The following is a 114,797-nucleotide window of genomic DNA, read 5'->3' as shown; positions in this document are numbered from 1 at the left end:
AGAACAGCGCGGTGTCGGCATTGAGCACGCCGACCAGCGACACGCGCTGAAAGTCGTGCCCCTTCGCGATCATCTGCGTGCCGACGAGGATGTCGACCTCGCCCGCGTGCACGTCGGAAAAGAGCGCCTGCGCGCTGCCCTTGCGGCGCGTGCTGTCCGCGTCGATCCGCAGCACGCGCGCGCCCGGCACGGCCTCGGAGAGCGCCTCCTCGATCCGCTGCGTGCCGCGCCCAAGCGGCGCGATGTCGACGTTGCCGCACTCGGGGCACGAGCGCGGAATGCGCGCCTCCCAACCGCAGTGGTGGCAGCGCAGCGCATGCTCGGGCTTGTGCAGCACGACGTACGCGCTGCAGCGCGGGCAGCCCGCGACCCAGCCGCAGGCGTCGCACGCGAGTTGCGGCGCGTAGCCGCGCCGGTTCAGGAACACGAGGCTCTGTTCGCCGCGTTCGAGCCGCGCCTTCAGCGCCGCGACGAGCGGCCCCGACAGCCCGCCCATCGACGCGCGCCCGCGCCGCCGCTCCTCTTCGAGATCGATCAGCCGCACGGACGGCAGCGTCGCGTCGGCCACCGCGCGGCGCGACAGCGTGAGCCGCGTGTAGCGGCCCTGCTCGGCCTGCCACCAGGTTTCGAGCGACGGCGTTGCCGAGCCCAGCACGACCGTGATGCCGAGCTGCTTCGCGCGCCACACGGCGAGATCGCGCGCCGAGTAGCGCAGCCCTTCCTGCTGCTTGTACGCGGGCTCGTGCTCCTCGTCGACGACGATCAGCGCGAGCGTCGGCATCGATGCGAGCACCGCGAGGCGCGTGCCGAGCACGATCCGCGCGCGGCCCGTGTGCGCGGCGAGCCAGTTGCGCGCGCGCTCGCCCTCGGCGAGCCCGCTGTGCAGCGTGACGATCGCGTCGTCTGCGAGCGCACCCGCGAAGCGCGCGCGAAACGCGGCCTCGAACTGCGGCGTCAGGTTGATTTCGGGGACGAGCACGAGCGCCTGCGCGTCCGGCCGCGCGTCGAGCAGCGATGCGAGCGCATGCAGATAGACCTCGGTCTTGCCGCTGCCTGTCACGCCATGCAGCAGGAACGGCGCGAAACCCTGCGCGGCGCGGATCGCGTCGAGCGCCTCGGCCTGCTGGTCGGTAAGCGCCGGCGGCACAGCTCGTCCACCGGTTGTCGACAGGTTATCCACAGCTTTGGGCACAGGCGCGTCGTTCCAGCCGATCTCCTCGACGTCGACCCAACCGCGCGCCGCCCAGTCATCGAGCGTCGCGGCCGCCTTCGGATGCAGCGCGCGCGCGTCGGGCAGTCCCAGCGAGCCGGTGTCGACGAGCGCCTGCGCGAGTCGCCGCAGCGCGGCCCCGCGCGCGGGCAACGCATCGGGCAGCGCCGCGCGGCCGGCTTCCGTCGGCAGGTAGCGCACCTCGGGCGCCAGCAGCCGCCCCCAGCGTCCGGCGTCGCGCAGCGCCTGCGGCAGCGCCGGCAACGCGACCTCGCCGCGCCCGCGCTGATAGTAGTCGGCGGCGAACGACACGAGCGCGAGCCAGTCCGCCGACAGCGGCGGCAAGTCGGTGCAGATCGCGTCGATCGCGCGCAGCCGGGACGGCGGCACGTCGGTGTGAGTCGTCACTTCGCAGACGAGCCCGACGGCCTGCCGCTTGCCGAACGGCACCTGCACGAGCGTGCCGGGCACGGGTGCCGGTTGCGCATCGCAGCGGTAGTCGAACAGGGTCGCGAGCGGATGGTCGAGCGCGACGCGCAGGTAGGTGCCGTTCATCACGGCGCCCCGGCGGCGGTACGTGCCGCATGGGCGGCTTGCACCCGCGCCCGCATCGCGGCAGCGAACTTAAAGTAAAACTTCAGATTCGGCGCTAAGTTTTGGATTCGCATTAGGAATCGCCGTATACCCTGCCCAGCCTGTGGATAACTTTGTTGAGAACTCGCCGCTCAATGGCCGCAACGCGCGCCGGGCCGTGTTTTCCACGGTTTTCCGCCGTTTGCGGCGGTGCCCCGCGGAGCCTTATTCCATAAGGCTGCTATTCAAATTACCAAACCATAGCGAGACAATTTGACCGACGCGGGGCTCTACCGCGCTGCAACGTGGAAAATGTGCATAAGTCAAGTCTTGACAAGCAACGAATCGGCAACCGGTACGGGGTTGCGCCCTGTTTAGCGCCGGCAGCGAAACGCTGTCACCCCGCAGTGCAGCATGACAGCGCTTGCGTTCAGCCGGCGGCTCCGCTACGGATCGCGCGGCTGTGGTTATGTACCTCGTCGACGAGTTCGGCGACGTGATCGGGCGACGTGAATTGCGAGATGCCGTGCCCGAGGTTGAATACGTGGCCCGGGTGGTTGCCGTAGCTGTCGAGCACGGCGCGCGCCTGTTCGCGCACTGCGGCCGGCGGCGCAAACAGGATCGTCGGGTCGAGGTTGCCCTGCAGCGCGACGCGCCCCGCGACGCGCTCGCGCGCGGCGCCGAGGTTGACCGTCCAGTCGAGCCCGACCGCGTCGACACCGGTCGCCGCGATCTCCTCGAGCCACAGCCCGCCGCCCTTCGTGAACGTGATCACCGGCACGCGCTCGCCGTCGTGCTCGCGCTTGAGCTGCGCGACCACGCGACGGATGTAGTCCAGCGAAAAGCGCTGGTAAGCGCCGTCCGCCAGCGCGCCGCCCCACGTGTCGAAAATCATCACGGCCTGCGCGCCCGCTTCGATCTGCGCGTTCAGGTACGCGGCCACCGCCTGCGCGTTCACGTCGAGGATCCGGTGCATCAGGTCGGGGCGCGAATACGCCATCGATTTCACCGTGCGGAAATCGTCCGACCCGCCGCCTTCGACCATGTAGCACGCGAGCGTCCACGGGCTGCCCGAGAAGCCGATCAGCGGCACGCGCTGGCGGCCCTGGCCGTCGGTCAGCGCGCGGCGGATCTCGCGCACGGCGCCGGTCACGTAGCCGAGCGTGGCTTCGATGTCCGGCACCGCGAGCTTCGCGACGTCGGCCTCGGTACGCACCGGATGCGCGAACTTCGGCCCTTCGCCGACCTGGAAGTCGAGGCCGAGCCCCATCGCGTCCGGAATCGTCAGGATGTCCGAGAACAGGATCGCGGCGTCGAGCGGGAAACGCTCGAGCGGCTGCAGCGTCACCTCGGTCGCGTAGTCGGGATTCTTCGCGAGGCCGAGGAAGCTGCCGGCGCGCGCGCGCGTCGCGTTGTATTCGGGCAGGTAGCGGCCGGCCTGGCGCATCAGCCAGATCGGCGTGTAGTCGGTCGGCTCGCGCAGAAGCGCACGCAGGAAGGTGTCGTTGAGCAGGTTATGGGCCACGGTAGGAGCGACGATGCGAAGGCAAAGCGGCATTTTACCGGACAGCCGGCGTCAGGCTGCGCATGCCGATGCGATGGCGGCCATATGACGCGCGCGATGGCTCCGTTATGATCGGACGCTCATATCGAACCGAACGAAGGAGGAGACCGATGAAGACATTCGCCACGCTCGCCGCGGCCGCATTGCTCTGCTGCGCCGCCGCGCACGCGCAGACCGGCGCGGGCAGCGCCCCCGCCGCCCCGGGCGCCGGCTCGCGGCTCGACGACGTACTCGCGCGCGGCACGCTGCGCGTCTGCACGACAGGCGACTACAAGCCGTATTCGTACTACCGCGCGGACGGCCGCTTCGAGGGCATCGATATCGACATGGCCGAATCGCTCGCGAAGTCGCTCGGCGTGAAGACCGACTACGTGAAGACGAGCTGGTCGAACCTGACCGGCGATTTCGTCGCGAAATGCGACGTCGCGGTGGGCGGCGTATCGACGACGCTCGAGCGCCAGAAGCGCGTGTTCTTCACGCAGCCGTACGTCGTCGACGGCAAGACGCCGATCGTGCGCTGCGCGGACGCCGACAAATACCAGACCGTCGCGCAGATCGACCGGCCCGAAACACGCGTGATCGTGAACCCGGGCGGCACCAACGAACGTTTCGCGAAGCAGTACTTCACGCATGCGAACCTGACCGTCTATCCGGACAACGTGACGATCTTCAAGCAGATCCTCGCGGGCAAGGCGGACGTGATGGTGACGGATGCGTCCGAGACGCAGCTGCAGCAAAAACTGAATCCGGGGCTGTGCTCGGTCCATCCGGACAAACCGTTCCAGTTCGGCGAGAAGGCATACATGGTGCCGCGCGGCGATGTCGCGTTCCAGCAGTACGTCGACCAGTGGCTGCATCTCGCTCTGTCGACCGGCGAATACCAGGCGATTTCGGACAAGTGGCTGAAGTAAGCGCGCATGTTTGCGGCGGCCGATGACGGGCACCGACCCCGTGGCCGCTGCCCGCTGAAATCGCTGCGCGGCGGCGGCCGGCCTGCCGCAGTTACACATCGCCACCTTGCCCTGGCGAACCGCTGCCGCGCGAAATCACCCGAATCGGCCAAACGGCCGACTTCCACACATCCCGATCACGTTTCAAAATCTTTCTGACGAATGAATCGTCATCCGCGGTATCTGCCGCGCGGTGCGTTTTCTCACGTGTAAATCGGCAATTCATCGCGCCCGATACGCGTGAAAAACGCGCCGTATGCATATGATGAAAACGGCGCGGAAAATATGGGTAAAAATGACCTTTTTCAGGACCCCGAAAACAGCAAAAAATCCCGGAAAGCCTTATCTGGCGGGCGTTACAACCTGAAACACTTTGTTACCGCGATGGGTCGGTAATTCGCCCACAATGGCCTCAACGGTTTCAACACGGATGCGGTCTCGTGTGCCAAGTGTGAGCGGACGCGAAGCGCTGCGAGCCAGTCGGTCACGTACCGAAGCCCTTCCCAGGGGCATCCCTGTTGGAGTCGTTTCCGGCCCCCGCCGGACTCGGTTTCATCTTTGGTCTCCTCGCGCTAACCCCGTAGCGTGTGGTTTTTAGCGGGCTAATAAGCCCGCTTTTTTTCGTCCATCGAAAACGCAACGGCCCGCTGGCCGCGCGTTTTTCCCGCCGCCGGGCCGCCGGGCCAACTTACGCGGTCTTCTGCACGTCGAGCTTCAGTTCCTCGATCATCCGGTCGCGCATCACGAATTTCTGCACCTTGCCCGTCACCGTCATCGGCAGCTCGTCGACGAAGCGGATATAGCGCGGAATCTTGTAGTGCGCGATCTGCCCGTTGCAGAACGCACGCACGTCGTCCTCGGTCATCTGCTCGTCCGCGCGCAGCACGATCCACGCGCACAGCTCCTCGCCGTATTTCGCATCGGGCACGCCGAACACCTGCGCGCTCTGGATCTTCGGATGCCGAAACAGGAATTCCTCGATCTCGCGCGGATAGACGTTCTCGCCGCCGCGAATCACCATGTCCTTCAGCCGGCCGACGATGTTGCAGTAGCCGTCCGCGTCGAGCGTCGCGAGGTCGCCCGTATGCATCCAGCCGTCGACCAGCACCTCGCGCGTCTTCGCGTCGTCGTCCCAGTAGCCGAGCATCACCGAATAGCCCTTCGTGCACAGCTCGCCCGTCACGCCGACCGGCACGATGTCGCCGCTCGGATCGACGATCTTCACTTCGAGATGCGGCTGGATGCGCCCGACCGTCGTCGTGCGCTTCTCGAGCGGATCGTCGGTCGAGCTCTGGAACGACACCGGGCTCGTCTCCGTCATCCCGTATGCGATCGTGATCTCCGCCAGGTGCATCTGCGACACGACGCGCTTCATCGTCTCGATCGGGCACGGCGAGCCGGCCATGATCCCCGTGCGCAGCGTCGACAGGTCGAATGTCGGGAAATCCGGATGATCGAGTTCCGCGATGAACATCGTCGGCACGCCATGCAGCGCGGTGCAGCGTTCGTCGGCCACGGCCGCGAGCGTCGCGACCGGGTCGAATGCCTCACCCGGGAACACCATCGCCGCGCCCTTCGATACGCACGCGAGTACCGCGAGCACCATCCCGAAGCAGTGGTACAGCGGCACCGGAATGCAAAGCGAATCCTGCTCGGTGAAGCGCATCGCCATCGCAATCGAGCGCGCGTTGTTGACGACGTTGCGATGCGTGAGCGTCGCGCCCTTCGGGCTGCCCGTCGTGCCGCTCGTGAACTGGATGTTGATCGCGTCGGTGGACTCGAGCGTCGCGCCGATCGCATCGAGCAGCGCGGGGTCGACGGCCTGGCGGCCGCGCGTCATCACGTCGGCGAAACGGAACATGCCGGCCGGCGCGACGTCGCCCATCGACACGACCGTACGCAGGCTCGGCACGCGCGCCGCATGCAGGTCGCCCGGCGTCGCGGTCGCGAGCTCCGGCGCGATGGTCTGCAGCATCTCGACATACGCCGACGACTTGAAGCGCTCGGCCGCGATCACGGCCTTGCAGCCGACCTTGTTCAGCGCGTATTCGAGTTCCGACAGCCGGTAGGCCGGATTGATGTTGACGAGCACCGCGCCGATACGCGCGGTCGCGAACTGCGTGAGCAGCCATTCGCTGCGGTTCGGCGACCAGATGCCGACGCGGTCGCCCTTCACGATCCCGAGCGCGGCGAGGCCGGCCGCGAGCACGTCGACCTCGTCCGCGAATTCGCGCCAGGTCCAGCGCACCTGCTGCTCGCGGAACACGACCGCCGGGCGTTCGGGAAAGCGGCCGGCGGTATCGCGCAGGAACCGGCCGATCGTCGCTTCGGATAGCGGCACGTCGGTCGCGCCGCGCACGTACGACAGTCCGTTTTCGGGCGCGATCAGCGCCCCCACGCCAAGGTCTGCTGCCATGAATGTCTCCGTCTTTTTTGTCCGATCGGCCCGCGTGCGCTTGCTGCGCCCGCCTCCGTCGCCACACTCGCGGCGGGCGGCCTGACTGCGGATGATGACGCGCTCCGCTGACGACACTCTGACATCAATTCGCGGCGGACGGATGAAATAGCACGACCGGACGAAACACCGCGGCACGCAAAGGACAGGCGAAAAAAAAGCAGCCCGAAGGCTGCTTTCTTTCGCGGGATACGCGGCGCGGCTCAGTGCCGGCTGCGGATCTTCGCCAGACGCTGGATCGCCTCGAGCTGCGCCATCGCGGTCGCGAGCTCGGATTGCGCCTTCGCGAGGTCGAGGTCCGACTTCGCGTTCTGCAGCGTTTCCTCGGCACGCTTGCGCGCTTCCTCGGCTTTCGCCGCGTCGAGGTCCTTGCCGCGGATCGCGGTATCGGCGAGCACCGTCACGGCGCCCGGCTGCACTTCGAGAATGCCGCCCGCGACGAACACGAATTCGTCGTTGCCGCCCTCGACTTCGATGCGCACCGCACCCGGACGAATCCGCGTGATCAGCGGCGTGTGGCCCGGCAGAATACCCAGCTCACCCGTTTCGCCCGGCAGCGCGACGAATTTCGCCTCGCCCGAGAAGATCTGCTCTTCCGCGCTGACGACGTCTACTTTGATGGTTGCCATATCGACTCCTGTCGGCGGGAGTCGGCGCTTCTGCGCTGACTCCCGTCCCATGCACGGCTAGGGTTGAGCGTATTACGTGGGCGCCTGTCCGCGAAAAGCTGCCGGAACGGCAGTCGTCGCGAACGCTCGGCGCCCGCTGCGTTACACCCGACCCTTACTGGATCTTCTTGGCCTTTTCGAAGGCTTCGTCGATCGTGCCGACCATGTAGAACGCCTGTTCCGGCAGGTGGTCGCACTCGCCGTCGACGATCATCTTGAAGCCGCGGATCGTTTCCTTCAGCGGCACGTACTTGCCCGGCGAGCCCGTGAACACTTCAGCGACGTGGAACGGCTGCGACAGGAAACGCTGGATCTTACGTGCGCGCGCGACCGACAGCTTGTCTTCCGGCGACAGTTCGTCCATGCCCAGAATCGCGATGATGTCGCGCAGTTCCTTGTAGCGCTGCAGCGTCTGCTGAACGCGACGGGTGATCGAGTAGTGCTCTTCACCGATCACGTTCGGGTCGATCTGACGCGACGTCGAGTCGAGCGGGTCGACCGCCGGGTAGATACCCAGCGAAGCGATGTCACGCGACAGAACGACGGTTGCGTCAAGGTGGCCGAAGGTCGTAGCCGGCGACGGGTCGGTCAAGTCGTCCGCAGGGACGTACACGGCCTGGACCGACGTAATCGAGCCCTTCTTGGTCGACGTGATGCGCTCTTGCAGCTTGCCCATTTCTTCAGCCAGCGTCGGCTGATAGCCCACTGCCGACGGCATACGGCCGAGCAGTGCCGACACTTCGGTACCGGCCAGCGTGAAACGGTAGATGTTGTCGACGAAGAACAGCACGTCGAGGCCTTCGTCACGGAAGTGCTCGGCCATCGTCAGGCCGGTCAGCGCGACGCGCAGACGGTTGCCCGGCGGCTCGTTCATCTGGCCGTACACCAGCGCGACCTTGTCGAGAACGTTCGAGTCCTTCATTTCGTGGTAGAAGTCGTTCCCTTCACGGGTACGCTCGCCCACGCCCGCGAACACGGAGTAACCGCCGTGTTCCTTCGCGATGTTGTTGATGAGCTCCATCATGTTGACGGTCTTGCCCACGCCGGCACCGCCGAACAGGCCAACCTTGCCGCCCTTTGCGAACGGGCAGATCAGGTCGATGACCTTGATACCCGTTTCGAGCAGTTCGGTCGACGGCGACAGTTCGTCGAACGCCGGAGCCTTCTGGTGGATCGAGCGCGTGTGTTCGCTCACGATCGGGCCGGCTTCGTCGATCGGACGGCCGAGCACGTCCATGATCCGGCCGAGGGTCGGCTTGCCGACCGGCACCGAGATCGGATTTGCCGTGTTCTTCACGGTCAGACCGCGGCGCAGGCCGTCGGATGCACCCAGACAAATGGTGCGGACCACGCCGTCGCCCAGCTGCTGCTGGACTTCGAGCGTCAGTTCCGAGCCATCGAGAATAAGCGCGTCGTAGATCTTCGGCATGCTGTCGCGCGGGAATTCCACGTCGATAACGGCGCCGATGCACTGTACGATCTTGCCTTCTACCAAAGCAGCAGTACTCATCGCTTTTCCTTTAAATACCTGATTCTTTACTCGCGCAAAGGCGCAGTTGTCGTCCGGGCGCGCGCTTAAACAGCGGCTGCGCCGCCGACGATCTCCGACAGTTCTTTCGTAATCGCGGCCTGACGGCTCTTGTTGTACACGAGCTGCAATTCGCTGATCACCGTCTTCGCGTTGTCGGACGCGGCCTTCATCGCGACCATCCGCGCCGATTGCTCGGACGCCATGTTCTCCGCGACGGCCTGGTACACCAGCGCCTCGACGTAACGCACGAGCAGTTCGTCGACGACTGCCTGCGCGTCCGGCTCGTAGATGTAGTCCCACGACGTGGCCGGCGTACCGTCATCGGCCTCGAAGTGCTCCGACGACAGCGGCAGCAGCTGCTCGATCACGGCTTCCTGCTTCATCGTGTTGACGAAGCGCGTGTAAGCAATATAAACCGCCGACAGCTTGCCTTCCGAGTACAGGTCGAGCTGCGTCTTCACCGCGCCGATCAGCTTGTCCAGATGCGGGGTGTCGCCGAGGTGCACGACCTGCGACATCACCTTCGCGCCGAAGCGGTTCAGGAACCCGAGGCCCTTGCTACCGATCGCGGTGGCTTCGACCTTCTGGCCCTTCTCTTCCAGCTCCTTGAACTTCTGCACCGTCGCACGCAGCACGTTGGTGTTCAGACCACCGCACAGACCCTTGTCCGTCGTGACGAGGATGATGCCGGCCGTGTTCGTGCCGTCGTTCGCCACCATGAACGGGTGGCGGTACTCCGGGTTCGCACGGCTCATGTGCGCGGCGATGGCACGGACCTTGTCCGCGTACGGACGAGCAGCGCGCATGCGTTCCTGCGCGCGGCGCATCTTCGATGCGGCCACCATCTCCATCGCCTTCGTGATCTTGCGCGTGTTCTGCACGCTCTTGATCTTGCCGCGAATTTCCTTCATTCCAGCCATAGCTTGCTCCTTGACCGAAGCGGCGCGGGCGCATCAGCACCCGCGCGGCCTCAGTGTGTCACTCGCGGATCAATAGGCACCGGACTTCTTGAAGGATTCGATCGCCGAGCGCAGTGCGCCTTCGTCGTCCTTCGAGAGATCCTTGGTGTCTTCGATGCGCTTGATGAGGTCAGCGTTGCTGGTCTTCAGGCTTTCGCGCAGGCCCTTCTCGAACGGCAGCACTTGCTTCACGTCGAGGTCGTCGAGGTAGCCGTTGTTCGCGGCGTACAGCGACACGGCCAGTTCCCACACCTGCAGCGGCTGGTACTGCGGCTGCTTCAGCAGTTCCGTCACGCGGCGGCCGCGCTCGAGCTGCTTGCGGGTCGCTTCGTCGAGGTCGGATGCGAACTGCGCGAATGCGGCCAGCTCACGGTACTGCGCGAGGTCAGTACGGATACCGCCCGACAGCTTCTTCACGACCTTCGTCTGAGCGGCGCCACCGACTCGCGACACCGACACGCCGGCGTTGATTGCCGGGCGGATGCCTGCGTTGAACAGGTCGGTTTCCAGGAAGATCTGGCCGTCGGTAATCGAGATCACGTTCGTCGGAACGAACGCGGTCACGTCGCCTGCCTGCGTTTCGATGACCGGCAGTGCCGTCAGCGAACCGCTCTTGCCCTTCACTTCGCCGTTCGTGAACTTCTCGACGTACTCTTCCGACACGCGAGCCGCACGCTCCAGCAGACGCGAGTGCAGATAGAACACGTCGCCCGGGTACGCTTCACGGCCCGGCGGGCGGCGCAGCAGCAGCGAGATCTGACGGTATGCCCAAGCCTGCTTGGTCAAGTCGTCATAAATGATCAGCGCGTCCTGGCCGCGGTCGCGGAAGTATTCGCCCATCGTGCAGCCGGCGTACGGTGCCAGATACTGCATTGCTGCCGAATCCGATGCCGTGGCGGCGACGACGATCGTGTATTCCATCGCGCCCGTTTCTTCGAGCTTGCGAACCACGTTCATGATCGACGAAGCCTTCTGGCCGATCGCGACGTAGATACAGATCAGGTCCTTGCCCTTCTGGTTGATGATCGCGTCGAGCGCCACCGCGGTCTTGCCGCACTGACGGTCGCCGATGATCAGCTCACGCTGGCCACGGCCGATCGGCACCATCGCGTCGATCGACTTGATGCCCGTCTGCACCGGCTGCGACACCGACTTGCGCCAGATCACGCCCGGGGCGATCTTTTCGATCGCGTCGGTCAGCTTCGCGTTGACCGGGCCCTTGCCGTCGATCGGGTTGCCGAGCGCATCGACCACGCGGCCGACGAGTTCCGGGCCGACCGGGACTTCCAGAATGCGACCCGTCGTCTTGACGACGTCGCCTTCCGAGATGTGTTCGTATTCGCCGAGAATCACCGCGCCGACCGAGTCGCGCTCGAGGTTCAGCGCGAGGCCGAACGTGTTGCCCGGAAACTCGAGCATTTCGCCCTGCATCACGTCCGACAGGCCGTGGATACGCACGATACCGTCGGTCACGGAGATCACGGTGCCCTGGTTGCGAACGTCTGCGCTCGCTTCAAGGCCCTGGATCCGGCTCTTGATCAGCTCGCTGATCTCAGAGGGATTGAGTTGCATTATTCGCTCCTGATAGTCAATTCTGTTGCGTGCCGGCGTGGCGCTCAGGCGGTCAAGGCAGCCTGCATCGATGCGAGGCGCGCGCGAACCGAGGTGTCGAGCACTTCGTCGCCGACCGTCACGCGCACGCCGCCGATCAGCGACGAATCGACTTCGACCGTCGGTTTCAGCTTGCGCTTGAACTTGCGTTCGAGGCCCGAGACGAGACTTTCGAGATCCGCGCCGTTCAGCGGGAACGCGCTCACGATCTCGGCGTCGGCAGCACCTTCACGTTCGTTCTTGAGCGCCTCGAACTGCTCGGCAATTTCCGGCAGCAGCGCGATGCGATGATTGTCGACCAGCATCTGCACGAGGTTCTTCGCTTCGGCGCCGGCCGCGAGCGGCGACTTCACCGCAGCAAGCAGCAGCTCGGCTACTTGCGTGCGCGTCACCTTCGGGCTCGACGCGACCGACAGTACTTCCGGCAGATGCGCAACCTGGGCCAGCTCTTGCACGAGCGTGGACCAGGCGGCGATGTCACCGCCCTCGGCCACGCGGAACAGCGCTTCTGCGTAAGGGCGGGCGATGGTTGCAAGTTCGGCCATGATCAGAGCTCGGCTTTCAGTTGATTCAGCAGTTGGGCGTGGGCCGTTTGATCGACTTCGCGCTTCAGGATCTGCTCGGCGCCCTTCACGGCCAGCGTAGCGACTTCGCCACGCAGCGCTTCGCGCGCCTTCACGATTTGCTGTTCTGCTTCCGCCTTCGCCTGGGCGACGATGCGGGCGGCTTCAGCCTGGGCGTTGGCCTTGATTTCCTCGGCGACCGCCTGTGCACGCTTTTCAGCGTCGGCGATGCGCTGCTGGCCGTCGTTGCGGGCCTGCGCGAGTTCCTGGTCCACGCGCTTGTGCGCTGCGTCGAGTTCCGCCTTGCCCTTCTCCGCGGCGGCGAGGCCGTCGGCGATCTTCTTCGAACGTTCGTCGAGGGCGTTGATCAACGGCGGCCACACGAACTTCATCGTGAACCACGCGAGGACCAGGAACACGACCATTTGCGCAAACAGAGTTGCGTTGAGATTCACGGTGTTTCCTTATCTGCTATTCCGGAAAAATGAAACGGTAAGGCGCTCATCGAGTTGCATTCGATCAGCGCCCCAAGTCTCCGTTCCGCCCTGCGCCGGCTCACGCCGGACGCAAATTTCCGAGGAACCTTAGCCTGCGAGCTTCGACAGGAGCGGGTTCGCGAACGCGAACAGCATTGCGACACCAACGCCGATCAGGAATGCAGCGTCGATCAGACCAGCCAGCAGGAACATCTTCGTTTGCAGCGGGTTGATGAGTTCCGGCTGACGTGCGCAGGCTTCGATGTACTTGCCACCCATCAGCGCGATACCGATACAGGCGCCGATTGCACCCAGGCCGATGATGATGCCGATACCGATGGCGGTCAGACCCTGGATGTTGGCGATGTAAGCTTGCATGATCACTCCTTTGTGAAAAGACTTGGAACTGAGATTTAAAAAACTAAAACGAAGACTCTTTCTTGCACGCCGCGCTTAGTGCGTGTCGTGCGCCTGGCCGAGATACACCAGCGTCAGCATCATGAAAATGAATGCCTGCAACAGAACAATCAGGATGTGGAAGATTGCCCAGACGCTACCCGCGATCACGTGACCAACGAAGCCGAGGAACGTTGCGTCGCCACCGAAGCTCCACATGCTGCCGAGCAGGGCGATCAACAGGAACAACAGCTCACCCGCGTACATGTTGCCGAACAACCGCATACCGAGAGAGACGGTCTTCGCGAGATATTCGACGATGTTGAGCGCGAGGTTCGGGATCCACAGCAGCGGGTGGGCACCGAACGGGGCCGACAGCAGCTCATGCACGAAGCCGCCCGCGCCCTTGATCTTGATGCTGTAGTAGATCATCAGGACGAACACGCCGAGCGCGATGCCGAGCGTGCCGTTCAGGTCGGCCGTCGGGACGATGCGATGGTGGGAAATCACGTCCGACAGACCGAGCAGGCCGATGACGCGGCCCGGCAGGTCGACCGGGAGGAAGTCGAGCGAGTTCATCAGCGCGACCCACACGAACACCGTGAGGGCGAGCGGAGCGATGAAGGTGCGATTGCCGTGGACGATGGCCTTCGACTGGTCTTCGACCATTTCGACGAGCATCTCGATCGCGCACTGGAAACGGCCCGGCACGCCCGACGTCGCCTTGCGGGCGGCCAGACGCAGCAGGAGGATCGTCACGATGCCGCATACGATCGACCAGAACAGCGTGTCGAGATTCCAGACGTGGATGTCGAAAATCGACGTCTGATGCGAGGTGGAGAAATTCTGCAAGTGGTGCGCAATGTACTCGGACGGATCCGGACCGCGCGTGCCTTCGCTAGCTGCCATATCGTTAATGCCACCCAAATTGTCGAAAATCGTTTTGCCCGTTCCGCAACACGCTATTGCGGGAACGGGCCGGTGCGGTTCGTTGTCGAAACCGCACGCTGCTTGTTGCTTACCGCCAGGCCAGCGCGATCCAGTACGTCTTCAGCACGACGAGGTACGTGACGAGGAACGGCACCCAGTGCACGCCGGCCCAGCCGAACGCCACTGCTGCGAACATCCCGATCGTCAGGCCGAGCTTCAGGGCTTCGCCCATCACCCAGCTCATCACGGTGGCCGAACCACCTGCCTTCAGTCGTGCCACGAACAGCGCACTTGGTACCCAGCCGATCGCTCCACCCAGAAACGCGGATTGCGCAGCGGCGCCCGGCGACTTCGAAAACAGCCACCACGCCAGCGTTGCAACCAGGGACAAGACCACTTGCGCGAACACCACCTTGTAGGGGGTCACGCGCGAGGGCTTGCTCACGTCCGGGCCGAACAGCCTCTCGGCTTCTGCCCGCGTGAGCGGAACGATATTGTTATCTTGCTGCTCGGCATCCCAGTCATCGTCGGATTCGCGCCGCTCGCCGGCCGCCGAAGCGGTGCGTTGCGTACGCTGATCATCGTGCCTGTCGTCCGGCGCCTGACCCGCCATCGCAATCTTCCGCAAAATCCTTGAATCCGGCCCCAAGCTTTCCGAAAGCTTTCAGGGGTGCCTAGCTAACAAATCCGGGCGATTGTAAGCGATAGTTGCAAGTGATTCAAGGCTTTAGACGCGACAAAAACCTGCATAAAACGACGCCTCATCATGTGAAAAACACGCGATTCGACGACGTACGATGACAGTTGTAAGGTCAAATTTTTGCCCCGGCATTTCTTGCTTGAAAAATGTCCGGTGATGGTGGATGGCGTGGAAGCGATGCCCGACGCGGGATCGAACGAAACGGCACGATCGCCGCCGAAAATCCGCTGTGATGCAACTGCCCGGAACGACTCGGCGCGACATCCCGGGACAAGCAAAACACTGTGGCCAGTCAGCCGCACCCGATTCACGCAATTCGACCGGATGCCGGCGCATCGAACCATCCAGCCAGTTGTCGCGCCACCACAGACGATCGACTGTGAATCGCCGCACTTATCAACAGCCTCGCAACTATCGCGAACGCTGTGCACCCTCCCCGCCTCTCGAACCGCACACCTGTGCCGCAACACTCAACCGTGCACGAGCAGCCACGCGCCGAGTGCCGCGCTCACGAGCGCGAACGGAATCGAGACCAGGTGGAACGGCAGCCACATGCGCGGCTCCTTCGCGAGACGCACCGCGATCAGGTTCGCGAGCGAACCGATCGCGAAACCGAAGCCGCCGACCGATACGCCGAACGCGAGCGCGCGCCAGTCGTGCGTGAATTCCGATAGCAGGATAGCGGCCGGCACGTTGCTGATCCCCTGCGACAGGACGGCGCCGGCAGCAAATACGCGCAGCGGCGAATCGAGGCGCGCATGCGCAATCGCGTCGTGCACGACGGGCAGCGCAGCCGCGCTGCGCAGCACCACGAACATCAGGACGAAGATCAGCAGCAGCAGCCAGTCGATCTTCAGGACTGCGTCACGTTTTACGGCGAACAGCATGATCGCGACCGCAACCAGACCCGGCAGCGGATGGTGCGCATCGGCGAGCAGCACGAATGCCGCGAACAGCACCGCAGCGATCAGCGCGTGCATGCGCTGCACGGGCAATGCGACGACGTCGCCGGACAGGTCGAGCGGTTTCGCGCGAAACGCGCACGCGGTCAGCGCGAGCAGCAGCGCCATCAGCGCGATCGCGAGCGGCCCGAGCGTGACCACGAAACGGCCGAACGACATGCCGCTCAATTGCCACAGAAAAAGATTCTGGGGATTGCCGAGCGGCGTCGCGACGGACCCCGCATTGACGGCCAGCGCGACGACGATCACGAGCCGCCGGAACGGCAGCGGCGTCAGCGCACGCAGCGACACCATCAACGGCACGACGACGAACAGCGCGACGTCGTTGGTCAGCCACATCGACAGCGCTGCCGCGAACACGACGAGCAACATCGCGAGCCCACGCTCGGAATGCACGTGATGCACGATGCGGTGCGCGAGCCACATCAGGCAGCCGGACAACTCGAGCGCCTTGGTCAGCATCAGCAGGCCCGCGAGCGTCGCGACCGTCTGCCAGTCGACTCGACCGGCGAGTACGGAAAATGGTTGCGGACGCACCCATTGCTGCACAAGCAGGCCAAGCACGAGCACCGATAGCACGGGCTCCTGCGCAAGCCATCCGAGCCACCGGCGCGGCGCCGGTGCGCCCGTCTCCTTCATCGTCAATTCGTTACTCTTCGGTCGCTACGTTGCCGCGCAGCCGCGCGAGAATGCCCTCGAGCGCGTCGAGGTTGCCGAAGTCGATCATCACCTGCCCTCGCCCGCGGCGGCCGAGCTTGATCTTCACCGTCGACGCGAGCAGGTCAGACAACTCCTCCTCGAGACGGCGCGTGTCGCGGCCGCCGTCGTCCTTCGCGCGCGCCTTCACGGCCGGCGCTTCCTTCGTCGTATGTGCGACGAGCTTCTCGGTTTCGCGCACCGACATGCGCTTGTTGACGACCTGATGGGCGAGCGTGATCTGCGTTGCCGCATCGACGGCGAGCAGCGCGCGCGCGTGCCCCATGTCGAGATCGCCGGCCAACAGCATCGTCTGCACCGGCGAAGCGAGGTTCAGCAGGCGCAGCAGGTTCGACACCGCGCTGCGCGAACGGCCGACCGATTCGGCCGCCTGTTCGTGCGTGAAACCGAACTCGTCGAGCAGGCGCTGGATGCCGTGCGCCTCTTCGAGCGGGTTCAGATCCTCGCGCTGGATGTTCTCGATCAGCGCCATCGCCGCGGCGGCCTGATCGGACACATCCTTCACGAGCACCGGCACTTCGTCGAGGCCTGCCAGGCGCGCCGCGCGGAAACGCCGCTCGCCCGCGATGATCTCGTATTTGTCTGATGAAATAGGCCGTACCAGGATCGGCTGCATCACGCCCTGCGCGCGAATGCTTGCCGCGAGCTCCTGCAGGCTGCCTTCGTCCATCCGCGTCCGCGGCTGGTACTTGCCGGCCTGCAGCTTGCCGAGCGCGAGCGTGTTCGGCGCCCCTTCGATCTTCACCGCTTCGGTGATATCGGCGCTGCCGCCGAGCAGCGCTTCGAGGCCACGTCCCAAGCCCTTCTTCTTTGGTACCGCGTTCATGTCTTTCTTCCTCGCTTCGCTCATGTCCGGATCACGACACCTCGAACGCGCGAACGCGTTCGATCATCTCGGCACCGAACTGGATATACGCCTGCGCACCACGCGAGTTGCGGTCGAACACGACGCCCGGCAGCCCGTAACTCGGCGCTTCCGCCAGGCGCACGTTGCGCGGAATTACCGCGTCGAACACCTTGTCGCCGAAGTGCGCTTTCAGTTGATCGGAGACTTGCTGCTGCAGCGTGATGCGCGGATCGAACATCACGCGCAGCAAGCCGATGATCTTCAGGTCGCGGTTCATGTTCGCGTGAACCTGCTTGATCGTATTGACGAGGTCCGACAACCCTTCCAGCGCGAAGTATTCGCACTGCATCGGGATCACGACGCCATGCGCCGCGCACAGCCCGTTCAGCGTCAGCAGCGACAGCGTCGGCGGGCAATCGATCAACACGAAGTCGTAGTCGTCGGCCACGTGCTCGAGCGCGGCCTTCAGCCGGCGCTCGCGGTTGTCGATGCTGATCAGTTCGATCTCGGCACCGGACAGCTCGCGGTTCGCGGGCAGCACGTCGTAGGTGACGCCTTCCGGACGCACGCGCGCATCGGTCACCGACACGCCGTCGACCAGCACCTCGTACACGGTCGATTCGCACGCGGCCTTGTCGATCCCGCTGCCCATCGTCGCGTTGCCCTGCGGGTCGAGATCGATCAGCAGGACTCGTTGCTCCTGCGCTGCAAGGCTTGCGGCGAGATTGACCGATGTCGTCGTCTTGCCGACGCCCCCCTTCTGGTTCGCAACGCAGAAGATCTTTGCCATCGTTGGTGTGTTCCCTTTACCTTCAAACAAACGGCGCGTACCGCGCGCCTTCATTTCGCTTCGTCGACGGCCACTTCGATCAGATGCCGCTCGGCATCGAGCATCGGCACCGCCAGCCGCATCGTCTGCTTCACACGGCTGCCTTCCGGCAACCGTGCAATCTCGTCGTCCGGGCGTACGCCCTTCATTGCCCAGATCGATCCGCCCGGCGCAACCAGATGTCGAGCAAGTTTAACGAAGTCGGACAGATCAGCGAAGGCGCGGGATACGATCATGTCGAATTTTTCCGGCACTTCGACGCCCGGCTGCAGCGATTCGACTCGCCCGGTGACCACCGACAGGTTCGCGAGCTTCAGCTCCGCGCGCATCTGCGTCTGGAATGCCGACTTCTTCTGCACGATATCGTTCAGTGTGACCTGCCAGTCCGGCTCGATGATCGCCAGCACGATCCCGGGCAACCCGCCGCCAGAGCCGACGTCGAGCACGCGAGCCGACGCACGGCCACGCAGATGCGGGACGATCGAAAGCGAATCGAGGATGTGCTGAATCAGCATCTGCTTCGGGTCGCGAATCGCGGTCAGGTTGTAGACCGCGTTCCACTTGCCGAGCAGCGCGACATAGTCGAGCAACTGGTTGCGTTGTGCATCCGTCAGTGCAAGGTCGAGCGCCGTCGTGCCGTCGACGAGCATCCCTTCCAGTACGTCCCGATTAACCGCCGGCGCGCGACGCGCCGTCATTGTTGCGTCGGGACGGCGCCGTCCCCCTGCTCCGTTGCCTCTGCGGCAGTGCCATTACGGCGGCCCAGGCCGCGGCGCTTCAGGTGCACCATCAGCAGCGAGATCGCCGCCGGCGTGACGCCCGAAATGCGCGACGCCTGCCCGATCGTTTCCGGCCGGAACTCGTTGAGCTTCTGGCTCACCTCGAACGACAAGCCACGAACTTCGCGGTAATCGATACCGTCCGGCAGACGCGTGTTCTCGTTCGCGTCGTTACGTTCGATCTCGGATGCCTGGCGCTCGATATAACCCTGATACTTGATGCCGATCTCGACCTGCTCCTTGATCTGTTCGAGCAGCACCGAATCGTCGGTCAACGGCTCGGCCGGGCCGCATTCGCCGCCTTTCAGGCCGCACACGCCGTCGTAGCTGACGCCCGGACGGCGCAGCAACTCGGCGAGGCTGTATTCGTGATCGATCGCCTTGCCGAGCAGCGCGGTCGCCTCTTCCGGCGGCAGCGTCTTCGGCGTGACCCACGTCGACTTCAGGCGTTCGGTTTCACGTGAAACAGCGTCGCGTTTCCGGCTGAATGCGTCCCAACGCACGTCGTCGACGAGGCCCAGTTCGCGGCCGATCTCGGTCAAGCGCATGTCGGCGTTGTCTTCACGCAAGCTCAAGCGATATTCGGCGCGGCTCGTGAACATCCGGTACGGCTCGGCCACACCGCGCGTCACGAGATCATCGACCAGCACGCCAAGGTATGCCTGGTCGCGGCGCGGGCACCATGCGTCCTTCTCCTGCACGTAGCGGCCCGCATTGAGGCCGGCCAGCAGGCCTTGCGCGGCCGCTTCTTCATAGCCGGTCGTGCCGTTGATCTGGCCCGCAAAGAACAGCCCGTTGATCGCCTTCGTCTCGAGCGATGCCTTCAGCGCGCGCGGGTCGAAGTAGTCGTACTCGATCGCGTAGCCGGGGCGCAGGATATGCGCGTTCTCGAGGCCGCGCATCGAGTGCACGAGCTCGAGCTGGACGTCGAACGGAAGGCTCGTCGAGATCCCGTTCGGGTAGAACTCGTTGGTCGTCAGCCCTTCCGGCTCGAGGAAGATCTGGTGAGATTCCTTCGATGCGAACCGATGGATCTTGTCCTCGATCGACGGACAATAACGCGGCCCTACGCCTTCGATCACGCCTGTATACATAGGCGAACGGTCGAGGCCGCCGCGAATGATGTCGTGCGTGCGCTCGTTCGTATGCGTGACCCAGCACGGCAACTGCTGCGGATGCTGCTCTGCACGGCCCAGGAACGAGAATACGGGGATCGGATCGAGGTCGCCCGGCTGCTCGTCCAGCTTCGAGAAGTCGATCGTTCGGCCGTCGATACGCGGCGGCGTACCGGTCTTCAGGCGGCCCTGCGGCAGCTTCAGCTCCTTCAGGCGCGACGACAGCGACACGGCCGCCGGATCGCCCGCGCGACCGCCCGTGTAGTTGTTCAGGCCGACGTGGATCTTGCCGTCGAGGAACGTACCGGCCGTCAGCACGACTGCGCGAGCACGGAAGCGGATGCCGATTTGCGTGACGGCGCCCACCACGCGGTCGCCTTCGACCATCAGGTCGTCGACGGCCTGCTGGAACAGCCACAGGTTCGGCTGATTCTCGAGCCGGTGGCGGATCGCGGCCTTGTACAGGATGCGGTCGGCCTGCGCACGCGTCGCACGCACGGCCGGGCCCTTCGACGAATTGAGGATCCGGAACTGAATACCGCTCTCGTCCGTCGCGGCGGCCATCGCGCCGCCCAGCGCGTCGACTTCCTTGACCAGATGGCCCTTGCCAATGCCGCCGATCGACGGATTGCAGCTCATCTGCCCGAGCGTTTCGATGTTGTGGGTCAGCAGCAGCGTCTTCGCGCCCATCCGGGCGGACGCCAGCGCTGCTTCCGTGCCGGCGTGACCGCCACCGACGACGATGACGTCAAATTCTGTGGGAAAAAGCATGGTGGATTCCGTACGCAGGGCTGCGCACGAACCTATCAGAGAAATGTATGGGCCGAATTATAGCGGGTTCGCTTTTCACTCGAAGGCCGTCCGAATGGTAGGGTCTGTTCATTTCGTCGTTTTTTCGGCTGCGGCTGGGTGAATTCGTGGGGTCGTGCCTTCTCTAGCAAGGCTCCCGGCCGGGATGGCGCACATCGTCGTGGCTGTGCAAAAAATAGATCAGTGGGGAAATGGCCCGTAGAGGACAGACCGACATCGACTCCTGTGGCCGACATGACAGCCTTGGCACCAGATCCTGTGGCACCGCCTCATCACAGACTTCCCCGTTGTTGGTCCGGCACTTATCCCCGAGATTCGGCACATCGTCAGCCCGTGCAGAGATCCATGCACCAGGAATCCAGCCTGTGGAACATGCGGCCACCCACTCCCGAACGAGACGCAGGATCGTCACCCGCTCTGTGGACACGTTACCCACCGCCGCCACACAGAACTTCCGACTATTCCCCAGATACTTATCCCCTGGCCGCGAACCACCGGCCATCGAGACATTGCTCCAACCCCACAAACAAAAACGGCGTGTTTCACGTGAAACACGCCGCCCGTTTCCCGCCAACCGCCGCGACTATCAAGCCGTCTTCTTCGCCAACCCGAGGTACGTTTCGATCACGCGCGGATTCTGCGCAAGTTCGGCCGCCGCCCCTTCCAGCGCAAACTCGCCCGTCTCCAGCACATAACCATAGTCGGAGATCTGCAACGCGGCCCGTGCGTTCTGCTCGATCAGCAGCGTTGCAACGCCCGTACCACGCAACGCGCTGATGATATGAAAGATCTCCTTCACGATCAGCGGCGCGAGCCCAAGGCTCGGCTCGTCGAGCATCAGCAGGTCGGGCTTGCCCATCAGTGCGCGGCCGACCGCGAGCATCTGCCGCTCGCCGCCTGACAGCGTGCCGGCCGCCTGTTTGCGCCGCTCCCTCAGCCGCGGAAACAGCGCGAACACGTGATCGAGCTGGTCGAGGAAGTTCGACTCACCTGCCTGCTTGCGCCGATACGCGCCCAGCACGAGGTTGTCCTCGACCGTCATCGTGCTGAACAGCTCGCGCTTTTCCGGTACAAGGCACATCCCGCGCGCGACACGCTGCTCGACCGGCAACGCGCCGACGTCGTTGCCGCGATACACGACCGCGCCCGACGCATGCCCGGTCACCGGCAGCGCGCCCATGATCGCGTTCAGCAGCGTCGATTTGCCTGCGCCGTTCGGGCCGATCACGCTGACGATCTGCCCGGCACCGACCTTGATCGCCGCGCCGTGCAGCGCCTCCACTTTCCCGTACCGGACTGCCAGCCCGCGCACGTCGAGAATCGGCATCGTCGTGTCCGTCATCACTCCACCCCGCCCAGATACGCTTCGAGCACCGCCGGATCCTGCTGCACGTCCTGCGGCAGCCCTTCCGCGATCCGCGTGCCGAATTCCATCACCACCAGCCGGTCGGTGAGGTTCATCACGAAATCCATGTCATGTTCCACGAGCAACACGCTCATGCCTTCCGCCTTCAACCGCCGCAACAGGTCGGCGAGCTGCTGCTTCTCCTGGTAACGCAGCCCGGCGGCCGGCTCGTCGAGCAGCAGCAGCGTCGGGTCGCAGCACAGTGCACGCGCGATTTCGAGAATCCGCTGCTGGCCGAGCGCAAGGCTGCCTGCTTCGTCGTACATGTGCTTTTCAAGCCCGACGCGGCGGATCTGGCGTGCGGCTTCGGCCAGCAACTGCGCTTCCTCGTGTGCATTGAGCCGCGCCACGCTGCGCCAGACACCGGTATGTCCGCGCAGATGCGCGCCGATCGCGACGTTCTCGAGCACCGTCATCGCCGGCAGCAGCTTCACGTGCTGGAACGTGCGGCCGATGCCGCGCCGGACGATCTGGCGCGACGTGAGCCCGTCGATGCGCTCGCCGCGGAACGTGATCGCACCGCCTGTCGGCTTCAGCACGCCCGTCACGAGGTTGAACGTGGTCGACTTGCCGGCGCCGTTCGGGCCGATCAACCCGATGATCTGCCCTGCTTTCACGTCGAAGCTGACGTCGTTGACGGCCACGAGCCCGCCGAACTGCTTGCGTGCGTTGTCGACGACGAGCAGCGGCTCGCCGGCCGCTGGCTTCGCGCGCTGCGGCAACGGATCGGCATGCTCGGGCACATGCGCGCGCGGCCCGCGCGGGAACAGCCTCGCGACGAATGGCCACACGCCCTGGCGCGCGTACTGCAGCAGCAGCACCATCAGCACGCCGAACACGATGATCTCGAAGTTGCCTTCGGAGCCGAGCAGCTTCGGCAGCAGCGTCTGCAGGTAGTCCTGCAGCACGGTGAGGATTGCCGCGCCGAGCACCGCGCCCCAGACATGCGACACGCCGCCCACCACGGCCATGAACAGGAATTCGATCCCGTGGTTCAGGCCGAACGGGGTCGGGTTCACTGCGCGCTGCAGGTGCGCGTACAGAAAGCCCGACACGGCTGCCAGCACGGCCGCATAGACAAAGATCACGACGCGCATCCACGCGGTGTTCACGCCCATCGCCTCGGCCATCACGCCGCCACCGCGCAGCGCGCGGATCGCGCGACCCGGCCGACTGTTCAGCAGGTTCTGTACCGACACGATCGCGGCCAGCACGACGGCCCAGATCAGGAAATACAGGCTGCGGCCGCTGTCGAGGGCGATGCCGAACAGGTTCAGCGCCGGAATCCCGTTGATCCCGTCGTACTTGCCGAGCAGTTCGAGGTTGCCGAACAGGTAGAACAGCGCGAGGCCCCACGCGATCGTGCCGAGCGGCAGGAAGTGCCCGGACAGCCGCATCGTGACCGCGCCGAGCACCAGCGCGACGAGCGCCGTCAGCACGACGCCGACGATCAGCGCGAGCCACGGCGACACGCCGTACCGCGTCGTCAGAAACGCGGTCGCATATGCGCCAATGCCGACGAACGCGGCCTGCCCGAAGCTCGTCATCCCGCCGACGCCCGTCAGCAGCACGAGTCCGATCGCGACGATCGCATAGAGGCCGATGTAGTTGAGCAGCGTGATCCAGTACTCGGGCACCTGCAGCGCGCCGGGCAGCACCGGCAGCGCGAACAGCACCACGAGAAACACCCAGAAGGTCTTGTTGCGTACCATCGTCTTCATCGCGTCACTCCTCTTCCTCTTCCGCGTGCGGCGTCACGAAGCTGCGCCACAGCAGCACCGGAATGATCAGCGTGAACACGATCACCTCCTTGTATGCGCTCGCCCAGAACGACGAATACGATTCGAGCACGCCGACGAGCAGCGAGCCGGCGGCCGCGAGCGGATAGCTGACGAGCCCGCCGATGATCGCGCCGACGAAGCCCTTCAAGCCGATCAGGAAGCCCGAGTCGTAGTAGATCGTCGTCAGCGGGCCGACGAGGATCCCGGACAGCACGCCGAGCCCCGCCGCGAACGTGAACGCGAGTCGCCCGGCTTCGGTCGTGCCGATGCCGACGAGCCGCGCGCCGAGCCGGTTCACCGACGTCGCGCGCAGCGCCTTGCCTGCGATCGTGCGGCCGAAGTACACGTAGAGCGCACCGATCAGCACGAGTGCCGTGACGACGACGAGGATGCTCTGCACCGACACCGTCATGCTGCCGATCGACAGCGACGCGTCCGAGAATCCATTGGTGCGCGAGCCTTCCGCGCCGAACATCACCAGCCCGAGGCCCACCATCGCGAAATGGACGGCGACCGATACGATCAGCAGCAGCAGCGTCGTGCCCTCGGCAATCGGCTGGTACACGAGCCGGTAGACGAACGGCCCCATCGGCACGACGATCGCGAGTGTCAGCGCAATCTGCGCGAGCATCGGCATCGGCTGCACGGCAAAACTGCGCGTGATCGCGAACACCGCGAGCGGCAGCAGGATGTAGCGGCTGCCGAGCGTCGCGAGCGTGCGGCCGAGCTGATGGCGGCGTTCGCGATGCCGGATCAGGCCGCCGACTTCGAGCAGGAAGCACGCGATGCCCATCACGAACAGCAGCCAGCAGGTGGCGGGGAATTTCTGCGCCTGCAACGCCGCAAGCGTCAGCGCACCGTAGGCAACGAATTCGCCCTGGGGAATGAAGATCACCCGCGTAACGGAAAACACCAGCACGAGCGCCAGCGACAGCAATGCATAAATGGCGCCGGTCGTGATGCCGTCTTGCGCGAGGATCGCCGCAATCGAGAGATCCATACGTGTCTTGTATCGAGAATGCTGCGGAGAAACGGCGACGGGAACGGCCGGGGCGCACGGACGGCAAGATCGAAGCGTCAGGCGCCACGCGGCGGGCCCCGGTGGTTCCATGCGGCACGGGCGCGGCCCGTCAGGCCCGGCGCCCTGCCGACGGCGGGCACGGCGCCGTTCGCGCCACGCACGCCGGTTTCACGTGATGCTTACTCGGCCTGCAGCTTCCACTTGCCGTCGACGATCTGCACCATCACGCGCGCACGCGTGTCGAAGCCGTTGTGATCGGTCGACGTCATGTTGATCACGCCGTGCGACACCGGCAGATCCTTGACGCTTTCGAGCGACGCGCGCAGCGCCTCGCGGAATGCCTCGCTGCCCGGCTGGCCCTTCTTCAGCGCCTCCGGAATCGCGCGCTGCAGCAGCAGCCCCGCATCCCACGCATGGCCGCCGAACGTCGCCAGCGAGCCCGCGCCGTAGGCCTTCTCGTACGCGGCCTTGTAGCCGAGCGCCGCCTTCTTCACCGGGTTCGAATCCGGGAGCTGGTCGGTCACGAGCACCGGGCCGGCCGGCAGGATCTCGCCTTCGCAATCCTTGCCGCACACGCGCAGGAAGTCGTTGTTCGCGACGCCGTGCGTCTGGTACACCTTGCCCTTGTAGCCGCGCTCCTTCAGCGTCTTGGCCGGCAGCGCCGCCGGCGTGCCGGAGCCGGCGATCAGCATCGCATCCGGATTCGAGCCCATCAGCTTCAGCACCTGCCCCATCACCGATGCATCGGTGCGGTTGAAGCGCTCGTTCGACACGATCTTGAGGCCGTTCTTCTCGGCCGCCGCGCTGAACGTCTTGTACCAGCTGTCGCCGTACGCATCGGCGAAGCCGATGAAGCCGACCGTCTTCACGCCGTGCTTCGCCATGTAGCCGGCGATCGCGTCGGCCATCAGCTGGTCGTTCTGCGGCACCTTGAACATCCACGCGCGCTTCGCGTCCATCGGCGCGATGATCTGCGCGCTCGCCGCGAGCGAGATCGTCGGCGTCTTGCCCTGCGACACCGGGTCGAGCATCGCGAGCGAATTCGGCGTGACGGACGAACCGATGATCGCGTCGACGTGGTCTTCGTCGATCAGCTTGCGCACGTTCTGCACCGCGCGGCTCGTGTCGGACGCATCGTCGAGCACGATGTACTGCACGCTCTTGCCCGCGATTTCCTTCGGCAGCAGCGCGATCGTGTTCTTTTCCGGAATCCCGAGCGAAGCGGCCGGCCCGGTGGCCGACAGCGTCACGCCGATCTTCACCTGTGCCGACGCCGTGGCCGCCGCGCACACGAGGCCCACGGCAAGCACGGCCTCCATCCATCGATTCATCTTCATTTATGTTGTCTCCAAACGCTGCTCGAAAAATCCGCGGGTCGCTCGGGCGGCTCCCGTTTCCCAAACAAGTTAATAATTTAACTATCTCGTCTTGCCGCGCCTACGCTCGTTTTCCCGTGAAACGCCGCCACCCTGGCAGGATCCCGACGGCGCGGCGCATGCGCGTGCGCGTACATCGCGGCCGACACGTTCGTTCGACCGCCACGATGCGCAGCAGCAGTGTCGTCAGGATGAAGAAGGCGAAGAAATGCGGGAGCGAGCGCGCGATCGATGCGCGCGCAACGATTGCCGGAAGGTCCGCCGGCCGGGCTCGGCCCGGCCACGCGCGGCGGCGGCGAAAGATCGGAAAAGCGGCGGTTCATGCCGAAACGGGTGCGAGCGCAACGACCGGCGAAGGCACCATGCCGGCGAATCGCGCAGGAGCGCGCGTACCGGCCGCAGGACGGCTCGGAAAGGCCGGGAAGTACCGATGCGCACTCAATGACGAACGAGCGGCGCCAGCCGCCCTTTCTGCCCCGATCCATCGTCCTGCGCTGCTCATCCAACCGTACTCCCTCTTCTGCATTGTGCTTGTAGGAGAACTGCCGACCGATTTTCCCGACCGCGCGGTCGGCGAAAGCCAAGTGTAACGGACGCGTTTCGCGCACGCCAACCGGGTAAGCCCGGACGGCCTGCGCATCGCAACGTGCCATCTGCGACCGGATTGCGAGAAAGGAAAAAAACGGTGGACGCGGCGAAGCGCGGAAAAGGCGCGGTGCGAATGCAAGCGCGGAATACGGCAATTGCGCAGGCCGATGCACCATCGGTGGAAATCCGTGCACGCAAATGAAAAAGCGCTGTTGGATTCCGTCCAACAGCGCTTTGGGGTCCGGGCACTTTGTGCCTCGATTGTCTCCTCGTTCTCCACCTGCAAATTCGTTTCGCGGTGCATCAGAACTGAAATGAATCTTAAAGAGGCTTAAGCACCACGGCAACTTAGCATTTACCCCTATGGTGCATCGCCGCACGAAAATGGGGCACCAGCCTGCCGCGCGGCACCGTCTCGAGCCCGCTGCGACGCCGTTCCGGAGCGCGCCGGATGGTGCTTCGCATCAACGTGGCGCGACGCGCGCGACATGCGCTCAGGACGCCCTGAGCGGCTTGATCCGCGCGACCATCTCGCCGACGATGCCGCGGCGGAACGCGAGCACGCACGCGATGAAGATCAGCCCGGTGACGATCGTCGTCGATTCGCCGAGCGAATGGAACCACGCGACGCCCGTCGTCGACGCGAGCCATTCGCCGATGTCGCCCAGCCGGTCTTCCAAAGCGACGATCAGGGCCGCGCCCAGCAACGGCCCGAACAGCGTGCCCATCCCGCCGACGAGCGTCATCAGCACGACGAGGCCCGACATCGTCCAGTGCGCATCGGAGAGCGTCTCGAAGCCGAGCACGAGCACCTTCAGCGAGCCGGCCAGCCCCGCGAGCCCGGCCGACAGGATGAACGCGAGCAGCTTGAAGCGGTCGGTGTCGTAGCCGAGCGAGATCGCGCGCGCCTCGTTCTCCTTGATCGCGACCAGCACCTGCCCGAACGGCGAATGGACGACCCGCACGATGAACGCGCACGCGACGACGACCACCGCCAGCACGACGTAGTACAGCGCGACGTCGTTCGACAGGTCGAGCAGCCCGAACAGGTGGCCGCGCGGCACGCCCTGCAGGCCGTCCTCGCCGTGCGTGAACGGCGCCTGCAGGTAGATGAAGTAGACCATCTGCGCGAACGCGAGCGTGATCATCGCGAAGTAGATGCCCTGCCGGCGGATCGCGAACAACCCGACGACGAGCCCGAGCAGCGTCGCGGCGACGGTGCCGACGAGCACGCCGAGCTCCGGCGTGAAACCGAGCGTCTGCATCGAATAGCCGGTCGCGTAGCCAGCGGTCGCGAGGAACATCGCATGGCCGAACGACAGCAGCCCCGTATAGCCGATCAGCAGGTTGAACGCGGCCGCGAACAGCGCGAACGTGAGCACCTTCATCACGAAGACCGGATACGCGCCGATGAACGGCGCGACGAGCAGTGCGGCGAGCAGCACGCCGTAGAGCACTTTTCTCTGCATCATTTTTCCTTGCCGAAGAGGCCCGCCGGGCGGAACAGCAGCACGATCGCCATGATCACGAACACGACGGTGGCCGACGCTTCGGGATAGAACACGCGCGTGAAACCCTCGATCACGCCGAGCATCAGGCCCGTGACGATCGAGCCGAGGATCGAGCCCATCCCGCCGATCACGACCACCGCGAACACGGTGATGATCATCGGCTGGCCCATCAGCGGCGACACCTGGATCACCGGCGCGGCCAGCACGCCCGCGAACGCGGCGAGCGCGACGCCGAAGCCGTAGGTGAGCGTGATCATCATCGGCACGTTCACGCCGAACGCCTCGACGAGCTTCGGGTTCTCGGTGCCCGCGCGCAGGTACGCGCCCAGGCGCGTCTTCTCGATCACGAACCACGTCGCAAGGCACACCGCGAGCGACGCGACGACGACCCACGCGCGATAGTTCGGCAGGAACATGAAGCCGAGATTGGTCGCGCCGGAAAGCTGCGACGGCACGTCGTACGGCTGGCCGGACGATCCGTAGATCGAGCGGAACACGCCCTCGACGACGAGCGTCAGGCCGAACGTCAGCAGCAGCCCGTACAGGTGATCGAGCTTGTACAGCCAGCGCAGCATCGAGCGCTCGATCGCGATCCCGAACGCGCCGACGACCAGCGGCGCCAGCAAGAGCATCGCCCAGTACGGCAGCCCGAGGTACGTCAGCCCCATCCACGCGAGCATCGCGCCCAGCATGAACAGCGCGCCGTGCGCGAAGTTGATCACGTTGAGCAGCCCGAAGATCACCGCGAGCCCGAGGCTCAGGATCGCGTAGAACGAGCCGTTGACGAGCCCGAGCAGCAACTGGCTCAGCATCGCCGGCAACGGAATGCCAAAGATTTCCATCGAATCTGCCGCCTGTCAGAATGAGGTTCGTTGCGCGCGCAACCGTCAGGCGCAGCGCGCGCATGCGGCGCACGGCAGGTGCGTGCCCGGCGCACCGCCCGGCCCGCCGCCGTGGCACGCATCAGGCCGCGCGCCACGGCGCGGCGCTTACTTCCACATCGCGCAGCGCGTTTCCTGCTTGGTCGTGAACGCCTGTTCGCCCGGAATCGTCGCGAGCACCTTGTAGTAGTCCCACGGCTCCTTCGATTCGGACGGCTTCTTCACCTCCATCAGGTACATGTCGTGGATCATGCTGCCGTCCGCACGGATGTAGCCCTTCGCGTAGAAGTCGTTGACCTTCGCCTTCTTCAGCTCGGCCATCACCTTGTCGGAGTCGGTCGTGCCGGCAGCCTGCACGGCCTTCAGGTAGGTCGTCACCGACGAATAGTCGGCCGCCTGCAAGCTCGACGGCATCTTCTTCATCTTGCCGAAGTAGCGCTGCGCCCACTGGCGCGATGCCGCATCGCGGTTCCAGTACCAGCTGTCGGTCAGCACGAGGCCCTGCGTCGTCTCGAGGCCGAGGCTGTGCACGTCGTTGATGAACATCAGCAGCGCGGCGAGCTTCATCGTCTTCGTGATGCCGAATTCCTTCGCGGCCTTGATCGCGTTGATCGTGTCGCCGCCCGCGTTCGCGAGGCCGAGGATCTGCGCCTTCGACGACTGCGCCTGCAGCAGGAACGACGAGAAGTCCGACGCCGACAGCGGGTGCCGCACGTAGCCGAGCACCTGGCCGCCGTTCGCCTTCACGACATCCGACGTGTTCTTCTCGAGCGCCTTGCCGAACGCGTAGTCGGCGGTCAGGAAGAACCACGACTTGCCGCCCTGCTTCACCACCGCCGAACCGGTGCCCTTCGCGAGCGCCATCGTGTCGTACGCGTAGTGGACCGTGTACGGCGTGCACTGCTCGTTGGTCAGCGTGTCGGCGCCCGCGCCGATGTTGATGTAGACCTTCTTCTTCTCGGCCGCGACCTGGTTCATCGACAGCGCGGTGGCCGAGTTCGTGCCGCCGACCAGCAGGTCGAGCCCGCCGCGGTCCATCCATTCACGCGCCTTCGATGCGGCGATGTCGGCCTTGTTCTGGTGATCGGCATAGACGACCTCGATCGGCTTGCCGAGCACCTTGCCGCCGAAGTCGGCGACCGCCATGCGGATTGCCTCGAGGCCGCCCTGCCCGTCGATGTCCGCGTAAAGCCCCGACATGTCGGTGATGAAGCCGATCTTCACGGTATCCGCGGCATGCGCGGCGCCGGCGGTGAGTGCGGCGGTCGCGAGCGCGAGACAGGCGTGTGCGAGGGTCTTCATTTTCATTGACGTCTCCTGTTGTTCTGATGCGTTGTGGTTATTCGAGGGCCGCCACGGCTAGCGGCAAGGGAAACGGGGCGGCGTCACACCCCGAGCAGGTCGTGCAGCGTCGGCATCTTGCTTTCCAGTTCGGCCGCACGGAAATGCTCGACGATGCGGCCGTGCTCCATCACGTAGAAGCGGTCGGCAAGCGGCGCGGCGAAACGGAAATTCTGTTCGACCATCACGATCGTGTAGCCGCGCGCCTTCAACGCGACGATCATCCGCGCAAGCGCCTGCACGATCACCGGCGCGAGGCCTTCGGAAATCTCGTCGAGCAGCAGCAGGTTCGCGCCGGTGCGCAGGATCCGCGCGACCGCGAGCATCTGCTGCTCGCCGCCGGACAGCCGCGTGCCCTGGCTCTGCCGGCGCGACGCGAGGTTCGGGAACATCGCGTAGATCTCGTCGAGCGACATCGCATGCTCGCGCGACCCGATCGGCGGCGGCAGCATCAGGTTCTCCTCGCACGACAGGCTCGAGAAGATTCCACGCTCCTCCGGGCAGTAGCCGATGCCGAAATGCGCGATGCGGTGCGTCGCGAGACCGATCGTCTCGCTGCCCGCGACCTTGATCGACCCGCTGCGGCGCCCCGTGAGGCCCATGATCGCGCGCAGCGTCGTCGTGCGGCCCGCGCCGTTGCGGCCGAGCAGCGTGACGACCTCGCCGCGATGCACCGTCAGGTCGACACCGTGCAATATGTGGGATTCCCCGTACCAGGCCTCCAGGCCCGTGATCTCCAGCGCGGGCGTACCGCTCTCGACGCCGCTCAATTCGCGTTCCTCCCGTTCGCTGTGCTTCATGCGTGCGCCCCCGCGAGCGCCGCATCGGCGCTGCCCATGTAGGCCTCGATGACGAGCGGATTCTTCGACACTTCCGCATACGAGCCTTCGGCCAGCACCTCGCCGCGTTGCAGGACGGTGATCGTGTCGGAGATGCCCGCGATCACGTTCATGTTGTGCTCGACCATCAGGATCGTGCGGCCGCTCGCGACCTTCTTGATCAGCGCGGTCACCCGGTCGACGTCCTCGTGGCCCATCCCCTGCGTGGGCTCGTCGAGCAGCATCAGTTCGGGTTCCATCGCGAGCGTCGTCGCGATCTCGAGCGCACGCTTGCGGCCGTACGCGAGTTCGACGGTCGGCACGTGCGCGAAATCGGTGAGGCCGACCTGCGTGAGGAGATCCATCGCGCGATCGTCGAGCCGCTTCAGCGTGCGTTCGCTGCGCCAGAAGTGGAATTCGGTGCCGAGCGCGCGCTGCAGGCCGATGCGCACGTTCTGCAGCGCGGTCAGGTGCGGGAACACGGCCGAGATCTGGAACGAGCGGATGATGCCGCGCCGTGCCACCTGCGCAGGCCGCTCGTCGGTGATGTCGATCCCGTTGAAGACGATCTGGCCGGCCGTCGGTGTCAGGAACTTGGTGAGGAGGTTGAAGCAGGTCGTCTTGCCCGCGCCGTTCGGCCCGATCAGCGCATGAATCGCGCCGCGCCGCACACGCAGGTTGACGCCGTTCACGGCGGTGAAACCCCTGAATTCCTTCGTCAGTCCGCGTGTTTCCAGAATCGTGTCGCCGAGAATCATGTTCCCTTCCGTACGAAGTCAGGCGAAGCACCGGGAAGCGTGGCGCAAGCGGCCGCGAACAGGTCAGCGGATCAGCCGGCTGCCCCCGGGCGCCGTGGTACGCCTCGAGGGTGGTCTCCCGCGCCGACGCGTATGCACATTGCGCAACATTGTCGCGCCGTTGGTGCAGTGCAATCATCGGGATTTGCACTTATAGGGCTGGCCGCGATGCGCGCATGCGGCCATGCACGGTTTTTCGCCACGCTTTTTTGACACGTGCATCATCGGCAGTTGACCGCCCGCACGGCGCGGCACGCGTGCAATCAAACAAGCAGCGCGGCTCGCATGGATCTTGCCGTTCGAACCGCCGCAACCGGCATGGCCGCTGCAACGGCACGGCAGCTTGTTTCGCATATCGAATCAGCAGGCGCCCGCATGACGGCCCGCTGTCGCGCGTGTCAGCGTTCCGTCACGCGGCCGTCACGGTGGCCTCCGTTCGCACCGGCGTCGCGTCGCGCGCCGCGCGGCGATCGGCACGAATCATGTCGCTCGCACGCTCGGCGATCATCAGCGTCGGCGAATTGGTGTTGCCCGACGTAATGAACGGCATCACCGATGCATCGACGATCCGCAGCCCCGCGATGCCGCGCACGCGCAGCCGGCTGTCGACCACCGCGCGCTCATCGTCGGCACGCCCCATCCGGCAGGTGCCCACCGGATGGAAGATCGTCGTGCCGACGGCGCCGGCCGCTTCGATCAGTTCTGCCTCGGTCCGATACCGTGTGCCCGGCAGGATTTCCTCGGGACGATAGCGCGCAAGCGCCGGCGCAGACGCGATCCGGCGCGTGAGGCGCAGCGCGTTGGCGGCGACATGGCGATCGTGGTCGGTCGACAGATAGTTCGGCGCGATCGCGGGCGCGATGCCCGGATCGGCGCTCGTGACATGCACGCTACCGCGCGACGTCGGCCGCAGATGGCAGACGGACGCCGTGAACGCGTTGAAGCTGTGCAGCGGCTCGCCGAAGCGCTCGAGCGACAGCGGCTGCACGTGGTATTCGAGATCGGGGCGCGTGAGCGCGGGATCTTCGGGATCGGATTTCGCGAACGCGCCGAGCTGCGACGGCGCCATCGACATCGGCCCGCGCTGCAGCAACGCGTATTCCGCGCCGATCATCAGCTTGCCCCACCAGTGCGCGGACAGCGTGTTGAGCGTGCGCACGCCTTCGACGCGAAACGCCATCCGCAATTGCAGGTGATCCTGCAGGTTTTCGCCGACGCCCGGCAGATCCTGCACGACGTCGATGCCGAGCGCCTGCAGCCGCCGGCCGCAGCCGATACCCGACAGTTCGAGCAGTTGCGGCGAATTCACGGCGCCGGACGTCAGCAGCACTTCCGCACGCGCCCGCGCGACATAATCGGTGCCGCCGCCGTGATACTCGACGCCGACCGCGCGCCGCCCTTCGAAGATCACGCGCTGCGCCTGCGCGCCGGTGATCACGGTCAGGTTCGGGCGCGCCATCGCAGGCCGCAGGAACGCCTTCGACGTATTCCAGCGCACGCCGCGCTTCTGGTTCACCTCGAAATAGCCGACCCCGGAATTGTCGCCGCGGTTGAAATCGTCGGTCGCAGGGATGCCCGTCTGCTGCGCTGCCTGCGCGAACGATTCGAGGATCTCCCAGCGCAGCCGCTGCTTCTCGACGCGCCAGTAGCCGCCCGCGCCGTGCGCGTCGCTCGCGCCCGCATGGTGATCCTCGCTGCGCTTGAAGATCGGCAGCACGCTGTCCCACGACCAGCCCGCATCGCCGGTTTCCTGCGCCCAGCTGTCGTAATCCTCGCGCTGGCCGCGCATGTAGATCATCCCGTTGATCGACGAGCAGCCGCCGAGCACGCGGCCGCGCGGATACGACAGCGCGCGGCCGTTGAGCGCCGCTTCGGGCTGCGTCTTGTACAGCCAGTCGGTGCGCGGGTTGCCGATGCAATACAGATATCCGACCGGGATATGGATCCAGTGATAGTCGTCCTTGCCACCCGCTTCGAGCAGCAGCACGTGGATGTCGGGATCCTCGGTCAGGCGGTTCGCGAGCACGCAACCCGCGGTGCCCGCGCCGACGATCACGTAGTCGAATTCGCCTTCGAGCGTGCGTTGAGTAGTCACTGCTTGTCTCCTGTCGATCAGAGTAAGCGCTTTAGCGCTTACTCTGATCCCATGGCGTGGCTGGATGGAGTTGGCGCTTCAGCGCTTACTCCATCCCCACGGCGGTCGACCAGCGTTAGTGCTTTAGCACTTACGCTGCTCCCACGCAAAGTTCGTTGTTGTGCGCCGCGCGAGTGCTTTAGCGCTTACTCGGGTCCCATGGTGTGACTGGGTGGAGTCAGTGCTTCAGCGCTTACGCTGGTCCCATGCAATCTCGTTGTTTTATCCCGCGCGCTGCGATGCCGCGCATCATTTCCAGCATAGTGCGTCACGGCGGGTGTCTGCAGCAGCGCCCGCCTGCCCGGCCATACTCCACGCCAGGTGCCGCCGGAACGCGCCGGGCGACGCGACCGATGAAGCGTACTCCGGCTGCCGGCCGCCGATCCAATGAGTTATGCTGAACTGCGTTATAAGCAGCGCTCATATCACGACGATGGATCTCACCCTGCTCCGCGCGTTTGCGACGGTCGCGCGCGAAGGCAATCTGACGCGCGCCGCCGCGCAACTGCACCTGACGCAGCCGGCCGTCAGCCTGCAGATCAAGCATCTGCAGGAAACGCTCGGCGTCACGCTGTTCACGCGCACGTCGCGCGGGCTCGCGCTCACGCGCGACGGCCAGACGCTGCTGCCGCACGCGGAACGCGCGCTCGCCGCGGCCGCCGACGTGCAGCGCGCCGCTGCTGCGCTGCGGCACGAGGTGCGCGGCCGGCTGCGGATCGGCACGATCCTCGATCCGGGCTTCCTGCGGCTCGGCGGTTTCCTGCGCGCGCTGGTCGAGACCCATCCGCAGATCGAAACCGCGCTGCGGCACGGGATGTCGGGCTGGGTGATCGAACAGGTGCGCGCACAGGCGCTCGACGTCGGCTACTACATCGGCCGGCCGGGCGAGGACGATCAGCTCGACGGTGCCCTGTTCCACACCGTCACGCTCACGCATTTCCAGTACCGCGTGCTCGCGCCGGCCGGCTGGAAGGAGCGCGTGCAGCGCGCGCACGACTGGCGCGCGCTCGCCGCGCTACCGTGGATCTGGACGCCGCCGGCGTCCGCGCATCACCGGCTGCTGTCGCGGCGCTTTGCGGAAGCCGGCGCGCAGCCCGTGAAGGTCGCCGAGGTCGACCAGGAGCAGTCGATGCTCGACCTCGTCAAATCGGGCATCGGGTTGACGCTCGCGCGCGACTCGACCGCGCTGGCCGAAGCGCACGCGCACGCGCTGACGATCGTCGAACGCGTGACGGTGCCGACCGAACTGACGTTCGTGACGCTCGCCGAGCGGCGCGACGAGCCGGCGATCGCGGCCGCGCTGCGGCTGATCGAAGCCCAGTGGGCGATATGAGCGATGCTGATGAAGGCGCGGCCGCCACACGCCGGGTGCCGGCGTCGCGCGCAACACGCGTCATCTCGCCGCCCCCTGCCCGTCGTCACGCCGCCGTCCCCGCCTTTTTGCTAGATTGTGCGTTCGCACACCGCGAGACCCCGATTGAAGGAGACCCGCATGGCCCGCAACATCGAGATCAAAGCCCGCGCCCGCGAATTCGACCAGCTACGCGAACGCGCGGCGACGCTCGCGGCCGAAGCGCCGCTGTTCTACCGCCAGCAGGATTTCTTCTATGACGTGCCGCGCGGCCGGCTGAAGCTGCGCCGCTTCGAGGACGGCACGCCGGCCGAACTGATCTTCTACCAGCGCGACGACCGCGACGGCCCGAAGGCGTCGTACTACACGCGCAGCCCCGTGACGAATCCCGACGCGATGCACGCGCTGCTCGCGACCGCGCTGACCACGCGCGGGATCGTGACGAAGGAACGGCACGTGTACCTCGCGGGTCGCACGCGCATCCACCTCGACCGCGTCGACGGCCTCGGCGACTTCATCGAACTGGAAGTCGTGCTCGGCCCCGACGACGACGAAGCCGGCGGCGAAGCCGAAGCGCACGACGTGTTCACGAAGCTCGGCGTGTCGCAGGACGATCTCGTCGCGGTCGCGTACGTCGACCTGCTGAACGCCGACACGCCGCACGAAGCGGCCTGATCCGGCCCCGCCGGCGACGGTGCGGCACGCGCCGCCTGGGGCCGGTTCCCGCTAAGCAGGCTTGCTCTGGCCGCCGCGTCACGCGGCGCCGGGCGCCAGGTGCGCGAGCGGCAGCGCACCGTTGCGCTTGAAGGTCGTCAGCACGATGTTCGAGCGCACGCTGTCGACGCCCGGCACACGCATCAGCTTCTTCATCACGAACTGCGACAGCGCGTTCAGGTCGGGCGCGACGATGCGTAGCAGGTAGTCGGCATCGCCCACCACCGCATGGCATTCGAGCACTTCCGGCAGCACGTCGATCTGCTGCTGGAACTGCTCGATGATCGAATCGCCGTGGTGCTTGAGCTTCAGGCTCGTGAACGCGGTGACGCCGAGCCCGAGCTTTTCGGGCCGCAGCATCACGCGGTAGCCTTCGATCACGCCGGCCGCCTCGAGCCGCTGCAGCCGCCTGCCGATCTGCGATGGCGACAGCGGCACCTCCTCGCCGAGCTGCTGATGCGTCGCGCGACCGAAGCGCTGCAGCACGTCCAGCAGCGCGAGATCGAAGTGATCGAGTTCCAGCATGAGCATTCTCCGCATTGATTCGCAATTTGATGCGAGATTATCGCATCATCAGGCAAATCAACGCCAACTTTGCGCCCATTCCGCGCGCAGGCCGCTCTACACTTGCATGGTTCCCAACCACAGCGTGCAGAGCCTGATCATGTCCACCGTCGTCACCGCGAAACTGCAGGAGCAGTTCGACGCGGGCCTCGAAACCCGCGCAGATTTCACCATCGACCAGTCGCTCGAACGTTACGGCCAGGTCGACCATGCGGTGTGGAAGCAGCTCTATGCACGCCAGTCGGCGCTGCTGCGCGGGCGCGCCTGCGACGCGTTCGTCGCGGGGCTCGGCAAGATCGACCTGCCGGCCGATCGCGTACCGTCGTTCGCGGACGTGAACCGCCAGTTGAAGCCCGCGACGGGCTGGGAAATCGTCGCCGTGCCGGGCCTCGTGCCGGACCGCGTATTCTTCGGGCATCTCGCGAACCGGCGTTTTCCGGTCACCTGGTGGATGCGCCGTCCCGACCAGCTCGACTACCTGCAGGAACCCGACTGCTTCCACGACCTCTTCGGCCATGTGCCGCTGCTGATCGACCCGGTGTTCGCCGACTACATGCAGGCGTACGGCCGCACCGCGCTCGCGGTCGCCGACGACGAAGCGGCGCTTGCGCGGCTCGCTCGCCTCTACTGGTATACAGTTGAATTCGGGCTGATCCGCGACCCGCGCGGCACGAACGGGCTGTCGATCTACGGCGCCGGGATCGTGTCGAGCAAGGGCGAGAGCCTGTACAGCCTCGAAAGCGCGGCGCCGAACCGGCTCGGCTTCGACCTCGAACGCGTGATGCGCACGAAATACCGGATCGACACGTTCCAGAAGACCTACTTCGTGATCGACGATTTCGCGCAGCTGTTCGCGCTCGCCGACGTCGACGGCCGCGCGCTGGCCGACCGGCTCGCGGCGCTGCCCGAATTCGCGGCTGGCGCGGTGCTCGATACCGACCGCGTGTTGCATCGCGGCACGGGCGAAGGCTGGCCTGACGACGCCGACGCGTAACGCGCCAGCGTGCGCCGGATGCCGGCCAACCCGTCGCCGGATGGCCGTCCCACAACTATGAAACAATGACCGGTGCCGGCTGCGCCGCGCGGCGCAGCCGCGCACGAGCGCCGTTACCGAACGAGAGGTGCAAGATGATCCACAAGCTCACATCAGAAGAACGCAAGACCCGGCTCGAAGGCCTGCCGCTCTGGACGGCCGTGCCGGGCCGCGACGCGATCCAGCGCAGCCTGCGCTTCGCCGATTTCAACGAAGCGTTCGGCTTCATGACGCGCGTCGCGATCAAGGCGCAGGAAATGAACCACCATCCTGAATGGTTCAACGTGTACAACCGCGTCGACGTCACGCTGTCGACCCACGACGCCGACGGCCTGACCGAACGCGACATCGAACTCGCGCTGTTCGTCGACCGCGCCGGCGCGCACGCGCAACCGGCCGCCTGAGCCCTTCTTCTGCCGCCGCGCGTCTTTCGGCGCGCGGGCGTCAACTTTTCATTTCGCTGAACGTTTTCTAGGATGTAGTCAGCGAAAGCCTTCAGCTTTCCAAGCCATCCTTAAGCCGCACGTAAGTCTCGTATGCTTTCCGCGCCTTGGGGTCCAAACCTTCCAGTTGCAGCGCGCTTTCGCGCTGTACAATCAGCAGCGCATACGGCTTGGAGAGCGCGCTGGCCTCTTCGCAGAGTTTGAGTTCGTCGCCGCTCGACGGCGAGCGGGCGCGCCAGAAATTGATCGCGGCTTCAAGGTCGTTGATCGAAATATCGGACATGATTGGATTTAATCGTTCGCTGGCCGCCATGCTTGATGTCACGCGATGCGGCGCCCCTGTGGAAACGGCTTCGTGCTGTCCGCGTGCCTGAACCGCCAACCCATTGTACTTGAGCGAACTTCATGCGACTCCTTCTGATCGAAGACGACCGCCCCATCGCACGCGGTATCCAGAGCAGCCTCGAGCAGGCTGGCTTCACCGTCGACATGGTGCATGACGGCATTTTTGCCGAACAGGCGCTGGCACAAAACCGCCACGAACTCGTGATCCTCGACCTCGGCCTGCCGGGCATCGACGGAATGACGCTGCTCACGCGCTTCCGCCAGACCAACCGCCATACGCCCGTGATCGTGCTGACCGCACGCGACGAGCTGAACGACCGGATCCAGGGCCTGAACTCGGGCGCCGACGACTACATGCTCAAGCCGTTCGAACCGGCCGAGCTCGAAGCGCGCATCCGCGCGGTGATGCGCCGCAGCGGCCCGCACAGCGACATGCCGCGTCCGGAAGTGTCGCTCGGCGGCGTCCGCCTGTCGGGCGTCGACCGCCGCATCTTCAACGACGACAAACCGCTCGAACTGTCGCCGCGCGAGTTCGCGGTGCTCGAGATGCTGCTGCTGCGTCACGGCCGCGTCGTCAGCAAGGCCCAGTTGCAGGATCACCTCACGCACTTCGGCGGCGATCTCGGCGACACCGCGATCGAAGTCTATGTGCACCGCGTGCGCAAGAAACTCGAGCAGTGCCGCGTCGAAATCGTCACGGTGCGCGGTTTCGGCTACCTGCTGCAGGAAATCCGCCAGACAGCGAGCGTCTGAGCGGCCAAGCGCCGGCCGGCCGCGTGCCGCCGGCGTGTGCGCCCTGCTCCGCGTCGCCGCCCGGCGCACGACCGCGCCGCTCCCCGTGAGCGGCGCTTATCCATTTGCCCGTCGAAATGTCTCCTGATCCGGCTGTGACCACCAGCCTGCGCCGCTCGCTGCTCCGGCGCCTCGCCGCACCGCTGTCGATGCTCGCGCTGATGAGCGGCCTGATTGCCTACTGGCTCGCGTGGCAATACACGCAGCACGTGATCGACCGCTCGCTCGCCGATCTCGCGACCGCCATCTCGAAACAGATCCAGATCGCCGGCCCTGACGCGCCGTTCACGGTGCCGCCGCTCGCGCAGGCGATGTTTTCCGATCCCGCCGAAGCGCTGATCTACCGGATCAGCGACGGCGAACAGGAACTCGCCGGCGATCCGAAGCTGCCGCTGCGGGGCATCAACGTGCGCCGCATGCATCACGCGTACGTGTTCGAGGCCGAGTACGACAACCGCGCGGTGCGCGTCGCGCAGGTGCGCGTCGACAATGTCGAAGGCGGCAAGCCGATGGTCGTCGAAGTCGCGCAGCCGGTGCGGCATCGCTACCGGATCGCGGCCGAATTCCTCGTCGCGATCATGATGCCGCTGCTGCTGCTGCTGCTCGCGGGCTGGGGCATCGTGTGGCGTGTCGTGAACCAGCAGCTCGGCCCGCTCACGCATCTCGCCGATTCGCTGAACCGGCAGACCCACACGTCGCTGGAACCGGTCGACGAAACCGAGGTACCGCTGGAGATCCGGCCGCTGACGAGCGCGATGAACGCGCTGCTCGGCCGCCTGAAGACCGCGCTCGACGCGCAGCGCAAGTTCATCGCCGATGCCGCGCACCAGTTGCGCACGCCGCTCACGGCCGTGAAGCTGCATGCGGAGCAGGCAGCCGTCGCGCGCGACCCGCACCAGACCTTCGCCGCGGTGCGCGAGCTGCGTGCGGCCGCCGACCGCGCGGTGCGGCTGTCGAACCAGTTGCTGTCGCTCGCGCGCGCGGAGCCGGGCGAACAAGCCGCGCGGTTCGTCGACGTCGACCTCGCGGCGATGGCGTTCGAAACGGGTGCCGAGTGGGTGCCGCGTGCGCTCGCGTCGCATGTCGACCTCGGCTTCCAGCGCAGCGACGACCCCGGCGACGACGAGAAGCTGATTGTGCGCGGCAACCCCGTGCTGCTGCGCGAGGTGATCGCGAACCTGCTCGACAATGCGCTGAAATACGTGCCGCTCGCGCGGCCGGACGGTGCGCGGATCACGGTGAACGTCGCGCGCAGTGCGCTCGAAGACGGCCAGCCGGCCGCCGAGATCGTCGTCGAGGACAACGGCCCGGGCGTGCCCGCTAACCAGCAGGCCGACCTGTTCAAGCGCTTCTTCCGCGGCGACGCACAAAGCGGCAACGGCGTCGAGACGGGGGCCGGGCTCGGCCTCGCGATCGTGCACGACATCATCGCGATGCATGGCGGCACCGTGTCGTACGAGGATGCATCGGAAGGCGGTTCGCGCTTCGTGGTGCGGGTGCCGCTCGCCCAGCGCACGGAGAAACCGGCCAGCGAAACGCCGGCCGCCGCGTCGGCGCATTGAGCGACCATCGGGCGATTCGCGTCGGGCGAGCGTTGACCGGACCGCCCGACGGATAAGGAAACGGGAAGGACTGCTGAAGCGGCAGCGCACGATGCGCGGCCGCCTGCGTCACTTCCTGTTTTTCTTGTCCTTCGCGCTGGACTCGGACTTGCCGTCCTTCTTGTCCTTCTTCTTTTTCTTCTTCTCGCCGTCGTCCGACGTCGCGAGCAGCGTGCCGCGGCACGAAGCCGCGCCGCAATGGCATGCGTATTCGCGCTTGAGCTTCTTCGTCAGCTTCGCGTCGATCACGAGGCCGTAGTCGTAGAACAGCTCCTCTTCCGGCCCGATGTCGCGCAGCGCGTGGATATACACGCGGCCCTTGACCTCCTCCGCTTCGCAGTTCGGCGCGCACGAATGGTTGATCCAGCGCGCGCTGTTGCCGTCGACCTTGCCGTCGATCACGCCGCCTTCGTCCAGTGCGAAGTAGAACGTATGGTTCGGCTCGCTCGGATCGTGCGGATGGCGACGCAGCGCTTCCTTCCACGAAATTCGCTCGCCCTTGTATTCCACTACGCGTTCGCCGGCCCTGATCGGCGCCACCGCGAACACGCCCTTGCCGTGTACTCCCGAGCGGCGCACCGCGATCCTGCGTGAACTCATCGAACGAATCCTTGTGAAGACGAATGAATGGAAGACGGCCGCGATCGCGGCCCGGCGCGCGCCAAACGAAAACGCGGCACCGGTCGGTGCCGCGTCGGGGCATGCGGCGAATCACCCGCATCCTACACGTTCGATATTGCTTCGTTCAACATCGCGCGCAATATTGCGCGCTTGACGCTTCAACGCTGGCCGAACGCGATGTCGCCGAACAACGCCTTGTGCTCGCGCGGCTGCGAGCGCCAGTACTGCGGCGGCGCCGTCACCTGCGCGCCGAGCTCGGCCGCCGCATGCCACGGCCAGCGCGGGTCGTACAGCATCGCGCGCGCCATCGCGACGAAATCGGCATCGCCGGCCTCGATGAGCCGGTTCGCATGCGCGGGCTCGTTGATCAGGCCGACCGCCATCGTCGGCATCCCGACCGCGCGCTTCACGGCCTGCGCGAACGGCACCTGGTAGCCGGGCGCCAGCGGAATCTTCTGCAGCGGCGACACGCCGCCGGACGACACGTCGATCCAGTCGCAGCCGCGGCGCTTCAGTTCGTGCGCGAACGCGATCGTGTCGTCGAGCTCCCAGCCGCCTTCGACCCAGTCGGTCGCGGACACGCGCACGCCGACCGGCCGATCCTCCGGAAACGCCGCGCGCACGATCTCGAAGATCTCGAGCGGAAAACGCATCCGGTTTTCGCGCGAGCCGCCGTATTCGTCGGTGCGCCGGTTCGCGAGCGGCGACAGGAACTGGTGCAGCAGGTAGCCGTGCGCGGCATGCACTTCGATCGCGTCGATGCCGAGCCGCGCGGCGCGCTTCGCGGCCGCCGCGAACGCATCGCGGATCCGGTTCAGGCCTGCGGCATCGAGCGCGAGCGGCGGCGTCTCGCCTTCCTTGTGCGGTACGGCCGACGGCCCATGCGGCAGCCAGCCGCCGTCGGCGACGGACACGAGCTGACCGCCCTGCCAGGGCACGTCGCTCGACGCCTTGCGCCCCGCATGCGACAACTGCATCGCGATGCGGACCGGCGAATGCTTGCGGATCGCGGCCAGCACGGGCTTCAGCGCGGCTTCGGTCACATCGTCCCAAAGGCCGAGGTCGCCGTGCGTGATGCGCCCGTCGGGCTCCACCGCAGTCGCCTCGATGCAGAGCAGGCCCGCGCCCGACAGCGCGAGATGGCCGAGGTGAATCATGTGCCAGTCGGTCGCTTCGCCGCGTTCGGCCGAATACTGGCACATCGGGGAGATCACGATCCGGTTAGGAAGGGTCACGCCGCGCAGCGTGAACGGGGAAAACAGCGCAGTCATGGAGGCCGCTCGCCTGGAAAGGGAAAGAGCGGACGAGCGTAGCACGCGGGCTTGAAGCGTGCAGATGGCGCGGTCGGCAGTAAGCGGATGGTCAGGTACGGCCGGCAGCAGGTTGCCGGCGCGGCGGGAAACGCGTTGCATGCAGCGATGCGCCGGCCTGCAACGGATGCGGGCCGGGCCAGGGATTCGCGGCGAACGGCGCCGCCCGTGGCGTCAGAGCCCGATGCTGTCGAGCCACTCCGCGAACATGCGCCGCGCGGCCGTCTCGAGCGCGGGGCCGTGCTGCGCGGTATCGGCGCGCAACTGACGGGCGTCGATACCCGGCGTCGCCGCGATTTCGCCGGCGTTCCCGATCAGCCACGGTTCGAAGCGGTCGGTGCGGATTTCCGGATGGCACTGCAGCGCCAGCACGTGCTGCCCCCATGCGAATGCCTGGTGGCGGCAGGCCGGTGTCGATGCGAGATGGATCGCGCCGCCCGGCAGGTCGAACGTATCGCCGTGCCAGTGCAGCATCGATGTCGCCGCGCCATCGAGATGGCGCAGCGGCGACGCGCGACCGGCATCGGTGAGCGTCAGCGGCGCCCAGCCGAGTTCGTGCTGTGCAGCCGGATAAACGCGCGCGCCGAGCGCACGGGCGATGAACTGCGCGCCGAGGCAGATACCGAGGATCGGCAGCCCCGCGTCGATGCGCTGGCGCACGAGCGCCGCGAGCGGCGCGATCGTCGGATACTGCGCATCGTCGTACACGCTGAGCGGCCCGCCGAGCACGACGAACAGCGACGGCTGGAGCACGTCGAGCACCTCGAACCGCGACGACCCGACGTCTACATAGCGCACCCGCCGGCCCCGTTCGCCGAGCACCTGCTCGAAGCTCCCGAGATCCTCGAAATGCACATGGCGGATCGCCACGACTTCAGCGTTCATCATCGGCCTCCCGGTCGATCGACGGACGTCAGCCTGCGAAAATCTTCCAGGTCTTCTTCTGCGTCGCCGCGTCGGCTTCTTCCTGCACCGAGCAGTCGAGACGCAGGTCGCTGTCGGACATCGAGATGTCGAGCGCCGCGCAGTAATGCACGGTCTTCTTCGACAGCTTGCCCGGCTGGAAGTGGGCGCACGTCACGCACATGCGCTGCGGCGGCGTCGCGCCGGCCACCTGCAGCTCGCGCAGCGTCTTCAGCAGCGCGCGATACAGTGCGCCCTGCTCGTCCGCGCCGAGCTTGCCGACCGCTTTCGTCAGGAATTCAGGCCATTGCAGCGCCTTCTTCGCGGCCGTACGGCCACGGGCCGACAGGCGCACGGCCAGTGCGCGGCCGTCGTCCAGCGCACGGCGCTTCTCGACGAGCCCCTTCGTCTCGAGCGTGCTGACCGCATCGCTCGTGGTCGCCGCGGTGAGCTGCGTCTCGCGCGCGATCTCGCCGAGCCGCATCGGACCCTTGCGCTGCAGCAGCAGCACGAGAATTTCGCCCTGCGTCGGCGTCAGGCCCGCGCCTTCCGCCCAATCCCATGCCTGGCTTCGCATGGCCGTACTCAACCGCAGCAGGCTGTGGGTGACACGTCCCGAAGCCTGGTTCCCGTAAACGCCTTCGCTCATAGTCTTTTCGCTTTGCCGCCGCCCGGAATGCCGAGCGGCCGTAGTGTGGAGATCGAATGTCCATCTCAAAACAGACGCGCTCTTGCGAGTGCGTCAGCACGGCCGTCGCGAGGCACACGCGGCGGTCGCATTCGCGGCGACCGGTGAGACACGCGTCGTTCCGGTGTCCGCAAAGCCGACATTCTAAGCGAGAGCGGAAAATCGCACAGCTAAGTTATCCCCTGCATTCTGTGGAAAATCACTGGATAACTGAATTTTTTCGTTGTGCCTGCAATGCCGCGCACCGCGAAACGGGCTGCGCCGGCATTTTCCTGTTCGGATCGGCCATCGGGCGAATGGCATTGATCCACCGGGTTATCCCGCCCGCAGATCGTTGACTTTGCAGAGGAATGTCGGGTTATCCACAGATTTTCAGGGCGACTCGCAACGATTTCGGCCTGAAACCGGCCCGGCCGTCGTTCAGCGAATCGCAACGCGGTCGAGCCCGCAATCTGCAAAACATTTTTTCATTCACGCCAGCGTAAGCACTGCTGCCGGACCGTTTCGTTCAGCGATTTTTCCTGTTTGAAAACGGTTCTCAACCACGATGCATCGTTCACGCGCGCCTTCGCCAGCGCACCGATCTCGTCGAGCGCCGCGCGCGAACCGAGCGCGGCCGCATGCGGCGCGATCCGGTCGAGCGTGTCGAGGATGTCTTCCGCGATCGTGCGGCGTTCACCCGTCTGAGGATTCACGCAGGTGCCCTCGAGCCCGAAGCGGCACGCTTCGAAACGATTGAACGTATAGACGAGGTAGTCGTCCTCCAACAGCTTCAACGGCCGGTCGGTCAGCAGGTAACGCGCGAGCGTCTGGATGTAGCAGGCGATCGCCGCCGCCCGATCGACCGACAGCGGCGTATCCATCACCCGCACCTCGATCGTCCCGTAGCCGGGCTTCGGGCGGATGTCCCAGTAGAAGTCCTTCATCGAGTTGACGACGCCCGTGTTCACCATCTTCATGAAGTACTCCTCGAAGCTGTCCCAGGTCAGCACGAACGGCGCGCGGCCCGACAGCGGGAACGCGAACACCGAATTCAGGCGTGCCGAATGGAAGCCCGTGTCGACGTTCTGCACGAACGGCGACGACGCGGACAGCGCGATGAAGTGAGGAATGAAGCGCGACATCGAGTGCAGCAGGAACAGCGCGCTGTCGGGATCGGGACAGCCGATGTGCACGTGCTGGCCGAACACGGTGAACTGTTTGGCCAGATAGCCGTACAGCTCGGAGATGTACTGGAAGCGCGGCGCATCGTAGATCTGCCGGTCGCTCCATTGCTGAAACGCGTGCGTGCCGCCGCCGGCGAGCCCGACGTTGAGCTGGTCGGCCGCCTTCACGAGCACGTCGCGGATCGCATGCAGCTCGCTGACCGCCTGCTCGTGCGAATGGCAGATGCCGGTCGACAGCTCGATCATGCTCTCGGTGATTTCCGGCGTGATGTTGCCCGGAAAGGTCTCGCCCTGGATCAGGCGCATCAGGTCGGATGCAGCCTTGGTCAGGTCGTAGTTGTGCGTGTTGACGACCTGGATCTCCAGTTCGACGCCGAACGTGAACGGTTCGGAATTGACGAAGGTTTCGAGTGCCATGGCAGGTTCCGGAATCAGTTGCTGTCGCTGCGTTCGCCGACCGCCGACAGGCAGCGGTAGACCACGAACGGGCTGACGAGCTGCAGGATCACGATCGTGCACATCACGATCGCGCGCAGGTGCGGGTCGAAATTCGGATAGAGCTGGTAGGTATCGTCGACGAGCAGGTACGACAGTGCGGACATCGGCGTCAGCGCGATGCCGAGCGCGACGCCCTGCTTCATCCCGATGCCGCTCGGCTTCGCGAACGCGACGACGCCGGCCAGCTTCGCGACAAGCCGCGTGACGATCAGCACGATCGAGAGCAGCCCGCCGAGTGCGATGTCGCCCCACGTGAACGACGTGAGCGTCAGCACGAACAGGACCACCGTCAGCAGCCAGCCGGCCGTGCCGAAATGCTCGGGCCACAGCTGCGGACGCGCTTCGAGGTTCTTCACGATGATGCCCGCGAGCAGCAGCGTGAGCAGCGTCGACAGCTTCAGCGCCTGTGCCACCGCGATCGCCAGCATCACGAGCCCGAACAGCGCGACGAACGAATGCTCGTCGCGCATCGTCGACGTCATGTGGCGGAACAGGAAATTGCACGAACGCGCGACGAGATACGCGACGATGAACGAACCGGCGATCAGGTAGAGCGGCTGCAGGATCGTCGCGAACACGTTGCCGTACGCTTCCTGGTGCAGCCAGCTCGTGACGAGCTTGGTCAGCACGATCGCGTACACGCTGTTGAGCGCCGTGAGCGTGATGAGGCGCTGCGACACCTGCCCTTCCGCGCGCAGTTCGGTCTTGAGCTGGATCACCATCGACGGCGACGTCGCGATCGCGATCGCCGACAGCACGAGCGCGACCATTCCCGACACGCCGAGCGCAAGCATCACGAACAGCACGAGCACGAACGTCAGCGTGGCTTCCGCGAGACTCGACGCGACGAGCCACGGATTGCGCCGGATCCAGCGCAGGTCGAGGCGGCTGCCGAGCTCGAACAGCAGCAGGCCGAGCGCGACGTCGATCAGCAGCCGCGACGTTTCGTCGGTGCTTGCGTCGATCACGCCGAATCCGAACGAACCGGCGACGAGGCCGATTACCGCATAACCGGTGATGCGCGGCAGGCGCCATGCGCGATAGCACAGTTCGCCACACAGGCCGGCCGCGAACAGCGCGAGCCCGGCCCAGAACACGGCATCCGGCGCGAGCGGCCAGTTGGGCAGAAATGAGAACGCCGACTTCATCGTGGTGACTTCTCCTTTGGAAGCAACCGCCAGCGACGCGGGGTCGAGCGTCAGAAATGGATGCGCGCCGGCTGGGTATCGCCCCGAATGTGATTGTTGTGGTCGACGACGGCGGGACATGGGGTCCGCCTGTTCCGCCATCCGGCGGAAAGTCGCACAGGTTGCCGATCTGGATTGTCGGCCTGGTGTGTGAACGGACTGCGCAGTCTCGAAGATTCAGATTCGAAATCGTGCCGACCGTTCCATTGAAGCTTGTCCGGCGCCTGGCCGGACGAACGCGAAGGAAACCGATTGTGCCACAGCTTTTTCGGTCTGGAACCCATTGAATACGACTCGCGGCGCTGTGCGGCACCACAGGTCTTTGGTTTCAAAGGTTTACTTGTATATATACGTAGTAGAAGTTAACAAAGGACGCACAGTTCTGTGGATAACTTCGGTTTACGCTGATGGATCAACGTGTTGGCGAAACCATAACCCGTTGCACAGGCTGTTCGTGCACAGAAGTTTGAGATGAGCAACTTTGGGGCCGCCTCACAGCTGTGCCGAGTTGCCCAGTTTACGTCCACTGTGATTACACACGAAGTGCGTGTGGATTTCGCAAGGTTATCCACAGCACCGGGTGGATAACCTTGCGCGGGGAAATCAGGAAACTGTGAGCGATTCGCGCGGCCGGTCAGCCGGCCGAACCGATGCGGCGTGCGCGCAGTGCGCGGATCAGGAAGCGTGCGGGATCGACGGCTTCGGCGAGTTCGCGCTCGAGCGGCCATGGCTCGCCTTCGAGTTGCGATGCGATCAGTTCGGCGCCAAGCGCGGCCCACACGAGGCCGCGCGAGCCAAAGCCGAATGCGCCGTAGAGGCCGGGCGTGCGCGGCAGGTCGCGCGCCTTTGCGCCGCTCAGCGCGCGTGCGTTCGCGACGGCCTGCGCTTCGTCCGCGAGCGGGCCGATCAGCGGCAGACGATCGGCGACGACCCAGCGGAATGCAACGCGGCCGCGCAGCGTGCCGAGATCCGGAACGTCGCCGATCAGGCCCGGCAGCAGGTGCCGCACGCGGTCGAGGTTTTCGACGTGGCCGGCCGCGCGCATCGCCGGATCGACGTCGTCGGGTTCGAATGTCGCGCCGATCAGCAGCGTGCCGTCGTCGAGCGGCACTGCGTAACCGTCGCCGATCGCCGGGCACGGCAGCGACGATGCACTGCCGGCAGGCAGCAGCGTGAGCTGGCCGCGCACCGGTTGCAGCACGACATGCTGCAGCCCCGCGAGACGCACGGCGTCGCCCGCGTTCGCAAGCACGACGACGGGCGCTTCGGCCAGCGTGCCGCCCGTCGAATCAAGCGCATGCCATGTGTCGCCCCGCCGCTCGAGCCGCGCGACGCCGGTAGACGCGAGCAAGCGCACGCGTTCGCCGGCCGCCGTGCATTGCGCCGCGCACAGCCCGGCCGGCCAGACGGCGCCGCCGTGCGGAAACAGCAGGCCGCCATGCGCGACCGGCAGGTTCAGATGTGCGCGCGCGGCATCGGTATCGAGCAGCGATGCATAGTCGGACGGTGCGCCGAACGCATCGAATGCGTCGCGCATCCGCGCGAAGTCGCCGGCCGATTCGGCGAGATGGATCATCCCGTGCGTGCTGCGCGCGAACGCATGGCCCGAGCGTTCGAGTGCGCGCCAGCGTGCGATCGCGTGCAGGAAGCCGCTGCGCGTGAGCCGGCTTGCGACGTTGTCGTCGCGCGTCATCAGCGGATGGAATACGCCGGCCGGATTGCCCGACGCTTCGCTCGCGATCCGTTCGTGCCGCTCGATCAGCGTGACGTCCCAGCCGCGCGCGGCCAGGCGTTCGACGACCGCGCAGCCGGCCAGGCCCGCGCCGATCACGATCGCGCGGCGCGCCGCAACGGGCAGTGCGCGCGGCGGCTCGTGCCGGCGCGCACGCCAGCGCGGCGCATATTCGCCGACGAGCGAATCGTCGACTTCACGATACGTGAAACCCGATTCGCCGAGTGCGTGTTTCACGGCGCCGGAATTCGCATGCGTTGCAAACGTCGCGCCTTCGCCGGCGATTTTCGCGAGCGCACGAACCACGTCGGTCGCGCGGAGATCCGCGTCGTTCGACGACGTGAAGCCGTCAAGATGGAACGCATCGGCGCGCGCGACGAGCTTGGTCAGCATGTCGACGGCATCGCCGAACGCGAGCGTGAGCACCACGCGCCCTGCGTCGAATTCCAGCCGGTGCAGGCCCGGCACGAGCATCGGCCAGGCGTCGACCAGTGCGTCGACGTCGGCCGATATGGTTGTGTTCGCAACGATGTGCGAAACCGCGCGGCGCAGGTCGTCGCGCGAGAACGGATGCGGCTCGACTGCGACGAAATGCAGCCGCTCGCAGCGCGCCGGATCGTCGCGCCACGCGCCCCATGTCGCGAGGAAGTGGCTGCCCGCGCCGAATCCCGTCGCGACGATCGTGAATGTGCGGCGGCCTTGCCAGCGCGCCGGCAGCCCGTTGCCGGAGACGCACAGGTGATGCGCAAGCGCACCTGATGCGCCGCGATGGAGGTCGCCGTACTCGGGCGAAGCGAGCGTGCCGTCGTCGCGAAGCGCGAGCGTGGCGGGAACAAGTCGGTCGGGCATGCGAAACAAAAAACGTGGCAGCCAAGCCTGGCAAGGGATTGCGCGAGGTCGTCCGAGCGGCCGTTGGAAAAAGCCAACGGGGCCGCGCACGGGCGGACCGCGCTGCGTATCCTGTCCGGTTGGCGCAGGTCAAAAAACTGGCAATCGACGATTCATTCGGCGAAATACTGATGAAAATCTTTGAAACCCTTGTCGTTATTGGGTTTGCGCTGCGCTATCATAGCAACGCCGTACCGCGGGGTGGCCGCCGGCAAGCCGGAGGGCGCGTCGCGCGGGCCAGGATTCGGCGCTGTGTCGTCGGAGTCTGACTCTCGACGGCACGGTTCGCGCACGTATAATCGGCGCGTTCGCGCTGTTCGTGTCAACCTAACCTGATAAAGGAACCTTAATGAACAAACAGGAACTGATCGACGCCGTCGCCGCCCAAACGGGCGCCAGCAAGGCTCAAACCGGCGAAACGCTGGACACGCTGCTCGAAGTCATCAAGAAGGCCGTGTCGAAGGGTGATGCGGTTCAGCTGATCGGCTTCGGCAGCTTCGGTTCGGGCAAGCGCGCAGCACGTACGGGCCGCAACCCGAAGACCGGCGAAACCATCAAGATCCCGGCAGCCAAGACGGTCAAGTTCACGGCTGGCAAGGCGTTCAAGGACGCCGTCAACAAGCGTTAAACCAGCGCCTGTTCCAGAAAAAACCCGCCTTTCGGCGGGTTTTTTGTTGGGCGCGCGCGGCATTTTCGCCACAGTCCGCGCCGCTCTTGCAAGATTTAACGGTTGTTTTTACAAGCCGTTACCGAGCCGTCAGGCGTGCACGATTTGCGTGTCGCCGTGATCGTCGTCGTCGTGCGAATCGACATCCCACGCCGGGAACGGATCGTCGAACGCGCTCCATCCCGCCGCGCCGACGGCGAATTCCGCATCGGTCAGCAGGCACGCGTCGAGTTTCTCGCGCCATGCATCGGCATCGAGCGCGATGCCGATCAGCACGAGTTCCTGCCGGCGATCGCCGACCGTGCGATCGTCGAGATCGCCGTGCCATTCGGCGCGGATTTCGGCGAGCAGCTCGTCGTCGTCCGGCCATTCCGCGCGATCCTGCGCGGCCCACCAGAGACCCGCCGGGCCATGCCGGCATACGCCGCCCGCCTGCGACAGCGAGCCCGCGATGTCGTTGCGCGTCGCGAGCCAGAAGAAGCCCTTGCTGCGCAGCACGCCCGGCCACTCCTGGTGCAGCAGCGCCCAGAGTCGTGCCGGATGGAACGGCCGGCGCGCGCGGTAAACAAAATTGCCGATCCCGAATTCGTCGGCTTCGCCGTGCACGTGCGCATGATGTTCGTCATGGCATTCGGGGTCGTCGCAATGCGTGTGATCGTGATCGAGCGACGCGAGCCAGCCCGGCGCATTCGCGGCTTCGTCGAAATCGAAGCGGCCCGTGTTCAGTACTTCGTCGAGCGGCACGTTGCCGAACGTCGACACGACCTGATGCGCGCGCGGATTGAGCCGCGCGAGGATGTGCTGCAGGCGCGCGAGTTCGTCCGCGCCGACGAGGTCGGCCTTGTTGATCACCAGCACGTCGCAGAATTCGATCTGCTCGATCAGCAGTTCGACGAGCGTGCGATCGTCTTCTTCCGATGCGGCGATGCCGCGCGTCGCGAGTGCGTCGTCGGAGCCGTAGTCGCGCAGGAAGTTGTACGCATCGACCACGGTGACGAGCGTGTCGAGCCGCGCGATTTTCGACAGCGACTCGCCGTCGTCGTCGACGAACGTGAAGGTTTCGGCGATCGGCATCGGCTCAGCGATACCGGTCGATTCGATCATGATCGCGTCGAAGCGGCCTTCGGACGCGAGATTGCGAATCTCGACGAGCAGGTCGTCGCGCAGCGTGCAGCAGATGCAGCCGTTCGACATTTCGACGAGGCGTTCCTCCACGCGCGACAGCGCCTGAGCGTCGCGCACGAGCGACGCGTCGATGTTGACCGCCGCGAGATCGTTGACGATCACGGCGACTTTCAGGCCCGCACGGTTCGCGAGGACGTGATTGAGCAGCGTGGTCTTGCCGGCGCCGAGGAAGCCGGACAGCACGGTGACGGGCAACGGCTGGTTCATTGCGGTACACACCAACGGAAAAGATGAAAAAGCGGCCGCGGCGCCCTTCCGGGGCGCGATCGGCCCGCGGACGGGCGAACCTGCGGCGTGAGCCCGCATTGTGCATCAAACGCGCGCCGGGCGGCCGGCGCCGCGTCAGGCCGCGATGCGGCGCGACGTCATGGCGCGGGCGGCAGCAGCTTCCATTGCGTCAGGATGCCGGCGATCTGCCGCGCGTACTTGTCGCGCAGCGACGGCGTTTCGGAATGGTAGGCGCCGACGGCCTGCCACGTGTTGCCGTAGCGGTTCATCTTCTGTTTCAGATGCCACGCGGCGATGTACACGTTCTTGCATGGTTCCATCAGCGTGCCGCGGTCGATCCCGTAGCGCGACAGCGTCGACAGGTGAACCGAATTGATCTGCATCAGGCCGTAGTCGATCGAGCCGTTCGTGTTCTTGTTCAGCGCGCCGGGCCGGTTACGCGATTCCTGCCACGCGATCGCGCGCAGGATCAGCGGATTGACCTGCTGGTATCTGGCCGCCTCGTCGAAACAATCCGCGCGAGCGTTTGCGCTGGCGAACCACACGCCGGCGGCAATCCACGCAATCGAAGCGAACCGTCTGTTCATGGGGCGAAAATGAAAAGGAATTGTGCGAGGATCGGGAAAACCCGTGCCTGTTATTCGTGCGGCGAGAAACTTGTCGCACGTATCATACCGACAGTCCGTCAGGTTGCGACATGCGGAAATACGACAGCCGGGTTATACCGCATTTCCGTGTCGATTCATCGCGAAACGGGGGCGATGGCCGGCATGCCGGTATGGCGCGGAATCTTACATATCACATACGACTCGCCCGATACATGTCGTATGTGAGACAGTCTTCGGATCAATGTGATATTTCGGACATGAAAAACTGCTAATGTCGCCTTTTTCGGACTTGGATCCCAGCACTACCGCCGGAAGCGGCCTGAGCCGGCATCGACCCATTCATCCATGACAAGAAATCGCTTCGTTATGCGGCGCATTGCCACGACCCTCGTCGTCGCCGGCATCATCGTCTCGCAGGCCGCCTACGCTCAGGTCACGCTCAACTTCGTGAATGCGGATATCGACCAGGTCGCGAAGGCGATCGGCGCCGCAACCGGCAAGACCATCATCGTCGACCCCCGTGTGAAGGGGCAGCTCAACCTCGTTGCCGAACGTCCGGTGCCGGAAGACCAGGCGCTGAAGACGCTGCAGTCGGCGCTGCGCATGCAGGGCTTCGCGCTCGTGCAGGATCACGGCGTGCTGAAGGTCGTGCCCGAGGCCGACGCGAAGCTGCAGGGCGTGCCGACCTATGTCGGCAATGCGCCGCAGGCGCGCGGCGACCAGGTGATCACGCAGGTGTTCGAGCTGCACAACGAATCGGCGAACAACCTGCTGCCCGTGCTGCGGCCGCTGATCTCGCCGAACAACACGGTGACGGCCTACCCGGCGAACAACACGATCGTCGTGACCGACTATGCGGACAACGTGCGCCGCATCGCGCAGATCATCGCGGGCGTCGACAGCGCCGCGGGCGCGCAGGTGCAGGTCGTTCCGCTGCGCAACGCGAACGCGATCGACCTCGCCGCACAGTTGCAGAAAATGCTCGATCCGGGCGCGATCGGCAACAGCGATGCAACGCTGAAGGTGTCGGTCACGGCCGACCCGCGCACCAACTCGCTGATGCTGCGCGCGTCGAGCGCATCGCGCCTCGCGGCCGCGAAGCGCCTCGTACAGCAGCTCGATGCGCCGAGCGCGGTGCCCGGCAACATGCACGTCGTGCCGCTGCGCAACGCCGATGCGGTGAAGCTCGCGAAGACGCTGCGCGGGATGCTCGGCAAGGGCGGCAACGACAGCGGCTCGTCGGCGTCGTCCAACGATGCGAACAGCTTCAACCAGAGCGGCGGCTCGTCGTCGAGCGGCAACTTCTCGACCGGGTCGTCCGGCACCCCGCCGCTGCCGTCGGGCGGCCTCGGCGGTTCGTCGTCCTCGTCGTCGTACGGCGGCACGTCCGGCAGCGGCGGACTCGGCTCCGGCGGCCTGCTTGGCGGCGACAAGGAAAAGAGCGACGACAACCAGCCGGGCGGGATGATCCAGGCCGATGCGGCGACCAACTCGCTGATCATCACCGCGTCCGATCCGGTTTACCGGAACCTGCGCTCGGTGATCGACCAGCTCGACGCGCGGCGTGCGCAGGTCTATATCGAAGCGCTGATCGTCGAGCTGAACTCGACGACGCAGGGCAACCTCGGCATCCAGTGGCAGGTGGCGAGCGGCCAGTTTCTCGGCGGCACGAACCTGAACCCCGGGCTGGGCCTGGGCAACAGCATCGTCAACCTGACGGCGGGCGGCGTGACCAACGCCGCCGGCGGGATCACCGGAGGCGGGCTGGCTTCCAATCTCGGGGCGTTGAGCCAAGGCCTCAACATCGGCTGGCTGCACAACATGTTCGGCGTACAGGGGCTTGGCGCGTTGCTGCAGTATTTCGCGGGCGTGAGCGACGCGAACGTGCTGTCGACGCCGAACCTGATCACGCTCGACAACGAGGAAGCGAAGATCGTCGTCGGCCAGAACGTGCCGATCGCGACCGGTTCGTATTCGAACCTGACGAGCGGTACGACGAGCAATGCGTTCAATACCTACGACCGTCGCGACGTCGGCCTGACGCTGCACGTGAAGCCGCAGATCACCGACGGCGGGATCCTGAAGCTGCAGCTCTACACGGAGGATTCGGCGGTCGTCAGCGGTACCACCAACGCGCAGACCGGCCCGACCTTCACGAAGCGCTCGATCCAGTCGACGATCCTGGCGGACAACGGCGAGATCATCGTGCTCGGCGGTTTGATGCAGGACAACTACCAGGTGTCGAACAGCAAGGTACCGCTGCTTGGCGACATCCCGTGGATCGGCCAGTTGTTCCGTTCGGAATCGAAGCAGCGCCAGAAGACCAACCTGATGGTGTTCCTGCGCCCGGTGATCATCTCCGACCGCAGTACCGCACAGGAAGTCACGGCCAACCGCTACGACTACATCCAGGGCGTGACGGGCGCGTACAAGTCGGACAACAACGTGATTCGCGACAAGGACGACCCGATCGTCCCGCCGATGCCGCTCGGCCCGAGCCAGGGTGGCACGCCGGCAGGGAACCTGTTCGATCTCGACAAGATGCGCCGCCAGCAGGTGCAGCGTCAGGTCGTGCCGGTTCCGGCCCAGCCGTTGCCGGAGCAGACGCCCGCTCAGCCGCAGAGCGGGCCGCAGCAGGCGGTGCCGCAACAGCCGCTGACCGCTCCGGGAGCCTCGCAGTGAGCGACATGCTCGCGTCTTCCGCCCACGACGGCGCGCCGGGCGACCGGCAGCCGCCGTCGCCGCTTGCCGCGCGCCTGTTGCCGTACGGCTTCGCGAAGAGCGGCCAGGTGCTGATCGCGCACCAGCTCGACGACACGCTCGAGGTGTGGATCAGCGAACGCACGAGCGACGCCGCGCTCGCGGAGATCGCGCGCAACTTCGGCTCGATTTCCGTGCACCGCGTGCCGGCCGACGAGCTTGCGCAGGCGATCAACCAGGCCTACTCGCGTCATGACGGCAGCGCCGCGCAGGTGGTCGGCGAGGTCGAAGGCGAAGTCGACCTGTCGCGGCTGATGCAGGACATCCCGGAAGTCGAGGATCTGCTCGAATCGGAAGACGACGCGCCGATCATCCGGATGATCAACGCGCTGCTCACGCAAGCGGCGCGCGAACAGGCATCGGACATTCACATCGAGCCGTTCGAGAATTCGTCCGTCGTGCGTTTTCGCGTCGACGGCACGCTGCGCGACGTCGTGCGCCCGAAGAAGGCGCTGCACGGCGCACTGATCTCGCGGATCAAGATCATGGCGCAGCTCGACATCGCGGAGAAACGGCTGCCGCAGGACGGCCGCATCACGCTGCGCGTCGGCGGCCGGCCGGTCGACGTGCGCGTGTCGACGCTGCCGACCGGGCACGGCGAGCGCGCGGTGCTGCGCCTGCTGGAAAAGGATGCGAAGCGCCTGAATCTCGAAGCGCTCGGGATGGGCCGCGACACGCTCGTCCAGTTCGACAAGCTGATTGCGCGACCGCACGGCATCGTGCTCGTCACGGGCCCGACGGGCTCGGGCAAGACGACGACGCTGTATGCGTCGATGTCGCGGCTCGAAACCGCGACGACCAACATCATGACCGTCGAGGATCCGATCGAATACGACCTCGGCGGCATCGGCCAGACGCAGGTGAACGAGCGGATCGGGATGACCTTTGCCCGTGCGCTGCGCTCGATCCTGCGCCAGGATCCGGACGTGATCATGATCGGCGAAATCCGCGACCTCGAAACCGCGCAGATCGCGGTGCAGGCGTCGCTGACGGGCCACCTCGTGCTCGCGACGCTGCACACGAACGATGCGGCATCGGCCGTCACGCGTCTGACCGACATGGGCGTCGAGCCGTACCTGCTCGCATCGTCGCTGCTCGGCGTGCTCGCGCAGCGCCTGGTGCGGCAGCTCTGCCCCGTCTGCAAGGAAGAGCGGCACGAGGATGGCCGCACGCTGTGGCATCCGGTCGGCTGCGACAAGTGCGGGCATTCGGGCTACGCGGGCCGGCGCGGTGTATACGAACTGTTGCTGGTCGACGATACGATCCGCTCGCTGATCCATCGCAATGCGGCCGACGCGGAGATTCTGGCCACCAGCCGCGCGGAAGGGATGCGCACGCTGCGCGACGACGCCGAACGCTGGCTGACCGCCGGCGCGACGTCGCTCGAGGAAGTGCTGCGCGTGACGGGAGGCGCATAGCGCGATGCCGGCATTCCGTTTCGAAGCGATCGATGCGGCGGGACACGCGCAGAAAGGCGTCATCGATGCCGACAGCGCGCGTTCCGCGCGCGGCCAGTTGCGCACGCAGGGGCTCACGCCGCTCGTCGTCGAGCCGGCCGCCAGCGCGACGCGCGGCGCGCGTACGCAGCGGCTCGCGTTCGGCCGCAAGCTGTCGCAGCGCGAACAGGCGATCCTCACGCGCCAGCTCGCGAGCCTGCTGATCGCGGGGCTGCCGCTCGACGAGGCGCTCGGCGTGCTGACCGAGCAGACCGAACGCGACTACATCCGCGAACTGATGGCCGCGATCCGCGCCGAGGTGCTCGGCGGCCATTCGCTCGCGAATGCGCTGGGCCAGCATCCGCGCGATTTTCCGGAAATCTACCGCGCGCTCGTCGCGGCGGGCGAGCACACGGGCAAGCTCGGCATCGTGCTGTCGCGCCTGGCCGACTACATCGAGCAGAGCAACGCGCTGAAGCAGAAGATCCTGCTGGCCTTCACGTATCCGGGCATCGTCACGCTGATCGCGTTCGGCATCGTCACGTTCCTGCTGAGCTACGTGGTGCCGCAGGTCGTCAACGTGTTTGCGAGCACGAAACAGCAGTTGCCGATCCTCACGGTCGTGATGATGGCGCTGTCGGAATTCGTGCGGCACTGGTGGTGGGCGATCCTGATCGTGGTCGCGCTCGTCGTGTGGTTCGTGAAGGCGACGCTGTCGCGCGCCGGGCCGCGGCTCGCGTTCGACCGCTGGGTGCTGACCGCGCCGCTCGCGGGCAAGCTCGTGCGCGGCTACAACACGGTGCGCTTCGCGAGCACGCTCGGCATCCTCACCGCGGCCGGCGTGCCGATCCTGCGCGCGCTGCAGGCGGCTGGCGAGACGCTGTCGAACCGCGCGATGCGCGCGAACATCGACGACGCGATCGTGCGCGTGCGTGAAGGCTCCGCGCTGTCGCGCGCGCTGAACAACGTGAAGACGTTTCCGCCGGTGCTCGTGCACCTGATCCGTTCCGGCGAAGCGACGGGCGACGTGACGACGATGCTGGATCGCGCGGCCGAAGGCGAAGCGCGCGAGCTCGAACGCCGCACGATGTTCCTGACGAGCCTGCTCGAGCCGCTGCTGATCCTGGCGATGGGCGGCATCGTGCTCGTGATCGTGCTGGCCGTGATGCTGCCGATCATCGAGCTGAACAACATGGTGCAGTGACGGCCTGACCAGTTGGTGAGGCCGTCGCCGTTCAGCGCATGTAGATCGCGGGGGACGGCGTGTTCGCCGGGAGCTGGATTTCGGCGCGGGCGCCGTTGCGGTCGACGATGATCGAGCGGGGGCGGACTTCGGCGAGCTTCGCGCCGGGCGCGACCTCGGCACCGAGCGACACGGCGCGCGGCGGTTCGCCGCCGATGCCGATGATCGCGGCGGCGCCGCGCTGGAGCGCGAGGATGCCGAACAGGTGGATGTCCTGCACGGGATTCTTGTCGAGCTGACCGCCGAAGAGCGCCGCGGCGTCCTCGGTGCGGATCGGCGGCCGCGCGGCGGCGGCGGGCAGCGGCGCTTCGCGGGCCGACAGCGTGACGACCCAGTAGGTGGCCGTCGCGCACAAACCCGCGAAGAGGGCTAGGGAAAGGATCCGGATCGAGAGCGCGTTCATGCGCGCTATTGTACGGATGTATATGAAATTTGCGTTGGGTGAAAGCCCTCGGCGACGCGCGCCTTACAATGCGTGCTCCGCGCCCGCGGGTCCGGAAGGTTGCTGTCAGGTAATCGTCCGGTGCGCCGGGTGCGTCACTCAATCGACGACATTTTTTGGAAAGAGGTAGTCAGTCATGCAAACGTGGATCACTCGCCGCAACGCGGCCGTGCGTCGTCAGCGCGGTTTCACGCTGATCGAGATCATGGTGGTGGTCGCGATCCTCGGGATCCTGGCGGCGCTGATCGTGCCGAAGATCATGAGCCGCCCGGACGAGGCGCGCCGCATCGCCGCGAAGCAGGACATCGGCACGATCATGCAGGCGCTCAAGCTGTACCGTCTCGACAACGGCCGTTATCCGACCCAGGAACAGGGCCTGAACGCGCTGATCCAGAAGCCGTCCACCGATCCGATCCCGAACAACTGGAAGGACGGCGGCTACCTCGAGCGCCTGCCGAACGATCCGTGGGGTAACGGGTACAAGTACCTGAATCCGGGCGTGCATGGCGAGATCGACGTGTTCAGCTACGGGGCCGACGGCAAGGAAGGCGGCGAGAGCAACGACTCCGACATCGGTTCGTGGCAATAAGCCGGCGCTGATCGTCCCGACGCTTCGTTCCCGCTCTTCATGCTCGCCATTCGCACGACTTCCCGCCGCGGCCGCGATTGCCGTGCGCATCGCGGCACGGCGCCGTCCGTGTCGGCGCGCGCCGATGGCGGGCCGATGAGGCACGGCGTGCGGCGTTCGCGCTCGCTCGCGCGCGGCTTCACGCTGCTCGAAATGCTGGTCGTGCTCGTGATCGCGGGGCTGCTCGTGTCGCTCGCGTCGCTGTCGCTGACGCGCAATCCGCGCACCGACCTGCGCGAGGAAGCGCAGCGCATCGCGCTGCTGTTCGAGACCGCCGGCGATGAAGCGCAGGTGCGCGCGCGCCCGATCGCGTGGCAACCGACCGCGCACGGCTTCCGTTTCGACGTGAGCTCGCCCGACGGCTGGCGCACGCTGCGCGACGACCTGCTGCGCCCGCGCGACTGGGATGGCGGCGTCACGGGCGCCGACATCGACTACCCGGGCTCCGACACGCGCGCGAACCGCATCGTGTTCGGCACCGAGAGCGTCGACACGCCGGTGCGCGTGACGCTGCATTCGGCCGTCGGCAGCGCGACGATCGTCGGCACCGGCAACGGCCGCTACGAGGTGCAATGACGATGCGTCGTCGCCTGCCCTTCCCCGTTTCTTCGTCGCGCGGCTTCACGATGATCGAGGTGCTGGTCGCGCTCGCAATCATCGCGGTCGCGCTCGCCGCGTCGATCCGCGCGGTCGGCACGATGGCGACCAATGCATCCGAACTGCACCGCCGGCTGCTGGCCGGCTGGAGCGCCGACAATGCGCTCGCGCAGCTACGGCTCACGCACGCGTGGCCGCAGGTCGGCGACCAGAGTTTCGACTGTTCGCAAGGCAACGTGCAGCTCGTCTGCACGCAGAGCGTGAGCGCCACGCCGAACCCCGTGTTCCGGCGCGTCCGGGTTTCGGTGAGCATGCCCGGGCGCTCCGGCGTGCTCGCGCAGATGGTGACGGTGGTCGCGAATGAAACCAGCCGTCCGCTCTGACGCGCCGATGCGGCGCCCGCACGCGCGCTCCGCCCGGGGCTTCACGCTGATCGAGCTGATGATCGCGATCGCGATCCTCGCGGTGGTCGCCATCCTCGCGTGGCGCGGGCTCGACCAGGTCATGCGCGGCCGCGACAAGGTGGCGTCCGCGATGGAAGACGAGCGCGTCTTCGCGCAGATGTTCGACCAGATGCGCATCGACGCGCGGCTTGCCGCGACCGACGACGAGGCCGGCCAGCCGGCGATCGGCGTCGCCGGCAATACGCTGCAGATCGTTCGCGAATTCGACGTGCCGGGCGCGGCGCCGCGGCTGCAGGTGGTCCGCTACCGGATCGCCGGCGGGCGCGTCGTGCGCTATGCGTCGCCGCCGCTCGACGATGCGAACCGGCTGCAAGGCGTGCTGAAGGACAGCAGCGTCGAAGGCTGGAGCTGGGTCGCGCTGATGGGCGGCGTCGGCGCGATCGACGCGAAGCTGTACGTGCCGCGCGTGGGCTGGACCACCAACCTGCAGACAGCCGACGACGCGCTCGCGCAGAACAACGATGCGCTCAAGGTGCCGCAGATCGGCAACGCGCCGCCGCCGCGCGCGGTGACGGGGCTGCAGGTCAGCATCGGCGCGACGTCGCTGCGCGTGCCGGTCACGCGCGTGTTCCTCGTCGGGGAATGACGATGCGCGCGCGCTCTCACCGTCCGCTCACCATCAACCGCGCTGCCGCGCGCGCGCATGCACGCGGCCGCCAGCGCGGCGCCGCGATCATCACCGCGCTGCTCGTCGTCGCGCTGTCGGCGATCCTCGTCTCGGGGATGCTGTGGCGCCAGCAGGTGCAGATCCGCCGCATCGAGAACCAGCGCGTGATCGCGCAGGCGCAGTGGGTCGCGCGCGGCGCGCTCGACTGGACGCGGATGATCCTGCGCTCCGAAGGCGATACGGCGCCCGGCATCACGTATCTCGGCGGGATCTGGGGCGTGCCGATCGCGAAGACGAAGCTGTCGGACTTCCTTGGCCGGATCGGCGCGCCCAACGACAACGGCGGCGAAGACACCTATCTCTCCGGCTCGATCGAGGACGCGCAGGCGAAGTTCAACCTGCGCAACCTCGTGTCGTCGCCGGCGCCCGGCGTGCTGCAGTTGAACGTCACGCAGCTGCAGGCGTTCCAGCGCCTGCTGACGACGCTCGGCTACGACGGCGCGTTCGCGAAACGCATCGCGTTGCAGGTGCGCGCGGGCCTGCTGCATTCGGCGACACGCTTCCAGATGCCGACGCTGCCCGGCGGCGGCGGCACGGCGCCGGCCACTGCGCCGGTAACCAGCGACCAGCAGACCGGCGGCTTCACCGACGATCCCGGCATGTCCGGCGGCGACCGCGGGCCCGCGCCGCTGATGATGACGAGCGTCGACAGCCTGCTCGACGTCGACGGTGTGACGCCCGAGATGGTCGCGCGGCTGCGCCCGTTCGTCACCGTGCTGCCGACCACGACGCCCGTGAACATGAACACCGCGCCGGCCGAGGTGATCGCGGCGCTCATGCCGGGGATGAGCGTGTCGTCCGCGCAGGCGCTGGTGTCGCGCCGCGAGACCGTGTTTTTCCGCAACGTCGGCGACGTGCAGCTCGCGCTGCGCGGCGCCGGCGCGCCGAACGTGACGCTCGACTCGAGCCTCGTCGACGTCAATTCGAGCTATTTCATCGTGCATGGCCGGATCCAGCACGAACGTGCGGAGGTCGACCGCACGTCGCTCGTGTATCGTGATCCGACCACGCACTCGACGCGGGTCGTGCGTATCCGCGACCAGCTATAACGACGCCATTCGGGAGAGGAGCTCTTGTGAGCACGTTGATTGTTTCTTTGCCGCCGCGCGAGCCTGCCGTGCCGTTGCAGGAATGGCAGTGGCCCGAGCTGCCGTTCACGCTCGTCGACAAGGCCGGCCAGGTGCAGCGCGCGGGCCGCGCCGCGCTCGCGCTGCTGCCGCGCGCGAATGCGACGGTGCTGATCGTCGCCGCGCGCGACGTGCTGCTGCTGGCCGCGAAGGTGCCGCCGCTCAAGGGGCCGAAGCTGCGCCAGGCGCTGCCCAACATCGTCGAGGATCAGCTGATCCAGGATCCGCTCGGCTGCCACATCGCGCTCGATCCGGCCGCGCTGCCCGACGGGCGCCGCGTGCTGGCCGTGGTCGATCGCGCGTGGTTCCGCGCGATCTGCGACGCGTTCGCGGCGGCCGGCCACCGGCACCTGAGCGCGGTGCCCGCGACCCGCTGCCTGCCGGCGCCGCGCACGTCGGCCGAAACGGCTTCCGCCGCGCCGGTCGACGGTGAAGCGGCCGTCGCGGCCGATGCCGCGCTTGTCGCGGACGCCGTCGAGCCGCCCGCCCGCCCGGCGACGGTCGCCGCCGTGCTCGGGCTCGCGACGGCGGTCGAACCGGCGCTCGTCGAAGCCGGCGCGCTGCCGGCCGCGGCCGGTGCGCCGCGCCTCGAACTCGCGGTTGCGCGCGGTGCGCTCGGCGAAGGCTTCGCGGCGCCCGCGTCGCGCGCGGCCGGCACGCTGGCCGCGCTCGCGGGCGGCGGCGACGTCGAACTGTACGAACTCGGCGAGCCGGGCGCGGAGCCGCGGCTCGCGTCGGTCGGCCGCACCGACGGCCCGCTGCTGCCGGGCGCCGCGCCGCTGTCGTTCGACACGTTCGCGCGGCGTGCGCTAACCGAGCGTTTCGATCTGTGCCAGTTCGAATTCGAGTCGCAGCCGTGGCGCTTCGACCGCGCGACGGTGAAGCGCCTGCGCGTGCCGATCGCACTCGCCGCGGCGACGCTCGGCGTCGCGGTGATCGGGATGAACCTGCACTGGTGGAAGCTGTCGCGCGAGCGCGATGCGCTGTCCGCGCAGATCACCGAAACGCTGCTGTCCGCATTCCCGAAGACGACGACGGTGCTCGATCCGCCCGCGCAGATGCAGCGCCAGCTCGATCAGTTGCGCCTGGCGGCCGGCGAGCTGTCGCCGAACGATTTCCTCGCGCTGGCGAGCGGGTTGACGCGCTCGATGGGCGCGCTGCCGCTGAACGGCATCGCGTCGCTCGACTATCACGACCGGCGGCTCGACGTCGGCTTCAAGCCGGAGGTCAAGGTCGATCCCGATTTCACGCAGCGCCTCGCGCGCAACGGACTGTCCGGCGAAGTCGACAGCAACACGGGCAAATGGACGATCCGGAGCCGCTCATGAAGACGGAACAACTGAACCAGACGCTGACCCAGTTCTGGGGCGAGCGCTCGCAGCGCGAGAAGATGCTGCTCGGCTGGGGCGGCGCCGTGCTGGCGGTCGCGATCGCGTATTCGGTGCTGTGGTCGCCCGCGCAGGAAGGCCGCGCACGGATCCAGCGCGAGCTGCCGACGATGCGCCGCGAACTCGCGCAGATGACCGCGCAGGCGAACGAGGCGAAGTCGCTGACGGCCGCCGCGCAGGGCGTCGCGCCGACCGGCCTGGCGCTGAAGGACGCGCTGACCGCGTCGCTGTCCGATCACGGGCTGCAGGGTGCGCAGGTGCAGATCGTCGGCAACGGCGTGCAGATCCAGATGAAGAACGTGTCGTTTCCGGTGTGGACGCAGTGGCTCGACGATGCGCGCCGTCAGTTCAAGGTGCAGGTCGGCGAGGCACACGCGACCGCGCTGAAGGACGACGGCCAGGTCGACCTGACGGCCGTGATGCAACCGTCGACGCAGAAATGACGCAGTGGATGACGCAAGCGGCGGTCGGCCGATGAGGCCATGGACGAAGCGGCTCGCCGCAGCATTGCCGTGGGTACTGGCGGGCGGACTGGCGACGGCGGTGACGCTCGTCGCGCTCGCGCCGGCCGCGTGGATCGCGCCGCAGTTCGCGCGTGCGACCGGCGCTCACGTGAATCTCGTCGATCCGGACGGGTCGCTGTGGCACGGCTCGGGCACGCTGATGCTCGCGCCGGGCGCCGACCAGAGCGCGGCGACGCTGCTGCCGGGCCGGGTCGAATGGACTACGGGCTTCTGGCCGCTGCTGACCGGGCGCGTGCAGATGCGCATGCGCCAGACCGAGGCGATGCCCGATGCCGTCACGCTCGATGCGACGTGGCGCGGCGCGGTGCTGTCGGCGGGCACGATGGCCGTGCCCGCGTCGCTGCTCGCGGGGCTCGGCACGCCGTTCAACACGCTCGACCTGCAGGGCGACGTGCGGCTCGGCTGGACCGACTGGCGCCTGTTCGGCAACAACGCGTTCGGCCAGTTGACGGTGACGATCGACTCGATGAGTTCGCGCGTGTCGCGCGTGAAGCCGCTCGGTTCGTACCGCGCGGTGCTGCAGGCGAAGGGGGCGGGCGCCGATCTCGACCTGTCGACGACGCAGGGCCCGCTGTTCCTCGACGGACACGGCAGCTTCGGCCCAGGCCAGGGATCGTTCCGCGGCACCGCGCATGCGGCGCCCGAGCAGCAGGCGAACCTCGCGGGGCTGCTGAACCTGCTCGGTCACCCGATCGGGAACAACGAGGTGTCGCTGATCTTCGGCGACGCGATGCGCTGACGCGCGCGTTGGCCTCCCCTCTCCTTACTTCTGCGCAAGCGGCGCGGCGGCCGACGACGCGGTTGCCGCGGGCGCGGGCGCCGGCGCAGCGATGTCGCCCGTTTCGCGCGTCATGTCCGACGCATCCCAGCCGCCGCCGAGCGCCTTCACGAGCCCGACCGACGACACCATCCGCTGCCCGGCGATCGTCGCGAGCTTCTGCTGCGCGGTGAACGCGGTGGTCTGCGCGGTCAGCACGTTCAGATATGCGACCGTGCCGGCCTTGTACTGGTTCGTGACGATCGCGAGCGAGTGTTCGGCGCTGTCGACGGCCTGCCGCTGCACGTCGATTTCCTGCGCGAGGATGCGTTGCGACGCGAGGTTGTCCTCGACGTCCTGGAATGCGGTGAGCACCGCGAGGCGATACGCGGCGACGTCCTGGTCGTAGGTCGCGCGCGCGGCGTCGGTCTGCGCGGCGCGCAGCCCCGCGTCGAACAGCGTGGCCGCGAGTTGCGGGCCGACCGTCCAGAAACGCGCCGGCAGCGTGAACAGCTGCGACCACACCGAACTCTGGAAGCCGCCGGTGGCCGACAGCGTGAGCGTCGGGAAGAATGCGGAAATCGCGACGCCGATCTGTTCGTTCGCGGCGGCCGCGCGGCGTTCGGCGGCCGCGATGTCGGGCCGGCGCTCGAGCAGCGCGGACGGCACGTCGACCGGCGTGATCGGCGGCTCGGCCGCGAGCGGGTTCGGCGGCAGCGAGAAGGTCGACGCCGGTTCGCCGATCAGCGTTGCGATCGCATGCTCATACTGCGCGCGTGCGACGCCGTTGTCGATCGACGCCGCCTGCGCACTCTGCAGTTGCGTCTGCGCCTGGATCACGTCCGCGCGCGCGGCGACGCCCTGCGCATACTGGTTCTGCGTGAGTTTCAACGACTGTTCGTATGACTTCACGGTGTCGTCGAGCAGCTTTTGCAGCGCATCGGACGTGCGCAGCTGGAAATAGGTTTGCGCGAGCAGCGCCTGCTGCGACAGCCGCGCGTTCGCGAGATCGGCCGCTGCCGCCGCTTCGCCGGCGCGCTGCGCGCCGACGGTGCGGCTCACCTTGCCCCACAGGTCGGGCTCCCAGCTCGCGTCGAGGCCGACGCTGTAGCTGTTGCCGATCGATCCGGACGAGCCGCTGCCGAAACTCGACGACGAGCCCGACGACAGCGACGTGCGCGGCGTACGGGCGCGCGAGCCCGACGCGGTCAGCCCGACGGTCGGGAAATACGCGGCGCGCGCCTCGGTGACGAGCGCGCGCGCCTGCCGGTATGCGGCCGCCGATTGTGCGATGGTCTGGTTCGACGCGTTGAGCTTGCCGACCAGCGCATCGAGCTGCGGATCGTTGTAGACCGTCCACCACGGGCCGCGATCGGCGCGATCGGCGGGCTGCGCGACCTTCCAGCCGGCCGGCGCTTCCTTGAATGCGGCGGGAATCGACGTGTCGGGCCGGTGATAGTCGGGCCCGACGGCGCAGCCGGCGAGCAGCACGGCCGTCGCAACGGCGACGGCGGCGCTCAGCGGGCGAAGGGCGCGCGGGAGGGAGGCGTACGGCATCGTGGTTTTCCTGTCTGGGCGCGACGGCCGGCGAGCGGCGTCGCGCGATGCGGTCGTCATGCCGCTGGCGGACAAATGGTAACTGACGGCGGGGAAGCCGCGCAGCCCTAAGGGTACGGTGCGCGGCGGCCGGAATGTGTTACCGGTGCGAGCGGCCGGGTTACCGGCCATTACGGATCGCTTGCGGCAAGACAGGCGCGCGACGGCGGCCGCGGCCGGCAATCAGTCGGAACAGGCAGGACAGTCGGGAAAGCGGGAGCGACGGTGTCAGAGGCAGCGCACCGGCACCGGGACGGGCTCGGCGGCGGGCCGCCATGACGACGGCTCCGTCGCGGCCGGCTGGCTCGTGCGGCGTGCGCCGCCCTTCGCGTTGCGCTGCCGGCGATGATCGAACCATGCGAACCCGAGCGCCGCGAGCGAGCCGCCCGGCACCACCAGCATCGTCACGTACAGCGCGATCTTCCAGCCGCGGTGCGGCCCGGAAAACACATGATGAGCGGTATCGGTCAGGTTGCGGCGCAGCGCGCCGGCGGCATTTTTCAGGAACAGCATCGCGAACATCCTCGGGTGCCCGGCAGCGCGGGCGAATCGGTCAGAACATAGTCTCCGGCAGTGCAACATGCACGTCGTAACTGGTTGCCTCAAATAATATTGACTAAGCAATCATTTTTCAAGATACTGGGCGCGTTTTAACCCGAAACGCACTGTTGCTGCGTGCGCAATCGCATGACCGGCAGCCTCTACGATCCCGAGAACATCGCGCTGGAAACGAGCCTCGGCTATTACCTGTCGAAGGCGAAGCAGGCGCTCGTCGAGCGGATGGACCGCGCGCTCGAGCCGCTCGACCTCACCGCGCAGCAGATCGGCGTGATCCTGCTGCTGTCGCGCGGCTATGCGCGCACGCCGTTCGAGCTGTCCCGCAAGATGTCGTACGACAGCGGGTCGATGACACGCATGCTCGACCGGCTCGAACGCAAGGGGCTGGTCGCGCGCTCGCGCAGCGAGCAGGACCGCCGGATGATCGAGCTGACGCTGACCGAACGCGGCGCCGATGCGGCCCGCGCGCTGCCGTCGCTGATCGCGACCGCGCTCAACGCGCAGCTCGACGGTTTCTCGGCCGACGAACTCGCGACGCTCACCGGCCTGTTGCAGCGCTTCATCGCCAACGGGCCCGGCACGACCGGTTGCCCGAAGCCCGACGAACCGGACTGCTGATGCGCACGGAGGCCCCATGTCTAGGTTAAGCATTCGTTTATTTCTCTGTCTGGGCAGAAGATGACAAGGCACGCGCTGCGTTTCTTTCCTGATCCGTTCCACCCGGCCGGGCCGCGCTGCGTCGCGCACCCGTGCGTTGTGCCGGCGCGTCGCGCGCGCCGCGTCTAGGAGATTCCGATGTCCGCCACCACGGCATCTGCCGCCTCCCCCGCCGCCGAACCCGCGCCGCTGACCGGCGGCGCGCTCGCGCTGCTCACTGTCGGGCTCGCGCTCGGCACCTTCATGGAAGTGCTCGACACGTCGATCGCGAACGTCGCGGTGCCGACCATCTCGGGCAGCCTCGGCGTCGCGACGAGCGAAGGCACGTGGGTGATCTCGTCGTACTCGGTCGCGTCCGCGATCGCGGTGCCGCTGACCGGCTGGCTCGCGCGGCGGGTCGGCGAGGTGCGGCTGTTCACGCTGTCGGTGCTCGCGTTCACGGTCGCGTCGGCGCTGTGCGGCCTTGCGACCAACTTCGAGACGCTGATCGCATTCCGGCTGCTGCAGGGCCTCGTGTCGGGGCCGATGGTGCCGCTGTCGCAGACGATCCTGATGCGCAGCTACCCGCCCGCGAAGCGCGGGCTCGCGCTCGGGCTATGGGCGATGACGGTGATCGTAGCGCCTATCTTCGGCCCGCTGCTGGGCGGCTGGATCAGTGACAACTACACGTGGCCGTGGATCTTCTACATCAATTTGCCGATCGGCGTGTTCTCGGCGACCTGCGCGTACTTCCTGCTGCGCGGCCGCGAGACGAAGACGTCGAAGCAGCGGATCGACGCGGTCGGCCTCGCGCTGCTCGTGATCGGCGTGTCGTGCCTGCAGATGATGCTCGACCTCGGCAAGGACCGCGACTGGTTCAACTCGTCGTTCATCGTCGCGCTCGCGCTGATCGCGGTCGTGTCGCTCGCGTTCATGCTCGTGTGGGAGGCGACCGAGAAGGAGCCGGTGGTCGACCTGTCGCTGTTCAAGGACCGCAACTTCGCGCTTGGCGCGCTGATCATCTCGTTCGGTTTCATGGCGTTCTTCGGCTCGGTCGTGATCTTCCCGCTGTGGCTGCAGACGGTGATGGGCTACACGGCCGGCAAGGCCGGCCTCGCGACCGCGCCGGTCGGGCTGCTCGCGCTCGTGCTGTCGCCGCTGATCGGCCGCAACATGCACCGGCTCGACCTGCGGATGGTCGCGAGCTTCGCGTTCATCGTGTTTGCCGGCGTGTCGCTGTGGAACGCGACGTTTACGCTCGACGTGCCGTTCAACCACGTGATCCTGCCGCGGCTCGTGCAGGGGATCGGCGTCGCGTGCTTCTTCGTGCCGATGACGACGATCACGCTGTCGAGCATCTCCGACGAGCGGCTCGCGAGCGCGTCGGGGCTGTCGAACTTCCTGCGCACGCTGTCGGGCGCGATCGGCACCGCGGCCAGCTCGACGTTCTGGGAAAACGACGCGATCTACCACCATGCGCGGCTGTCGGAATCGGTGAGCGTCTACGCGCAGAACACGACCGACTACCAGGGCGCGCTCGCGCAGCTCGGCATCGTCGGGCAGACGGCCAATGCGCAGCTCAACCAGCTCGTCACGCAGCAGGGCTTCATGATGGCGACCAACGACTTCTTTCACCTGTCGGCGGTGATGTTCATCGCGCTCGCGGCGCTCGTGTGGATCACGAAGCCGAGGAAGGGCGCGGGGCCGGCGATGGGGCATTGAGCACGCGGCGGGCGATCATTGCGCCCGCCTTTTTCGCTTTATCTCCCGGCGTTGCCAGCCGTCACTCCCTCGCCCGCAACCCGCCGAACGCGAGATCGTCGACGGGCGCGACCGGCAGCGTCGCCCGCGCCACTTCCAGCCACGCGCGCGCCGCGTGCGACAGATACCCCTTCTTCAGCCAGCCGAGCGCGATCGCCCACGTGATTTCCGGCTCGACGATAGGCCGGCACGTGAACTGCCCCGCGTCGAGCCGCCGGCAGTACGGCTCGGGCAGCAGCGCGATGCCGACGCCCGCATGCACGAGCGCGGCCATGAAATCCCAATGGCCGCTGCGGCTCACGATCGACGGCGTGAAGCCGACCTTCCGGCACGCGTCGAGCACCGCGTCGTGCAGCGCGAGGCTTTCCGCATAGAACACGAACGACTCGCGCGCGAGATCCGCGAGCGGCACGGCCGCGTGATCCTCCCAGCGCGACTCGCGCGGCGCGACGAGCCACAGCGGCGCGCGCACCATCGGCAGCACGTCGAACGTGGCCGGATCGACCGGCTCCAGCAGCCCGCCCAACTCCAGCTCGCCCGACATCAGCGCCGCCTCGATCATCCGCGCGCCCTGCTCGAACAGCTTCAGCTCGATGTTCGGATAGCGCTGCTTGTACGCGGCGATGATCGGCGTGAACAGCGAGCCGCCAAGCGGCGGGATGCCGATCGTCAGCTCGCCGCGCCCGAGCGTGCCGAGATCGTTCAGCTCCGACTGCAGCTGCGCCTGCGCCGCGAGCACGTCCTGGCCGCGCTGGAACACGATCCGCCCCGCGTCGGTCAGCACCATCTGCCGGCCGTCGCGCAGCAGCAGCGGCGAACCGATCTCGTCCTCCAGCGCCTTCACCATCTTGCTGATGGTCGGCTGGGTCACGAACAGCTTGTCGGCCGCCGCGGTGAAGCTCTGCTGGCGGACCACCTCGACGAAGTACCGCAGCGCGCGCAATTCCATCGATGACTCCCCAAATTGGTGCGGCAATCAAAAACGAATTCCGAATTGGAATGACAAGGATAGAGACAAGTCATTTTATTTATGGTTAGGGGAAACCCTATACTCGCACCATCAACGGAATATCTGTAGGGAGCCCGCCATGACCAAGCCGACCGCCGCACTCGCCGCCCGCCCTGCCGCTTCGGGCAGCATGACGCGTACCGGCCGGATCGCGCTGCAGGCCGCCGCGCTCGGCGCGCTGTGGCTGGCGGTCGACTGGGCCGTGCGCACTGTCGGGCTGCCGATCCCGTCCGGCGTGATCGGCCTCGCGGTGCTCCTCGTGCTGCTGTTCTCGGGCCGCGTCGCACCCGCGTGGGTGAAGGACGGCGCGAACTGGCTGCTGTCCGACATGCTGCTGTTCTTCGTGCCGGCCGCCGTCGCGGCCGTCCAGTACGGCGGATTGTTCCGCGAGGACGGCTGGCGCATCGCGCTGGTGATGCTCGCGGGCACTGCGTTCGTGATGGTCGCGGTGGCCGTCGCGGTCGACCTCGCCGCGAAGCTCGAACGCCGGCTCGCCGCGCAGCGCGTGTTCGCCGAACGCCGCCGTGCGCGCCTGAGCGCCGTGTCCGCCCACTGAGCCGGAGCCGCGCATGCCTGCCTTGCTGTCGAACCTGTCCGCCGACAAGGTGAATACCGCGATCTCGTTCGGCTGCTTCGTGCTGACGGTCGTGCTGTATTTCGTGTCGAAGCGGCTCTATGCGTACAGGAAGACGCTGCTGTTCTCGCCGCTCGTGTTCGTGCCGGGCGTGCTGGTGCTGCTCGTCCTGCTGACCGGCATCCCGTATTCGGTCTACTTCCGCGACACGCGCTGGCTGATGTGGCTGCTCGGCCCGGCGACGATCGCGTTCGCGGTGCCGATCTACGAGTATCGCGACCTGATCCGCCGGCACTGGCTGTCGCTGTCGGTCGGCGTCGCGGTCGGGATCGGCGCGGGCGTGTGCGGGTCGCTGCTGCTCGCGAAGCTGCTGCACCTGTCGCCCGAACTGCAGCGCTCGCTGATGACGCGCTCGGTGTCGACGCCGTTCGCGCTCGCCGTGTCGGACAAGATCCACGCGCCGAAGGATCTCACGGCCCTGTTCGTGATCGCGACCGGCATCTGCGGGATGCTGCTCGGCGAGATCGTGCTCGCGCTCGTGCCGATGCGCACGCGGCTCGCGCGCGGCGCGCTGTTCGGCGCGGCCGCCCATGGCGTGGGCACCGCGAAGGCGCGTGAGATCGGCAGCGAGGAAGGCGTCGTGTCGAGCCTCACGATGATGATCGCCGGCGTCGCGATGGTGCTGATCGCGCCGCTGCTGACGCTGCTGCCGATCTGACGGCCCGCGCCGCGCCCTGAATGACGGCCTTCGGCCGCTGCCCCTACCCTGCATCGGGCCGCGCCGGCCGACGATCGGCTGAGATATAGCCGCAAATCCCCCCTCTTTTCCGCCCATCGGGCTCGGCCCGGATGCCGAACAATGCATGCTACGAGACATCACGCACGCATTCACATGGCCTCCACGACCGCAAACCCGACCGCCGACAAGCCGGCTTCCTCCGGCAAGTTCAAGCGCATCGCGCTCATCGCCGTCATCGCGCTGGGCGCGGCCGCCGCCGCAGCCGGCGGCATGTACGTGTTCCTGAGCAAGGAAGGCGTCGGCCATGCGAGCGCGCCTGCCGAGCCGGCGCCGCTCGCCGCGCCGGTATTCTTCCCGCTCGACCCGCTGACCGTGAACCTGCAGTCGGACGACGGCGCGCAGCACTACCTGCGCGTCGGCCTGTCGCTGAAGCTCACCGACCCGAAGGCGCAGGAGCAACTGACCGCGCGGATGCCGGAGATCCGCAGCCGGATCCTGCTCGCGCTGTCGAACAAGCATCCCGAGGATCTCGCGACGCCGGACGGCAAACGTTCGCTCTCGAAGGAACTGCGGGAACTGATCGAGCAGCCGACGCAGCCGGGCAACCAGCGCGCGAAGGTCGACGACGTGTTGTTTACCGAATTCGTCGTCCAGTAACGCGGCCGCGAAAGGAGCGCGCATGGGCCACCAGGAGTTCATGTCCCAGGAGGAGGTCGATGCCCTCCTCAAGGGCGTCACGGGCGAAACCGATTCAGTCGACGAGCAGCGCGACATATCGGGCGTCCGCCCCTACAACATCGCGACGCAGGAGCGGATCGTCCGCGGCCGGATGCCCGGCCTCGAGATCATCAACGACCGCTTCGCGCGCTTGCTGCGGATCGGCATCTTCAACTTCATGCGGCGCACGGCGGAAATTTCCGTGAGCCAGGTGAAGGTGCAGAAGTACAGCGAGTTCACCCGCAACCTGCCGATCCCGACGAACCTGAACCTCGTGCACGTGAAGCCGCTGCGCGGCACGTCGCTGTTCGTGTTCGACCCGAACCTCGTGTTCTTCGTCGTCGACAACCTGTTCGGCGGCGACGGGCGCTTTCACACGCGTGTCGAAGGCCGCGATTTCACGGCCACCGAGCAGCGGATCATCGGCAAGCTGCTGAACCTCGTGTTCGAGCACTACGCGACCGCGTGGAAGAGCGTGCGGCCGCTGCAGTTCGAATTCGTGCGCTCGGAGATGCACACGCAGTTCGCGAACGTCGCGACGCCGAACGAGATCGTGATCGTCACGCAGTTCTCGATCGAGTTCGGGCCGACGGGCGGCACGCTGCACATCTGCATGCCGTACTCGATGGTCGAGCCGATCCGCGACGTGCTCAGCTCGCCGATCCAGGGCGAGGCGCTCGAAGTCGACCGCCGCTGGGTGCGCGTGCTGTCGCAGCAGGTGCAGGCCGCCGAAGTCGAGCTGTGCGCGAATCTCGCCGAGATCCCGTCGACGTTCGAGAAGATCCTGAACCTGCGCGCGGGCGACGTGCTGCCGCTGGAAATCGCCGACACGATCACCGCGAAGGTCGACGGCGTGCCGGTGATGGAGTGCGGTTACGGAATTTTCAATGGTCAATATGCGTTGCGCGTGCAGAAGATGATCAGCGCGGGCGATACGATGAAGGAAGGTGGATATGAGTGAGCTGAACCAGACGCCCGAGGACGACGTGCAAGCCATCGCCGATGCGGCGCTCGCGGCATCGGCCGCCGACGCGCAGGCGGCACCGGCCGCTGCGGAAGAGGAGCAGGGGCTGGACGACTGGGCCGCCGCGCTTGCCGAGCAGAACCATCAGCCGGTGCAGCCGGGCGCGACGGGCGCCGGCGTGTTCCAGCCGCTGTCGAAGGCCGCGGCGAGCTCGACGCACAACGACATCGAGATGATCCTCGACATCCCGGTCAAGATGACCGTGGAGCTCGGCCGCACGAAGATCGCGATCCGCAACCTGCTGCAGCTCGCGCAGGGCTCGGTGGTCGAGCTGGACGGCATGGCGGGCGAGCCGATGGACGTGCTCGTGAACGGCTGCCTGATCGCGCAGGGCGAGGTGGTGGTCGTCAACGACAAGTTCGGCATCCGCCTGACCGACATCATCACCCCGGCCGAACGCATCCGGAAGCTGAATCGATGAACGTCGCGAAGCCCGGCCGCCGCGCGCGCATCGCGATCGCGGCGGCGCTTGCCGTCGCCGCTTCGCTTTCCGTGTCGCTCGCCAGCGCGCCGGCCGGCGCCGCCGACATGAACGCGGTGAATAACGCCGGTTCGATCGCGTCGAGCGTGACGGTCGGCTCGGCCGCGCCGTCGCTCGGCATCGGCGCGGTGTTGCAGACGCTCGTCGGGCTCGCGGTCGTGATCGGTCTCGTATTCGCGTGCGCGTGGCTCGCGCGCCGCTTCGGCTTCCAGCCCGCACGGCGCGGCGGCCCGCTGAAGGTCGTGTCGAGCGTCGGGCTCGGCGCCAAGGAAAGCGCGACGATCGTCGAGATCGGCGACACCTGGCTCGTGCTCGGCGTCGCGCCGGGCAACGTTCGGCTGCTGCATACGCTGCCGGCCGGCCCGGCGGCGGCAACCGCCGCCGCGGCATCGGGTTCGGCCGACGCACCTGCCGGCGCCGTCTCGTCCGAAGGCGGCCTGCCCGGCACGTTCGGTTCGCGGTTTCGCGACGCGCTCGCGGGCGAAGCCGCGAAGCGGCTCGGTCGCGGCAAGGACCGCTGACATGGCGCTGCGCCCTCTTTCCGTTCCCGCATTCCGATGAAACACGAATTCCTGCGTCGCGCGGCGCGCTTCGCGCCCGTGCTGATCCTCTGCGTCGCTCCCGCGCTCGCATACGCGCAGGCGAACGGCCTGCCCGCGTTCAACGCGAGCCCGGGCCCGCACGGCGGCACCACCTATTCGCTGAGCGTGCAGACGATGCTGCTGCTCACGATGCTGTCGTTCCTGCCGGCGATGGTGTTGATGATGACGAGCTTCACGCGCATCATCATCGTGCTGTCGCTGCTGCGCCAGGCGCTCGGCACCGCGACGACGCCGCCGAACCAGGTGCTCGTCGGCCTCGCGATGTTCCTCACCTTCTTCGTGATGTCGCCGGTGCTCGACCGTGCGTACAACGACGGCTACAAGCCGTTCTCCGACGGCACGATGCCGATGGAGCAGGCCGTGCAGCGCGGCGTCGCGCCGTTCAAGACCTTCATGCTGAAGCAGACCCGCGAGACCGATCTCGCGCTGTTCGCGAAGATCTCGAAGGCGGCGCCGATGCAGGGGCCCGAGGACGTGCCGCTGTCGCTGCTGGTGCCGGCGTTCGTCACGAGCGAGCTGAAGACGGGTTTCCAGATCGGCTTCACGGTCTTCATCCCGTTCCTGATCATCGACATGGTCGTCGCGAGCGTGCTGATGTCGATGGGGATGATGATGGTGTCGCCGTCCACCGTGTCGCTGCCGTTCAAGCTGATGCTGTTCGTGCTGGTCGACGGCTGGCAATTGCTGATCGGCTCGCTCGCGCAGAGCTTCACGTAAGCAGCGGAGGAATCTCTCGATGACGCCCGAACAAGTGATGACCCTCGCGCACCAGGCGATGATGGTCGGCCTGCTCCTCGCGGCCCCGCTACTGCTGGTCGCGCTCGCGGTCGGCCTCGTCGTGAGCCTGTTCCAGGCCGCGACGCAGATCAACGAGGCGACGCTGTCGTTCATCCCGAAGCTGCTCGCGGTCGCCGCGACGCTCGTGATTGCCGGCCCGTGGATGCTGACGACGATGCTCGACTACCTGCGGCAGACGCTGCTGCACGTCGCGACGCTCGGCGCCGGCTGAGCCGCGCTTAACCCCCGGCGGCGATGTTCTCGGTTACCTACGCGCAGCTCAACGGCTGGCTCACCGCCTTCCTGTGGCCGTTCGTGCGGATGCTCGCGCTGGTCGCGACGGCGCCCGTCGTCGGTCACGCGGCGGTACCCGTGCGCGTGAAGATCGGCGTCGCCGCGTTCATGGCGCTGGTCGTCGCGCCGACGCTCGGCGCGATGCCGGACGTCACCGTGTTCTCCGCGCAGGGCATCTGGATCGTCGTCACGCAGTTCCTGATCGGCGTCGCGATGGGTTTCACGATGCAGCTCGTGTTCGCGGCCGTCGAGGCGGCCGGCGACTTCATCGGGCTGTCGATGGGCCTCGGCTTCGCGACCTTCTTCGATCCGCACACGAGCGGCGCGACGCCCGTGATGGGGCGCTTCCTGAACGCGGTCGCGATGCTCGCGTTCCTCGCGGTGGACGGCCACCTGCAGGTGTTCGCCGCGCTCGCCGCATCGTTCCAGTCGCTGCCGGTGTCGGCCGACCTGCTGCACGCGCCCGGCTGGCGCACGCTCGCCGCGTTCGGCGCGACCGTGTTCGAGATGGGGCTGCTGCTCGCGCTGCCGGTGGTCGCGGCGCTGTTGATCGCGAACCTCGCGCTCGGCATCCTGAATCGCGCGGCGCCGCAGATCGGCGTGTTCCAGGTCGGCTTTCCGGTGACGATGCTCGTCGGGCTGCTGCTCGTGCAGCTGATGGTGCCGAACCTCGTGCCGTTCGTGTCGCACCTGTTCGACATGGGGCTGGATGCGATGGGCCGGGTGCTGCTCGGCTGGCGGTGACGCGCGGATCATTCGTTCCGAGGTACGGGCACTGCCTCGGCCGATCTGGATTCCGGGCCTATTCATCCGGCCAATTGGCGACGATTCTCCCGATGGACCCCCGGGAACGATTCGTTCGCGTCAGATGAGGATACTTGCCAGCGTGTTGCGGGCGGCATGGGCGGTGGCGACGACCAAAAAGGGACGGCCGCCGGGGTAATCACGCAGCACGAAGACCGTTGCGAAAATCAGCCCGCCCCATAAAGCGACTGCCACGTACAGGATGCTGTAGCCGTGCGTTGCACTGAACACAAGAGTTGAAGCACCAATGGCTGACCAAACACTCGCTCCGAATGTGCGGCGAATCAACCGAATGGGAAGCCACTGGAAAAGAAATGTTTCCGCTATTGGAGCAACGAGTGAGCCGACAAACAGGCGAGTCAATAGGTCGTACTTCACTATTTCAGGCAGCGCACCGGAGGAGGGGCCAAATGGAAGTTCGAATACAAATTGGCCAACCCAGAAAAAAATGCCGCCGACGTATGCGAGAGCCCAAGCCAGAAGTACCGAGACGAGCACCGGGCCGCGCGAGATCGTGCGAATCACGCGGTTATCAAGACAGTCTTCCATTACAATTCACCGCTCATTCAAAGGGAAATATCTAGGCAAAATTTCACCAATGAAATTGTTCGAAAAATAGTCCTAAATAAACATCGAACCTATAGCGAAACATCCAATTTTTTCCGATGTCGCGGCTTGCCGAAAACAGGCGGGGCATTGACGGCCACCAACATGGGAACACTAGTGCTGCCGTCGCAACTGGCGAGGCTCGTCAAACTGTCGATTTGTTGGCTGATGGCGGCATTTCGCTCCGACCGGACTTCCTCAGCGTTCTCCTTTGTCGCGGGGCGCTTGCCTGTGCTTCGTGCGGCGTGCCGCTATCCCCGCTCGGTGCTCCGTCGCATTCCGCCCTTCGCGCCCCTGCCAGTACGAGCCGAAAATTGGACAAACGACGATATCGTGCCGTCACGCATGACTGAATAATTCCCTGCTTTGCGGCGTAACCTCGCCGCGGTTCTCGCGACCGGCATGCGGCGGCGCGTACAGGCAGATGATTTCGACACGATCCTTCCAGCTGGTGGCGGTTCTTGGCTGGCTCGGCGCCGCATGGCCGGTGCAGGCGGCCGACCTGCTCGACGCCGTGAACGCGGCGCGGCGCTTCGATGCGGGCATCGGCGCGGCGCGCAACGCGCAGCTCGCCGGCCGCGAGAAGCGCTGGCAAGGTCTTGCGGGGCTGCTGCCGCGCGCAGAACTCAACGGCAGCTACACGAAGCAGGACCAGCCCACCGCGGCGTATGCGGCAGCGGTCCGCCGTCACAGCGCTTCCGTAACCGTCACGCAGCCGCTGTTCGATGTATCCCGCGTCGCCGATTTCAAGCGCGGCGGCACGCTTGCCGACCAGGCGGACATCGAGTACGAGAAGGCGTCGCAAACCCTGATCACCGATGTCGCCAGCGCCTATTTCGACGTCCTGTTCGGACGCGAAGTGTTGCAGGCTGCCGAAACCGCCCAGCAGGCATTCCATAGGCAACTCGACCAGGCGCAGGCAGCGCTGCGGATCGGCGATGGCACGCGCACCGACGTGGACGAGGCGCGCGCGAACCTCGACGAAGCGCTCGCGCGCAAGGTCAGCGCGCAGAACGATCTCGAAATCGCGAGCGGCACGCTGCGGCGGCTCACGGGCCTCGCGGCGGATACGCTTGCGCCGGTCGCATGGCAGTGCACGCCGCCGACGCCGCCAGTCGATCTCGCGACCGCAATGGATGAAGCCGCGCTCGAGAACGTCGAGGTGCGGATCGCCGAGAAGCTGGCCGAGCAGACACAGGCCGACGTCGTCGCCGCGACGGGCGCGCACCTGCCGGTCGTGAACCTGCAGGCGAGCTATGGCACGAACTGGAGCCGCGGCGCCAACGAGAACGGGCTCGACACGGTGTTCGGCACGACGTCGAAAACCCGTTCGTCGATGATCGGCGTGACGGTCACGATCCCGCTGTTCGCCGGCGGCGGCCCGCTGTCGGCGAGCCGCGAAGCCTACCGGCGGCGCGAGCAGGCACGCGACGCGCTCGAGGATGCGCGCCGCAAGGCCCGCGAGCACGCCCGTGCCGCGTATCTCGGCATCACCAACGGCGCCGCGCTGATCCGCGCGCAAGAACGCGCTCTCGCGTCGGCCGACAGCAAGGTGAAGTCGACCCACCTGGGCCGCGAAGTCGGGCTGCGCACGCAGATTGACGAACTCAACGCGCAGCAGCGCTATTTCGAGGCGATCCGCGATCTTGCGGACGCGCGCTATCGCTATCTGCGCGCGCGACTGCAGCTGTCGGCCGCGCTCGGCACGCTCGGCGAAGCGGACGTCGCCGCGATTGCATGCCGCCCGGCAGGCTGACCATGCGCGATTCCGTCTCCCTCCATTCGGTCTCACCGGTAGCGACACATGACTGATTCGCTGTTCCGTCAGGAAGCGCTCGACGCGACCAAGCACAAGCTGATGGGCACGGTCAGCCTGTATTCGCCGCCGTGGCGCTGGCTGACGATCGGTGTCGCGACGGCCGCAGCGCTTGCGGTCGTCGCGTTCTTCGTGCTCGGCACCTACACGAAGCGCGAGCGCGTCGCCGGCCAGCTGCTGCCCGCGAAAGGGCTGCTGGCCGTCATGCCGCCGCTGACGGGCACGGTGATCGACACGCGCGTGCGCGAGGGACAGACCGTCGCGGCCGGCGCCGAGCTGATGGCCGTGTCGGCCGAAGTCGCGACCGAGCTCGGCGGCACGCGCGAGCGGGTCCGCGAGCAGCTGGATCTTCAGCGTGCGCGCCTCGAGACCGATCTCGCGAGCCAGTCGCAACTGAGCGGCGAGGCGAAACGCGGGCTGCATGCGCGCGCCGCGGCGCTGAACGACCAGCTCGCGCAGATCGCGCTGCAGAAGACGCAGCGCACGCGCCAGGCCGAACTCGCGCTGCGGCAGCTCGGCAAGCTGCAGTCGATGCGCGAGCAGGGCTACGTGTCGAACAGCCAGGTCGAGCAGCAGGAAGCCGCGCTGCTCGATGCGCAGGCGCGGCTGCAGGATCTCGCGCGCCAGCGGCTCGACGTCGAGCAGCAGCTCGGCCAGATCCGCCAGCAGCTGCGCGAATTGCCGCTCAATACCCGCAATCAGCAGAACGACATCGAGCGCAAGCTCGCCGACGTCGACCAGTCGATCGCGGAAAACGAGGCACGCCGCGCGGTGATCCTGCGCGCACCTCAGGCAAGCGTCGTCGCGACGCTGCTCGCGAAACCGGGGCAGGTCGTCAACGCGGGCCAGTCGGTCGTTTCGCTGCTGCCGCAGGGCGCATTGCTCGAGGCGCAATTGATGGTGCCGAGCCGCGCGATCGGCTTCGTGCGTACCGGCGCGCGCGTCGTGCTTCGCTACGAGGCCTACCCGTTCCAGAAATTCGGCCAGCAGTTCGGCCGCGTGACCGACGTATCGCGCACCGCGTTGTCGCCTCAGGAAGTCGCGAACCTCACCGGGCGCACCAACGTGCCCGAGCAGCTGTACCGCGTGGTCGTCGCGCTCGATCGCCAGGACATCGTCGCGTACGGCAGGCGCGAAACGCTGCGCCCCGGGATGGCGCTCGAGGCCGACGTGCTGATTGACCGGCGCCGGCTGATCGAGTGGGTGCTCGAGCCGCTGTACGCGCTCGGCCGCCGCGCGTCGGCATGAACGCCCCCGCGCATTCGATTCGCTATGGAGCCCGTTGGACGATGAAATGGATGGATGCCCTGCAATTCGGCTGGCGCCGCCGCCTGCCCGTGATGCTGCAGACGCAGGCGGCCGAGTGCGGGCTCGCGTGCGTCGGGATGATCGCAAGCTATCACGGCCACGATCTCGACCTCGTCAGCCTGCGCAGACGCTTCAGCCCGTCGCTGAAAGGGGCGACGCTCAACGACGTGATGCTGATGGCCTACCGGCTTGGCCTCGCGTCGCGCGCGCTGCGGCTCGAACTCGACGAGCTCGGCAAGCTGCGGCGCCCGTGCATCCTTCACTGGGACATGAATCATTTCGTCGTGCTGAAGTCGGTGTCGCGCAGCGGGATCACGATCCACGATCCAGCGCGCGGCGTGCGCGACGTGCCGCTTGCCGAGGTGTCCGACCACTTCACGGGCGTCGCGCTGGAGCTGATGCCGTCGCCGTCGTTCGCGCGGGCGCGCGAGCGCGAATCGATCTCGATGGCGACGCTCATCGGCGGCGTCACCGGCATCCGCGCGGCGTTCGCGCAGGTGCTGCTGTTGTCGGTCGCGCTCGAGGTGTTCGGCATCGTCACGCCGTTCTACATGCAGTGGGTGATGGACCAGGTACTCGTGTCGGCCGACGCCGACCTGCTGACGCTGCTCGGCATCGGCTTCCTGCTCGTCGTGCTGTTCCAGAACGCGGTCGCGGCGCTGCGCTCGTGGGTCGTCACGTGGTTCTCGAGCCTGCTCGGGGTGCAGTGGACGGCGAACGTCTGCTCGCATCTGTTCAGGCTGCCGATGACGTACTTCGAGCAGCGCCACATCGGCGACGTCGTGTCGCGGTTCGGCGCGATCGGCACGATCCAGGGCACGCTCACGACGCAATTCGTCGGCGCGCTGCTCGACGGCGCGATGGCAATCGTCACGCTCGCGATGCTGTTCGTCTACAGCCCGACGCTCACGTGGCTCGTGCTCGGGCTGTTCGCCGCGTACGGCGCGATCCGCTGGCTTGCGTACCGGCCGTTCCGGCAGGCGAACGAGGAACACATCGTGTACGCGGCCCGCGCGGAATCGAACCTGCTCGAGTCGATCCGCGGCGTGCAGGCGATCAAGCTCGCGAACAAGCAGGAGGCGCGCGTGGCGACCTATGCGAATGCCGTGGTCGAGACCACCAACAAGAACGTCGTGATCCAGCGGTTGTCGATCGGCTTCTCGACGCTGCAGGGCGTGATCTCCGGCGCGGGCCGCGTGGCGCTCGTGTGGCTGGCCGCGAAACAGGTGATCGACGGGCAGTTCTCGGCGGGGATGCTGGTCGCGTTCGTCAGTTTTGCCGATCAGTTCATGGCGCGCGGCGCGGGCCTGATCGGCACGGTGATCGATTTCCGGATGCTGCGGCTGCACGGCGAGCGGCTCGCCGATATCGTGCTGACCGACGCCGAATCCGACATGGAAGCGAAGGCCGCGCGCGCGCCGGCGGCGGGCGGCCACGCGGCGGCGCCCGCGATCGACGTGCGCGACGTGCGCTTTCGCTACACGGAGACCGAACCGTGGGTGCTCGACGGCTGCTCGTTCTCGATCGCGCCGGGCGAATCGGTCGCGCTCGTCGGCCCGTCGGGCCAGGGCAAGACCACGATGGCGAAGGTGCTGCTCGGCCTGCTGACGCCCGAGCACGGCAGCGTGCGCGTCGACGGCATCGACATCCGCAAGCTCGGGCTCCATCAGCACCGCGAGCTGATCGGCTGCGTGATGCAGGACGACATCCTGTTCGCCGGCTCGATCGCCGACAACATCGGCTTCTTCGATCCGCAGCCCGACCAGGCGCGCATCGAGGAAGCCGCGCGGCTCGCACAGATCCACGACGACATCGCGGCGATGCCGATGGGCTATCAGAGCCTCGTCGGCGACATGGGTTCGTCGCTGTCAGGCGGCCAGTGCCAGCGCGTGCTGCTCGCCCGCGCGTTCTACCGGAAACCCGCGATTCTCGTGCTCGACGAGGCGACCAGCCATCTCGACGTCGAACGCGAGCGGCTGATCAACGACGCGGTGCGCGCGATGAACATCACGCGGATCATCATCGCGCACCGGCCGGAGACGATCCGGAGCGCGGATCGCGTCGTCGAACTCGCGCGAGGCAGCGCACGCGAAATGGGCGTCGACGCGCGGTTCGATCCGGCGGCCGCCTAGCGCCGCCGCAAGTGGAGTGCCCGTCGCGCGCGATGCGCGACGGGAGAGCCGATGCCGATCCGGCTTTCGACGATCGGCAGTGCGTAACTGTAGGGAGAACTTCAAATGCGCGAGTTGACCACGATGGAATTGAATGAAGTAAGCGGCGGCCTTTTCGGCAACCTGGGGGCGGGGGTGCTGGGCGGCGTTGCAGGTCTGGTTGCCGGCGGCTTCAAGGGGGCCGCAACCGGCGGCAGCACCGGCGGCATCCTGGGCGCAGGCATCCTCAGCGCCGGTGTCGGCCTGCTCGTCGGCGCCGGCCTGGGCCTGGTCGGCGGCAAGATCTACGGCTGGGTCAATGGGGCACAGCAGACGCTCAAGGTCTTCAACCGCGTGATGGAAGGCCTGTTCGACCCGAACCTGCCGGCACCGAAGTAATGCGAGGCGGGGGCGCCGTTCCGGCGGCGCCTGCTGCCGTCATAGCACGGGCCGGCACGCGCGACGCGATGCCGGCCATGCCAATCCGATTTCGTCAGAAGGTGAATCATGCGTGAAATCAGCAAGATGGAACTCGCGACCGTTTCGGGCGGCGCCATCGCCGACTGGATCAACAGCCTGTTCAAGCCGGCCGCGCCGCGCGAACCCTGGGTCAATCCGTTTCCTTCGGACAACACCCAGACGGGCGCCGTCGAGACGCTCGGCAAGGTCGTCTTCGCGACAGGCGTCGCAATCGCGGCCGCGGCGACTGTGTCGGTCCTCGCCGTCCTCGCCGCCGCGGCTCGCCCGACCGGCCGATAGGCAAGCGTTCGGTGCGACGACTCGCCATCCGGACGACATGCGTGCCGATTGCTTCGGTCGCTTCGGCACGCCACTCGACCCCGCGGCCCGCATCGGCCAACGGGATCGTGAACGGGAGCCGTTTTTGGATGGATTGCGATAGTCGGAACGAATCGAGCAAGTTAATTTTATCCCTCCCGACACGCTTGCGTGCCCGGTGGGAATTTTTGAGCGATTAAAAAGGATACCGGATCATGATGAAGAAAATTCTATTGGCCTCAGCAACGGCGTCGGCGATGTCGTTCATGCCGCTCGCGGCGCATGCATACGACGGCACCGTGAACATCACGGGTGCGCTGAGCGGCGCCAGCTGCACCATCAAGGTCAACGATGCCGACAACAACGGTACGGTCCAGCTTCCGAGCGTGGGCGCAGCTTCGCTGGCGTCGAAGGGCGCGGTAACGGGTGCGACGAACTTCACCATCGCGCTCAGCAACTGTACGAACGCGGGCAAATCGGTGCGCGCGTTCTTCGAGGCCGGCCCGAACGTCAACGGCGGGGACGGCACGCTCTACAACCGCGCACTGACCAACGCCGCGACCAACGTCGCCGTGCAGCTTCTCGACATGGACGGCAAAGCGCTGAAGGCCGGTGACGTCAGCCAGCGCAACGGTCGTCCGGTCGACCTCGTCAACAACGCAGCCTCGATGGTCTATGGCGCGCAGTACTACTCGCTCGGCGCGGCGACGGCCGGCAGTGTAAGCACGTCGGTCACGTATTCGATCGACTATCTGTAAGCCGTCATGCCGGCCGTCTCGTACGGCCGGCATCGACGACTCGCGCGACGCGGGCCATTCCGGCCTGCGGTACCGCCGCTCCGGGGAAGCGTCCCGTCGCGCGGCCTTCCCCTTCCCTCTTCATCGAACGATGTACTCGCTCCTCTCGTTTCTCTTCCGCCGGTTGCCGATCTGCGTATGCGTCGTGCTGGCCTGCACCGTACAGCACGGCATCGCGGGCGTGATCATTTCCGGCACGCGCCTCGTCTATCCGGCCGGCGATCGGGAGATCACCGCCAAGATCGACAACGTCGGCACCGATCCGGCGCTCGTGCAGGCATGGCTCGACGACGGCGACCCGCGCTCGCGCCCGGGCACGGCCAAGGTGCCTTTCGTGTTGATGCCGCCGATCTTTCGCGTCGACCCGGGCAAGGGACAGACGTTGCGGATCGTCTATACCGGCGATCCGCTGCCGCAAGACCGGGAATCCGTGTTCTGGCTGAACGTACTCGACATTCCGCCGAAAACCGCCGATCAGCCGTCGACGACCATGCTGCAGCTCGCGTTCCGTTCGCGAATCAAGGTGTTCTTCCGGCCGGCCGGCCTCGACGCCGATGGGGCGGTCGAGGCGGCCAAAGGCGTGAAATGGTCACTCGCGCCCGCGCCGGACGGCGGCAAAGGCCATCTGCTGCGCGCGACCAATTCGTCGCCGTTCAACGTCACCGTGCTGTCGGCGCAAGTCGTGCACGACGGCCGCACGTACACGATCGACGACGGCGCGATGATCGCGCCCGCTGCCGACCGTCTGTTTGCGCTGAACATGCCGCTGCCGAGCCTCCCGGCCGGCACAAAGCTCGACTATTCGACGATCAACGACTTCGGCACCGACGTGAAATGGCCGGCGGTGCTCGAGGCCACGCCTTGATTCGACCTCGGCATTCGAGCCGCCTGCGCGCGTTGCCGGGCGACGCGGGTCGGATTCAGACCGAGCCCGCGGCACGTCGGCGATCCGTCCAATTCGAGCATTCGAAACGAAGCCCATGAAATGCATCCATCCCGCATCCGGTCCGCGCACCGGTCGGCCGGCGCTCGTGCTCCGGCGCTCGTACGCGACGGCGTTGCTCGCCTGGTCGGCGCTGCCGCTCGGCGCAGCGGCGAGCGAGCTTGCGCCCGCCGATCCGCAGCCCCGGATCGGCGGGCCGGGCCGGGGGGACGGGCTGCCGTCCCGGACGCTGCAGTTCGACCCGGACTTCGTGCTGACGTCGCCGGACAGCGGAATCGACCTGTCCCGTTTCGAGAAGGGCAACCCGGTCTGGCCCGGCGAATACCGGGCCGACGTGTACCTGAACGGGGCGCTGCTCGGCCGCGACGACGTCACCGTGCGCGAATCGGGCGCAAACGGCCCGCAAGTGTGCTTCAGCCGCCGCATGCTCGACAGGATCAACGCGGATACGAGCCGGATCGCGCCCGAAGCGCTCGCGCCGCTCGCCGATCCCGCCGCGTGCGAATCGTTCGATTCGCTGCTGCCGGGCGCGTCGGCGTCGTTCGACGCCGGCTCGGCGCGCCTCGACATCCATGTCCCGCAAGCGCTGTTGCGCCGCACGGCCCGCGGCTACGTCGATCCGTCGATGTGGGACAGCGGCGTGACCGCGGGATTCGTCAGCTACAGCGCGAATCTCTACGGAAACGTCGCGAACGGCCGGAGCGACAGTGCGGCATACGTCGGACTGAACGCCGGCATCAATGCGGGCGGATGGTACTTCCGTCACGACGGCGCGCTGAACTGGCAGAATCGCGGCGGCCAGCACTACAGCATCGCGAACACCTACGTTCAACGCGACCTGACGGCGCTCAAGGCGCGCGTCAGGCTCGGCGACGCGAACACGTCCGGCGAGCTGTTCGATACGTTTCCGTTTCGCGGCGTGCAGATCGCCAACGACGATCGCATGTGGCCCGATTCCCGTCGCGGCTATGCACCGGTCGTTCGCGGTATCGCGAATTCGAATGCGCGTGTGACCGTGCGCCAGAGCGGCGCGGTCATCTACGAAACGACCGTGCCGCCCGGCCAGTTCGTGATCGACGACCTCTATCCGACCGGTTACGGCGGCGATCTCGACGTGACCGTCACCGAATCGGACGGCAGCGAGCGGGTATTCAAGGTGCCGTACGCATCGGTCGTGCAATCGCTGCGGCCCGGCATGAACCGGTTCGGTTTCGTCGCGGGCGTGGTGCGCAAGAGGAATCTGTCGTATACGCCGCACATCGTGCAGGCGACCTACGCGCGTGGCGTGTCCAACCTGCTGACGCTGTATGGCGGCGTGCTCGCGAACGAGGACTACCAGAACCTGCTCGTCGGCGGTGCGTTCAACACGCCGATCGGCGCGATGGCGCTCGACGTGTCGGGCGCATTCACATCGTCGAACGGCCGGCGGGCAAGCGGCGCGAGCGTGCGCATCACGTACAGCAAGACGCTGGAAGCGACGAACAGCAACCTGTCGGTGGCAGCGTATCGCTTCTCGTCGTCCGGCTATCTCGATCTCGACAACGCGCTCGCCTATGTCGACAACGCCAGGCGCAACGCGACAGGCCTCACTGCACAGCCGCTCTGGCGCGCGCGCAACCGGGTATCGGTCACCGCATCGCAGCGGTTCGGCGACAACGGCGGCCAGTTGTTCGTGAGCGCGTACACGCAGAATTACTGGGAGCGCCGCGGCACCGACACGCAATTCCAGATCGGCTACAGCAACCGTTTCCGCGTCGTCGACTACAGCATCTCGGTCAACCGCGCCCGCGCGATCGGCGGCGACGTCGATACGCAGTACATGCTGACCGTGTCGCTGCCGCTCGGTCGCTCGGCACAAGCGCCGCGCGCAAGTGCGAACGTCGCGCACGACAGCGTGCGCGGGGTCACGTCGATGATGACGGCGAGCGGCTTCGTCGGTACGCAGAACCAGGGCAGCTATTCGGTTTCCGCGTCGCGCGACGCGGGTGCGACGTATTCGGGCAGCGTGTCCGGCCAGTACCGCACGCCGTACACGACGGTTCAGGGCGCGTTCGCCAAGGGCGATCGCTACGGGTCGGGCTCGGTAGGATTGAGCGGCGCGATCGTCGCGCATCCGGGTGGCATAACGGCGTCCCCCTATGCGGCCGACACGGTTGCCGTCGTCGCGGCGCCGGCGGCGGGTGGCGCCAGGGTGGTCGGATACGGCGGCGTCGCGCTCGACGGGCGCGGCTACGCGGTCGTGCCGTACCTGAATCCGTACCGGGTCAACCAGATCGAGATCGACCCGCGCGGCCTGCCCGCCGACGTCGAGCTGCAGACGACGAGCCTGCAGGTAGCGCCGCGTCAGGGCGCCGTCGTGATGCTGCGCTACCCGACCGTGAAGGGGCGTGCGCTGCTGATTCATGCGTCGACGCCGACCGGCCGGGAATTGCCGTTCGGCGCGCCGGTATTCGACGCGCGCGGCAACAACGTCGGCGTGGTGTCGCAGGGCGGCCAGATTTATGCGCGCGTCGCGGGACCGGACGAAAAGCTGACGGTGAAATGGGGGCACGCCGACTCGTGGCAATGTTCGATCCGCGTGGCGTTGCCGCCGCTCGACGCCGGCGCGCGGCAGGCCGCCATCCAGCGCGTCGACGCCCCGTGCGAATTCGACGCGCGGCCGCCCGGTCCCGGCGATGCGCCGCGGCACGCGGCCCCGCCTGCATGACGGCGCCCTGCACGCGCGCACGACAACCTCGGATGAAATCGCACATGAACGACTGGAACACACCCATCCATCGCATCAGGCTGGCTTGCACGGCGGTCCTGCTGGCCTGCGCGGCGGGTGCGGGCACCGCGCAGGCGGCCGCGAATTGCCAGAACGCAAGTACGGCGGAACTCGGCACGCTGCCCGATCCGTTCAGGATCGCGGCCGATGCGCCGATCGGCACGGTGCTCTGGAGCAAAACCGGCATCGAGATCAAGGCGTCCTGCATGAAGACCCTTGCATCGGCGAACTTCGAGGCGACGCTCTATCGATGGATGGCCGACCCCGACCTGACGGCGAACGGTCTCGGCTTGTACGTGACCTATAACGGCAATCGCGGCACCGGGGACGCATCGTTTCCGATGGGGAAGATCATCAGTTCGCCGCTGACGCCGACGACCGTTTCCGCGACGATCGACGTCGAGCTGGTGAAGATCGGGCCGACGCCGTCCACGCCGAAGACGTTTCCGGTCCTGTCGGTGCTGACGGCGCTGATCGGCGGCCCGAACAAGGACTATTCGAAAGCGGCCCGCTACGTCACCTACGGCTTCAAGAACATCTCGTTCCAGGCAGCCACCTGCGCGCCGTCGACCACGCAGGTGGCCGTGGATCTCGGCACCCACAAGCTCAGCAAATCGTCGGGACTGGGTTCCGGCATCGGCACGACGTCCACGTCGAAAGCCTTCGCGATCGGCCTGAAGTGCGATGCCCAAGTCGCCGGCAGTTTCGCGGTCCACCTGACGCTCGACGGCAACGCGGACGACGCATCCAGCGGCATCCTGTCGCTGTCGTCGTCGAGTACGGCGCAAGGCGTCGGCATCCAGCTGCTCAAGGGCGACGGCAACCCGGTGTCGCTCGGCAAGCCGTGGAAGGTGACGGATGCGCCACCCGCGAGCACGCTGTCGGTACCGCTGGCGGCGCGCTATTACCAGACGAAATCCGGTACTCGCCCAGGCACCGCCAATGGCACGGCGACCTTTACGATCAGCTACAAATAGCGCGCGAGCGGTCAGATCAATCCGTTTTCGTACGCGTAACGGATCAGGTGGACGTTGAAATCCATGGACGACCGGGCCGACGTCGCACACCGGATGCAACGGAGCGTTGCAGACTACCCACTACGGTTCCCAAACGGTTGCCGGCGGGTTGCCGGCGCCCGCGACCAGCAATCGTTCACCGTCGGACGGAATATGCGCTTTGATCATCTCCTTCGGAAAATATAAAAAAACGACTCGCTTAATGCGACACCTATCGCTGTGGTCAACAGTGTAGACGCCGCTCCCACCGGCAGGATCATAAATTCGATATTTATAAAATTAATCGCAATAATCGAGAGAATTGTGTTCATTAATCTTGCGATGAAAGTCATGATCAATACTCTCGTGAAGTTATCGATGAATTTGTATTTGATGGATGCGCTGGATATGAAGAGTGCCCGCACACACGCCGTGAGAAATCGGCGAGTCGGTCGCGTTGTCGAATATTTTTGATTCCCGTTCAGAACCTTGCAATTTTGACAGGTCGCGCCGAAGGCACGGCGACGTTCACGATCACCTGCCGGCAGTACGGCATTGCACTTCGTCAAATCAGCCCACTTTCGTACGCGTAGCGGATCAGGTTGATATTCGTATCGGCCTGCAGCTTTTTCATCGCCGTGTATTTCTGTGTCGACACGGTACTGACCGAGCGGCCGAGCTTTTTTGCGATGCTCGCGAGCGAGTAGCCCAACGCGAACAGGCGCACGACGTCAAGTTCCCTTTGTGTCAGCTTTGCGTGGGAGTCGCGGCTGATCGTGCCGGATTGCTCAACGATCGCGCGAACCGTCGGGGAAAAATACCGCGTTCGGCCGGCGCGCACATGCCGGCACGCATGCACGATCTCGTCAATCCCGTCTTCCTTGCTGACAATGGCTTTCACACCCAGTTGCAGTGCAGCCGCGAAGACGCTCGGATTTTTCTGCGCGGTCAGCATCACGCATTGCGCACCAGGCGCGACGTCATGTAGCCTGCGCAGCAGCCTCAGGCCATCGATCGGTTTATCGCCCCGGTTCATCGAATAGTCGATGACGACGAGATCGACCGGCGAGCGCGTCAATGCGTCGATCAACTCCATCCCGCTATTGCAGCAATGTGAAATGAGGAATTCCGACCCCCACTGCGGCAGACGCTTGAGCATTTCGATCACGACCGGATGGTCGTCGGCAATGGCGATGGTGGTTGGATTCATTGGATGGTCAACATGAAATATCGATTCGGAACCTGTTCCGAATCGATCAAGGAAAAATCACAGTCGGAACACTGCGCAACGCGATGCTTCCTGTCGACCGACGATATTGTCGAAATGCCATGTTTCCGTGATTGGTCTGCGCGCAATGGATGACTCTGTTCGTATATGCCGAAGCGTAATGGCGAGAAACCGGCATTTGACAGGCCCGTTGTCATTCCGACCCGCGGCGTGATTCGGCCGGAAGTACGCTCGTCGAGCATTCGCGCCGGATTCGTGGAAAACCCCTAAACGAACCGCCTCCCCGCGAAAGGTTGCAGAAGGTTTCGCGTCCCTATACTCGTCGTGACGATGCAGCAAGCATCGCGCCATACGAATACAACGAACGGAGACGACCCGATGCGACCCACCCTGCGCACCCTCGCCGTTGCAGCCGGCCTCACCTGCGCGCTCGCCGCGCACCCCGCCTTCGCCGCCGACGACGGCGGCAAGGTCACGATCATGGTCGGCGGGATCGCGAAGCTGATCTACCTGCCCGCGCGGCTCACGCAAGAGCTCGGCTACTTCAAGGCCGAAGGGCTCGACGTCGAGCTGCTGTCGCAGCCGGCCGGCGTCGACGCCGAGAACGAGCTGCTCGCGGGCGCCGTGCAGGGCGTCGTCGGCTTCTACGATCACACGATCGACCTGCAGAGCAAGGGCAAGGACGTGAAGGCGATCGCCGTGTTCGGCCAGGTGCCGGGCGAAGTCGAGATGGTGTCGACCAAGGCCGCGCCGACCTTCAAGTCGATGGCCGACGCGAAGGGCAAGACGCTCGGCGTGACGGGCCTCGGCTCGTCGACGAGCTTCCTCACGCAATACCTCGCGCTTGCACACGGCGTGCCGTCGACGCAGTACACGATGCTGCCGGTCGGCGCCGACGCGAGCTTCATCGCCGCGATCAAGCAGGGCCGCATCGACGCCGGGATGACGACCGAGCCGACCGTGTCCGCGCTCGAGAAGATGGGCGACGCGAAGGTGCTGGTCGACATGCGCACGCTGGAAGGCACGCGCGCCGCGCTCGGCGGCACCTACCCGGCCGCGAGCCTGTACGTGCAGTCGGCATGGGCCGATTCGCACAAGGCGGAAGCCACCAAGCTCGCGCACGCGTTCGCGAAGACGATGCAGTTCATCCACACGCACAGCGCCGAGGAGATCGCCGCGAAGATGCCGGCCGACTACCAGAAGGACAAGGCGCTGTACGTGAGCGCGCTGAAGGCGTCACTGCCGATGTTCACCGCCGACGCGAAGATGCCGGCCGACGGCCCGGCGACGGTGCTGAAGGTGCTGTCGGCGTTCAACCCGTCGGTGAAGGGCAAGCACATCGACCTGGCGCGCACCTACACGAACGATTTCGTGAACGCGAAGTAATCGATATCGGTCAGGCGCCGGCGGCGGCGATCCCGCCGCCGTGCGTTCCCCGTTCCGGCCCGGTTGACCGGCCCGGCGTTGCGTCACGATGCGACGCCCTCTTCACCCGCAGGACGAATGCGATGACCCAGGCAGTCTCCCCGAGCACACCGGCGATCGAGTTTCGCAACGTGTCGTGCCGCTTCATTTCGCCGGAAGGCAAGGCCACCGTCGCGCTGCGCGACTTCAGCATGAGCGTCGCGCGCGGCGAGTTCATCGCGATCGTCGGGCCGACCGGCTGCGGCAAGTCGACGACGCTCAACCTGATCACCGGGCTGCTCAAGCCCGTGTCGGGTGAAGTGCGCGTGATGGGCCGCCCGGTCGACGGGATCGACCCGCGCATCGGCTTCGTGTTCCAGGCCGACGCCGTGTTCCCGTGGCGCAACGTGATCGACAACGTCGCGGCGGGCCCGCTGTTCCGCGGCCGCTCGAAGGACGTCGCGTATGCGCAGGCCGAGGAATGGATCCGCAAGGTCGGCCTCGACAAGTTCACGAAGCATTACCCGCACCAGCTCTCGGGCGGGATGAGGAAGCGCGTCGCACTGGCGCAGACCTTCATCAACCAGCCGGAAATCCTGCTGATGGACGAGCCGTTCTCCGCGCTCGACATGCAGACCCGCACGCTGATGCAGGACGAGCTGCTGCAGCTCTGGTCCGCGAACAAGGGCTCGGTCGTGTTCGTCACGCATGACCTCGAGGAGGCGATCGCGCTCGCCGACCGCGTGTTCGTGCTGACCGCGCGCCCCGCGACGCTCAAGCACGTGTACGAGATCGACCTGCCGCGCCCGCGCGTCACGTCGGAGATTCGCTACGACACGCGCTTCATCGAAATTTCCAAGGACATCTGGCACGACCTGCGCGAAGAAGTGCAGATCGGCTGACGCATACGCCGCACGGCAAGAACAGCAAGGACAGGAGCATGACCGACATGACGCTTCCCCCCACCGCCCTTCCGGCGACGACGCTCGAGGACGACGAGCGCGCCGCGCAACGCCGGCTGCGCCGCCGGCGCAACCTGATCGTCACGCTGCGGATCGCCGTGCTCGTGCTCGTGCTGGGCGGGTGGGAACTCGCCGCACGGCTCAAGTGGATCGATCCGTTCTTCTTCTCGATGCCGTCGCTGATCTTCGCGCAGCTCCAGGACTGGTTCGTGAACGGCACGTCGCAGGGCCCCCTGCTCACGCAGGTATGGGTCACGCTCGAGGAAACCGGCATCGGCTTCGTGATCGGCTCGGTCGCCGGCGTGATCTGCGGGATCGTGCTCGGCCGCAACAAGCTGATGGCCGACGTGTTCGGCCTCTACATCCAGATCGCGAACTCGATTCCGCGCGTCGTGCTCGGCTCGATCTTCGTGATCGCGCTCGGCCTCGGGATGGCGTCGAAGATCGCGCTGGCCGTCGTGATGGTGTTCTTCGTCGTGTTCGGCAATGCGTTCCAGGGCGTGCGCGAAGCCGACCGCTACCTGATCGCGAACGCACAGATCCTCGGCGCGTCGCGCCGGCAGATCACCACGGCGGTCGTGATCCCGTCCGCGCTGAGCTGGATTCTCGCGAGCCTGCACGTGAGCTTCGGTTTCGCGCTGGTCGGTGCGGTCGTCGGCGAATTCCTGGGTTCCAAGCAGGGCATCGGCCTGCTAATCTCCACCGCCCAGGGCGCGTTCAACGCGAGCGGCGTGTTCGCGGCGATGATCGTGCTGGCCGTGGTCGCGCTGGCCGCCGACTACCTGCTGACCTGGCTCGAGAAGCGGCTCTTGAAGTGGCGCCCCGCGGCGTTCTGAACGCGGCGTCCGGACGCCTGACATGACACTCCCGACCGCGCCGGCGACCCCGGCGCGGTTCGGCATTTCGGAGAAGGAGCGCAACGGGATGGCGCACAGCCTGCGCGGGCGGCTGCTGTGGTGGCTGCTGCTGCCGCTCGCGGTATTCGTGCTGATCGCCGGCGCGATGTCGTACGACACCGCGCGGACCACGGCCGGGCTCGTGCAGGACAGCGCACTCGTCGCGTCCGCGCGCACGATCGGCGAGGACGTCGAATGGCGCAACGGGCTGCCGGTCGCCGACGTGCCGCCGGCCGCGCTGGAGATCTTCGAATCGCCGTCGCAGGATTCGGTGTTCTACAAGGTGATCGACGGCCATGACCGCCTGCTCGCAGGCACGCCGGCGCTCGACGTGCCCGCGCGGCACGGCATCGAGCCGACGCTGTACGACACGACGCTCGACGGCGTGCCGCTGCGCGCGGTGGCCTACGATCGCCAGCTTTACGACGAGGGGCAGATCGAGACGGTCACGGTCGTCGTCGCGAAAACGACCCGCTCGCGCAACGCGATGGTCGCCACGATCTGGCGGCCGCAGCTCGTGCGCCTGTCGCTGATGCTGATGCTCGCGGTGGTGCTCGTCTACCTCGGCCTCACCTTCGAGCTGCGCCCGCTGATGAAATTAAAGGACGACGTGGCCGACCGCGGGCCGATGGAGCTGGAGCCGATCCGCCCCGAGCGGCTGCAGCACGAGCTGCGGCCGATCGTCGACGCGATCAACCAGTGCATCGCGCGGCTCAACACGCATACGGCCACGCAGCGCCGCTTCATCGCGGACGCCGCGCACCAGCTGCGCACGCCGATCGCGGTGCTCGACACGCAGATCCAGTACGCGCAGCGGCGCGGCAACGGCGATCCGGAACTCGCGTCGGTGCTCGACAGCATGCAGCGCAGCAGCCGCAAGATGGCCGACGTGACCGACAAGCTGCTGCTGCTCGCGCATGCGGAAGCGACGCCGCCGACGCTCTTGACCCATCGCGTCGATCTCGCGGCCGTGGTGTCGAGCGTGCTCGAGGAAACGATCGTGCTCGCGCAGCGGCGCGACATCGACCTCGGCGCCGATCTCGGCGAGCGGCTCGACGTCGCGGGCAGCGACAGCCTGCTGACCGCGCTGGTGATGAACCTCGTCGACAACGCGGTGCGCTACACGCAGCCGGGCGGCTGCGTGACGGTCGCCGCGCGGCGCGACGGCGACGCGATCGTGCTCGACGTGATCGACAACGGCCCCGGCATTCCGGCCGAGGCGCGGCCGCACGTGTTCAAGCGGTTCTACCGCGTGTCGGCCGACACCGAGGGCTCGGGCCTCGGGCTCGCGATCGTCCGCGAGATCGCGCAGGCGCACGGCGGCAGCGTGTCGCTCGCGCCGGGGCCCGGCAATCGCGGTATTGTCGTGACTGTGCGGCTGCCCGCCTATGATTGACGAGATGTCCCCATGAAACTCCTGCTGGTCGAAGACAACGCCGAACTCGCGCACTGGATCGTGAACCTGCTGCGCGGCGAGGATTTCGCGGTCGACAGCGTCGGCGACGGCGAACGCGCCGACACGGTACTGAAGACCGAACGCTACGACGCGGTGCTGCTCGACATGCGCCTGCCCGGCATCAGCGGCAAGGAAGTGCTCGCGCGGCTGCGGCGCCGCAACGACAACGTTCCGGTGCTGATGCTGACCGCGCACGGCTCGGTCGACGACAAGGTCGACTGCTTCGGCGCGGGCGCCGACGATTACGTGGTGAAGCCGTTCGAGTCGCGCGAGCTGGTTGCGCGGATTCGCGCGCTGATCCGCCGGCAGGCCGGCGTCGGCACGACGCAGCTCGTGTGCGGCGATCTCGTCTATGCGTTCGGCACGCGCGAATTCCGCTGCGGCGAAACGGTGCTCGCGCTGCGCCGCCGCGAGCACGCGATCCTCGAAACGCTGATGCTGCAGCAGAACAAGACGGTGTCGAAGGCACGGCTGATGGACAGCGTGTTCGCGCTCGACGACGAGCCGAGCGCCGACGCGATCGACATCTATATCCACCGGCTGCGCAAGCATCTCGCGGGCAGCACGGCGGAGATCATCACGCTGCGCGGGCTCGGTTACATCCTGCGCGCGAAAAGCGCGCACGACTGACGGGCGTTCCTCCTCGCCCCCGAACATCGATTCGTATCACGAAACGTCTCCGGAAACCCGGCGGGCGCGCGTCCGCACGCCTGCACCATCCGCGATTGTTGCGCGTTCGGTGTTTTCACCGATCCGATTCTTGCGTCGGGGAAAGCGTCGTGAAGGATTGCACCCTCTACGATGCTACGCGTCGGCCCTCTCGCAGTGGCCGGCAAGAGTCGGCATACATTGCGTACTGCCAACGACCAGATTTCAATGCGGCAGCTCGGAGGAGACGATCTTGAAACGAAAAACCCTTGCCCTTTCCATCGCGGCGGCAGGCCTGTGCGCCGGCACCCACGCGCATGCGCAGTCGAGCGTGCAGCTCTACGGCCTGATGGACCTGAGCTTTCCGACCTACCGGACCCATGCCGACGCGAACGGCAAGCACGTGATCGGCATGGGCAACGAAGGCGAGCCGTGGTTCAGCGGCAGCCGCTGGGGCCTGCGAGGCGCCGAAGACATCGGCGGCGGCACGAAGATCATCTTCCGCCTCGAAAGCGAATTCGTGGTCGCGAACGGCCAGATGGAAGACGAAGGCCAGATTTTCGACCGCGACGCGTGGGTCGGTGTCGAGGACGAACGCTTCGGCAAGCTGACGGCCGGCTTCCAGAACACCATCGCACGCGACTCGGCGGCGATCTACGGCGACCCGTATGGCTCCGCGAAGCTGTCGACCGAGGAAGGCGGCTGGACCAACTCGAACAACTTCAAGCAGATGATCTTCTATGCGGCCGGCCCGACCGGCACGCGCTACAACAACGGCATCGCGTGGAAGAAGCTGTTCGGCAACGGCATCTTCGCGAGCGCCGGCTACCAGTTCAGCAACTCGACGCAGTTCGCGACCGGCTCCGCGTACCAGGTCGCGCTCGGTTACAACGGCGGCCCGTTCAACGTGTCGGGCTTCTACAACCACGTGAACCACGGCGGCTTCAGGAACCAGACGTTCTCGGTCGGCGGCAACTACACGTTCGACATCGTGCGCCTGAATGCCGGCTACTTCCGCTACAACGGCGACCAGGGCTCGCTCGGCCAGCGCCACGACGATTCGTGGACGGTGTCGATGAAGATCGCGCCGAAGGGCGCGCTCGACTACGAGCTCGGCTACCAGCAGATGCGCATCAAGAACGCCGCGAACAACGCGGACGGCTTCACGCCGAACGCGAACCTCGGCGCGTTCAGCCTGACCAACGGCGTCGCCAACGGCTTCAAGGAGACGATCTACGGGTCGGTGTTCTATCACCTGAGCAAGCGCACCGAGGTGTACCTGGCCGGCGACTACATGAAGCTGCATGGCGGCTACACGGCGGCGTCGACGTTCGGCGCGAAGAACCAGCTCGAACTGACTTCGGGCATCCGTACGCGTTTTTGACCGGAAGCGGGGCCCATCGCGCCCCGCCGTTCCCTCCGTCCGGGATTCTTCTCCATGCGGGCACGCCGGCGCTTTGCGCCGACCGTGCCCTTTTTTCGTCCTTTCCGCGGTGCCGCTCGACGCCCGCGAAGCGGCCGTCGGCCGACCGCGCGACAACCGGCCCGAACCCGCTTGCGGCCCGTCCGGCGGGCGATCGCGGCCGATGCGCGCACGCCCGGCCCACATCGGCGCTTGACCTGCGCCGACCGACTCGCTAGCGTTTCGGGTTTGCCCGGGCGGCCATTGCCGCCGGTGCCGTGAGCGCGCCCGACGTCCTGGCGCGCGCGGCCGGGCTCCGATGGAAAAGACGATGCAGAAACTCGATGCGGCCAGCCCGCAGGCGATGTCGACGGATTTCACCGCCGACAACGTCGCGCGCCTGAAGGCGCTGTTCCCCGAACTCGTGACCGAAGGCCCCGACGGCGCGTCGGTCGACGTCGACGTGCTGAAGGCGCTGATCGGCGAGCGCACGGTCGGCGACGCCGACGAGCGCTACGGCTTCCACTGGCACGGCAAGCGCAGCGCGCGCCAGGCCGCGCTGACGCCGTCGACGGGCACGCTGCGCCCCTGCCCCGACGACAGCGTCGCGTGGGACGACACGCGCCATCTCGTGATCGAGGGCGACAACCTCGACGTGATGAAGCTGCTGCACAAGAGCTACGCGGGCAAGGTGAAGCTCGTCTACATCGACCCGCCGTACAACACGGGCAGCGATTTCGTCTATCCGGACGACTTCAGCGACAGTATCCGCCACTACCTGGCGATGACCGGGCAGACCCAGGGCGGCGCGAAGCGCAGCACCAACACCGAGGCGAACGGCCGGTTCCACACCGACTGGCTGAACATGATGTATCCGCGCCTGAAGCTCGCGCACGCGCTGTTGTCCGACGAAGGGCTGATCGCCGTGCACATCGACGAGCACGAAGTGCATGCGCTGGTGCTGATGCTGCGCGAGATTTTCGGCGAGGAGAACGAGCTCGGCGTCGCCGTGTGGGACAAGCGCAACCCGAAGGGCGACGCGCGCGGCGTCGCGTACCAGCACGAATCGCTGGTGCTGTTCGCGCGCAATGCCGAGACGCTGCTCGAGCAGGCGCCGCTCAAGCGGCCGAAGCGCAACGCGCAGCGCATGCTCGACGCCGCGCATGACGCGGTGTACCGCAGCGGCAACCCGAAGGACGCGCAGAAGGCATACCGCGCGTGGATGAAGGCGCAGACCAACCTGTCCGGCGGCGAAGTGATGTACGACCGGCTGTCGGCCGATGGGCGCGTGTACCGCCTCGTGTCGATGGCATGGCCGAACAAGAAGAAGGCGCCGGAAGAGTATTTCACGCCGCTGATCCATCCGGTCACCGGCAAGCCGTGCGCGATGCCGGCGCGCGGCTGGCGCAACCCGCCCGCGACGATGCAGGCGCTGATCGAGCGCGGCCAGATCGAATTCGGCGCGGACGAAACCACGCAGCCGCAGCGGATCTACTACCTCGACGAGAACATGTACGAGAACGTGCCGTCGGTGCTGCCGTTCGCGGGCTCCGACGACGCGCTGCTGAAGACGCTCGGGATCCCGTTCGACCAGCCGAAGCCGGTCGATTTCGCGGCGGCCGTGATCGGCTGGTGCACGCGCGGCGACGACATCGTGCTCGACTGCTTCGCGGGCTCCGGCTCGACCGGCCACGCGGTGATGCAGGTGAACGCGACCGACGGCGGCGCACGCCGCTACGTGCTCGTGCAACTGCCCGAAGCACTCGACCGCCGCGACAAGACGCAGCAGAGCGCGGCCGATTTCTGCACGAAGCTGAAGAAGCCCGCGACGCTCGCCGAAATCACCAAGGAGCGCCTGCGCCGCGCCGCGCAGCAGGTCGCGCGCGACTATCCGGAAAGCTATGGCGACCTCGGCTTCCGCGTGTACCGGCTCGACACGACCAACGTGATCGAATGGGACCCGCGCCGCGACGATTTCGACCATGCGCTGTTCGCGTCCGTCGAGCACGTGAAGACCGGCCGCACCGAGGACGACCTGCTTGCCGAGCTGACGCTGAAGCTCGGCCTCGACCTGTGCACGCCGGTCGAGCATCACCAGATCGCCGGCAAGGCCGTGCACCTGATCGGCCGCTCGATCGTCGCGTGCTTCGATGCGCGCATCTCGCGCGACGACGCGGGCCCGCTCGCCGACGGTATCGTCGGGTTGCTCGACGCGACCGGCGCGTCGCATGACGTGACATGCCTGTTCCGCGACAGCGGCTTCGTCGACGACGTCGCGAAGCTCAATCTCGCCGCGCTGCTCGAACAGCACGGCGTGAAGCGCGTGCGGAGCCTGTGATGCGGCTGCATTTCGAAGCGGATCTCGACTACCAGCGCGACGCGATCGACGCCGTCTGCGACCTGTTTCGCGGCCAGGAATCGTATCGCGGCGACTTCAGCGTGCTCGCGAACGCCGCGCCCGGCACCACGGCGGCCGCGCAAGGCTCGCTCGGCTTCGCAGTATCCGAACAGGGCGTCGGCAACCGGCTGTCGCTGACCGACGACGCGCTCGCGCGCAATCTCGCCGACGTGCAGTTGCGCGGCGGGCTGCCGCCGTCCAGCCTGCCCGGCTCGCGCGACTTCACCGTCGAGATGGAGACCGGCACCGGCAAGACCTACGTGTACCTGCGCACGATCTTCGAGCTGAACCGCCGCTACGGCTTCACGAAGTTCGTGATCGTCGTGCCGTCGATCGCGATCAAGGAAGGCGTGCACAAGACGCTCTCGATCACCGAGGATCATTTCCGCGCGCTGTACGCGGGCGTGCCGTACGACTACTTCCTGTACGACTCCGCGAAGCTCGGCCAGGTGCGCCACTTCGCGGCGAGCGCGGCGATCCAGATCATGGTGATGACGGTTGCCGCGATCAACAAGAAGGAAATCAACAACCTCTACAAGGACAGCGAGAAGACCGGCGGCGAGAAGCCGATCGACCTGATCCGCGCGACGCGGCCGATCGTGATCGTCGACGAGCCGCAGAGCGTCGACGGCGGGCTCGAAGGGCGCGGGCGCGAAGCGCTCGCCGCGATGGCGCCGCTCTGCACGCTGCGCTATTCGGCGACGCACGTTGACCGTCACCACATGGTGTACCGGCTCGACGCGGTCGACGCGTACGAGCGCAAGCTCGTCAAGCAGATCGAGATCGCGTCGGCGATCGTCGAGGATGCACACAACAAGCCGTACCTGCGGCTCGTCGGCGTGTCGAACCGGCGCGGCGCGATCAGCGCGCGCGTCGAACTCGACGTCGCGACGGCGGCCGGCGTGAAGCGCCAGATCGTGTCGGTCACCGACGGCGACGACCTCGAACGCCTGACCAAGCGCGCGCTGTACGCGGGGCTGCGGATCGGCGAGGTGCATGCGCTGAAGGGCGCCGAATACGTCGAGCTGCGCCATCCGGAAGGCGAGGCGTTCCTGTCGCTCGGCGAGGCGTTCGGTGACATCGACACGCTCGCCGTGCAGCGCGAGATGATCCGCCGCACGATCCGCGAGCATCTCGACAAGGAGCTGCGCCTAGCGGAGCGCGGCGTGAAGGTGCTGTCGCTGTTCTTCGTCGATTCGGTCGAGCGCTATCGCCGCTACGACGAGAACGGGATGCCCGTGAAGGGCGACTACGCGCTGATCTTCGAAGAGGAATATGCGCGCGCGGCACGCGTGCCGGCCTACCGTGCGCTGTTCGACGGCGTCGACGTCGCGCTCGAAGTCGGGCGCGCGCACAACGGCTACTTCTCGATCGACCGCAAGGGCGGCTGGACCGACACGAGCGAGAGCAGCGCCGCGGCCCGCGAGAATGCGGAACGCGCGTACGGCCTCATCATGCGCGAGAAGGAAGCGCTGCTGTCGTTCGACACGCCGCTGAAGTTCATCTTCTCGCACTCGGCGCTGAAGGAAGGCTGGGACAACCCGAACGTGTTCCAGATCTGCACGCTGCGCGACATCCAGACCGAACGCGAGCGCCGCCAGACGCTCGGCCGCGGGCTGCGCCTCGCCGTCGACCAGGACGGCGAACGCGTGCGCGACGCGGGCGTGAACACGCTCACCGTGATCGCGACCGAGCGGTACGAGTCGTTCGCGGAGAACCTGCAGAAGGAAATCGAGGCCGACACGGGCATTCGTTTCGGGATCGTCGAGGAGCATCAGTTCGCGGCGCTGCCCGTGCAGGAAGGCGACGGGCCCGCGCATGCGCTCGGCATCGAGCTGTCGCGCGTGCTGTGGAACCATCTGCACGAACAGGGCTACGTCGACGCGCAGGGCAAGGTGCTCGACCGGCTGAAGGATGCGCTGCGCCAGAGCGCGCTCGTGCTGCCCGACGCGTTCGAGATGCTGCGTGCGCCGATCGTCGCGACGCTGCGCAAGCTGTCGGGCCGCTTTGCGGTGCGCAACGCGGACGAGCGCCGCGCGATCGCGCTGCGGCGCGATGCGTCGGGCAAGGCCGTGGTGTTCGGCGAGGATTTCCGCGCGCTGTGGGATCGCATCCGCCATCGCACCGTGTATCGCGTCGAGTTCGACAACGCGAAGCTCGTGCGCGACTGCGCGGCCGCGTTGCACGACGCGCCGGACATCGCACGCGCGCGGCTGCAGTGGCGCAAGGCCGAGATCGATATCGGCAAGGCCGGCATCGAGGCGATCGAGGTGGCCGGCGCCGGCACGGTGCTGATCGACGAAGGCGAACTGCCGCTGCCCGACCTGCTCACCGAACTGCAGGACCGCACGCAGCTCACGCGCCGCTCGCTTGCGACGATCCTGGCCGACAGCGGCCGGCTCGACGATTTCCGCGTGAATCCGCAGCAGTTCATCGCGGTCGCGGCCGAGGCGATCAACCGCTGCAAGCGGCTCGCGCTCGTCGCGGGCATCGCGTACCGCAAGCTCGGCGAGCGCCACGTCCATGCGCTCGAATCGTTCGAGAGTGAGGCGCTGACCGGCTATCTGCGCAACCTGCGGCCCGATGCGCGGAAGTCGATCCACGAAGCGGTCGTGTGCGAGACGGACGCGGAGCGCGCGTTCGCCGATGCGCTCGAAGCGCACGACGGCGTGAAGCTGTACGCGAAGCTGCCCGCGTGGTTCCGCGTGCCGACGCCGCTCGGCAGCTATCACCCGGACTGGGCCGTGCTCGCGGAACAGGACGGCGGCGAGCGGCTGTACTTCGTCGTCGATACGCCGAATGCGGACGGCAACGTGCCGAGCGAGCACGAGCGCGCGAAGCTCGCGTGCGGCGAAGCGCATTTCCGTGCACTGGTGGACGGCGACGGCGCGGCGCGGTTCGTGCGCGTCAGGCAGGCGGACGCGTTGTTCGAACCCGCGGCGCCGCTGGCGGGCGCCGGGCGCTGAAACGAAGGGCGGCGACGAGCCGCCCAGGCTGCTGACGAACCCCACGTTTTTCGGAGCGTGGGGTTTTGTTTTTCCAGGAACGGGTCGGAGGGTCGCGCAGAGCGAGTAGATCGATCTGCCGCGCAAACGGCTCACGACGCGCAGTTTTTCGTGGATCGGACCGTGCGCCAGCACCCGTGCGATGCCCGCTACCGGCGTCGATTTCCCGTTTGTTACCCGCGTGAAAGCGATTCGTATTCTCGCGCGTTTGCGGCGCGGTTACGGCTGGTTGCAAATCGGGTCGGCACGATGTTTTCGCGCGACAGCGGCATGGCGTTTCCGCAATGAAAAAGGGCGCCGAAGCGCCCTTCCATCACATTTGCGTGCCGTGCTTACAGCGTGCGGCCGAATGCGTTGCGATGCGAATGATGCGTGGACGTCGACGCATGCGCGGTATGGCCGTGCGTATGCCCGTGCGTGTGACCCTGGCCTGGCTGCACGCCGGCGCGATCGGCGATCGTATCGGAGCGGTCGGCCGCGCGCGCCAGGCCCTTGTCGCGGTCGCCCGCATGAATGCTGTTCGAGTTGCTGAGCGCCGAACTGCTCATATGGCCGCCGGACATGCCGCCAGCGTTACCGCCGGAACCGCCTGCGCCATGACCGCCACCGTTGCCACCGCCATTGCCGCCGGCGGCCGCATACGCGGAAACCGTGCCGAGCGCGAGCAACGCGGCCGTCAGTACGGACAGATATCGTTGAGTTTTCATCTAGTGCTCCCTGGAGCGCGTTTGTGTGATTGCATTCTAGGAACGCGCACGATTCGCGCCACACCACGTTGTAAATGATCGTAACGATGCGCGTGGCATGCATTCATCAGATCAATCCGGATGGCGCCGCCATCCTGTCATGCGTGAACGGGGAAAGGAAGCAGGCAGGCGCGGCGCCGCAGCGCCGCCCCGTTGACGATTGTGCTTACTGCGCCGGCTGCATGCCCTGCACGGCGGCCTTGTGCTGCGCGGCCTGCTCTTGCGCGTGCTTCTTCGCCATGTGGTGGCCGACGATACAGCCGCCGACCGCACCGGCGACGGCGTGGTGCCCGGCGTAGTGGCCGGCAACACCGCCGACCACCGCGCCCTTCATGCAGCCCGCCGCGTGCGCGCTGCCGATCGTTGCGAGCGCAACTATGGCGGCGGTGGCGCACAGCCTGATGTGTCGAATGGGCATCATGCGTTCACACTCCTCTTGTATTGATTATTCGAACCGCTTAATCCCAGCGGCCGCCGCGCCAGCCGCCGCGATCGCGCCACTCGTGCTCGCGCCATTCACGGCGACGCCACTCGTGTTCGCGCCATTCGCGCTCACGCCAGCCATCGCCACGCCAACCATCGCGCCAACCGTCGCCGCGATAGCCGACCGGCGCATACATGACCGGCGGAGGCGGAGCCACGTAGACGGGCGGCGGCGCCGCGTAGACGCCCGGCACGCCGATGCCGACCGACAGATCGACGTGGGCCGATGCGACGCCCGAGGCTGCCAGCGCCGCTACACCGAGAACTGCACCGAGAATAAGTTTCTTGCTCATCTCGCGACTCCCTGCACGTGTCGTGCTTCATGTGAATACGGTTCGGAGTCTAGGTACGGGGCGCCGACACAGGTGAAACGGGTATGCGAGACCGGTAACGGGCGTTTACGGCGATCCTCGAAGCCTTGCAGGACAAGGGGGAGCGGGCATTCCAAGCACCGTTGCAACGGCGCATCGAGCCGGTAAAAAGGGGGATTTTCGGCACGAAACCGGGCGATCGGAACGCGCCGGAGCGCGACGGAGTGCACGGGTATGCCCGGCGTGCGAACCGCCCGCACCGTGCGCGAGCGGTTCGCCGGAGCGCGCGTTATGCGCGGATATCGTCGACGCTGCGCAGCCAGTGCACGCTGAACAGGTTGTCCGCGTCGGTCCACACGGTATCGGGCTCGAATCCTGCGCGGCGCGCGATCGCATGGAAACCGTCGATCGTGAACTTGTGCGAGTTCTCCGTGTGGATGCGCTCGCCGGCTTCGAAGCGGAACGCATGGCCGCGCACGTGCACCGTCTGCGCGAGGCCGCTGACCAGATGCATCTCGATGCGCTGCCGCTCGCGGTCGTAGAACGCGCAATGCGAGAACGCGTCGAGATCGAAGTCCGCGCCGAGCTCTGCGTTCGCGCGCACGAGCAGGTTCAGGTTGAACTGCGCGGTCACGCCCTGCGCGTCGTTGTACGCGTGATGCAGCGTGCGCTCGTCCTTCACGAGATCGGTGCCGACCAGCAAGCCGCCGCCGCGCAGCAGCCGCGCGGCATCGCGCAGGAACGCGTCGGCCTCTTCCGGCGAGAAGTTGCCGATCGTCGAGCCGGGAAAGAAGCCGATGCGCCGCCGCGGCGTCGCGGTCAGCTCGGCGAGCTGCTCGGCCTTCGTGTAGTCGGCCGCGATCGGCGCGACGTCGAGCCACGGATAGGCCGAACGCAGCCGTGCAGCCGCGCCGTGCAGGTAGTCGGCCGAGATGTCGACCGGCACGTAGCGCGCCGGCGCATTCGCGTAGTTGCCCGCGAACGCGTCGAGCAGCACGCGGATCTTCTCGAGCGAGCCCGCGCCGAATTCGACGATGTCCGCATGCGGGCCGACGCGCCGCACGATCTCCACCGCGCGATCGCGCAGGATGCCGAGCTCGGTGCGTGTCGGGTAGTACTCGGGCAGTTCGCAGATGCGGTCGAACAGCGCGGAGCCGGCCGCATCGTAGAAGTATTTCGGCGAAATGCTGCGCGGCGTGCGCGACAGTCCGTCGATCAGGTCGCGCTCGAACGCGCTCGGCCGCGAATCGCGGGCGGGTTGCTGGCCACCGCTCGTGGCCGTGAGGTCAGACGTCTCGCGCAAGTCGCACCCCCGTGAATTGCCAGCGCGCGGCCGGCGGAAAGAAATTGCGGTACGTCGGCCGTTCGTGCCCGGGCGGCGTCGCGATGCTGCTGCCGCGCAGGACCTGCTGGCCGACCATGAACTTGCCGTTGTATTCGGCCGCGACACCCGCGAGCGGCCGAAAGCCCGGATACGGCTCGTAGGACGAACGCGTCCATTGCCACACGTGCCCGAGCATCTGCCTGATGCCGTCCGCGGCGAACGCGGCTTCCCATTCGAACTCGGTCGGCAGCCGCGCGCCGGCCCATTCCGCATACGCGGCCGCTTCGTAGAAGCTCACGTGACACACCGGTGCGTCCGGCGCGAGCGGTTCGACGCCGTGCAGGCCGAACGTGCGTCGTACGCGCGTGGCGGCCGCATCATCGTCGTCGGGCATCCAATACGCGGGCCCTTGCCACCCTTCCCGCTGCACCGTGGCCCAGCCGTCGGACAGCCAGTATTCGGGGCGCGTGTAGCCGCCGTCGGCGACGAACGCCGCGAATTCCGCATTCGTCACGAGCCGGTTCGCGATCTCGTACGGCCGTACGAGCGCCGTATGGCGCGGCCGTTCGTTGTCGAACGAGAACGCATCGCCGTCGTGGCCGATCTCGACGAGCCCGCCCGGCTGGTGCAGCCAGTGCAACGGGCCTGCGTCGCCCGCGGCCAGCGCGGCTTGCGCGTCGGCCCCGTTGCGCGGCCGGAACGCCGGCTTCAGCGGGTTGCACGAGAACGCATGCAGCATGTCCGTGACGATCAGCTCCTGGTGCTGCTGCTCGTGATGCAGGCCGAGCTCGATCTCGGGCGCGATTGCCTCGAGCAGCGCCGGATCGGCGCCGGCCAACGCGCGCAGCATCGCTTCGTCGACGTGCTGCCGGTACGCGTGCACCTCGTCGAGCGACGGCCGCGTGAGCAGCCCGCGCTGCGGCCGCGGATGGCGCGGGCCGAGCGCTTCGTAATAGGAATTGAAGAGGAACTGGAAGGCGTCGTTGAACGGCGCGTAGCCGGGCACGCGGCGCATCAGCACGACGGTTTCGAAGAACCAGGTCGTATGCGCGAGGTGCCATTTCGTCGGGCTCGCGTCGGGCATCGACTGCACGGCCTGGTCTTCGGCGGACAGCGTCGCGGTCAACGCGACGCTATGGGCGCGCACGTCCTGGAAACGGCGCTGAAGCTGTGATGCAAGGAGGCTCATCGGTTTACCGTTCACGTCGCAATTCGCTGCGTTGCGTTGCCGGAAAAGGGAAAGCCTAGCGCGTGATGCGCGCGGCTGACGTGCGACCTGCTGCTGCGTCGTCGGGCAGCCGGCGCGCGCGCCGGGCCGCTGATGCGGCTTCACTTCATCTGCCCGTGCAGAACAGTATGGTCCAGAAATGTGAATGCTGCGAATCGGGATGCGGATGAAACGTGATCGAAAGAAAAATGAAAGTATTGGCCGTGCGCGTGTCGCATGCGTGACTGACCGTTGATGCGTGCCCGAGTGCGGCGTTGCGGGGTGTGCAACGCACATGCCGGCTGTTGCGACTACTGACGGCCCATGACATCCGCGCGGCGATCGTGATGGCCCGCCGACGCGTGGGGTTCTCGTCTGACAAACGCTGTCACGTCGTTCGGTCGTTCGTGGTCATCGGCACCCTGCTGACCCGCGTTCCCGCGCCCTTCCAAAAATTTTTTGCATCGATGTCACATGCGCGGGGGGCTCGCTCGTCATATCACCGGAACCCACACGAAAGGAGAAGGAACCATGACTGCGAAACTCAATCCGTTTGCCGCCGCGCCCGCGCTGATGAAGAACTGGATGACCGTGTCGGTCGCCGCCGCCGGGAGCCTCGAGCCGACGCTGATCGAGCTGGTCAAGATCCGCGCATCGCAGATCAACGCGTGCGCGAACTGCATTAACATGCACACCGTCGAAGCGCGCGAGCAAGGCGAGACCGAGCAGCGCATCTACCTGCTGTCCGCTTGGCGCGAAGCACCCTGCTACACCGACCGCGAACGCGCGGCGCTCGGCTGGACCGAAGCGCTCACGCGGCTGTCCGAGGGCCACGCCGCGCACGAAGCGGCCTATGCGGCGCTGAACGACCACTTCAGCCAGGAGGAACAGGTGAAACTCACGCTGATGATCAACGTGATCAACGGCTGGAACCGGCTCGCTGTCGGCTTCGGGCTGTGGGTCGAGCCGGCTGAAGCGAAGGCCGCTGCCGCGAAGATGGTGGCCTGATGACGAACCTCGATCCGGCCGCGGGCAGCGCCGAAGAACCGGCCGACGCGGCCGCGAGCTTCGACCCGCTGCGCCGCACGCTGATCCGCGTCGCGTACCGGATGCTCGGTTCCGTCGCGGATGCCGAGGACGTGGTGCAGGAGGCGTTCATCCGCTGGATGGACGTCGACCGCACCGAAGTGCGCGTGCCCGAGGCGTTCCTGCGCCGCATGGTGATGCGCATGTGCCTCGACCAGTTGAAGTCTGCGCGGCACCAGCGCGAGACCTATATCGGCCCCTGGCTGCCCGAGCCGGTCGTCGAGGAAGACGAACAGGAAGACGTCACGCTGCCGCTGATGCTTGCGCTTGAACGGCTCTCGCCGCTCGAACGCGCGGCGTTCCTGCTGCACGACGTGTTCGGCCTCGAGTTCGACGAAATCGCCACGACGATCCAGCGCGACCCGGCCGCATGCCGGCAGCTCGCCGCGCGGGCCCGCACGCACGTGCGCGAGGCGCGGCCGCGGTTTCATGTCGAGAAGCAGCGCGGAATCGAATTGGCCGAGGCGTTCTTCGCGGCATCCCGCAGCGGCGATATGCGCGCGCTCGGCGCGATGCTCGCCGAGGACGTGAGCCTGCATTCGGACGGCGGCGGCAAGCGCGCGGCCGCAGGCAAGCCGGTGTTCGGCTTCGAGCGCGTGATGAAGGTGCACGAATACCTGGCCGAGCTGTTCGCCACGCATGCGTCGAAGCTCGTGCGGGCCGGGTTCATCAACGGGCTGCCGGGTTTCGTTACGCTGGAATCGGATGGCGAGCTGCAGACGACAGCGCTCGAGATCGAGGACGGGAAGATCGTCGCGATCTATGTCGTGCGGAATCCTGACAAGTTGAAGCATCTGCATTGAGTGTGGCGCGGGAGCGCATCGCGTGTCGTATGCGATGGCGCTCCGCCCGCTTCTCGCTCGCCTCTTCCTGCGTCTCCGCCCTGCTTTGCCGATCGTTGGCTGTCGCGGTTACTGCGTCGCGACCACGACGTTGCGGATCATGATCATCAGGAAACCGAGCAGCGGCGTCGCGATGGCGAAACCGGCCGCCGCGAGCCAGTTCGTGCCGCCTTGCGCCTCCAGCAGCGCGAGAAACGATTGGTTCGACGTCGCGTTCGGACGCAGCTTTTCGATCTTGCGTCCGACGTGCGTCTTGTAGAGGCCGTTCCCGCACCAGCCGAGCGCGACTGCGATCCCGATGGTGATCGGGTCGAGCGTGCTCGATTCGAAGTATTTCGGGAAGTACAGCAACTCGACCAGCGTGATGCCGAGCGTGACGCCCAGCACGGCGGCCGCCTGCCAGTACATGCATCGATACGCCATCCAGACCGGACCCAGGAAGCACGCTGCCCAGTTCCAGGACTGCCGGTTCTTGCGCGATGCGGCGATCTCCCACTTTCGTTCGAACCAGGCGGCTTTCTTGCCGACATAAGCAGCGATCTCGTCGTTGCTCGCGGACGATGCGGCGGTCGTGACCTCGGACATGGTCGTTTGCTCTCAGTCGCGCGGATCGCGCGTTGTTGTTTTGATGCGGTTTGGGTGCGCTGGAAATCGAGCGGCATGCGGAGCACGCGCTTCGATGCGCACACGATTCTACTCGGTGCGTATTGCTGGTCGGCAGATCTGGATGTCGGTGAGGATGCGATGCCGTGGATCGCGCAACGCATCGGGGCAACATGCGTTGTTTCGGCCGGGAAAAGAAAAACGCCACGCGAGGTTGCCGCGTGGCGTTTGCATGTTTGGCGAGCCGGATTGCCTGTAGGCAATTCGCGCTGCCGACCCCTTCATTTTGTTCGTTGGTAGGCTCGATTGGATTCGAACCAACGACCCCCACCATGTCAAGGTGGTGCTCTAACCAACTGAGCTACGAGCCTAAGAAGCCGCGAATTATAGAGAGGGTTTTTGAGGAGCACAAGCCCCTTCGTGAAGATTTTTTGAATCGAGGGCGCGTGTGCGGGTGGGCGGTCTTGTTGGTTGCTGCGAGTACGTGATGCCTCACGTCACAGCGAAACGCGTCGGCGCCGCGAGGTTATCCACATTCCCCTCTGGATAACCGTCCTGCAAGCCTCTGGATTCACAGTGGAGCGATTGAGGATATGTCGTCGCGGCTGTGAATCGACGAAAAGTTGTTCTGTGCTCCGCGGAGCTGTTCACGTGACGCACCCATGGTTATGCATCCTGCTTCGTGTTGATAATTCAGTACGTTACGGAGGTTATCCACTGTGAGGCACAGGGCTTGTTAACTATCACTACGTATGTATACGAACCCTGTTAACACCTTTGGATAAGCACAGTCCGGCGACTGTGATTCGCGCGGGATATGCACTGCGTGCGGTGAACGGATAGACGAAGCGGCAAGCTGTGATGTGTGTCGGATGATGTACGGTTACAGTAAGTACGAGGACGACATCCACTACTCGACGAAGACACGCCGGCTGGCAGGTGATGAAATCCAGACCAGGGCGACCAACAGCAAAGTGACCGCAGCGACTCGATCGGCAGCGAACAACGAAGGTCAGAGATGACGGATACGATCAAGCAGTACGACATGGCGGATGACGCGACGCGGCGCAGAATTTTCTGGCTGCTTCAACGCGTGAGCAGCCTGTCGCTCTGGACGCGCAAGCGCGACGCATTTGCGCGATTCGCGAACGCGTACGAGCATGCAGTGAACACGTGGCCCGACGACGATCCGGAGCCAATTCATGACAAGCACTTTCCGCTCATCGCCGAGATTCTCGCTGCCTACGATCGAGGGCTGACCGAGTTGGCCCGAGGGAACCGGCACGTCTGGCTGCGCAGTGGGCCGCTGGAATACGCAGTCGACCGGTATAACTATTTGAACGCGTATTTCTTCCCTCATCCCGACTACTGGGACCGCGGTGCGCAGGCTGCCCCGTACCCGCCGAAGATCGACGCGCTAGCCCAACTGCTGCAAGCATCGGAATACCAGGTAGAGCATGCGCCGTTCGAGCCGGGATATGACGACCTCGCACATCTGCGTTGGGCAGAGCTGTTGCTGTCCGCGAGTGCATATAAGCACAACTTCTATACGCTTCAGTATCCGGTGTTTCCGGAGGGCTTGCCGGAGGTTCCGCAGGCTGCAGGCCCGGCGATCAAGACCGGCCAGAAAGTGCCTTGCGACGGCATCTGGGAACCGGTTGCCGTCGAGCAATCGAAGTGGCTGGGCATCGTGCCGATCGGCAAGCGCAGTTTTCGCAACGACGGTTGCTTCAATTATTTCATTCGAGGCATTCGTGCGCCGAACCTGAGGGATGATGTCACCGGATTGTTCATCCGGACGCGCTGGCGATTGTTATGGGAAGACCGGCGATACACGGACGGCGTCATCCCCGACGAATCGCAGTATTTCCTCGAGTCACTGCAGGTGCCGCAGACGAGCCCGAATCCGTGATATCCGGACGGCAGCCTGCTCTACGACGTGGGCGTTTGCGGAATGCGCATCGCGTTTCGTGCAATTGCCGGCGGGCCACGTGTGGACGACTCACACACCCAACCAGTCGAATTGCTGTGCATCGAACAGGTGAGCACCTTGCATTCGACCACACGAATCAGCCCGAATGTCTTGTCTGCTAGGGATTTACCGGAATAGAGCAGATGATGCGGATAATTTTCGCGCGATCCGTCGTGATTGAATGCCTTGTGGATATCGAGAAGTCAAAACACTCGAAGACCTGTGCATTCAATCGGTGAGGGTAATCGAATTCGGTGCAGGTGTTCGCGTTATCTCACAGGTTGTGGATATCGCACGCCAAAACAACCCGAAACACTGTGCCAACCAAAGGTGAGCGAGCCTACCGATAGCCGCATGCGGCATGACCCTGATCGATGTGGATATCCCGTTCCGCGCCGACTCAAAACCCTGTGATTTCAAAGGTGAGGGCACCGAACGTCGTTTCGATGTGGACAACCGCCCAGCAAAGTCACTCGAAACGCTGTGCATTCGAGTGGTGAGCGTGAGCACGTTCAAGCCGGCTAAACCCCGTGATTAGAGGCCCTGGCGGCAACCAACGCCTCCCACCGCGGCGCGCATTGTACCGTTCAAGTCTGCTGATCGAGCGCTTGCGCAACCGCCTTCTCCCCAAGGCTCCCGGCCGGCCCGACCACCGCATAGTTGAGCCCGTTCACCGACCCATATCGTGCCAGCAGCGCGCCATCCACGCGTTGCCCGGCCGGCAGCAGACGATGTGCCGATTCCGCCGGCCGGAGATAGAAACTCAGCGTCCGCCCGGCAGCATCCTCATAGAGCACCATCGCAGCCGTGGCGCCGCTGTCCGTCGTGAACAATCGCCCGCCGACCGGCCTGAACCCCGCCGCGCTCAAATCCGGCAGCTTCGCCGACGCGCCCACGCGTCTGGTGAGCCACCCCTGCAAATCTCCCGCACCCGTCGGCCGGTAATCCACCTTTGCCGTCTGATCGACCACCATCATCCGGTACGCCTCGACCGCATCGCTCATCGGCGCGACAGCCGGCGCCGCGTTCCACCCGCGCGCCTGCCAGCCGCCGAACGTCCCCAGTCCAACGCAGAACACGAACGAAGCCGCCATCGCGAACCGCATCCGCGTGCGTTCCGCGCGCCGCGCCCGAATCGCCGCCGGATCGAGCGCCGGGTTGTCCGCCGGCATCCGCACGCTCTCCAGCGCCGCCCTCAACCGCTGCGCATCCTGCTGCCATTGCTTCACCTGTTCCGCGCGCTCCGGATGCAGCGCGAGATAGCGCTCGACCGCGGCGCGCGCATCGTCGTCGAGCTGGCCGTCGACATAGGCCTGAAGGTCGTGTTCGTTCGGAGGCGTGTTCATTTCTTCATCAAGCGCAAAGAAGGAGCGGGAAGCTCGCCGTCGCTGAGCTGGCGCAGCGCCTGGCGCGCGCGGGAGAGCCGCGACATCACGGTGCCGATCGGCACGTCGAGCAGGTCGGCGACTTCCTGATAGGTGAAGCCCTCGACCGCGACGAGCAGCAGCAGGCTGCGCTGCTCGTCGGAGAGCCGGCCGAACGCTTCGAGCGTCGCGCGCGCCGCGAATTCGCGTTCGGCGGACGGCCAGTGCGCTTCGTCATCGTCGCGGATACGGCCGAGCAGCCACGCGTAGCGCTTCGCGCTGCGTTTGCCGTCGAGAAACTGCCGGTAAAGGATCGTGAAGAGCCAGCTGCGCAGCGACGCGTCGTCGCGGCGGCTCGTCCAGCGCGACAGCGCGCGCTCGAGCGTCGACTGGACGAGATCGTCGGCCGCGTGGACGTCGCGCGCCAGCCAGAGCGCGAAGCGTCGCAGCCTGGGGAGGAGTTCGCGCAACGCTTCGTCGTCGAGGGCGGTGGAGGGCATGGCCGGGCCGGTTGCCGAAAGGGTCGAGATGCCGCGTAGGACGCCGGTCGGCGCCGATTATTCCATCAAGCATAGGAAAAAATTTTTCGTGGAATAAAGTGGCGCGGGTGGCGTCCTACGCGGGTTCGACAATGATCTGACGATCGGGAGTGCATCCATGAAGCAATCTTCCTCTTCTTCGCCGCAGCGCGAGCCCGGGCGCGGGTGGTGGCGCTGGGCCGTGATCGGCGGCGCGGTGGCCGGCGTGGCCGTCGCGTTCGGGTATGCCGGCGGGTGGCTCGCGCCGGCGCGACTGACCCCGCAGCGGCTCGTCGACGCGCTGCAGACCAACAGCGGCATCCATCCGGGCTACCGGCGCAATCACGCGAAGGGCGTGTGCGTGACCGGTTACTTCGAAGGCAACGGGGCCGCGAGCGCGTATTCGGTCGCGCCGTTCTTCAAGGCGGTGCGCACGCCAGTGGTCGGGCGGTTCGCGCTGCCGGGCGGGAATCCGTATGCGCCCGACAGCAGCGTGCCGATCCGCAGCCTCGCGCTGAAGCTCACCGCGCCCGACGGCGAGCAATGGCGGACCGGGATGAACGCGATGCCCGTGTTTCCGGTGGCGACGCCGCAGGTGTTTTATCAGCTGACGGTGGCGACCGGGCCCGATCCGAAGACGGGCAAGCCTGATCCGGCGAAGGCGAAGGCGTTTTTCGGCGCACATCCGGAGACGGCCGCGTTCCTGCAATGGGTGAAGGGTGCGAAACCGAGCGCGAGTTACGTCACCGAGAGCTATTACGGGTTGAACGCGTTCTACTTCGTCGATGCGGCGGGCAAGCGCCAGGCGGTGAGGTGGCGCGTCGTGCCGGAGCAGACGGCCGGCGCCGGGGACGTCGCGACGGCCGCGGATCCGAACGTGTTGCAGCAGGACGTGACGCGGCGCATCGCGGCCGGTGCGCAGAAGTGGAAGCTGCTGGTCACCTTGGCGGAGCCTGGCGATCCGGTGGACGACGCGACGAAGGTCTGGCCCGCGCAGCGGACGACGATCGATGCGGGGACGCTGGTGCTCGATCGCGTGGAGGCGCAGGACAGCGGGCCGTGCCGCGACGTGAATTACGACCCGACGGTGCTGCCGCAGGGGATTCAGGTGTCGGGGGATCCGTTGCTGGCGGCGCGGTCGGCGGCTTATGCGGATTCGTATCTGCGGCGGACCAGTGAAGAGGCTGGCGTGGCTGGTGTGGCCAAGTTGAGTTCGGAGGGGCGGTGATGAAGACTTCTACGACGTTTAGTCTGCCGGCGAGGGTGCTGCATTGGGTGATGGCCGCGATGATCGTCGCGATGCTGTTTATCGGGGTGGGGATGGTTTCGTCCGTCTCCGAGCGGCATGCGGTGTTGGTGGCTTTGCACAAGCCGCTGGGTATCGCCGTGCTGGTGCTTGTTTGCGTGCGGATCGTGGTGCGGTTTTTATCGAAGCCGCCGGCGTTGCCTGAAGACTTGCCATGGTGGCAGAAGGTTGCCGCGCATGGGTCGCATCTCGTGCTGTATGCGCTGATGGTCGCGATGCCGCTGATCGGGTGGGCGATGCTTTCGGCGGGCGGGTATCCGGTGACGCTGGGCGATGGCGTGCAGTTGCCGGCTCTGGTTTCGGCTGATCCCGTGACGTTTGCGTGGCTCAGGGTCGCGCATCGGGTGCTGGCGTACCTGTTCTTCGCTACATTCCTCGCGCACTTTGCGGCGGCGCTGTATCACGGGTTGATTCGGAGGGATGGCGTGGTGAGGGCGATGGTAGGCCGGTGAGCGACGGAGGGTTGCGTTCGCTGCGGCGGGGCGGTTCGTGGGCTACCGGCGTACCCGCGTTGCCGCCTCTAGGCCACCGGCTGCAACCCCGTCGATCCCCGGCTCCACCTCCTGCCAAAAAAATGTTTCAAGAATTTTTCAAAAAAGTACTTGACGGCGAAGTCGGGGAAAACCATAATTCGGCCTCTCTTGATTGAGACGCGAAACAAACGAGACGTTTGAAACGCGACGTTCTTTAAAAATTAACAGCCGATAAGTGTGGGCGCTTGATGGAAGCGAGCTGATCTTCGGATCAGATAGCGAAAGTATCAAGAGTCTCACACTAAAGTAAGTCAGGTTTATGAAGTGATTCATATTCCTGTCAGCTTTGAGTGAGCGACCGGTTCTTAACTGAACCGAAAACAGTAACAGGTTTAAACTGAAGAGTTTGATCCTGGCTCAGATTGAACGCTGGCGGCATGCCTTACACATGCAAGTCGAACGGCAGCACGGGTGCTTGCACCTGGTGGCGAGTGGCGAACGGGTGAGTAATACATCGGAACATGTCCTGTAGTGGGGGATAGCCCGGCGAAAGCCGGATTAATACCGCATACGATCT

105 protein-coding genes, 1 tRNA gene, 1 rRNA gene and 1 pseudogene (1 of these 108 running past the window's edge) are annotated in these 114,797 nt (G+C 66.2%); 54 read left to right on the top strand and 54 right to left on the bottom strand.

The features are described 5' to 3' along the window. A protein-coding gene (locus BT264_RS27805) for a primosomal protein N' (protein WP_072442676.1) crosses the window boundary here: on the bottom strand, positions 1-1,765 show its 5' portion. The gene continues 497 nt to the left of window position 1, outside the view; only the first 1,765 of its 2,262 coding nucleotides appear in the window; it begins with the start codon at positions 1,763-1,765; its stop codon lies beyond the left edge, outside the window. A 448-nt stretch (positions 1,766-2,213) separates the two neighbouring features. Then, entirely contained in the window at positions 2,214-3,308 is a 1,095-nt protein-coding gene (hemE, locus tag BT264_RS27800) for a uroporphyrinogen decarboxylase (RefSeq protein ID WP_231944009.1), read from the bottom strand. 149 nt (positions 3,309-3,457) lie between these two features. Between hemE and BT264_RS27795 the strand changes: the two genes are divergently transcribed. After that, positions 3,458-4,258, top strand: a complete 801-nt coding sequence (locus tag BT264_RS27795; RefSeq protein WP_072442673.1) for a transporter substrate-binding domain-containing protein — start codon at positions 3,458-3,460, stop codon at positions 4,256-4,258. 727 nt (positions 4,259-4,985) lie between these two features. Here BT264_RS27795 and BT264_RS27780 read toward each other — a convergent pair. From BT264_RS27780 to BT264_RS27650, 26 genes are all read right to left on the bottom strand, one after another. Next, the gene (locus tag BT264_RS27780) at positions 4,986-6,713 is read right to left on the bottom strand and encodes an AMP-binding protein (protein WP_072442669.1); all 1,728 of its coding nucleotides are present in this window, start codon (positions 6,711-6,713) and stop codon (positions 4,986-4,988) included. A gap of 242 nt (positions 6,714-6,955) precedes the next feature. Continuing rightward, a complete protein-coding gene (locus tag BT264_RS27775) occupies positions 6,956-7,381 on the bottom strand; it encodes a F0F1 ATP synthase subunit epsilon (RefSeq protein ID WP_006477288.1) in 426 nt (141 codons plus the stop codon). 154 nt (positions 7,382-7,535) lie between these two features. Further along, positions 7,536-8,930 carry a F0F1 ATP synthase subunit beta gene (gene atpD / locus BT264_RS27770; protein WP_034183838.1) on the bottom strand — a complete coding sequence of 465 codons (1,395 nt, stop codon included), beginning with the start codon at positions 8,928-8,930 and terminating at the stop codon, positions 7,536-7,538. Positions 8,931-8,995: 65 nt separating this feature from the next. Continuing rightward, on the bottom strand, positions 8,996-9,871 hold the full coding sequence (gene atpG / locus BT264_RS27765; RefSeq protein WP_034183837.1) for a F0F1 ATP synthase subunit gamma: 876 nt from the start codon (positions 9,869-9,871) through the stop codon (positions 8,996-8,998). Positions 9,872-9,940: 69 nt separating this feature from the next. Continuing rightward, positions 9,941-11,482, bottom strand: a complete 1,542-nt coding sequence (atpA, locus tag BT264_RS27760) for a F0F1 ATP synthase subunit alpha (protein ID WP_034183836.1) — start codon at positions 11,480-11,482, stop codon at positions 9,941-9,943. 44 nt (positions 11,483-11,526) lie between these two features. Further along, positions 11,527-12,066 carry a F0F1 ATP synthase subunit delta gene (locus BT264_RS27755; RefSeq protein WP_006751768.1) on the bottom strand — a complete coding sequence of 180 codons (540 nt, stop codon included), beginning with the start codon at positions 12,064-12,066 and terminating at the stop codon, positions 11,527-11,529. A gap of 2 nt (positions 12,067-12,068) precedes the next feature. Then, the gene (locus tag BT264_RS27750; protein WP_021160443.1) at positions 12,069-12,539 is read right to left on the bottom strand and encodes a F0F1 ATP synthase subunit B; all 471 of its coding nucleotides are present in this window, start codon (positions 12,537-12,539) and stop codon (positions 12,069-12,071) included. Between the two features lie 129 nt (positions 12,540-12,668). Beyond that, the gene (atpE, locus tag BT264_RS27745) at positions 12,669-12,938 is read right to left on the bottom strand and encodes a F0F1 ATP synthase subunit C (protein WP_006482730.1); all 270 of its coding nucleotides are present in this window, start codon (positions 12,936-12,938) and stop codon (positions 12,669-12,671) included. Positions 12,939-13,013: 75 nt separating this feature from the next. Continuing rightward, a complete protein-coding gene (atpB, locus tag BT264_RS27740; protein ID WP_034183834.1) occupies positions 13,014-13,865 on the bottom strand; it encodes a F0F1 ATP synthase subunit A in 852 nt (283 codons plus the stop codon). Positions 13,866-13,974: 109 nt separating this feature from the next. Continuing rightward, positions 13,975-14,499 carry an ATP synthase subunit I gene (locus BT264_RS27735; protein ID WP_072442667.1) on the bottom strand — a complete coding sequence of 175 codons (525 nt, stop codon included), beginning with the start codon at positions 14,497-14,499 and terminating at the stop codon, positions 13,975-13,977. Between the two features lie 557 nt (positions 14,500-15,056). Further along, a complete protein-coding gene (locus tag BT264_RS27725; RefSeq protein ID WP_072442665.1) occupies positions 15,057-16,187 on the bottom strand; it encodes an SLC13 family permease in 1,131 nt (376 codons plus the stop codon). A gap of 10 nt (positions 16,188-16,197) precedes the next feature. Next, positions 16,198-17,091 (bottom strand): ParB/RepB/Spo0J family partition protein, encoded by an 894-nt coding sequence (locus tag BT264_RS27720; RefSeq protein ID WP_034183983.1) that lies wholly within the window; start codon positions 17,089-17,091, stop codon positions 16,198-16,200. Positions 17,092-17,122: 31 nt separating this feature from the next. Further along, positions 17,123-17,902, bottom strand: coding sequence for a ParA family protein (locus BT264_RS27715; protein WP_072442664.1), 780 nt, complete (start codon positions 17,900-17,902; stop codon positions 17,123-17,125). A 50-nt stretch (positions 17,903-17,952) separates the two neighbouring features. Further along, positions 17,953-18,639, bottom strand: coding sequence for a 16S rRNA (guanine(527)-N(7))-methyltransferase RsmG (rsmG, locus tag BT264_RS27710; RefSeq protein ID WP_072442663.1), 687 nt, complete (start codon positions 18,637-18,639; stop codon positions 17,953-17,955). Beyond that, positions 18,636-20,606: a tRNA uridine-5-carboxymethylaminomethyl(34) synthesis enzyme MnmG gene (gene mnmG, locus BT264_RS27705; RefSeq protein ID WP_072442662.1), complete on the bottom strand. Its 1,971-nt coding sequence runs from the start codon at positions 20,604-20,606 to the stop codon at positions 18,636-18,638. Before mnmG ends, rsmG begins: the two co-directional genes overlap by 4 nt. A 625-nt stretch (positions 20,607-21,231) precedes the next feature. Then, positions 21,232-21,987 (bottom strand): ABC transporter ATP-binding protein, encoded by a 756-nt coding sequence (locus tag BT264_RS27700; RefSeq protein WP_072442660.1) that lies wholly within the window; start codon positions 21,985-21,987, stop codon positions 21,232-21,234. Continuing rightward, complete coding sequence (locus tag BT264_RS27695; protein ID WP_072442659.1) at positions 21,987-23,771, bottom strand: branched-chain amino acid ABC transporter ATP-binding protein/permease; 1,785 nt, start codon at positions 23,769-23,771, stop codon at positions 21,987-21,989. Before BT264_RS27695 ends, BT264_RS27700 begins: the two co-directional genes overlap by 1 nt. 4 nt (positions 23,772-23,775) lie before the next feature. After that, positions 23,776-24,831, bottom strand: a complete 1,056-nt coding sequence (locus BT264_RS27690) for a branched-chain amino acid ABC transporter permease (RefSeq protein WP_072442657.1) — start codon at positions 24,829-24,831, stop codon at positions 23,776-23,778. A gap of 200 nt (positions 24,832-25,031) precedes the next feature. After that, positions 25,032-26,189 (bottom strand): ABC transporter substrate-binding protein, encoded by a 1,158-nt coding sequence (locus tag BT264_RS27685; RefSeq protein WP_072442655.1) that lies wholly within the window; start codon positions 26,187-26,189, stop codon positions 25,032-25,034. Between the two features lie 77 nt (positions 26,190-26,266). Further along, complete coding sequence (locus BT264_RS39365; RefSeq protein WP_218173356.1) at positions 26,267-26,992, bottom strand: hypothetical protein; 726 nt, start codon at positions 26,990-26,992, stop codon at positions 26,267-26,269. 318 nt (positions 26,993-27,310) lie between these two features. Continuing rightward, on the bottom strand, positions 27,311-28,285 hold the full coding sequence (locus BT264_RS27675) for a branched-chain amino acid ABC transporter permease (RefSeq protein WP_072442717.1): 975 nt from the start codon (positions 28,283-28,285) through the stop codon (positions 27,311-27,313). Then, the gene (locus tag BT264_RS27670; RefSeq protein ID WP_072442653.1) at positions 28,285-29,169 is read right to left on the bottom strand and encodes a branched-chain amino acid ABC transporter permease; all 885 of its coding nucleotides are present in this window, start codon (positions 29,167-29,169) and stop codon (positions 28,285-28,287) included. The genes BT264_RS27675 and BT264_RS27670 overlap by 1 nt, the downstream gene beginning before the upstream one ends. A gap of 147 nt (positions 29,170-29,316) precedes the next feature. Continuing rightward, the gene (locus BT264_RS27665; protein WP_072442651.1) at positions 29,317-30,516 is read right to left on the bottom strand and encodes an ABC transporter substrate-binding protein; all 1,200 of its coding nucleotides are present in this window, start codon (positions 30,514-30,516) and stop codon (positions 29,317-29,319) included. Between the two features lie 77 nt (positions 30,517-30,593). Beyond that, positions 30,594-31,349, bottom strand: a complete 756-nt coding sequence (locus BT264_RS27660) for an ABC transporter ATP-binding protein (protein WP_072442649.1) — start codon at positions 31,347-31,349, stop codon at positions 30,594-30,596. Further along, positions 31,346-32,125: an ABC transporter ATP-binding protein gene (locus BT264_RS27655; protein WP_006477266.1), complete on the bottom strand. Its 780-nt coding sequence runs from the start codon at positions 32,123-32,125 to the stop codon at positions 31,346-31,348. The genes BT264_RS27660 and BT264_RS27655 overlap by 4 nt, the downstream gene beginning before the upstream one ends. A gap of 448 nt (positions 32,126-32,573) precedes the next feature. Continuing rightward, positions 32,574-34,259, bottom strand: coding sequence for a GMC family oxidoreductase (locus tag BT264_RS27650; RefSeq protein WP_072442647.1), 1,686 nt, complete (start codon positions 34,257-34,259; stop codon positions 32,574-32,576). 472 nt (positions 34,260-34,731) lie between these two features. On the opposite strand from BT264_RS27650, the gene BT264_RS27645 reads away from it, so the two are divergent. Continuing rightward, positions 34,732-35,631: a LysR family transcriptional regulator gene (locus tag BT264_RS27645; protein WP_072442645.1), complete on the top strand. Its 900-nt coding sequence runs from the start codon at positions 34,732-34,734 to the stop codon at positions 35,629-35,631. Between the two features lie 159 nt (positions 35,632-35,790). Next, positions 35,791-36,324 carry a class IV adenylate cyclase gene (locus BT264_RS27640; protein ID WP_072442643.1) on the top strand — a complete coding sequence of 178 codons (534 nt, stop codon included), beginning with the start codon at positions 35,791-35,793 and terminating at the stop codon, positions 36,322-36,324. Positions 36,325-36,402: 78 nt separating this feature from the next. On the opposite strand, the gene BT264_RS27635 is transcribed toward BT264_RS27640, so the two are convergent. Continuing rightward, a complete protein-coding gene (locus tag BT264_RS27635) occupies positions 36,403-36,888 on the bottom strand; it encodes an Lrp/AsnC family transcriptional regulator (RefSeq protein WP_006408082.1) in 486 nt (161 codons plus the stop codon). Between the two features lie 106 nt (positions 36,889-36,994). On the opposite strand from BT264_RS27635, the gene phhA reads away from it, so the two are divergent. Beyond that, positions 36,995-37,921 carry a phenylalanine 4-monooxygenase gene (gene phhA, locus BT264_RS27630; RefSeq protein ID WP_177318412.1) on the top strand — a complete coding sequence of 309 codons (927 nt, stop codon included), beginning with the start codon at positions 36,995-36,997 and terminating at the stop codon, positions 37,919-37,921. A gap of 65 nt (positions 37,922-37,986) precedes the next feature. Beyond that, positions 37,987-38,364, top strand: coding sequence for a 4a-hydroxytetrahydrobiopterin dehydratase (locus BT264_RS27625; RefSeq protein WP_256260716.1), 378 nt, complete (start codon positions 37,987-37,989; stop codon positions 38,362-38,364). Positions 38,365-38,455: 91 nt separating this feature from the next. On the opposite strand, the gene BT264_RS27620 is transcribed toward BT264_RS27625, so the two are convergent. Next, positions 38,456-38,686 (bottom strand): DUF3717 domain-containing protein, encoded by a 231-nt coding sequence (locus tag BT264_RS27620; protein WP_034183818.1) that lies wholly within the window; start codon positions 38,684-38,686, stop codon positions 38,456-38,458. 122 nt (positions 38,687-38,808) lie between these two features. Here BT264_RS27620 and BT264_RS27615 point away from each other — a divergent pair, with 122 nt between their 5' ends. Beyond that, positions 38,809-39,501: a response regulator gene (locus BT264_RS27615; protein WP_006401494.1), complete on the top strand. Its 693-nt coding sequence runs from the start codon at positions 38,809-38,811 to the stop codon at positions 39,499-39,501. A 116-nt stretch (positions 39,502-39,617) separates the two neighbouring features. Beyond that, positions 39,618-41,102 carry a sensor histidine kinase gene (locus BT264_RS27610; RefSeq protein ID WP_072442637.1) on the top strand — a complete coding sequence of 495 codons (1,485 nt, stop codon included), beginning with the start codon at positions 39,618-39,620 and terminating at the stop codon, positions 41,100-41,102. A 108-nt stretch (positions 41,103-41,210) separates the two neighbouring features. On the opposite strand, the gene BT264_RS27605 is transcribed toward BT264_RS27610, so the two are convergent. The 7 genes from BT264_RS27605 to mnmC form a co-directional block, all read right to left on the bottom strand. Further along, positions 41,211-41,741 (bottom strand): SET domain-containing protein, encoded by a 531-nt coding sequence (locus tag BT264_RS27605; protein ID WP_072442636.1) that lies wholly within the window; start codon positions 41,739-41,741, stop codon positions 41,211-41,213. A gap of 179 nt (positions 41,742-41,920) precedes the next feature. Further along, positions 41,921-43,033: an NADH:flavin oxidoreductase/NADH oxidase gene (locus BT264_RS27600; RefSeq protein WP_072442634.1), complete on the bottom strand. Its 1,113-nt coding sequence runs from the start codon at positions 43,031-43,033 to the stop codon at positions 41,921-41,923. A gap of 213 nt (positions 43,034-43,246) precedes the next feature. Beyond that, complete coding sequence (locus BT264_RS27595; protein ID WP_072442715.1) at positions 43,247-43,957, bottom strand: glutamine amidotransferase; 711 nt, start codon at positions 43,955-43,957, stop codon at positions 43,247-43,249. A gap of 28 nt (positions 43,958-43,985) precedes the next feature. Next, positions 43,986-44,624, bottom strand: a complete 639-nt coding sequence (locus tag BT264_RS27590) for a MarR family winged helix-turn-helix transcriptional regulator (protein ID WP_072442632.1) — start codon at positions 44,622-44,624, stop codon at positions 43,986-43,988. Positions 44,625-45,130: 506 nt separating this feature from the next. Next, positions 45,131-46,246 carry a YbdK family carboxylate-amine ligase gene (locus tag BT264_RS27585; RefSeq protein WP_072442630.1) on the bottom strand — a complete coding sequence of 372 codons (1,116 nt, stop codon included), beginning with the start codon at positions 46,244-46,246 and terminating at the stop codon, positions 45,131-45,133. A gap of 14 nt (positions 46,247-46,260) precedes the next feature. Further along, positions 46,261-47,475 carry a cation:proton antiporter gene (locus BT264_RS27580; RefSeq protein WP_034183813.1) on the bottom strand — a complete coding sequence of 405 codons (1,215 nt, stop codon included), beginning with the start codon at positions 47,473-47,475 and terminating at the stop codon, positions 46,261-46,263. Between the two features lie 673 nt (positions 47,476-48,148). Continuing rightward, the gene (gene mnmC / locus BT264_RS27570; protein ID WP_072442626.1) at positions 48,149-50,095 is read right to left on the bottom strand and encodes a bifunctional tRNA (5-methylaminomethyl-2-thiouridine)(34)-methyltransferase MnmC2/FAD-dependent 5-carboxymethylaminomethyl-2-thiouridine(34) oxidoreductase MnmC1; all 1,947 of its coding nucleotides are present in this window, start codon (positions 50,093-50,095) and stop codon (positions 48,149-48,151) included. Between the two features lie 388 nt (positions 50,096-50,483). On the opposite strand from mnmC, the gene BT264_RS27565 reads away from it, so the two are divergent. Continuing rightward, complete coding sequence (locus BT264_RS27565) at positions 50,484-50,762, top strand: HU family DNA-binding protein (protein WP_006401505.1); 279 nt, start codon at positions 50,484-50,486, stop codon at positions 50,760-50,762. 129 nt (positions 50,763-50,891) lie between these two features. Here the strand turns inward: BT264_RS27565 and BT264_RS27560 are convergent, their stop codons facing one another. Beyond that, on the bottom strand, positions 50,892-52,205 hold the full coding sequence (locus BT264_RS27560; RefSeq protein ID WP_275557403.1) for a GTP-binding protein: 1,314 nt from the start codon (positions 52,203-52,205) through the stop codon (positions 50,892-50,894). A gap of 146 nt (positions 52,206-52,351) precedes the next feature. Then, positions 52,352-52,801: a lytic transglycosylase domain-containing protein gene (locus BT264_RS27555; RefSeq protein ID WP_072442622.1), complete on the bottom strand. Its 450-nt coding sequence runs from the start codon at positions 52,799-52,801 to the stop codon at positions 52,352-52,354. A 366-nt stretch (positions 52,802-53,167) separates the two neighbouring features. Between BT264_RS27555 and gspD the strand changes: the two genes are divergently transcribed. The 3 genes from gspD to gspF are packed head-to-tail and all read left to right on the top strand — an operon-like array spanning position 53,168 to position 58,222. Continuing rightward, positions 53,168-55,504 (top strand): type II secretion system secretin GspD, encoded by a 2,337-nt coding sequence (gspD, locus tag BT264_RS27550; protein WP_072442620.1) that lies wholly within the window; start codon positions 53,168-53,170, stop codon positions 55,502-55,504. Positions 55,505-55,509: 5 nt separating this feature from the next. Beyond that, positions 55,510-57,000: a type II secretion system ATPase GspE gene (gspE, locus tag BT264_RS27545; protein ID WP_110281399.1), complete on the top strand. Its 1,491-nt coding sequence runs from the start codon at positions 55,510-55,512 to the stop codon at positions 56,998-57,000. Between the two features lie 4 nt (positions 57,001-57,004). Further along, on the top strand, positions 57,005-58,222 hold the full coding sequence (gene gspF / locus BT264_RS27540) for a type II secretion system inner membrane protein GspF (protein WP_072442616.1): 1,218 nt from the start codon (positions 57,005-57,007) through the stop codon (positions 58,220-58,222). Positions 58,223-58,253: 31 nt separating this feature from the next. Here the strand turns inward: gspF and BT264_RS27535 are convergent, their stop codons facing one another. Further along, a complete protein-coding gene (locus BT264_RS27535) occupies positions 58,254-58,664 on the bottom strand; it encodes a type II secretion system protein N (protein ID WP_072442614.1) in 411 nt (136 codons plus the stop codon). A 175-nt stretch (positions 58,665-58,839) separates the two neighbouring features. On the opposite strand from BT264_RS27535, the gene gspG reads away from it, so the two are divergent. Genes gspG through BT264_RS27495 form a run of 8 tightly spaced genes read left to right on the top strand, consistent with a single transcriptional unit; the run spans position 58,840 to position 64,837 of the window. Continuing rightward, positions 58,840-59,292 (top strand): type II secretion system major pseudopilin GspG, encoded by a 453-nt coding sequence (gene gspG / locus BT264_RS27530; RefSeq protein WP_006751354.1) that lies wholly within the window; start codon positions 58,840-58,842, stop codon positions 59,290-59,292. A 39-nt stretch (positions 59,293-59,331) separates the two neighbouring features. Then, positions 59,332-59,907 (top strand): GspH/FimT family pseudopilin, encoded by a 576-nt coding sequence (locus BT264_RS27525; protein ID WP_072442612.1) that lies wholly within the window; start codon positions 59,332-59,334, stop codon positions 59,905-59,907. A gap of 2 nt (positions 59,908-59,909) precedes the next feature. Beyond that, positions 59,910-60,311, top strand: coding sequence for a type II secretion system minor pseudopilin GspI (gene gspI / locus BT264_RS27520; RefSeq protein ID WP_110281401.1), 402 nt, complete (start codon positions 59,910-59,912; stop codon positions 60,309-60,311). Then, a complete protein-coding gene (locus BT264_RS27515) occupies positions 60,289-60,978 on the top strand; it encodes a PulJ/GspJ family protein (RefSeq protein WP_083534217.1) in 690 nt (229 codons plus the stop codon). The genes gspI and BT264_RS27515 overlap by 23 nt, the downstream gene beginning before the upstream one ends. Positions 60,979-60,980: 2 nt before the next feature. Then, entirely contained in the window at positions 60,981-62,108 is a 1,128-nt protein-coding gene (gene gspK / locus BT264_RS27510) for a type II secretion system minor pseudopilin GspK (protein WP_072442713.1), read from the top strand. A 26-nt stretch (positions 62,109-62,134) separates the two neighbouring features. Next, positions 62,135-63,514 (top strand): type II secretion system protein GspL, encoded by a 1,380-nt coding sequence (gene gspL, locus BT264_RS27505; protein WP_072442606.1) that lies wholly within the window; start codon positions 62,135-62,137, stop codon positions 63,512-63,514. Then, entirely contained in the window at positions 63,511-64,017 is a 507-nt protein-coding gene (gene gspM, locus BT264_RS27500; RefSeq protein WP_072442711.1) for a type II secretion system protein GspM, read from the top strand. The genes gspL and gspM overlap by 4 nt, the downstream gene beginning before the upstream one ends. A 31-nt stretch (positions 64,018-64,048) precedes the next feature. Further along, positions 64,049-64,837 carry a type II secretion system protein N gene (locus tag BT264_RS27495; protein ID WP_072442602.1) on the top strand — a complete coding sequence of 263 codons (789 nt, stop codon included), beginning with the start codon at positions 64,049-64,051 and terminating at the stop codon, positions 64,835-64,837. A gap of 24 nt (positions 64,838-64,861) precedes the next feature. Here the strand turns inward: BT264_RS27495 and BT264_RS27490 are convergent, their stop codons facing one another. Beyond that, positions 64,862-66,412, bottom strand: a complete 1,551-nt coding sequence (locus tag BT264_RS27490) for an efflux transporter outer membrane subunit (RefSeq protein WP_072442709.1) — start codon at positions 66,410-66,412, stop codon at positions 64,862-64,864. Between the two features lie 267 nt (positions 66,413-66,679). Next, a complete protein-coding gene (locus BT264_RS27480; RefSeq protein ID WP_083534219.1) occupies positions 66,680-66,964 on the bottom strand; it encodes a multidrug ABC transporter ATPase in 285 nt (94 codons plus the stop codon). Positions 66,965-67,138: 174 nt separating this feature from the next. Here BT264_RS27480 and BT264_RS27475 point away from each other — a divergent pair, with 174 nt between their 5' ends. Together BT264_RS27475 and BT264_RS27470 are read left to right on the top strand one after the other, a co-directional pair. Then, complete coding sequence (locus BT264_RS27475; RefSeq protein WP_072442598.1) at positions 67,139-67,627, top strand: MarR family winged helix-turn-helix transcriptional regulator; 489 nt, start codon at positions 67,139-67,141, stop codon at positions 67,625-67,627. A 177-nt stretch (positions 67,628-67,804) separates the two neighbouring features. Then, positions 67,805-69,367 (top strand): DHA2 family efflux MFS transporter permease subunit, encoded by a 1,563-nt coding sequence (locus BT264_RS27470; protein ID WP_072442596.1) that lies wholly within the window; start codon positions 67,805-67,807, stop codon positions 69,365-69,367. A gap of 61 nt (positions 69,368-69,428) precedes the next feature. On the opposite strand, the gene BT264_RS27465 is transcribed toward BT264_RS27470, so the two are convergent. Further along, complete coding sequence (locus tag BT264_RS27465; RefSeq protein ID WP_072442594.1) at positions 69,429-70,355, bottom strand: LysR family transcriptional regulator; 927 nt, start codon at positions 70,353-70,355, stop codon at positions 69,429-69,431. 139 nt (positions 70,356-70,494) lie between these two features. On the opposite strand from BT264_RS27465, the gene BT264_RS27460 reads away from it, so the two are divergent. The 9 genes from BT264_RS27460 to fliR all read left to right on the top strand — a co-directional run bounded on the left by BT264_RS27460 (position 70,495) and on the right by fliR (position 76,367). After that, positions 70,495-70,971, top strand: coding sequence for a CidA/LrgA family protein (locus BT264_RS27460; RefSeq protein WP_072442592.1), 477 nt, complete (start codon positions 70,495-70,497; stop codon positions 70,969-70,971). Between the two features lie 13 nt (positions 70,972-70,984). Further along, the gene (locus tag BT264_RS27455; RefSeq protein ID WP_034183794.1) at positions 70,985-71,707 is read left to right on the top strand and encodes an LrgB family protein; all 723 of its coding nucleotides are present in this window, start codon (positions 70,985-70,987) and stop codon (positions 71,705-71,707) included. A gap of 141 nt (positions 71,708-71,848) precedes the next feature. Next, entirely contained in the window at positions 71,849-72,385 is a 537-nt protein-coding gene (gene fliL, locus BT264_RS27450; protein ID WP_047899414.1) for a flagellar basal body-associated protein FliL, read from the top strand. Positions 72,386-72,407: 22 nt separating this feature from the next. After that, positions 72,408-73,406 (top strand): flagellar motor switch protein FliM, encoded by a 999-nt coding sequence (gene fliM / locus BT264_RS27445; RefSeq protein ID WP_072442590.1) that lies wholly within the window; start codon positions 72,408-72,410, stop codon positions 73,404-73,406. Continuing rightward, on the top strand, positions 73,399-73,890 hold the full coding sequence (fliN, locus tag BT264_RS27440) for a flagellar motor switch protein FliN (RefSeq protein WP_072442588.1): 492 nt from the start codon (positions 73,399-73,401) through the stop codon (positions 73,888-73,890). Before fliM ends, fliN begins: the two co-directional genes overlap by 8 nt. Continuing rightward, the gene (fliO, locus tag BT264_RS27435; RefSeq protein WP_072442585.1) at positions 73,887-74,471 is read left to right on the top strand and encodes a flagellar biosynthetic protein FliO; all 585 of its coding nucleotides are present in this window, start codon (positions 73,887-73,889) and stop codon (positions 74,469-74,471) included. Before fliN ends, fliO begins: the two co-directional genes overlap by 4 nt. 36 nt (positions 74,472-74,507) lie before the next feature. Then, positions 74,508-75,269 carry a flagellar type III secretion system pore protein FliP gene (fliP, locus tag BT264_RS27430; protein ID WP_072442583.1) on the top strand — a complete coding sequence of 254 codons (762 nt, stop codon included), beginning with the start codon at positions 74,508-74,510 and terminating at the stop codon, positions 75,267-75,269. A gap of 19 nt (positions 75,270-75,288) precedes the next feature. After that, positions 75,289-75,561 (top strand): flagellar biosynthesis protein FliQ, encoded by a 273-nt coding sequence (gene fliQ / locus BT264_RS27425; RefSeq protein WP_006401718.1) that lies wholly within the window; start codon positions 75,289-75,291, stop codon positions 75,559-75,561. 23 nt (positions 75,562-75,584) lie between these two features. Continuing rightward, positions 75,585-76,367, top strand: a complete 783-nt coding sequence (gene fliR / locus BT264_RS27420) for a flagellar biosynthetic protein FliR (protein ID WP_072442581.1) — start codon at positions 75,585-75,587, stop codon at positions 76,365-76,367. Between the two features lie 120 nt (positions 76,368-76,487). Here the strand turns inward: fliR and BT264_RS27415 are convergent, their stop codons facing one another. Further along, complete coding sequence (locus BT264_RS27415) at positions 76,488-76,976, bottom strand: CPBP family glutamic-type intramembrane protease (RefSeq protein ID WP_072442579.1); 489 nt, start codon at positions 76,974-76,976, stop codon at positions 76,488-76,490. 481 nt (positions 76,977-77,457) lie between these two features. On the opposite strand from BT264_RS27415, the gene BT264_RS27410 reads away from it, so the two are divergent. The 9 genes from BT264_RS27410 (at position 77,458) to BT264_RS27370 (ending at position 88,568) form a co-directional block, all read left to right on the top strand. After that, positions 77,458-78,789, top strand: a complete 1,332-nt coding sequence (locus BT264_RS27410; protein WP_083534213.1) for a TolC family outer membrane protein — start codon at positions 77,458-77,460, stop codon at positions 78,787-78,789. 48 nt (positions 78,790-78,837) lie between these two features. Then, positions 78,838-80,097, top strand: coding sequence for an HlyD family secretion protein (locus tag BT264_RS27405; RefSeq protein WP_072442575.1), 1,260 nt, complete (start codon positions 78,838-78,840; stop codon positions 80,095-80,097). 50 nt (positions 80,098-80,147) lie between these two features. Next, entirely contained in the window at positions 80,148-82,289 is a 2,142-nt protein-coding gene (locus BT264_RS27400) for a peptidase domain-containing ABC transporter (protein ID WP_256260715.1), read from the top strand. Between the two features lie 105 nt (positions 82,290-82,394). Beyond that, entirely contained in the window at positions 82,395-82,706 is a 312-nt protein-coding gene (locus BT264_RS27395; RefSeq protein WP_072442571.1) for a hypothetical protein, read from the top strand. 108 nt (positions 82,707-82,814) lie between these two features. Next, positions 82,815-83,066, top strand: a complete 252-nt coding sequence (locus BT264_RS27390; RefSeq protein ID WP_072442569.1) for a hypothetical protein — start codon at positions 82,815-82,817, stop codon at positions 83,064-83,066. 233 nt (positions 83,067-83,299) lie between these two features. Beyond that, a complete protein-coding gene (locus BT264_RS27385) occupies positions 83,300-83,842 on the top strand; it encodes a fimbrial protein (RefSeq protein ID WP_239483359.1) in 543 nt (180 codons plus the stop codon). Between the two features lie 130 nt (positions 83,843-83,972). Then, a complete protein-coding gene (locus tag BT264_RS27380) occupies positions 83,973-84,746 on the top strand; it encodes a fimbria/pilus periplasmic chaperone (RefSeq protein WP_072442567.1) in 774 nt (257 codons plus the stop codon). Positions 84,747-84,861: 115 nt separating this feature from the next. Further along, entirely contained in the window at positions 84,862-87,531 is a 2,670-nt protein-coding gene (locus tag BT264_RS27375) for a fimbria/pilus outer membrane usher protein (protein ID WP_072442565.1), read from the top strand. Positions 87,532-87,575: 44 nt separating this feature from the next. After that, the gene (locus BT264_RS27370) at positions 87,576-88,568 is read left to right on the top strand and encodes a fimbrial protein (RefSeq protein ID WP_072442563.1); all 993 of its coding nucleotides are present in this window, start codon (positions 87,576-87,578) and stop codon (positions 88,566-88,568) included. A gap of 583 nt (positions 88,569-89,151) precedes the next feature. Here the strand turns inward: BT264_RS27370 and BT264_RS27360 are convergent. Further along, entirely contained in the window at positions 89,152-89,796 is a 645-nt protein-coding gene (locus tag BT264_RS27360) for a response regulator (protein WP_072442559.1), read from the bottom strand. 396 nt (positions 89,797-90,192) lie between these two features. Here BT264_RS27360 and BT264_RS27355 point away from each other — a divergent pair, with 396 nt between their 5' ends. From BT264_RS27355 to BT264_RS27320, 8 genes are all read left to right on the top strand, one after another. Then, complete coding sequence (locus BT264_RS27355; RefSeq protein WP_072442705.1) at positions 90,193-91,200, top strand: ABC transporter substrate-binding protein; 1,008 nt, start codon at positions 90,193-90,195, stop codon at positions 91,198-91,200. Positions 91,201-91,322: 122 nt separating this feature from the next. Beyond that, positions 91,323-92,120, top strand: a complete 798-nt coding sequence (locus BT264_RS27350) for an ABC transporter ATP-binding protein (RefSeq protein WP_034183780.1) — start codon at positions 91,323-91,325, stop codon at positions 92,118-92,120. 38 nt (positions 92,121-92,158) lie between these two features. Next, complete coding sequence (locus BT264_RS27345) at positions 92,159-93,016, top strand: ABC transporter permease (protein ID WP_110281398.1); 858 nt, start codon at positions 92,159-92,161, stop codon at positions 93,014-93,016. Between the two features lie 88 nt (positions 93,017-93,104). Then, on the top strand, positions 93,105-94,472 hold the full coding sequence (locus BT264_RS27340) for a sensor histidine kinase (protein WP_072442701.1): 1,368 nt from the start codon (positions 93,105-93,107) through the stop codon (positions 94,470-94,472). A 12-nt stretch (positions 94,473-94,484) separates the two neighbouring features. Then, positions 94,485-95,162, top strand: coding sequence for a response regulator (locus BT264_RS27335; RefSeq protein WP_072442557.1), 678 nt, complete (start codon positions 94,485-94,487; stop codon positions 95,160-95,162). 271 nt (positions 95,163-95,433) lie between these two features. After that, positions 95,434-96,564 carry a porin gene (locus tag BT264_RS27330; protein WP_072442555.1) on the top strand — a complete coding sequence of 377 codons (1,131 nt, stop codon included), beginning with the start codon at positions 95,434-95,436 and terminating at the stop codon, positions 96,562-96,564. Positions 96,565-96,901: 337 nt separating this feature from the next. Then, positions 96,902-98,920: a site-specific DNA-methyltransferase gene (locus tag BT264_RS27325; RefSeq protein WP_072442553.1), complete on the top strand. Its 2,019-nt coding sequence runs from the start codon at positions 96,902-96,904 to the stop codon at positions 98,918-98,920. Then, positions 98,920-101,946 carry a type III restriction-modification system endonuclease gene (locus BT264_RS27320; RefSeq protein WP_072442551.1) on the top strand — a complete coding sequence of 1,009 codons (3,027 nt, stop codon included), beginning with the start codon at positions 98,920-98,922 and terminating at the stop codon, positions 101,944-101,946. The genes BT264_RS27325 and BT264_RS27320 overlap by 1 nt, the downstream gene beginning before the upstream one ends. Before the next feature lie 371 nt (positions 101,947-102,317). On the opposite strand, the gene BT264_RS27315 is transcribed toward BT264_RS27320, so the two are convergent. The 5 genes from BT264_RS27315 to egtB form a co-directional block, all read right to left on the bottom strand. Then, on the bottom strand, positions 102,318-102,692 hold the full coding sequence (locus BT264_RS27315; protein WP_072442549.1) for a hypothetical protein: 375 nt from the start codon (positions 102,690-102,692) through the stop codon (positions 102,318-102,320). A 205-nt stretch (positions 102,693-102,897) separates the two neighbouring features. Next, entirely contained in the window at positions 102,898-103,152 is a 255-nt protein-coding gene (locus BT264_RS27310; protein WP_034183774.1) for a glycine zipper 2TM domain protein, read from the bottom strand. 37 nt (positions 103,153-103,189) lie between these two features. Further along, on the bottom strand, positions 103,190-103,507 hold the full coding sequence (locus BT264_RS27305) for a hypothetical protein (RefSeq protein ID WP_072442547.1): 318 nt from the start codon (positions 103,505-103,507) through the stop codon (positions 103,190-103,192). Between the two features lie 307 nt (positions 103,508-103,814). Continuing rightward, positions 103,815-104,828 carry an L-histidine N(alpha)-methyltransferase gene (gene egtD / locus BT264_RS27300; RefSeq protein ID WP_072442545.1) on the bottom strand — a complete coding sequence of 338 codons (1,014 nt, stop codon included), beginning with the start codon at positions 104,826-104,828 and terminating at the stop codon, positions 103,815-103,817. Beyond that, a complete protein-coding gene (gene egtB, locus BT264_RS27295; RefSeq protein WP_072442543.1) occupies positions 104,812-106,038 on the bottom strand; it encodes an ergothioneine biosynthesis protein EgtB in 1,227 nt (408 codons plus the stop codon). The genes egtD and egtB overlap by 17 nt, the downstream gene beginning before the upstream one ends. A 549-nt stretch (positions 106,039-106,587) precedes the next feature. On the opposite strand from egtB, the gene BT264_RS27290 reads away from it, so the two are divergent. Beyond that, positions 106,588-107,064, top strand: coding sequence for a carboxymuconolactone decarboxylase family protein (locus BT264_RS27290; protein ID WP_072442540.1), 477 nt, complete (start codon positions 106,588-106,590; stop codon positions 107,062-107,064). Beyond that, the gene (locus BT264_RS27285; protein WP_072442538.1) at positions 107,064-107,945 is read left to right on the top strand and encodes a sigma-70 family RNA polymerase sigma factor; all 882 of its coding nucleotides are present in this window, start codon (positions 107,064-107,066) and stop codon (positions 107,943-107,945) included. Before BT264_RS27290 ends, BT264_RS27285 begins: the two co-directional genes overlap by 1 nt. A gap of 108 nt (positions 107,946-108,053) precedes the next feature. Here BT264_RS27285 and BT264_RS27280 read toward each other — a convergent pair whose 3' ends face one another. Next, positions 108,054-108,569, bottom strand: coding sequence for a DUF2628 domain-containing protein (locus BT264_RS27280; RefSeq protein WP_072442536.1), 516 nt, complete (start codon positions 108,567-108,569; stop codon positions 108,054-108,056). Between the two features lie 312 nt (positions 108,570-108,881). Then, positions 108,882-108,958 (bottom strand) — tRNA-Val (locus tag BT264_RS27275). 647 nt (positions 108,959-109,605) lie between these two features. On the opposite strand from BT264_RS27275, the pseudogene BT264_RS27270 reads away from it, so the two are divergent. Both BT264_RS27270 and BT264_RS39360 read left to right on the top strand, forming a co-directional pair. Next, a pseudogene (locus BT264_RS27270) lies at positions 109,606-110,496 on the top strand (Imm72 family immunity protein); the annotation flags it as partial. Between the two features lie 424 nt (positions 110,497-110,920). Beyond that, positions 110,921-111,097: a hypothetical protein gene (locus BT264_RS39360; protein ID WP_177318411.1), complete on the top strand. Its 177-nt coding sequence runs from the start codon at positions 110,921-110,923 to the stop codon at positions 111,095-111,097. Between the two features lie 49 nt (positions 111,098-111,146). On the opposite strand, the gene BT264_RS27265 is transcribed toward BT264_RS39360, so the two are convergent. Both BT264_RS27265 and BT264_RS27260 read right to left on the bottom strand, forming a co-directional pair. Then, positions 111,147-111,905 (bottom strand): anti-sigma factor family protein, encoded by a 759-nt coding sequence (locus BT264_RS27265; RefSeq protein WP_072442532.1) that lies wholly within the window; start codon positions 111,903-111,905, stop codon positions 111,147-111,149. Next, positions 111,902-112,423, bottom strand: a complete 522-nt coding sequence (locus tag BT264_RS27260) for a sigma-70 family RNA polymerase sigma factor (RefSeq protein ID WP_034183763.1) — start codon at positions 112,421-112,423, stop codon at positions 111,902-111,904. Before BT264_RS27260 ends, BT264_RS27265 begins: the two co-directional genes overlap by 4 nt. A 157-nt stretch (positions 112,424-112,580) precedes the next feature. On the opposite strand from BT264_RS27260, the gene BT264_RS27255 reads away from it, so the two are divergent. The 3 genes from BT264_RS27255 to BT264_RS27245 all read left to right on the top strand — a co-directional run. Further along, positions 112,581-113,669: a catalase family peroxidase gene (locus BT264_RS27255; RefSeq protein ID WP_072442530.1), complete on the top strand. Its 1,089-nt coding sequence runs from the start codon at positions 112,581-112,583 to the stop codon at positions 113,667-113,669. Continuing rightward, positions 113,669-114,199, top strand: coding sequence for a cytochrome b (locus tag BT264_RS27250; RefSeq protein WP_175962629.1), 531 nt, complete (start codon positions 113,669-113,671; stop codon positions 114,197-114,199). The genes BT264_RS27255 and BT264_RS27250 overlap by 1 nt, the downstream gene beginning before the upstream one ends. A 415-nt stretch (positions 114,200-114,614) precedes the next feature. Further along, positions 114,615-114,797: ribosomal RNA gene (locus tag BT264_RS27245) — 16S ribosomal RNA — on the top strand; the annotation flags it as partial.

The sequence above is a fragment of the Burkholderia sp. NFPP32 genome (assembly GCF_900119325.1).
GTDB classification, from domain to species: domain Bacteria; phylum Pseudomonadota; class Gammaproteobacteria; order Burkholderiales; family Burkholderiaceae; genus Burkholderia; species Burkholderia pyrrocinia_C.
The sequence above is the reverse complement of the archived record's forward strand: the minus strand, read 5'-3'. Positions and strand labels throughout refer to the sequence as shown.

Bases quoted from the DNA above. Each gene is read 5' to 3' on its own strand.
- BT264_RS27795 (WP_072442673.1), top strand. From the start codon at position 3,458: ATGAAGACATTCGCCACGCTCGCCGCGGCCGCATTGCTCTGCTGCGCC.
- BT264_RS27780 (WP_072442669.1), bottom strand. From the start codon at position 6,713: ATGGCAGCAGACCTTGGCGTGGGGGCGCTGATCGCGCCCGAAAACGGA.
- BT264_RS27775 (WP_006477288.1), bottom strand. From the start codon at position 7,381: ATGGCAACCATCAAAGTAGACGTCGTCAGCGCGGAAGAGCAGATCTTC.
- atpD (WP_034183838.1), bottom strand. From the start codon at position 8,930: ATGAGTACTGCTGCTTTGGTAGAAGGCAAGATCGTACAGTGCATCGGC.
- atpG (WP_034183837.1), bottom strand. From the start codon at position 9,871: ATGGCTGGAATGAAGGAAATTCGCGGCAAGATCAAGAGCGTGCAGAAC.
- atpA (WP_034183836.1), bottom strand. From the start codon at position 11,482: ATGCAACTCAATCCCTCTGAGATCAGCGAGCTGATCAAGAGCCGGATC.
- BT264_RS27755 (WP_006751768.1), bottom strand. From the start codon at position 12,066: ATGGCCGAACTTGCAACCATCGCCCGCCCTTACGCAGAAGCGCTGTTC.
- atpE (WP_006482730.1), bottom strand. From the start codon at position 12,938: ATGCAAGCTTACATCGCCAACATCCAGGGTCTGACCGCCATCGGTATC.
- atpB (WP_034183834.1), bottom strand. From the start codon at position 13,865: ATGGCAGCTAGCGAAGGCACGCGCGGTCCGGATCCGTCCGAGTACATT.
- BT264_RS27735 (WP_072442667.1), bottom strand. From the start codon at position 14,499: ATGGCGGGTCAGGCGCCGGACGACAGGCACGATGATCAGCGTACGCAA.
- BT264_RS27725 (WP_072442665.1), bottom strand. From the start codon at position 16,187: ATGAAGGAGACGGGCGCACCGGCGCCGCGCCGGTGGCTCGGATGGCTT.
- BT264_RS27720 (WP_034183983.1), bottom strand. From the start codon at position 17,091: ATGAACGCGGTACCAAAGAAGAAGGGCTTGGGACGTGGCCTCGAAGCG.
- BT264_RS27715 (WP_072442664.1), bottom strand. From the start codon at position 17,902: ATGGCAAAGATCTTCTGCGTTGCGAACCAGAAGGGGGGCGTCGGCAAG.
- rsmG (WP_072442663.1), bottom strand. From the start codon at position 18,639: ATGACGGCGCGTCGCGCGCCGGCGGTTAATCGGGACGTACTGGAAGGG.
- mnmG (WP_072442662.1), bottom strand. From the start codon at position 20,606: ATGCTTTTTCCCACAGAATTTGACGTCATCGTCGTCGGTGGCGGTCAC.
- BT264_RS27700 (WP_072442660.1), bottom strand. From the start codon at position 21,987: ATGACGGACACGACGATGCCGATTCTCGACGTGCGCGGGCTGGCAGTC.
- BT264_RS27695 (WP_072442659.1), bottom strand. From the start codon at position 23,771: ATGAAGACGATGGTACGCAACAAGACCTTCTGGGTGTTTCTCGTGGTG.
- BT264_RS27690 (WP_072442657.1), bottom strand. From the start codon at position 24,831: ATGGATCTCTCGATTGCGGCGATCCTCGCGCAAGACGGCATCACGACC.
- BT264_RS27685 (WP_072442655.1), bottom strand. From the start codon at position 26,189: ATGAAGATGAATCGATGGATGGAGGCCGTGCTTGCCGTGGGCCTCGTG.
- BT264_RS39365 (WP_218173356.1), bottom strand. From the start codon at position 26,992: ATGGTGCATCGGCCTGCGCAATTGCCGTATTCCGCGCTTGCATTCGCA.
- BT264_RS27675 (WP_072442717.1), bottom strand. From the start codon at position 28,285: ATGCAGAGAAAAGTGCTCTACGGCGTGCTGCTCGCCGCACTGCTCGTC.
- BT264_RS27670 (WP_072442653.1), bottom strand. From the start codon at position 29,169: ATGGAAATCTTTGGCATTCCGTTGCCGGCGATGCTGAGCCAGTTGCTG.
- BT264_RS27665 (WP_072442651.1), bottom strand. From the start codon at position 30,516: ATGAAAATGAAGACCCTCGCACACGCCTGTCTCGCGCTCGCGACCGCC.
- BT264_RS27660 (WP_072442649.1), bottom strand. From the start codon at position 31,349: ATGAAGCACAGCGAACGGGAGGAACGCGAATTGAGCGGCGTCGAGAGC.
- BT264_RS27655 (WP_006477266.1), bottom strand. From the start codon at position 32,125: ATGATTCTCGGCGACACGATTCTGGAAACACGCGGACTGACGAAGGAA.
- BT264_RS27645 (WP_072442645.1), top strand. From the start codon at position 34,732: ATGGATCTCACCCTGCTCCGCGCGTTTGCGACGGTCGCGCGCGAAGGC.
- BT264_RS27640 (WP_072442643.1), top strand. From the start codon at position 35,791: ATGGCCCGCAACATCGAGATCAAAGCCCGCGCCCGCGAATTCGACCAG.
- BT264_RS27635 (WP_006408082.1), bottom strand. From the start codon at position 36,888: ATGCTGGAACTCGATCACTTCGATCTCGCGCTGCTGGACGTGCTGCAG.
- phhA (WP_177318412.1), top strand. From the start codon at position 36,995: ATGGTTCCCAACCACAGCGTGCAGAGCCTGATCATGTCCACCGTCGTC.
- BT264_RS27625 (WP_256260716.1), top strand. From the start codon at position 37,987: ATGACCGGTGCCGGCTGCGCCGCGCGGCGCAGCCGCGCACGAGCGCCG.
- BT264_RS27620 (WP_034183818.1), bottom strand. From the start codon at position 38,686: ATGTCCGATATTTCGATCAACGACCTTGAAGCCGCGATCAATTTCTGG.
- BT264_RS27615 (WP_006401494.1), top strand. From the start codon at position 38,809: ATGCGACTCCTTCTGATCGAAGACGACCGCCCCATCGCACGCGGTATC.
- BT264_RS27610 (WP_072442637.1), top strand. From the start codon at position 39,618: ATGTCTCCTGATCCGGCTGTGACCACCAGCCTGCGCCGCTCGCTGCTC.
- BT264_RS27605 (WP_072442636.1), bottom strand. From the start codon at position 41,741: ATGAGTTCACGCAGGATCGCGGTGCGCCGCTCGGGAGTACACGGCAAG.
- BT264_RS27600 (WP_072442634.1), bottom strand. From the start codon at position 43,033: ATGACTGCGCTGTTTTCCCCGTTCACGCTGCGCGGCGTGACCCTTCCT.
- BT264_RS27595 (WP_072442715.1), bottom strand. From the start codon at position 43,957: ATGAACGCTGAAGTCGTGGCGATCCGCCATGTGCATTTCGAGGATCTC.
- BT264_RS27590 (WP_072442632.1), bottom strand. From the start codon at position 44,624: ATGAGCGAAGGCGTTTACGGGAACCAGGCTTCGGGACGTGTCACCCAC.
- BT264_RS27585 (WP_072442630.1), bottom strand. From the start codon at position 46,246: ATGGCACTCGAAACCTTCGTCAATTCCGAACCGTTCACGTTCGGCGTC.
- BT264_RS27580 (WP_034183813.1), bottom strand. From the start codon at position 47,475: ATGAAGTCGGCGTTCTCATTTCTGCCCAACTGGCCGCTCGCGCCGGAT.
- mnmC (WP_072442626.1), bottom strand. From the start codon at position 50,095: ATGCCCGACCGACTTGTTCCCGCCACGCTCGCGCTTCGCGACGACGGC.
- BT264_RS27565 (WP_006401505.1), top strand. From the start codon at position 50,484: ATGAACAAACAGGAACTGATCGACGCCGTCGCCGCCCAAACGGGCGCC.
- BT264_RS27555 (WP_072442622.1), bottom strand. From the start codon at position 52,801: ATGAACAGACGGTTCGCTTCGATTGCGTGGATTGCCGCCGGCGTGTGG.
- gspD (WP_072442620.1), top strand. From the start codon at position 53,168: ATGACAAGAAATCGCTTCGTTATGCGGCGCATTGCCACGACCCTCGTC.
- gspE (WP_110281399.1), top strand. From the start codon at position 55,510: ATGCTCGCGTCTTCCGCCCACGACGGCGCGCCGGGCGACCGGCAGCCG.
- gspF (WP_072442616.1), top strand. From the start codon at position 57,005: ATGCCGGCATTCCGTTTCGAAGCGATCGATGCGGCGGGACACGCGCAG.
- BT264_RS27535 (WP_072442614.1), bottom strand. From the start codon at position 58,664: ATGAACGCGCTCTCGATCCGGATCCTTTCCCTAGCCCTCTTCGCGGGT.
- gspG (WP_006751354.1), top strand. From the start codon at position 58,840: ATGCAAACGTGGATCACTCGCCGCAACGCGGCCGTGCGTCGTCAGCGC.
- BT264_RS27525 (WP_072442612.1), top strand. From the start codon at position 59,332: ATGCTCGCCATTCGCACGACTTCCCGCCGCGGCCGCGATTGCCGTGCG.
- gspI (WP_110281401.1), top strand. From the start codon at position 59,910: ATGCGTCGTCGCCTGCCCTTCCCCGTTTCTTCGTCGCGCGGCTTCACG.
- BT264_RS27515 (WP_083534217.1), top strand. From the start codon at position 60,289: ATGAAACCAGCCGTCCGCTCTGACGCGCCGATGCGGCGCCCGCACGCG.
- gspK (WP_072442713.1), top strand. From the start codon at position 60,981: ATGCGCGCGCGCTCTCACCGTCCGCTCACCATCAACCGCGCTGCCGCG.
- gspM (WP_072442711.1), top strand. From the start codon at position 63,511: ATGAAGACGGAACAACTGAACCAGACGCTGACCCAGTTCTGGGGCGAG.
- BT264_RS27495 (WP_072442602.1), top strand. From the start codon at position 64,049: ATGAGGCCATGGACGAAGCGGCTCGCCGCAGCATTGCCGTGGGTACTG.
- BT264_RS27490 (WP_072442709.1), bottom strand. From the start codon at position 66,412: ATGCCGTACGCCTCCCTCCCGCGCGCCCTTCGCCCGCTGAGCGCCGCC.
- BT264_RS27480 (WP_083534219.1), bottom strand. From the start codon at position 66,964: ATGCTGTTCCTGAAAAATGCCGCCGGCGCGCTGCGCCGCAACCTGACC.
- BT264_RS27475 (WP_072442598.1), top strand. From the start codon at position 67,139: ATGACCGGCAGCCTCTACGATCCCGAGAACATCGCGCTGGAAACGAGC.
- BT264_RS27470 (WP_072442596.1), top strand. From the start codon at position 67,805: ATGTCCGCCACCACGGCATCTGCCGCCTCCCCCGCCGCCGAACCCGCG.
- BT264_RS27465 (WP_072442594.1), bottom strand. From the start codon at position 70,355: ATGGAATTGCGCGCGCTGCGGTACTTCGTCGAGGTGGTCCGCCAGCAG.
- BT264_RS27460 (WP_072442592.1), top strand. From the start codon at position 70,495: ATGACCAAGCCGACCGCCGCACTCGCCGCCCGCCCTGCCGCTTCGGGC.
- BT264_RS27455 (WP_034183794.1), top strand. From the start codon at position 70,985: ATGCCTGCCTTGCTGTCGAACCTGTCCGCCGACAAGGTGAATACCGCG.
- fliL (WP_047899414.1), top strand. From the start codon at position 71,849: ATGCATGCTACGAGACATCACGCACGCATTCACATGGCCTCCACGACC.
- fliM (WP_072442590.1), top strand. From the start codon at position 72,408: ATGGGCCACCAGGAGTTCATGTCCCAGGAGGAGGTCGATGCCCTCCTC.
- fliN (WP_072442588.1), top strand. From the start codon at position 73,399: ATGAGTGAGCTGAACCAGACGCCCGAGGACGACGTGCAAGCCATCGCC.
- fliO (WP_072442585.1), top strand. From the start codon at position 73,887: ATGAACGTCGCGAAGCCCGGCCGCCGCGCGCGCATCGCGATCGCGGCG.
- fliP (WP_072442583.1), top strand. From the start codon at position 74,508: ATGAAACACGAATTCCTGCGTCGCGCGGCGCGCTTCGCGCCCGTGCTG.
- fliQ (WP_006401718.1), top strand. From the start codon at position 75,289: ATGACGCCCGAACAAGTGATGACCCTCGCGCACCAGGCGATGATGGTC.
- fliR (WP_072442581.1), top strand. From the start codon at position 75,585: ATGTTCTCGGTTACCTACGCGCAGCTCAACGGCTGGCTCACCGCCTTC.
- BT264_RS27415 (WP_072442579.1), bottom strand. From the start codon at position 76,976: ATGGAAGACTGTCTTGATAACCGCGTGATTCGCACGATCTCGCGCGGC.
- BT264_RS27410 (WP_083534213.1), top strand. From the start codon at position 77,458: ATGATTTCGACACGATCCTTCCAGCTGGTGGCGGTTCTTGGCTGGCTC.
- BT264_RS27405 (WP_072442575.1), top strand. From the start codon at position 78,838: ATGACTGATTCGCTGTTCCGTCAGGAAGCGCTCGACGCGACCAAGCAC.
- BT264_RS27400 (WP_256260715.1), top strand. From the start codon at position 80,148: ATGGATGCCCTGCAATTCGGCTGGCGCCGCCGCCTGCCCGTGATGCTG.
- BT264_RS27395 (WP_072442571.1), top strand. From the start codon at position 82,395: ATGCGCGAGTTGACCACGATGGAATTGAATGAAGTAAGCGGCGGCCTT.
- BT264_RS27390 (WP_072442569.1), top strand. From the start codon at position 82,815: ATGCGTGAAATCAGCAAGATGGAACTCGCGACCGTTTCGGGCGGCGCC.
- BT264_RS27385 (WP_239483359.1), top strand. From the start codon at position 83,300: ATGATGAAGAAAATTCTATTGGCCTCAGCAACGGCGTCGGCGATGTCG.
- BT264_RS27380 (WP_072442567.1), top strand. From the start codon at position 83,973: ATGTACTCGCTCCTCTCGTTTCTCTTCCGCCGGTTGCCGATCTGCGTA.
- BT264_RS27375 (WP_072442565.1), top strand. From the start codon at position 84,862: ATGAAATGCATCCATCCCGCATCCGGTCCGCGCACCGGTCGGCCGGCG.
- BT264_RS27370 (WP_072442563.1), top strand. From the start codon at position 87,576: ATGAACGACTGGAACACACCCATCCATCGCATCAGGCTGGCTTGCACG.
- BT264_RS27360 (WP_072442559.1), bottom strand. From the start codon at position 89,796: ATGAATCCAACCACCATCGCCATTGCCGACGACCATCCGGTCGTGATC.
- BT264_RS27355 (WP_072442705.1), top strand. From the start codon at position 90,193: ATGCGACCCACCCTGCGCACCCTCGCCGTTGCAGCCGGCCTCACCTGC.
- BT264_RS27350 (WP_034183780.1), top strand. From the start codon at position 91,323: ATGACCCAGGCAGTCTCCCCGAGCACACCGGCGATCGAGTTTCGCAAC.
- BT264_RS27345 (WP_110281398.1), top strand. From the start codon at position 92,159: ATGACCGACATGACGCTTCCCCCCACCGCCCTTCCGGCGACGACGCTC.
- BT264_RS27340 (WP_072442701.1), top strand. From the start codon at position 93,105: ATGGCGCACAGCCTGCGCGGGCGGCTGCTGTGGTGGCTGCTGCTGCCG.
- BT264_RS27335 (WP_072442557.1), top strand. From the start codon at position 94,485: ATGAAACTCCTGCTGGTCGAAGACAACGCCGAACTCGCGCACTGGATC.
- BT264_RS27325 (WP_072442553.1), top strand. From the start codon at position 96,902: ATGGAAAAGACGATGCAGAAACTCGATGCGGCCAGCCCGCAGGCGATG.
- BT264_RS27320 (WP_072442551.1), top strand. From the start codon at position 98,920: ATGCGGCTGCATTTCGAAGCGGATCTCGACTACCAGCGCGACGCGATC.
- BT264_RS27315 (WP_072442549.1), bottom strand. From the start codon at position 102,692: ATGAAAACTCAACGATATCTGTCCGTACTGACGGCCGCGTTGCTCGCG.
- BT264_RS27310 (WP_034183774.1), bottom strand. From the start codon at position 103,152: ATGATGCCCATTCGACACATCAGGCTGTGCGCCACCGCCGCCATAGTT.
- BT264_RS27305 (WP_072442547.1), bottom strand. From the start codon at position 103,507: ATGAGCAAGAAACTTATTCTCGGTGCAGTTCTCGGTGTAGCGGCGCTG.
- egtB (WP_072442543.1), bottom strand. From the start codon at position 106,038: ATGAGCCTCCTTGCATCACAGCTTCAGCGCCGTTTCCAGGACGTGCGC.
- BT264_RS27290 (WP_072442540.1), top strand. From the start codon at position 106,588: ATGACTGCGAAACTCAATCCGTTTGCCGCCGCGCCCGCGCTGATGAAG.
- BT264_RS27285 (WP_072442538.1), top strand. From the start codon at position 107,064: ATGACGAACCTCGATCCGGCCGCGGGCAGCGCCGAAGAACCGGCCGAC.
- BT264_RS27280 (WP_072442536.1), bottom strand. From the start codon at position 108,569: ATGTCCGAGGTCACGACCGCCGCATCGTCCGCGAGCAACGACGAGATC.
- BT264_RS39360 (WP_177318411.1), top strand. From the start codon at position 110,921: ATGACCCTGATCGATGTGGATATCCCGTTCCGCGCCGACTCAAAACCC.
- BT264_RS27265 (WP_072442532.1), bottom strand. From the start codon at position 111,905: ATGAACACGCCTCCGAACGAACACGACCTTCAGGCCTATGTCGACGGC.
- BT264_RS27260 (WP_034183763.1), bottom strand. From the start codon at position 112,423: ATGCCCTCCACCGCCCTCGACGACGAAGCGTTGCGCGAACTCCTCCCC.
- BT264_RS27255 (WP_072442530.1), top strand. From the start codon at position 112,581: ATGAAGCAATCTTCCTCTTCTTCGCCGCAGCGCGAGCCCGGGCGCGGG.
- BT264_RS27250 (WP_175962629.1), top strand. From the start codon at position 113,669: ATGAAGACTTCTACGACGTTTAGTCTGCCGGCGAGGGTGCTGCATTGG.